103 protein-coding genes and 6 tRNA genes (2 of these 109 only partly in view) are annotated in these 115,343 nt (G+C 64.3%); 63 read left to right on the top strand and 46 right to left on the bottom strand.

Annotated elements, in window-relative coordinates:
• The 3 genes from NCS03_RS04145 to trmB all read left to right on the top strand — a co-directional run.
• Window positions 1–519 carry the 3' portion of a YggT family protein gene (locus NCS03_RS04145; protein WP_008350879.1) on the top strand. 42 nt of this gene lie to the left of the window's left edge, so only the last 519 of its 561 coding nucleotides appear in the window; its start codon lies off the left edge, out of view; its stop codon occupies window positions 517–519.
• A gap of 54 nt (window positions 520–573) precedes the next feature.
• Window positions 574–648, top strand: a tRNA-Gly gene (locus NCS03_RS04140).
• Window positions 649–723: 75 nt separating this feature from the next.
• Window positions 724–1,464, top strand: a complete 741-nt coding sequence (trmB, locus tag NCS03_RS04135) for a tRNA (guanosine(46)-N7)-methyltransferase TrmB (RefSeq protein WP_008350880.1) — start codon at window positions 724–726, stop codon at window positions 1,462–1,464.
• Window positions 1,465–1,533: 69 nt separating this feature from the next.
• Here the strand turns inward: trmB and NCS03_RS04130 are convergent, their stop codons facing one another.
• The 3 genes from NCS03_RS04130 to NCS03_RS04120 form a co-directional block, all read right to left on the bottom strand.
• The gene (locus NCS03_RS04130) at window positions 1,534–2,367 is read right to left on the bottom strand and encodes an undecaprenyl-diphosphate phosphatase (RefSeq protein ID WP_008350881.1); all 834 of its coding nucleotides are present in this window, start codon (window positions 2,365–2,367) and stop codon (window positions 1,534–1,536) included.
• Between the two features lie 62 nt (window positions 2,368–2,429).
• Window positions 2,430–3,023, bottom strand: coding sequence for a DUF1439 domain-containing protein (locus NCS03_RS04125; protein WP_250528792.1), 594 nt, complete (start codon window positions 3,021–3,023; stop codon window positions 2,430–2,432).
• 72 nt (window positions 3,024–3,095) lie between these two features.
• Window positions 3,096–3,383 (bottom strand): YkgJ family cysteine cluster protein, encoded by a 288-nt coding sequence (locus NCS03_RS04120; protein WP_250439322.1) that lies wholly within the window; start codon window positions 3,381–3,383, stop codon window positions 3,096–3,098.
• 148 nt (window positions 3,384–3,531) lie between these two features.
• Between NCS03_RS04120 and hemN the strand changes: the two genes are divergently transcribed.
• The 8 genes from hemN to NCS03_RS04080 all read left to right on the top strand — a co-directional run bounded on the left by hemN (window position 3,532) and on the right by NCS03_RS04080 (window position 12,976).
• A complete protein-coding gene (gene hemN, locus NCS03_RS04115; RefSeq protein WP_250439320.1) occupies window positions 3,532–4,914 on the top strand; it encodes an oxygen-independent coproporphyrinogen III oxidase in 1,383 nt (460 codons plus the stop codon).
• Between the two features lie 146 nt (window positions 4,915–5,060).
• Entirely contained in the window at window positions 5,061–6,440 is a 1,380-nt protein-coding gene (locus NCS03_RS04110) for an amidase (protein ID WP_008350885.1), read from the top strand.
• A 145-nt stretch (window positions 6,441–6,585) separates the two neighbouring features.
• Window positions 6,586–7,104 (top strand): disulfide bond formation protein B, encoded by a 519-nt coding sequence (locus NCS03_RS04105; RefSeq protein ID WP_033536679.1) that lies wholly within the window; start codon window positions 6,586–6,588, stop codon window positions 7,102–7,104.
• A gap of 465 nt (window positions 7,105–7,569) precedes the next feature.
• A complete protein-coding gene (gene xdhC, locus NCS03_RS04100) occupies window positions 7,570–8,595 on the top strand; it encodes a xanthine dehydrogenase accessory protein XdhC (protein WP_008350887.1) in 1,026 nt (341 codons plus the stop codon).
• Between the two features lie 40 nt (window positions 8,596–8,635).
• Window positions 8,636–9,658, top strand: a complete 1,023-nt coding sequence (locus tag NCS03_RS04095) for an adenosine deaminase (RefSeq protein WP_250528791.1) — start codon at window positions 8,636–8,638, stop codon at window positions 9,656–9,658.
• Between the two features lie 9 nt (window positions 9,659–9,667).
• Window positions 9,668–11,038, top strand: coding sequence for an NCS2 family permease (locus NCS03_RS04090; RefSeq protein WP_008350890.1), 1,371 nt, complete (start codon window positions 9,668–9,670; stop codon window positions 11,036–11,038).
• A 25-nt stretch (window positions 11,039–11,063) separates the two neighbouring features.
• Window positions 11,064–12,392 carry a guanine deaminase gene (gene guaD, locus NCS03_RS04085; protein WP_034471346.1) on the top strand — a complete coding sequence of 443 codons (1,329 nt, stop codon included), beginning with the start codon at window positions 11,064–11,066 and terminating at the stop codon, window positions 12,390–12,392.
• Window positions 12,393–12,541: 149 nt separating this feature from the next.
• Complete coding sequence (locus tag NCS03_RS04080; RefSeq protein ID WP_008350894.1) at window positions 12,542–12,976, top strand: hypothetical protein; 435 nt, start codon at window positions 12,542–12,544, stop codon at window positions 12,974–12,976.
• Here NCS03_RS04080 and NCS03_RS04075 read toward each other — a convergent pair whose 3' ends face one another.
• From NCS03_RS04075 to NCS03_RS04040, 8 genes are all read right to left on the bottom strand, one after another.
• Window positions 12,977–14,041 carry a 2-aminoethylphosphonate aminotransferase gene (locus tag NCS03_RS04075; RefSeq protein ID WP_250528790.1) on the bottom strand — a complete coding sequence of 355 codons (1,065 nt, stop codon included), beginning with the start codon at window positions 14,039–14,041 and terminating at the stop codon, window positions 12,977–12,979. It lies immediately after the preceding gene.
• A complete protein-coding gene (gene aepY / locus NCS03_RS04070) occupies window positions 14,041–15,198 on the bottom strand; it encodes a phosphonopyruvate decarboxylase (RefSeq protein WP_250528789.1) in 1,158 nt (385 codons plus the stop codon). Before aepY ends, NCS03_RS04075 begins: the two co-directional genes overlap by 1 nt.
• Window positions 15,191–16,888: a phosphoenolpyruvate mutase gene (gene aepX, locus NCS03_RS04065; RefSeq protein WP_008350901.1), complete on the bottom strand. Its 1,698-nt coding sequence runs from the start codon at window positions 16,886–16,888 to the stop codon at window positions 15,191–15,193. The genes aepY and aepX overlap by 8 nt, the downstream gene beginning before the upstream one ends.
• Window positions 16,885–17,661 carry a phosphocholine cytidylyltransferase family protein gene (locus NCS03_RS04060; RefSeq protein ID WP_008350902.1) on the bottom strand — a complete coding sequence of 259 codons (777 nt, stop codon included), beginning with the start codon at window positions 17,659–17,661 and terminating at the stop codon, window positions 16,885–16,887. Before NCS03_RS04060 ends, aepX begins: the two co-directional genes overlap by 4 nt.
• Before the next feature lie 24 nt (window positions 17,662–17,685).
• On the bottom strand, window positions 17,686–18,702 hold the full coding sequence (locus tag NCS03_RS04055) for a flippase-like domain-containing protein (RefSeq protein WP_008350904.1): 1,017 nt from the start codon (window positions 18,700–18,702) through the stop codon (window positions 17,686–17,688).
• Window positions 18,699–19,511, bottom strand: a complete 813-nt coding sequence (locus NCS03_RS04050; protein ID WP_008350907.1) for a HalD/BesD family halogenase — start codon at window positions 19,509–19,511, stop codon at window positions 18,699–18,701. The genes NCS03_RS04055 and NCS03_RS04050 overlap by 4 nt, the downstream gene beginning before the upstream one ends.
• A complete protein-coding gene (locus tag NCS03_RS04045; protein WP_008350908.1) occupies window positions 19,508–20,206 on the bottom strand; it encodes a CDP-alcohol phosphatidyltransferase family protein in 699 nt (232 codons plus the stop codon). Before NCS03_RS04045 ends, NCS03_RS04050 begins: the two co-directional genes overlap by 4 nt.
• A 187-nt stretch (window positions 20,207–20,393) precedes the next feature.
• Window positions 20,394–21,113 (bottom strand): DUF4136 domain-containing protein, encoded by a 720-nt coding sequence (locus tag NCS03_RS04040; protein ID WP_051079049.1) that lies wholly within the window; start codon window positions 21,111–21,113, stop codon window positions 20,394–20,396.
• A 223-nt stretch (window positions 21,114–21,336) separates the two neighbouring features.
• Here NCS03_RS04040 and pepN point away from each other — a divergent pair, with 223 nt between their 5' ends.
• From pepN to NCS03_RS04025, 3 genes are all read left to right on the top strand, one after another.
• Window positions 21,337–24,054 carry an aminopeptidase N gene (pepN, locus tag NCS03_RS04035; RefSeq protein WP_034471352.1) on the top strand — a complete coding sequence of 906 codons (2,718 nt, stop codon included), beginning with the start codon at window positions 21,337–21,339 and terminating at the stop codon, window positions 24,052–24,054.
• Between the two features lie 165 nt (window positions 24,055–24,219).
• Window positions 24,220–25,239: a class 1 fructose-bisphosphatase gene (locus NCS03_RS04030; RefSeq protein ID WP_008350914.1), complete on the top strand. Its 1,020-nt coding sequence runs from the start codon at window positions 24,220–24,222 to the stop codon at window positions 25,237–25,239.
• A 96-nt stretch (window positions 25,240–25,335) separates the two neighbouring features.
• Window positions 25,336–25,411 (top strand) — tRNA-Thr (locus NCS03_RS04025).
• 296 nt (window positions 25,412–25,707) lie between these two features.
• Here NCS03_RS04025 and NCS03_RS04020 read toward each other — a convergent pair.
• Window positions 25,708–26,034 (bottom strand): hypothetical protein, encoded by a 327-nt coding sequence (locus NCS03_RS04020; RefSeq protein ID WP_250528788.1) that lies wholly within the window; start codon window positions 26,032–26,034, stop codon window positions 25,708–25,710.
• Between NCS03_RS04020 and NCS03_RS04015 the strand changes: the two genes are divergently transcribed.
• Both NCS03_RS04015 and NCS03_RS04010 read left to right on the top strand, forming a co-directional pair.
• Window positions 26,033–26,182, top strand: coding sequence for a hypothetical protein (locus tag NCS03_RS04015; RefSeq protein WP_008350916.1), 150 nt, complete (start codon window positions 26,033–26,035; stop codon window positions 26,180–26,182). The two genes, NCS03_RS04020 and NCS03_RS04015, sit on opposite strands and share 2 nt — an antisense overlap.
• 234 nt (window positions 26,183–26,416) lie before the next feature.
• Window positions 26,417–27,019, top strand: coding sequence for a chorismate mutase (locus NCS03_RS04010; protein WP_008350918.1), 603 nt, complete (start codon window positions 26,417–26,419; stop codon window positions 27,017–27,019).
• Window positions 27,020–27,026: 7 nt separating this feature from the next.
• Here the strand turns inward: NCS03_RS04010 and NCS03_RS04005 are convergent, their stop codons facing one another.
• On the bottom strand, window positions 27,027–28,172 hold the full coding sequence (locus NCS03_RS04005; RefSeq protein ID WP_008350920.1) for an exonuclease domain-containing protein: 1,146 nt from the start codon (window positions 28,170–28,172) through the stop codon (window positions 27,027–27,029).
• 1,241 nt (window positions 28,173–29,413) lie between these two features.
• On the opposite strand from NCS03_RS04005, the gene NCS03_RS04000 reads away from it, so the two are divergent.
• Window positions 29,414–30,556, top strand: coding sequence for a porin (locus NCS03_RS04000; protein ID WP_008350922.1), 1,143 nt, complete (start codon window positions 29,414–29,416; stop codon window positions 30,554–30,556).
• 71 nt (window positions 30,557–30,627) lie between these two features.
• Here the strand turns inward: NCS03_RS04000 and greB are convergent, their stop codons facing one another.
• Window positions 30,628–31,179: a transcription elongation factor GreB gene (gene greB, locus NCS03_RS03995; RefSeq protein ID WP_250528787.1), complete on the bottom strand. Its 552-nt coding sequence runs from the start codon at window positions 31,177–31,179 to the stop codon at window positions 30,628–30,630.
• Between the two features lie 172 nt (window positions 31,180–31,351).
• On the opposite strand from greB, the gene NCS03_RS03990 reads away from it, so the two are divergent.
• Window positions 31,352–31,428 (top strand) — tRNA-Arg (locus NCS03_RS03990).
• A gap of 87 nt (window positions 31,429–31,515) precedes the next feature.
• Window positions 31,516–31,592: transfer RNA gene (locus NCS03_RS03985), tRNA-Arg, on the top strand.
• 61 nt (window positions 31,593–31,653) lie between these two features.
• Here NCS03_RS03985 and NCS03_RS03980 read toward each other — a convergent pair.
• From NCS03_RS03980 to NCS03_RS03960, 5 genes are all read right to left on the bottom strand, one after another.
• Window positions 31,654–32,145, bottom strand: a complete 492-nt coding sequence (locus NCS03_RS03980; protein ID WP_008350926.1) for a phage protein NinX family protein — start codon at window positions 32,143–32,145, stop codon at window positions 31,654–31,656.
• A 62-nt stretch (window positions 32,146–32,207) separates the two neighbouring features.
• Window positions 32,208–34,604 (bottom strand): RelA/SpoT family protein, encoded by a 2,397-nt coding sequence (locus NCS03_RS03975; protein ID WP_008350928.1) that lies wholly within the window; start codon window positions 34,602–34,604, stop codon window positions 32,208–32,210.
• A gap of 72 nt (window positions 34,605–34,676) precedes the next feature.
• Entirely contained in the window at window positions 34,677–34,880 is a 204-nt protein-coding gene (gene rpoZ, locus NCS03_RS03970; protein ID WP_006999799.1) for a DNA-directed RNA polymerase subunit omega, read from the bottom strand.
• 69 nt (window positions 34,881–34,949) lie between these two features.
• Complete coding sequence (gene gmk / locus NCS03_RS03965) at window positions 34,950–35,624, bottom strand: guanylate kinase (RefSeq protein WP_008350937.1); 675 nt, start codon at window positions 35,622–35,624, stop codon at window positions 34,950–34,952.
• 9 nt (window positions 35,625–35,633) lie between these two features.
• A complete protein-coding gene (locus NCS03_RS03960) occupies window positions 35,634–36,584 on the bottom strand; it encodes a YicC/YloC family endoribonuclease (RefSeq protein ID WP_008350939.1) in 951 nt (316 codons plus the stop codon).
• 244 nt (window positions 36,585–36,828) lie between these two features.
• On the opposite strand from NCS03_RS03960, the gene rph reads away from it, so the two are divergent.
• The 6 genes from rph to NCS03_RS03930 all read left to right on the top strand — a co-directional run bounded on the left by rph (window position 36,829) and on the right by NCS03_RS03930 (window position 41,447).
• Window positions 36,829–37,587, top strand: coding sequence for a ribonuclease PH (gene rph / locus NCS03_RS03955; RefSeq protein WP_008350941.1), 759 nt, complete (start codon window positions 36,829–36,831; stop codon window positions 37,585–37,587).
• The gene (gene rdgB / locus NCS03_RS03950; RefSeq protein ID WP_250528786.1) at window positions 37,580–38,197 is read left to right on the top strand and encodes an RdgB/HAM1 family non-canonical purine NTP pyrophosphatase; all 618 of its coding nucleotides are present in this window, start codon (window positions 37,580–37,582) and stop codon (window positions 38,195–38,197) included. Before rph ends, rdgB begins: the two co-directional genes overlap by 8 nt.
• Entirely contained in the window at window positions 38,194–39,417 is a 1,224-nt protein-coding gene (hemW, locus tag NCS03_RS03945; protein ID WP_250519334.1) for a radical SAM family heme chaperone HemW, read from the top strand. Before rdgB ends, hemW begins: the two co-directional genes overlap by 4 nt.
• An 11-nt stretch (window positions 39,418–39,428) precedes the next feature.
• Window positions 39,429–40,637: an MFS transporter gene (locus tag NCS03_RS03940; RefSeq protein WP_175981895.1), complete on the top strand. Its 1,209-nt coding sequence runs from the start codon at window positions 39,429–39,431 to the stop codon at window positions 40,635–40,637.
• A gap of 45 nt (window positions 40,638–40,682) precedes the next feature.
• Window positions 40,683–40,772: transfer RNA gene (locus NCS03_RS03935), tRNA-Ser, on the top strand.
• A gap of 357 nt (window positions 40,773–41,129) precedes the next feature.
• On the top strand, window positions 41,130–41,447 hold the full coding sequence (locus NCS03_RS03930; protein ID WP_034471367.1) for a hypothetical protein: 318 nt from the start codon (window positions 41,130–41,132) through the stop codon (window positions 41,445–41,447).
• Between the two features lie 14 nt (window positions 41,448–41,461).
• Here NCS03_RS03930 and NCS03_RS03925 read toward each other — a convergent pair whose 3' ends face one another.
• Window positions 41,462–41,632, bottom strand: a complete 171-nt coding sequence (locus NCS03_RS03925) for a hypothetical protein (protein ID WP_160172884.1) — start codon at window positions 41,630–41,632, stop codon at window positions 41,462–41,464.
• 78 nt (window positions 41,633–41,710) lie between these two features.
• A complete protein-coding gene (locus NCS03_RS03920; protein WP_008350949.1) occupies window positions 41,711–41,869 on the bottom strand; it encodes a hypothetical protein in 159 nt (52 codons plus the stop codon).
• A 140-nt stretch (window positions 41,870–42,009) separates the two neighbouring features.
• On the opposite strand from NCS03_RS03920, the gene NCS03_RS03915 reads away from it, so the two are divergent.
• Window positions 42,010–42,489, top strand: a complete 480-nt coding sequence (locus tag NCS03_RS03915; protein WP_250439255.1) for a TonB family protein — start codon at window positions 42,010–42,012, stop codon at window positions 42,487–42,489.
• Between the two features lie 302 nt (window positions 42,490–42,791).
• Window positions 42,792–44,096: an MFS transporter gene (locus NCS03_RS03910; protein ID WP_034471371.1), complete on the top strand. Its 1,305-nt coding sequence runs from the start codon at window positions 42,792–42,794 to the stop codon at window positions 44,094–44,096.
• 21 nt (window positions 44,097–44,117) lie between these two features.
• On the opposite strand, the gene NCS03_RS03905 is transcribed toward NCS03_RS03910, so the two are convergent.
• Entirely contained in the window at window positions 44,118–45,302 is a 1,185-nt protein-coding gene (locus NCS03_RS03905) for an OpgC domain-containing protein (protein WP_250528785.1), read from the bottom strand.
• Between the two features lie 260 nt (window positions 45,303–45,562).
• Here NCS03_RS03905 and NCS03_RS03900 point away from each other — a divergent pair, with 260 nt between their 5' ends.
• On the top strand, window positions 45,563–45,742 hold the full coding sequence (locus NCS03_RS03900) for a hypothetical protein (RefSeq protein WP_008350954.1): 180 nt from the start codon (window positions 45,563–45,565) through the stop codon (window positions 45,740–45,742).
• A gap of 352 nt (window positions 45,743–46,094) precedes the next feature.
• Here the strand turns inward: NCS03_RS03900 and minE are convergent, their stop codons facing one another.
• From minE to map, 5 genes are all read right to left on the bottom strand, one after another.
• Entirely contained in the window at window positions 46,095–46,349 is a 255-nt protein-coding gene (gene minE, locus NCS03_RS03895) for a cell division topological specificity factor MinE (RefSeq protein WP_008350955.1), read from the bottom strand.
• 9 nt (window positions 46,350–46,358) lie between these two features.
• Window positions 46,359–47,174 (bottom strand): septum site-determining protein MinD, encoded by an 816-nt coding sequence (minD, locus tag NCS03_RS03890; protein WP_008350957.1) that lies wholly within the window; start codon window positions 47,172–47,174, stop codon window positions 46,359–46,361.
• A gap of 88 nt (window positions 47,175–47,262) precedes the next feature.
• Window positions 47,263–48,030 carry a septum site-determining protein MinC gene (gene minC / locus NCS03_RS03885; protein ID WP_008350959.1) on the bottom strand — a complete coding sequence of 256 codons (768 nt, stop codon included), beginning with the start codon at window positions 48,028–48,030 and terminating at the stop codon, window positions 47,263–47,265.
• A 154-nt stretch (window positions 48,031–48,184) separates the two neighbouring features.
• Complete coding sequence (locus tag NCS03_RS03880) at window positions 48,185–48,709, bottom strand: GNAT family N-acetyltransferase (RefSeq protein ID WP_008350962.1); 525 nt, start codon at window positions 48,707–48,709, stop codon at window positions 48,185–48,187.
• Window positions 48,710–48,882: 173 nt separating this feature from the next.
• Window positions 48,883–49,665: a type I methionyl aminopeptidase gene (gene map / locus NCS03_RS03875; protein WP_008350964.1), complete on the bottom strand. Its 783-nt coding sequence runs from the start codon at window positions 49,663–49,665 to the stop codon at window positions 48,883–48,885.
• A gap of 249 nt (window positions 49,666–49,914) precedes the next feature.
• On the opposite strand from map, the gene NCS03_RS03870 reads away from it, so the two are divergent.
• On the top strand, window positions 49,915–50,265 hold the full coding sequence (locus NCS03_RS03870; protein ID WP_250439253.1) for a hypothetical protein: 351 nt from the start codon (window positions 49,915–49,917) through the stop codon (window positions 50,263–50,265).
• Between the two features lie 79 nt (window positions 50,266–50,344).
• Here NCS03_RS03870 and NCS03_RS03865 read toward each other — a convergent pair.
• The 3 genes from NCS03_RS03865 to NCS03_RS03855 form a co-directional block, all read right to left on the bottom strand.
• Window positions 50,345–50,435 (bottom strand) — tRNA-Ser (locus tag NCS03_RS03865).
• 101 nt (window positions 50,436–50,536) lie between these two features.
• Window positions 50,537–51,835: a serine--tRNA ligase gene (serS, locus tag NCS03_RS03860; RefSeq protein WP_008350969.1), complete on the bottom strand. Its 1,299-nt coding sequence runs from the start codon at window positions 51,833–51,835 to the stop codon at window positions 50,537–50,539.
• A gap of 115 nt (window positions 51,836–51,950) precedes the next feature.
• A complete protein-coding gene (locus NCS03_RS03855) occupies window positions 51,951–53,267 on the bottom strand; it encodes a replication-associated recombination protein A (RefSeq protein WP_034471382.1) in 1,317 nt (438 codons plus the stop codon).
• A 160-nt stretch (window positions 53,268–53,427) separates the two neighbouring features.
• Between NCS03_RS03855 and cytX the strand changes: the two genes are divergently transcribed.
• Complete coding sequence (gene cytX, locus NCS03_RS03850; RefSeq protein WP_250528784.1) at window positions 53,428–54,756, top strand: putative hydroxymethylpyrimidine transporter CytX; 1,329 nt, start codon at window positions 53,428–53,430, stop codon at window positions 54,754–54,756.
• 3 nt (window positions 54,757–54,759) lie between these two features.
• Here cytX and speB read toward each other — a convergent pair whose 3' ends face one another.
• Window positions 54,760–55,785, bottom strand: coding sequence for an agmatinase (gene speB / locus NCS03_RS03845; protein ID WP_175981751.1), 1,026 nt, complete (start codon window positions 55,783–55,785; stop codon window positions 54,760–54,762).
• 115 nt (window positions 55,786–55,900) lie between these two features.
• Here speB and NCS03_RS03840 point away from each other — a divergent pair, with 115 nt between their 5' ends.
• Complete coding sequence (locus NCS03_RS03840) at window positions 55,901–56,803, top strand: LysR family transcriptional regulator (protein WP_250528783.1); 903 nt, start codon at window positions 55,901–55,903, stop codon at window positions 56,801–56,803.
• Between the two features lie 23 nt (window positions 56,804–56,826).
• On the opposite strand, the gene lolA is transcribed toward NCS03_RS03840, so the two are convergent.
• On the bottom strand, window positions 56,827–57,507 hold the full coding sequence (gene lolA, locus NCS03_RS03835) for an outer membrane lipoprotein chaperone LolA (protein WP_081851844.1): 681 nt from the start codon (window positions 57,505–57,507) through the stop codon (window positions 56,827–56,829).
• 26 nt (window positions 57,508–57,533) lie between these two features.
• Window positions 57,534–59,849, bottom strand: coding sequence for a DNA translocase FtsK (locus tag NCS03_RS03830; protein WP_250528782.1), 2,316 nt, complete (start codon window positions 59,847–59,849; stop codon window positions 57,534–57,536).
• 354 nt (window positions 59,850–60,203) lie between these two features.
• Between NCS03_RS03830 and trxB the strand changes: the two genes are divergently transcribed.
• The 5 genes from trxB to NCS03_RS03805 all read left to right on the top strand — a co-directional run bounded on the left by trxB (window position 60,204) and on the right by NCS03_RS03805 (window position 63,976).
• Window positions 60,204–61,199 carry a thioredoxin-disulfide reductase gene (gene trxB / locus NCS03_RS03825; RefSeq protein ID WP_008350982.1) on the top strand — a complete coding sequence of 332 codons (996 nt, stop codon included), beginning with the start codon at window positions 60,204–60,206 and terminating at the stop codon, window positions 61,197–61,199.
• A 155-nt stretch (window positions 61,200–61,354) separates the two neighbouring features.
• Window positions 61,355–62,191, top strand: coding sequence for a Smr/MutS family protein (locus NCS03_RS03820; RefSeq protein ID WP_008350985.1), 837 nt, complete (start codon window positions 61,355–61,357; stop codon window positions 62,189–62,191).
• Complete coding sequence (locus NCS03_RS03815) at window positions 62,181–62,801, top strand: trimeric intracellular cation channel family protein (protein ID WP_008350988.1); 621 nt, start codon at window positions 62,181–62,183, stop codon at window positions 62,799–62,801. The genes NCS03_RS03820 and NCS03_RS03815 overlap by 11 nt, the downstream gene beginning before the upstream one ends.
• A gap of 143 nt (window positions 62,802–62,944) precedes the next feature.
• Window positions 62,945–63,598, top strand: a complete 654-nt coding sequence (locus NCS03_RS03810; RefSeq protein ID WP_008350990.1) for a protein-L-isoaspartate O-methyltransferase family protein — start codon at window positions 62,945–62,947, stop codon at window positions 63,596–63,598.
• 54 nt (window positions 63,599–63,652) lie between these two features.
• Entirely contained in the window at window positions 63,653–63,976 is a 324-nt protein-coding gene (locus tag NCS03_RS03805) for a rhodanese-like domain-containing protein (protein ID WP_008350991.1), read from the top strand.
• Between the two features lie 19 nt (window positions 63,977–63,995).
• Here NCS03_RS03805 and NCS03_RS03800 read toward each other — a convergent pair whose 3' ends face one another.
• From NCS03_RS03800 to hemC, 4 genes are all read right to left on the bottom strand, one after another.
• Entirely contained in the window at window positions 63,996–65,573 is a 1,578-nt protein-coding gene (locus tag NCS03_RS03800; protein ID WP_250528781.1) for a GDSL-type esterase/lipase family protein, read from the bottom strand.
• Between the two features lie 185 nt (window positions 65,574–65,758).
• Window positions 65,759–66,952 carry a heme biosynthesis protein HemY gene (locus NCS03_RS03795; protein WP_008350996.1) on the bottom strand — a complete coding sequence of 398 codons (1,194 nt, stop codon included), beginning with the start codon at window positions 66,950–66,952 and terminating at the stop codon, window positions 65,759–65,761.
• Window positions 66,952–69,021 carry a fused uroporphyrinogen-III synthase HemD/membrane protein HemX gene (hemDX, locus tag NCS03_RS03790; protein WP_008350998.1) on the bottom strand — a complete coding sequence of 690 codons (2,070 nt, stop codon included), beginning with the start codon at window positions 69,019–69,021 and terminating at the stop codon, window positions 66,952–66,954. Before hemDX ends, NCS03_RS03795 begins: the two co-directional genes overlap by 1 nt.
• Window positions 69,021–70,028, bottom strand: a complete 1,008-nt coding sequence (hemC, locus tag NCS03_RS03785; protein WP_034471393.1) for a hydroxymethylbilane synthase — start codon at window positions 70,026–70,028, stop codon at window positions 69,021–69,023. The genes hemDX and hemC overlap by 1 nt, the downstream gene beginning before the upstream one ends.
• Before the next feature lie 335 nt (window positions 70,029–70,363).
• Here hemC and ppc point away from each other — a divergent pair, with 335 nt between their 5' ends.
• Window positions 70,364–73,441, top strand: a complete 3,078-nt coding sequence (gene ppc / locus NCS03_RS03780) for a phosphoenolpyruvate carboxylase (RefSeq protein WP_250528780.1) — start codon at window positions 70,364–70,366, stop codon at window positions 73,439–73,441.
• A 753-nt stretch (window positions 73,442–74,194) separates the two neighbouring features.
• On the opposite strand, the gene NCS03_RS03775 is transcribed toward ppc, so the two are convergent.
• Complete coding sequence (locus NCS03_RS03775) at window positions 74,195–74,959, bottom strand: class I SAM-dependent methyltransferase (protein ID WP_250528779.1); 765 nt, start codon at window positions 74,957–74,959, stop codon at window positions 74,195–74,197.
• Between the two features lie 103 nt (window positions 74,960–75,062).
• Between NCS03_RS03775 and NCS03_RS03770 the strand changes: the two genes are divergently transcribed.
• The 19 genes from NCS03_RS03770 (at window position 75,063) to NCS03_RS03680 (ending at window position 94,299) form a co-directional block, all read left to right on the top strand.
• Complete coding sequence (locus NCS03_RS03770; protein ID WP_175981740.1) at window positions 75,063–75,869, top strand: helix-turn-helix transcriptional regulator; 807 nt, start codon at window positions 75,063–75,065, stop codon at window positions 75,867–75,869.
• A 55-nt stretch (window positions 75,870–75,924) separates the two neighbouring features.
• Window positions 75,925–77,328: an argininosuccinate lyase gene (gene argH / locus NCS03_RS03765; protein WP_008351007.1), complete on the top strand. Its 1,404-nt coding sequence runs from the start codon at window positions 75,925–75,927 to the stop codon at window positions 77,326–77,328.
• A gap of 143 nt (window positions 77,329–77,471) precedes the next feature.
• Entirely contained in the window at window positions 77,472–78,401 is a 930-nt protein-coding gene (locus NCS03_RS03760; RefSeq protein ID WP_008351010.1) for a bestrophin family protein, read from the top strand.
• Between the two features lie 106 nt (window positions 78,402–78,507).
• Entirely contained in the window at window positions 78,508–79,113 is a 606-nt protein-coding gene (gstA, locus tag NCS03_RS03755; protein WP_008351011.1) for a glutathione transferase GstA, read from the top strand.
• A gap of 231 nt (window positions 79,114–79,344) precedes the next feature.
• Entirely contained in the window at window positions 79,345–79,860 is a 516-nt protein-coding gene (locus NCS03_RS03750) for a Csu type fimbrial protein (protein WP_244807785.1), read from the top strand.
• A 68-nt stretch (window positions 79,861–79,928) separates the two neighbouring features.
• Window positions 79,929–80,336: a hypothetical protein gene (locus tag NCS03_RS03745; protein WP_152563197.1), complete on the top strand. Its 408-nt coding sequence runs from the start codon at window positions 79,929–79,931 to the stop codon at window positions 80,334–80,336.
• A 391-nt stretch (window positions 80,337–80,727) separates the two neighbouring features.
• Complete coding sequence (locus tag NCS03_RS03740; RefSeq protein WP_250528778.1) at window positions 80,728–82,854, top strand: glycosyl hydrolase family 18 protein; 2,127 nt, start codon at window positions 80,728–80,730, stop codon at window positions 82,852–82,854.
• A 78-nt stretch (window positions 82,855–82,932) separates the two neighbouring features.
• The gene (gene gspG, locus NCS03_RS03735) at window positions 82,933–83,403 is read left to right on the top strand and encodes a type II secretion system major pseudopilin GspG (protein WP_008351020.1); all 471 of its coding nucleotides are present in this window, start codon (window positions 82,933–82,935) and stop codon (window positions 83,401–83,403) included.
• Between the two features lie 17 nt (window positions 83,404–83,420).
• Window positions 83,421–84,605 (top strand): type II secretion system F family protein, encoded by a 1,185-nt coding sequence (locus NCS03_RS03730; protein ID WP_034474466.1) that lies wholly within the window; start codon window positions 83,421–83,423, stop codon window positions 84,603–84,605.
• 3 nt (window positions 84,606–84,608) lie between these two features.
• Complete coding sequence (locus NCS03_RS03725; RefSeq protein ID WP_008351022.1) at window positions 84,609–86,252, top strand: GspE/PulE family protein; 1,644 nt, start codon at window positions 84,609–84,611, stop codon at window positions 86,250–86,252.
• A 12-nt stretch (window positions 86,253–86,264) separates the two neighbouring features.
• Entirely contained in the window at window positions 86,265–87,107 is an 843-nt protein-coding gene (locus NCS03_RS03720) for a hypothetical protein (protein ID WP_250528777.1), read from the top strand.
• Window positions 87,104–87,775 carry a hypothetical protein gene (locus tag NCS03_RS03715; RefSeq protein WP_250528776.1) on the top strand — a complete coding sequence of 224 codons (672 nt, stop codon included), beginning with the start codon at window positions 87,104–87,106 and terminating at the stop codon, window positions 87,773–87,775. The genes NCS03_RS03720 and NCS03_RS03715 overlap by 4 nt, the downstream gene beginning before the upstream one ends.
• Window positions 87,772–88,296, top strand: a complete 525-nt coding sequence (locus tag NCS03_RS03710) for a hypothetical protein (protein WP_175981731.1) — start codon at window positions 87,772–87,774, stop codon at window positions 88,294–88,296. The genes NCS03_RS03715 and NCS03_RS03710 overlap by 4 nt, the downstream gene beginning before the upstream one ends.
• Entirely contained in the window at window positions 88,293–88,856 is a 564-nt protein-coding gene (locus NCS03_RS03705) for a hypothetical protein (protein ID WP_034474455.1), read from the top strand. The genes NCS03_RS03710 and NCS03_RS03705 overlap by 4 nt, the downstream gene beginning before the upstream one ends.
• Entirely contained in the window at window positions 88,853–90,832 is a 1,980-nt protein-coding gene (locus NCS03_RS03700) for a secretin GspD/PilQ domain-containing protein (protein WP_250528775.1), read from the top strand. Before NCS03_RS03705 ends, NCS03_RS03700 begins: the two co-directional genes overlap by 4 nt.
• Window positions 90,833–90,854: 22 nt before the next feature.
• Window positions 90,855–91,322 (top strand): type II secretion system protein, encoded by a 468-nt coding sequence (locus NCS03_RS03695; protein ID WP_008351029.1) that lies wholly within the window; start codon window positions 90,855–90,857, stop codon window positions 91,320–91,322.
• 5 nt (window positions 91,323–91,327) lie between these two features.
• Complete coding sequence (locus NCS03_RS03690; protein WP_008351031.1) at window positions 91,328–91,705, top strand: type II secretion system protein; 378 nt, start codon at window positions 91,328–91,330, stop codon at window positions 91,703–91,705.
• On the top strand, window positions 91,680–92,192 hold the full coding sequence (locus NCS03_RS03685; RefSeq protein WP_008351032.1) for a type II secretion system protein: 513 nt from the start codon (window positions 91,680–91,682) through the stop codon (window positions 92,190–92,192). Before NCS03_RS03690 ends, NCS03_RS03685 begins: the two co-directional genes overlap by 26 nt.
• A 52-nt stretch (window positions 92,193–92,244) precedes the next feature.
• The gene (locus NCS03_RS03680; RefSeq protein ID WP_250528774.1) at window positions 92,245–94,299 is read left to right on the top strand and encodes a glycoside hydrolase family 19 protein; all 2,055 of its coding nucleotides are present in this window, start codon (window positions 92,245–92,247) and stop codon (window positions 94,297–94,299) included.
• A gap of 53 nt (window positions 94,300–94,352) precedes the next feature.
• Here NCS03_RS03680 and NCS03_RS03675 read toward each other — a convergent pair whose 3' ends face one another.
• A complete protein-coding gene (locus NCS03_RS03675; RefSeq protein ID WP_250528773.1) occupies window positions 94,353–95,180 on the bottom strand; it encodes a lytic transglycosylase domain-containing protein in 828 nt (275 codons plus the stop codon).
• Window positions 95,181–95,343: 163 nt separating this feature from the next.
• On the opposite strand from NCS03_RS03675, the gene NCS03_RS03670 reads away from it, so the two are divergent.
• Window positions 95,344–96,204: a 2OG-Fe(II) oxygenase gene (locus tag NCS03_RS03670; RefSeq protein WP_008351040.1), complete on the top strand. Its 861-nt coding sequence runs from the start codon at window positions 95,344–95,346 to the stop codon at window positions 96,202–96,204.
• A 43-nt stretch (window positions 96,205–96,247) separates the two neighbouring features.
• On the opposite strand, the gene NCS03_RS03665 is transcribed toward NCS03_RS03670, so the two are convergent.
• The gene (locus NCS03_RS03665) at window positions 96,248–97,708 is read right to left on the bottom strand and encodes a lytic polysaccharide monooxygenase (protein WP_250528772.1); all 1,461 of its coding nucleotides are present in this window, start codon (window positions 97,706–97,708) and stop codon (window positions 96,248–96,250) included.
• A 319-nt stretch (window positions 97,709–98,027) separates the two neighbouring features.
• Here NCS03_RS03665 and NCS03_RS03660 point away from each other — a divergent pair, with 319 nt between their 5' ends.
• From NCS03_RS03660 to NCS03_RS03645, 4 genes are all read left to right on the top strand, one after another.
• Window positions 98,028–98,546 carry a Csu type fimbrial protein gene (locus tag NCS03_RS03660; RefSeq protein ID WP_008351043.1) on the top strand — a complete coding sequence of 173 codons (519 nt, stop codon included), beginning with the start codon at window positions 98,028–98,030 and terminating at the stop codon, window positions 98,544–98,546.
• Window positions 98,547–98,650: 104 nt separating this feature from the next.
• Complete coding sequence (locus tag NCS03_RS03655; protein WP_034472900.1) at window positions 98,651–99,376, top strand: fimbrial biogenesis chaperone; 726 nt, start codon at window positions 98,651–98,653, stop codon at window positions 99,374–99,376.
• Between the two features lie 22 nt (window positions 99,377–99,398).
• Window positions 99,399–101,813 (top strand): fimbria/pilus outer membrane usher protein, encoded by a 2,415-nt coding sequence (locus NCS03_RS03650; RefSeq protein WP_250439159.1) that lies wholly within the window; start codon window positions 99,399–99,401, stop codon window positions 101,811–101,813.
• Between the two features lie 3 nt (window positions 101,814–101,816).
• On the top strand, window positions 101,817–102,779 hold the full coding sequence (locus NCS03_RS03645; protein ID WP_008351048.1) for a Csu type fimbrial protein: 963 nt from the start codon (window positions 101,817–101,819) through the stop codon (window positions 102,777–102,779).
• 28 nt (window positions 102,780–102,807) lie between these two features.
• On the opposite strand, the gene NCS03_RS03640 is transcribed toward NCS03_RS03645, so the two are convergent.
• From NCS03_RS03640 to apbC, 4 genes are all read right to left on the bottom strand, one after another.
• Complete coding sequence (locus tag NCS03_RS03640; protein WP_008351050.1) at window positions 102,808–105,093, bottom strand: arginine/lysine/ornithine decarboxylase; 2,286 nt, start codon at window positions 105,091–105,093, stop codon at window positions 102,808–102,810.
• Window positions 105,094–105,184: 91 nt separating this feature from the next.
• Window positions 105,185–105,754 carry a dCTP deaminase gene (gene dcd, locus NCS03_RS03635; RefSeq protein WP_008351052.1) on the bottom strand — a complete coding sequence of 190 codons (570 nt, stop codon included), beginning with the start codon at window positions 105,752–105,754 and terminating at the stop codon, window positions 105,185–105,187.
• Window positions 105,755–105,915: 161 nt separating this feature from the next.
• Window positions 105,916–106,449: a superoxide dismutase family protein gene (locus NCS03_RS03630; RefSeq protein ID WP_008351054.1), complete on the bottom strand. Its 534-nt coding sequence runs from the start codon at window positions 106,447–106,449 to the stop codon at window positions 105,916–105,918.
• 119 nt (window positions 106,450–106,568) lie between these two features.
• A complete protein-coding gene (apbC, locus tag NCS03_RS03625) occupies window positions 106,569–107,657 on the bottom strand; it encodes an iron-sulfur cluster carrier protein ApbC (protein WP_034472904.1) in 1,089 nt (362 codons plus the stop codon).
• A gap of 261 nt (window positions 107,658–107,918) precedes the next feature.
• On the opposite strand from apbC, the gene NCS03_RS03620 reads away from it, so the two are divergent.
• Window positions 107,919–108,575: a YiaD family glycine zipper/OmpA-like lipoprotein gene (locus NCS03_RS03620; protein WP_008351059.1), complete on the top strand. Its 657-nt coding sequence runs from the start codon at window positions 107,919–107,921 to the stop codon at window positions 108,573–108,575.
• A gap of 314 nt (window positions 108,576–108,889) precedes the next feature.
• Complete coding sequence (metG, locus tag NCS03_RS03615) at window positions 108,890–111,037, top strand: methionine--tRNA ligase (RefSeq protein ID WP_008351060.1); 2,148 nt, start codon at window positions 108,890–108,892, stop codon at window positions 111,035–111,037.
• A 64-nt stretch (window positions 111,038–111,101) separates the two neighbouring features.
• Here the strand turns inward: metG and NCS03_RS03610 are convergent, their stop codons facing one another.
• Window positions 111,102–115,259: a translocation/assembly module TamB domain-containing protein gene (locus NCS03_RS03610; RefSeq protein WP_250528771.1), complete on the bottom strand. Its 4,158-nt coding sequence runs from the start codon at window positions 115,257–115,259 to the stop codon at window positions 111,102–111,104.
• A 32-nt stretch (window positions 115,260–115,291) separates the two neighbouring features.
• A protein-coding gene (locus tag NCS03_RS03605; RefSeq protein WP_239295371.1) for an autotransporter assembly complex protein TamA crosses the window boundary here: on the bottom strand, window positions 115,292–115,343 show its 3' portion. Its footprint extends 1,682 nt past the window's final position; 52 of the gene's 1,734 nt are visible here — the last part of the coding sequence; its start codon lies beyond the right edge, outside the window; it ends in the stop codon at window positions 115,292–115,294.

Here is a 115,343-nt window from a genome sequence, read left to right as displayed (position 1 = left end):
ACCCTGTTCGGCGCGGCGCTCCTGCTGCGCGCATGGATCCAGGTCGTGCGGATGCCGCCCTACAACCCCGTGTCGAACGCCGTGATGCAGGCGACCAACTGGCTCGTGCTGCCGCTGCGCAAGATTCTTCCCGGCGGGAAGATCGACTGGGCGAGCATCGTCGCGGCGTTCATCGCCTCGGCTGTCTACGTGACGCTGATGGTCGTGCTCGCGGGCGTCGATCCCACGCTCATGGCGCCGACCCTTCTGCTCGTCGCGTTGCTGACCGTCGTCAAATGGGCGCTGAACCTGATTATCTGGGTGACGATCCTGATGGCGCTCCTGTCGTGGCTCAATCCGCAGTCGCCGGCGATGCCGCTGCTGTATCAGATCACCGCGCCGTTTCTCGATCCGCTGCGGCGCATCCTGCCGCGACTCGGCGGCATCGATCTTTCGCCGATTCTGCTCTTCGTGATCGTGCAGGTGCTGCTGATGGTCGTGACGCGCGTCGCCGTCTCGATGACGCTCTTCGGCATCTGAAACCCGCGCGCAATTGCGCCTCGGGACGCGTTGCGCTTACAATAGCCGGCTCATGCGGGCGTCGTATAATGGCTATTACCGTAGCTTCCCAAGCTACAGACGTGGGTTCGATTCCCATCGCCCGCTCCAGAATCCCAGCGAAAGCCGCCCCAAGTCACGTTTGGGCGGCTTTTTAGTTTCGCGCATCCGTTCCAGCATCGCCTCATGAGCCACGATCCCCAAGACGAAGCCGACGACAACGGCACGCACCCGTCCGACGTCAACGAAAACGCCACGCTGCGGCATCGGCGCATCCGCAGCTTCGTCACGCGCGCGGGGCGCGTATCGCCGGGCCAGCAGCGCGCGATCGACGATCTCGGCCCGCGCTACGTCGTGCCCTACACGCCGCAGCTCGCCGACTGGGACGCGCACTTCGGCCGCCACGCGCCGCGCGTGCTCGAAATCGGTTTCGGCATGGGCGCAACGACGGCGGAAATCGCGGCCGCGCGTCCGGGCGATGACTTCATCGGCGTCGAAGTGCACGAGCCGGGCGTCGGCGCGCTGCTGAAGCTGATCGGCGAGCAAGGGCTCGGCAATATCCGCATCCTTCAGCACGACGCCGTGGAAGTGCTCGAACACATGATCGCGCCCGACAGTCTCGACGGCGTGCACATCTACTTTCCGGATCCGTGGCACAAGGCGCGCCATCACAAGCGCCGCCTGATTCAGCCGAAGTTCGTCGCGCTGCTCGTGTCGCGCATGAAGCCGGGCGGCTATATCCATCTGGCGACCGACTGGCAGAACTATGCCGAGCAGATGCTCGAAGTGCTGTCGGCGGAACCGGCGCTCGAAAACACCGCCGACGGCTACGCGCCGCGCCCCGATTTCCGCCCGGTCACGAAGTTCGAGCGGCGCGGCCTGCGGCTCGGCCACGGCGTCTGGGATCTGATGTTCCGCCGCCGCTGAACGGCATCGCCCAGAAAGGAAAACGCCACGGCAAGCCGTGGCGTTTTCCTTTGCGTGGCGAGAGCGGGATCAGTCGGCCCAGCTCAATCCGCCGCTGTATCCGACGATCAGGATCAGCAAGCCGAAGCCGATGCGATACCACGCGAACGCCGTGAAATCGTGCGACGCGACGTAGCGCAGCAGCCAGCGCACGCAGACGAACGCGCTGACGAAAGCCGCGACGAGCCCGATGACGAACAGCCCGATATCGTTCACGGTCAGCGTGCGCCAGTACTTGGCCATTTCGTAGAGCGTCGCGCCGAAGATGATCGGAATGGCGAGGAAGAACGAGAACTCCGTCGCCACGCGCCGTTCGAGCCCGAACAACATGCCGCCGATGATCGTCGCACCCGAACGCGAGGTGCCCGGAATCAGCGCGAAACATTGCGCGAGGCCGACCTTGAAGGCATCCCCATAGGAAAGATCGTCGACGGAATGCACGCGCGTGATGACGCCCCGCTCGCGCTGGCGCGACTCCGCCCAGAGAATGACGATGCCGCCGACGATCAGCGCGACCGACACCGGCACCGGCGAGAACAGCACCGCCTTGATGTGCTTTTCGAGCAGGAGACCGAGCGCGATGGCCGGAATCGTCGCGATGATGACGTTGAGCGTAAAGCGCCGCGCGTCGGAGCGTGCGGGCAGGCCGGTGACGACGGAGCCGATCTTCGCGCGGTATTCCCAGCAAATCGCGAGAATCGCGCCGAACTGGATGACGACGTCGAAGGTTTTCGATTGCGCGTCGGTGAAATTCAGCAAGCTGCCCGCCACGATCAGATGCCCCGTGCTCGAGACCGGCAGAAATTCGGTCAAGCCCTCCACGACGCCCAGGATGAGCGCCTTCACCATCAATATCCAGTCCATCCGTCAGCCCTTGTTCGCGGTGTAGCCGTAGGTTTTGATGCACATTGCGCAGCGATTTCGATTCACTTCTCGACAATCTGCACACGTATGCCGTTTGTAAGGACTGTGATTGTACCGGGTTCGTAAGACACCCCGGCGAACTGGAGCTCCTCGGGCTTGAAGGTGTGGATCGGATAGCGGTCGAGCAATTGCGCCGCGAGTTGCGCGCCGACCGACGCGATCTGCTGGTTATATTGCGCGGCATCGCCCGTGAACTGCGCATCGTCGACGGACGGCGACACGAGATTGACCGAACGGCTCGGCGCATCGTAGCCGAGCTGCGTCGAGAGCGTGAACGCGCCGATCACGGGATTCGGCATGAACGGCGTCGAAAGTCGCGCATCGACGCGCACGGTCACGCGATTGCGATCCGGCGCCATCCCGACGACGGGATTGCTCAGGACGACGTCGAAAATCTGCGAAGCCGTGCGTTGCAGCGGGAACTTGCGCGCGACGGCGGCTTGCACCTGCTGCGTCGAGAATGTGTAGTGATCCGGAATGAAGGGGAATATCGAGTTCGAGGCCGCGTGGGCCTTCGATGCGAGTGCGAGCGCGGGCAGCGCCATCAGCCCTGCCCGCACGAACCGGCGCCGCAGCGGCGCGACGGGTTCCGTCATGCTTGATCCTCCAGTGTTCTTCTTCGAATCTGCGCCGTCTTCGGCGCGGTCCGCGAATTGGACTGTCGATCGTCACGACAGTTGCGTCGGCTGCGTCGCTGTTTCGAGCCGCTCGATCCACGTCAGCGCATATTCGCGCGTCTCGCCGCACATCTCGTGCGAAGGCTGCAATCCGCCGCAGCACGCCGGCCTGCGCGGATCGCCGAAAATCCTGCAGCGCAGATCGTCGCCCAATTGAACGCAGCGTTCGCCCGCGCGCTTGCCATCCGGCATTCCCGGAATCGGACTCGAGATGGACGGCGCGATGCAACAGGCGCCGCAGCCCTGGCGGCAGGCATGGGGCGAAGAATCGATCGACATGGCGTGACTGAACAGCGCAAAGAGAACCGGCATTTTCTCATGCCTCTTCATTGCGGTTCGTCAAATGCTGCCGTTGGGCTGCGACCTTATCACGCAATGTTCGCGCGCATCGTCCGACTACACTCGGACGTTCCCCCCGAGGTCCGCCATGACTCCCGCCGCCCCGCTCTTTCGCCCCGACCTGCTCGCGCGCTACGACGCGCACGGTCCGCGCTACACGTCCTATCCGACCGCCGTCCAGTTCACCGATTCCTTCGACGCCGCGCACTATCGCGAAGCCGCGAGCCAGTCCAACGCGAACGCCGATCTCTCGCTCTACTTCCACATTCCGTTCTGCGACACCGTCTGCTTCTACTGCGGCTGCAACAAGGTCGCGACGAAGAATCGCGCGCACGCTCGCCCGTACCTCGATCGCATGAAGCGCGAGCTGGCGCTGCAAGCAGCGCTTTTCGATACGTCGCGCCCGGTGACGCAGCTTCACTGGGGCGGCGGCACGCCGACTTTCCTCTCGCACGACGAGATGGCCGAGCTGATGTCCGCAACGCGCGAGCACTTCAATCTCGTTTCCGACGAGCGCGCGGAATATTCGATCGAAGTCGATCCGCGCGAGGCGTCGGCGCAAACCGTCGCGTTGCTGCGCGAACTCGGCTTCAACCGCCTGAGCCTCGGCGTGCAGGACTTCGACGAACGCGTGCAGCGCGCCGTCAATCGCATTCAGCCGCGCGAAATGACCGAAACCGTGCTCGACGCCGCGCGCGCGAACGGTTTCAAGTCGGTGAGCGTCGATCTGATCTATGGCCTGCCGCATCAGAGCGTCGAAAGCTTTTCGCGCACGCTCGACGCGATCGTCGATCTGAAACCGGATCGCGTCTCCGTGTTCGGCTACGCGCACATGCCGGCACTCTTCAAGATGCAGCGGCAGATCGACGAAAGCGCGCTGCCTTCACCGGCCGTGCGTCTCGCGATTCTCGAGCGCGTGATCGGGCGCATGAGCGACGCGGGCTACGTGTACATCGGCATGGATCATTTCGCACTGCCCGGCGACGAGCTCGCGCGCGCCTTCGAAGCCGGCACGCTCCAGCGCAACTTCCAGGGCTACAGCACGCATGCGGATTGCGATCTGATCGGCATCGGCGCGTCGTCGATCGGCAAGATCGGCGATGTCTATGCGCAGAACGCCCGCGAACTCGCCGACTATGCCGCGGCAATCGACGCGGGGCGGCTCGCCATCGCGCGCGGCGTGCGCCTGTCCGCCGACGATGCACTGCGCCGCGACGTCATCATGCGTCTCATGTGCGGCGGCGAGCTGCGCTTCGACGATGTCGCGAACGCGCACGGCATCGAATTCCCCGCCGTTTTCGCCGACGAACTCGCGCGCCTCGCGCCGATGGCCGGCGATGGCCTCATCGATCTCTCGCGCGACGCGATCCGCGTGCTGCCCGCTGGCCGCATGCTGGTGCGCAACGTCGCATCGGTATTCGACCGCTATCTGGGTCAATCGAGTCTGCGGCGCTTCTCGCGCACGATCTGAGCGGTGTTCGATCGGCGTCGGTGGCTTAGAATGACAGCCACCTTGGACGCCCCGGCTTTCGGCTGCGGCGTCCATCCACTCACTGCCGATGCGAAGCGCCGGGCATTGCCGGCTTCTCGCAGACGGCGACGCCACTGCCCGACGCCATGCCGACCACTTCGCCGCAGTTCGCCCCTCTCGCCCAACTCGCCGCCGATCTGAAAAGCGGCCGCACGACGAGCCGCGCGCTCGTCGAGACGGCGCTCGAACGGATCGCCGACCCGGCGGGCCAGGGCTCGACCGTTTTCCTGCATGTCGATGCCGATCACGCACGCGCCGCCGCCGATGCGCACGACGCGCTGCGCCGCGCCGGGACCGTGCTCTCGCCGCTCGCGGGCATTCCTGTGTCGATCAAAGATCTCTTCGATGTCGAAGGCCAGGTGACGCGCGCCGGCTCGAAGGCGCTCGCCGACAACGCGCCCGCCAGCGCCGACGCCGTGACCGTCGCGCGCCTGCGCCGTGCGGGCGCGGTGATCGTCGGGCGCACCAACATGAGCGAGTTCGCGTTCTCGGGCCTCGGGCTCAATCCGCATTACGGCACGCCGCGCTCGCCGTGGCGCGCGAACGTGCCGGGCGACGCGCGCATCGCGGGCGGCTCGTCGTCGGGCGCGGCGGCATCGGTCGCCGATGGCATGGCAGCCGTCGCGCTCGGCACCGACACCGGCGGCTCGATCCGCATTCCGGCCGCGCTGTGCGGCCTCACCGGCTTCAAGCCGACCGCGAGCCGCATCCCGAAGCAAGGCGGCGTGCCGCTGTCGAAAACGCTCGATTCGTTCGGTCCGATCGGCGTGTCGGTCGCATGCTGCGCGCTCGTCGACCGGATTCTCGCGGGGCGCGATCCCGGTGTGCCCGCGACGCGCCCGCTCGAAGGCGTGCGCCTCGGCGTGCTGACGAACTACGTCACCGATGGCGTCGAGGCGAGCGTCGCCAGCGCCGTCGCCGCAGCCGTCAATCATCTCGCGGCGGCCGGCGCGCTCGTGGAAGACGTGCGCTTTGCGCCGCTCGATCGTCTGCCGGAGATCAATCGCTATCCGCTCGTCGCGATCGAAGCGTATGCGTGGCATCGCAAGCTGATGGCCGAGCGCGGCGCCGATTACGATCCGCGCGTGCTGGCGCGCCTGCAACGCGCCGAAGCGGCGAGCGCGGCGGATTACATCGACTTGTGCGAGGCGCGCGCCGCGATGATCGAAGCCGCGCGCACGACGCTCTGGCAACGTTTCGACGCGATTCTCTGCCCGACGGTGCCGGTGCTGCCGCCGCGCATCGCCGATCTCGAATCGGATGACGACGCCTTCACGCGCACCAACGCGCTGATCCTGCGCAATCCGACCGCGTTCAATTTTCTCGATGCCTGCGCGCTCTCGCTCCCCTGCCATCCGCGCGGCGAGGCGCCCGTCGGCCTGATGCTCGCGGGCGCGCCGAACTCCGACGACACGTTGCTGTCGATCGGACGGGCGGTCGAAGCGGTGCTGGAAACGACGCGCTGAACGGGCCGGGAAACTCGGCCAATCGTCGCGGCTGATTTTGCGCACCGGGCGTTCGCGCTAGAATTCCCCGCGATCCCCGCGCAACTCAGGTGCTTCCTTCTCGAATCGTCGCGAAATAATGAACAACTCTTTACATCACTTCACGATGCATCAGGACGACCGGGTGATGCGCCGCGAGCGCCGCCTGCTCGTGCTGCTCGGTTTGGTCAGTCTCGGTCTCGTCGGCGGTGCGCTGTATCTGCAGTTCTTCCATAACGAAGATCCCTGCCCGCTTTGCATCATCCAGCGCTATTTCTTCGTGCTGATCGCGATCTTCGCGTTTCTCGGCGCGGCATTCCGCAACTGGCGCGGCATTGCGCTTTTAGAGACGCTGGTCGCGATTTCGGCGCTCGGCGGTCTCATCACCGCGATTCGCCACGTCTATGTGCAGTCGCATCCCGGCTTCAGTTGCGGCTTCGACGCGCTGCAACCGATCGTCGACGGCCTGCCGCCCGCAAGCTGGCTGCCGCAAGTGTTCAAGGTCGCCGGTCTGTGCGAAACGCCGTATCCGCCGATCCTCGGACTCTCGCTGCCGCAGTGGTCGCTGATCGCGTTCGCGCTGATCTTCGTGCTCGTCGCGGCCAGCCTGCGATTCAAGCGCAAACTGCGCTCGACCGTCCGGTAATGTGTTCCGGGCGGCCGTCCGCGCCGCCCGTCCTTCCCCGCTTCATCGCGCTTTGCGCGCTTTCTCTTTCCCGCATCAGCGCATCCGCATAATCTTGATACGTCTGCCGCAATGTTTTTGGGATATTGCGGTGTTAAGGTCGTGTCTGGATGGCGATCTACGTGCGCGCAGTCCGCTTCGCTCAAAGGCAACCGGTTTTTTTCACGGTAACGCATGAAACGAACGGAAACCGCGTAACGCGCGCCCGGTCCGCAATGTCTTCCTGAATCATGACAACGCAAACCATCCGCTTCCCTTCGGCTCTGCGCCCTATTCCTATGCGCTCGCACGCGTTTGCGTGTGCGCGCTTTTCCCGCTTTTCTCTCGCTGGCCGATGGGATGTCCATCGCCCGGTAAACTAGCGTCTGCGACGACGCAAATCCGCGCAAACCCCGCACAAACCCGATCACTTCCGGAGCTCACTCGATGCAAGTTTGGCTGAACGACCTGCAACACCTGCTCGCGCACGGCGACGCCGTCGTGCTCGTGACGGTCGCGCGTGTCGAAGGCTCCGCGCCGCGCGAGCCGGGCACGAAGATGATCGTCACCCGCGAGGACGCGCGCTACACGATCGGCGGCGGCCATCTGGAATGGAAGGCCATCGAAACCGCACGGCAAGTGCTGAAGGACGGCATGCGCAGCCCGCGCATGCGCAGACTCGAGCGTTTCGCGCTCGGCCCGAGCCTCGGCCAGTGCTGCGGCGGCGCCGTCGTGCTCGCATTCGAGCGGCTCGACGTCGCGGATCTGAACTGGGTGACGACGCTCGGCAAGCGCACCGCGCAAGGTTTATCGACCGTGCGCAGCGTTTCCTTCGCGCCGGATCCCGAGCTTCGCGATGCGGTGATGCTCTCCGATCCCGAACCGGGCGCGACCGACGCCGACTGCCTGCTGTGGGACGGCGCCGGTTTCGACGAGCGCGGCGCGCTTTTGACCGAGACCATCGCACCGAACGACTTTCAGGTCGTGCTGTTCGGCGCGGGCCATGTCGGGGCGGCGCTCGTGCGCGTGCTCGCGACGCTGCCGTGTCACGTGACCTGGGTGGACGAGCGCGATGCGGCATTTCCCGCACCGCAGTTCGTGCCCGATAACGTGACGATCGAGCCGACCGACGCGCCCGACGAAGCTGTCGATAATGCGCCGCCCAACGCGTACTTCATCGTGATGACGCACAACCACACGGTGGATCTCGCGCTGGCCGAATGCATCCTGCGGCGCGGCGACTTTGCGTTCTTCGGCATGATCGGCTCGTTCACGAAGAAGAAGCAGTTCGAGCATCGGCTCGCGGCGCGCGGCATCGACCCGGCGCGCATCGCGCGGATGGTGTGTCCGATCGGCATCGACGGCATCGTCGACAAAGCGCCCGAAGTGATCGCCGTTGCAGCGGCAGCCCAACTGCTGCAGGCGGTCGAAGCCAACGCTTCGAGCCATGCGTCGTCGCAACAGACCGCCTGACCCACAGGCGAACTTGTAGCCCCAAAACTCAAAAGCCCAAATGAATCCCACACTCGCCGACAAGATTGCGCACGCGCCGAAAGCCGAGTTGCATATCCATATCGAAGGGTCGCTAGAGCCGGAACTGATCTTCGCGCTCGCGAAGCGCAATAACGTGAAGCTCGCGTACGACTCGATCGATGCGCTTCGCGCGGCTTACGCGTTCACCGACTTGCAGTCGTTTCTCGACATCTACTATGCGGGCGCGAGCGTGCTGCTCACGGAGCACGATTTCTACGACATGACGATGGCCTACGTCGAACGCGCACTCGCGGATCACGTCGTGCATGCGGAAATCTTCTTCGATCCGCAAACGCACACGGAACGCGGCGTGCCGATCGAAACGGTCGTCGCGGGCATCGACGCCGCGCTCGCGGAAGGCGAGAAGCGCGGCTTGTCGAGCAAGCTGATTCTCTGCTTCCTGCGCCATCTGTCCGAAGACGACGCGCTCGCCACCTTCGACAGCGCGTTGCCGCTGTTCGACAAGTACGCACATCGGCTGATCGGCGTCGGGCTGGATTCGTCGGAACGCGGCCATCCGCCGTCGAAATTCGAGCGTGTGTTCGCGAAAGCGCGCGAACGCGGTCTGAAGCTCGTCGCGCATGCGGGGGAAGAAGGACCGCCGTCGTATGTCTACGAAGCGCTCGATCTGCTGAAAGTGGATCGCGTCGATCACGGCGTGCGCAGCATCGAGGACGCGGCGCTCGTCGCGCGTCTCGCCGATGCGCGCATCGCATTGACGGTGTGCCCGCTCTCGAACATCAAGCTCTGCGTATTCGACGACATGACGAAGCACACGCTGAAGGATCTGCTCGATCAGGGCGTCGCGGTGATGATCAATTCCGACGATCCGGCGTACTTCGGCGGCTACGTCAACGCGAATTACTTCGCGATCGTCGATGCGTTGAAGCTCACCGATCACGAGGTCTACACGCTGCTGAAAAACAGCCTCGAAGCCTCGTTCGTCACCGAAGAAGAACGCGACGCGATGGTCGCGCGCCTGGATCAGCACTGGAAGCAGTAAGCAAGCACGATGGAAACAACCGCAACAACACAACAAGACAGCACCGCGCTCGAACGATTCTTCGGCATTCGCGCGGCCGGCTCGCGCACGAAGACGGAAATCGTCGCGGGCATCACGACGTTCCTCACGGCGATGTACATCATCGTCGTCAATCCGGGCATTTTGTCGGCGGCGGGCGTGCCGTTTCCGGCGGCGCTCACCGCCACGGTCATCGTCAGCTTTCTCGGCAGCTGCGCGATGGGCCTGTATGCGCGCAATCCGGTGCTCGTCGCGCCCGGCATGGGCATGAACGCGCTTTTTGCGTTCGTCATGGTTCACGGCGGCAAGATGCCGTGGCAGACCGCGCTCGGCTGCGTGTTCTGGTCCGGCGTGATCTTCGCGATTCTCGCGGCGTTCAACGCGCGCAAGCTCGTCGTCGATGCGATTCCCGCGAATCTGCGGCACGCGGTCTCGTGCGGCATCGGACTCTTCATCAGCCTGATCGGGCTCGTCAACGCGAAGTTCGTCGTCGGCGATCCGGTGACGATCGTGCATTCGGCGTCGCTCAATCCGGTGGTCGTCACGTTTCTGATCGGCCTCGCCGTCACGACGATTCTCGTCGCGCGCAAGGTCACGGGCGCGCTGATGCTCGGCATCGTGTTCACGACGATCATCGCGATTCCGATCGGCCGCTTCTACGGCGACGGCACCGCGTACTGGCCCGCCGCCATCGCCACGAAAACGCTCGTCAACTGGAACGGCCTCTTCGCCGCGCCGGACTTTTCGGCGCTCGGGCAGCTCGATCTGATGGGCTCGCTGAAGGTCATCTACTGGCCGTTCATCTTCGTGATGCTGTTCACGTCGTTCTTCGACGCGCTGTCCACGTTCATGGCGATTTCGGAAGCCGGCAAGCTCTACGACAAGGACGGCAATCCGCGCAACATCCGCCAGTCGATGATGGTCGACTCCTTCTCCGCGCTCATTTCCGCGCCGCTCGGCACGAGCCCGGCGAACGCGTACATCGAATCGGCGGCGGGCATTTCGGCGGGCGGACGCACGGGTCTCGTCGCGGTCGTCGCCGGATTGTGCTTCCTGCCGTTCCTGTTCCTTTCGCCGCTCCTGTCGCTCGTGCCGGCGATCGCGACCGCGCCCGCGCTCGTGCTCGTCGGCGTGTTCATGATGGAAGCGATCACGAAGATCGAATGGCATCGCTTCGACGAAGCCATTCCCGCGTTCCTCGCGATGATCCTGATCCCGCTGACGTACTCGATCACCGATGGCGTCGCGTACGGCTTTCTCGCGTTCGTCGTGCTGAAGTCGGCGACCGGGCGCGCGCGTGAGATCAAGCCGGCGATGTGGATCATCGCGGCTTTCTCGTTAGTCCTGCTTTCGCAGCTTTGAACATCAGATACGGAGACGTTGCACCATGACTCAGACCGCCTACCGCGCCCAATTGCTGACCTTTCGCGAGGACCCCGCGCATGCCGCCGACGGCGCGGTGTACGAGGCCGATGGCCTCCTCGTCGTCGATGACGGCAAAGTGGTCGCGGCAGGCGCGTATGCGTCGCTGCGCGACACGCTCGCCGCCGACGCGACCGTCCACACGATGCGCGACAAGCTGATCGTGCCGGGTTTCATCGACTCGCACATCCACTATCCGCAGACGGACATGATCGCGTCGCCCGCGCCGGGCCTTTTGCCGTGGCTCAACACGTACACGTTTCCGACCGAGCGCGGCTTCGAGAATCCCGCCGTGGCGCGCGAGACGGCGAGCTTTTTCATCGACGAGCTGCTCGCGTGCGGCACGACGACCGCGCTCGTCTACTGCACGGTTCACAAGCAATCCGCCGATGCGTTCTTCACTGAAAGCGAAGCGCGCGGCACGCGCATGATCGCGGGCAAGGTGCTGATGGACCGCAACTGCCCCGAGTTTCTGCGCGACACGGCGCAATCCGGCTACGACGACAGCGCCGAACTCATCGCGCGCTGGCACGGGCGCGGCCGTCAGCAGTACGCGCTGACGCCGCGTTTCGCGCCGACATCGACGGAAGCCCAACTCGAAGCATGCGGCGTGCTCGCGCAAAAGCACAACGACGTGTTCATCCAGACGCACGTCGCGGAAAACACCGACGAGATCAAATGGGTCGAGAGCCTGTTTCCGGGACATCGCAGCTATCTCGACATTTACGATCACTACGGCTTGCTGCGTCGCCGCGCGGTGTACGGCCACTGCATCCATCTCGACGACAAGGACCGCGCGCGCATGGCGGAAACGGGCTCGGTTGCATCGCACTGCCCGACTTCGAACCTCTTCCTCGGCAGCGGCTTGTTCGATTTCGAGAAAGCTGGCGAGTCAAACATGCCGGTCGCGCTCGCGACGGATGTCGGCGGCGGCACGTCCTTCTCCATGCTTCAGACGATGGGCGCCGCGCACAAGATCGCGCGTCTCACCGGCCATCATCTGACCGCGACGCGCATGTTCTGGCTCGCGACGACAGGCGCCGCGCAAGTGCTCGAACTCGACGACAGGATCGGCACGCTCGCGCCCGGCAGCGAGGCGGATTTCGTCGTGCTCGATCCGAACTCGACGCCGCTGCTCGCGCGCCGGACGTCGCGCACCGAATCACTGGAAGAACTGCTGTTCGCGTTCGCGCTGCTCGGCGACGATCGCGCGGTCTTCGAGACCTACGCGGCCGGCAAGCGCGTGCACGCGCGCGACACGCGCAACACGGCGAAGCTGGAACTGGCGGCCTGACGCGTTCAGGAATCCGCGCAACCGACGCCCTTCCTTCGAAGGGCGTTTTTGTATGTAGCGTCACGCAAGCCGCGACGATCCACTCGACGGAATGAGCACTTTTGTTGCAATCTCGTTAAAGTGCTGGCTGTTACGTTCGCTGCTTCGCCATGATCGCTGCCCGACTCGTTCGCTTTGTTCTGCCGATGACGCTCGCGTCGCTGGCCGCGCTCGCCCACGCGGAAGCGCTCGATGCGCAACTCGATTGCAAGTCGACGCCGCACGCTTTCATCGCGCCGCTGCAAGAAAACAATCTGCTGGAAAAGAAGCCGATGCGCGTCGAGCCGAACTCGATCAACGCGTTCCGCGCGGCGAAAGGCGCGACGCTGACGGCATATGGATTCAAGGTCTACGCGCTGGTGGCGTATCAGAAGGACGATCCGCTCTTCAGGCAGGGCAAGGGCGAGCCGATCGGGGATGCGGCATACGGCGCGGTCGTCTGGGGCGGCGACGCCGAGGTCGAGCAGAAAGTGCGCGCGGCGGGCAGCGACGCGGTCGTGCGCCACGTCGCGCCCTTCATCACGGCGATTTTCTGCAAGCTGTAATCAGCGCAGCAGCGTCACGAACGACGAAATCAGGCGATCCATGTCGTTCGCGTCGAGCGCGCCCATCGTCGAGATGCGGAACAGTTCCTTCGACAGGCCGCCCTGCCCCGCATAAATCACGAAGCCCTTCGCCTTGAGCGCGTCGTGCAGCGTTTCATACGTGACGCCCTTCGGCAGCCGATACGCACGCAACACCACCGACGACTCTTCCGGCGGCAACGCGCTCTCGATGCCGAGCGCAGCCAGCCCCGCGCGCACCTGTTCGGCGAGCTTCGCGTAACGCTGATGCCGCGCGCGCCAGCCGCCTTCTTCCTCGAACTCGCGCAGCGCCTCGACGAGCGCGTAATACGCATGCACCGACGGCGTGAACGGCGTGTTGCGCTCGTCCTGCAGCTTCGCGAGGCGCGCGATGCCGAGGTAATAGTTGCGGCTCGCGGCCTGCGCCAGCGCATCGCGACGCGCGATGACGAACGCCGCGCCCGGCACGCCGTGCAGGCACTTGTTCGCGGTCGCGGCAATCGCGGCGATGCCGCCGCCCGCGAAATCGATCGCTTCGGCGCCGAAGCTGCTCACCGCGTCGAGCAACAGACCGACGCCGCGTTCCTTGCACGCGCGCGAAAGCTCATCGATCGCGTTCAGGCGGCCGGTCGTCGTTTCGTGATGAATGATCGCGACATTGCTGAACTTCTTCGTGTCGAGCAGGCCGACGATCGCGTCGATGTCCGGCGCCTGCATCCACTCGTATTTGACGACCTCGTGATCGATCCCGTACTGCTTCGCGATCTGCGCGATGCGATCGCCATACACGCCGTTTTCCACGACGAGCAGCCGCCCGCCTTCCGGCACGAGCCCGGCGATCATGCTTTCGACCGCTGCCGTGCCCGAACCGGTCATCAGCACGGCGCTCCACACGGCCGGATCGAACGCGTAAGCGGCGACGAGACGCTCGCGCGCTTCGTCCTGCAGATCGAAGAACTCCGGCTCGCGATGGCACAAGTCGGTTTGCAGCAGGCTCTTGCGCACGCGTTCGCTCAGCGTGACAGGGCCCGGATTGAGCAGCAGCATCAACGGCCTCCTATGTGTTGTTGCAGGCGCGCGCGTACATCCTCGGGCGTGATTTTCGGACGAGGCAAGTCGGCGGGCGTGCCGGTTCTGATCGACAGCCGCGCGAAACGCACGCCGCCGACATCCTTCGCTTCGAAGAGACGATCGATCACGCCGATTTCGTCGCCGTCGAGCGCGAGCGCATAGCCGCACGCCGATGCGATCGACGCGAAATCGACTTCGCGCGACACCGTCGCCTGGCCGCCCGTCGATTCGTGCGCGCCGTTGTCGAGCAGCAGGTGAACGAGATTCGACGGGCCGTATGCGCCGAGCGTCGCGAACGCGCCCATCCGCATGAGCGCGGCGCCGTCGCCATCGAGGGCGACGACGGTCAGATCCGGACGCGAAAGCGCGAGGCCGAGCGCCATCGGCGTGACGCAGCCCATCGAGCCGACGAGATAGAGCTGATTCTCGCGGTCGTCGATCGCGTACAGCTCACGTCCGCAAAAACCGGTCGATGCGACCACGACCGTCGCATCCTTCGGCGTCTTCGCGATGACCTTTTGCAGCGCGTCGTGGCGCGTCACGCGCTCGCCTTCGAAGCGCTGCACGCTCGCCGGATTCGCATTGACGCGCACGCCGGACAAGCCGGTTTTCTTCAGCTCGTAAGGCGCGACGCTGCCCTTTTGCATCACGAGCGCGTACGGCCGGCCCGTGCGGTCCATGTAGTCGGTCGCGCGATCGAGCGCCGGGCCGATCTCGCCGGCTTCCGTGGGGAACAGCTCCCACGGGATTTCCATCGTCTCGAGCATCTGCGGCGTGATGGGGCCCATCAGCGCGTGCTGCGGCTCGTCGTGGACGCCCGGCTGGCCGCGCCACGTGACGATCAGCAATTGCGGCAGACGGAAGGTCCACGTGAGCGACGTCAGGGGGCTTACGGCATTGCCGAGACCGGAGTTCTGCATCATCGCGATGCCGCGACGCTTCTTCCCGCCGCCCAACGCGACGCCGGCGATCAGCGCGACCGCGTCGCCTTCGTTCGCCGCCGACACGTAATGCAGCGATTCGTCCTGCAACACGTAGTTGATGAACGGAGTCAGAAACGAGCACGGCACGCCCGCATACCAGTCGAAGCCTCGTTCGCGCGCCGCCTCGACAAACTGGGCGGCCTCAATCACGCGCGTTCTCCGTGCTTTCCGAGCCGATCGGCGTCTGACCGTGCGCGAAATCGCCCGCGCGACGGAAATCGTCGAGATCGTTCACGCCGCGCCAGTGGCCGTGCACGTATTGCACTTCGATTTTCTGGCCATCGGCGATCAGCGCGTTGAGAAGCGCGGCCGTGTCGAGCGTGTCGAAATCGGCGCGTTGCTGCAGCGTGCCGAGCGTTGCGAGCAGGCGTTCGCGCGCAGCGGCGCGCACCTTGACGAGGCCCATCCAGCGGCCTTGCGGCGCGCGTCCATCGGCGATCGTCTGGCCCGCGCCGACCACGCTTTCGAGCCACACTTTCTGGCCGAAGAGCGCGCGGTCGTCAGCGGTCGAGCAGTACGCGAAATCGGTTGCCGCCGCGCCCGCCTGTAGCGTCTGCGACGAATCGACGACCACGCAGAAGTCGCTGTCCGACTCGACCAGATCGCGCAGGATGTAGCTGCGGAACAGCAGGTCGCCGTAGGAAATCACAGTGTCGCCGTTCATGTGCTGGACGGCGCACGCGAGCGACGCAAGTTCGCCCGTGCTTTCGTGCTTCTCGTTGACGACGAGGCGGATGCCGCCCTTCTCGATCGCATCGGCGCGATATCCGCCGACCACGGTGATGTCGTTGATGCTTTCCTTCTTGAACGCCTCGACGAGATGGCGCAGCAGCGGCTTGCCGGCGACCGGCAGCATCACCTTCGGACGCGCTTCGGTCAGCGCTTCGAGGCCCGCGCCGCGGCTCGCGGCGAGCACGATCGCGCTGCGCTTCTCGTTGGCCGCGCTCAGGTAGATGTTCTCGGCGGCGGAATATTCGTCCGCGTCCTGCAGACGGAAAATCTCGTTCACCGACGCGATGCGGTCCTCGACGTTGACGAGCGTCTCGCTGTCGTGGATTTCCTTCGCGATCGCCTGCATCGCCGAAACCGCGCCGCGAATCAGATGATTCGCCCAGATCACGCAGCTGATGCCCGCCTGACGGAACGCATCGGTGGGCGTGCTGTAGTACTTCGTCGGCACGATGACGAGCGGACCGCGCCCCGCCCATTCGCGCGCGAACGTGAGGATTTCGTCGGGCTTCGAGAGCTTGCTGTGGATGAGAATCGCATCCGCGCCCGCCTGGCGATACGCTTCGGCGCGCTTCAACGCCTCTTCCATGCCCCAGCCGGCGATCAGCGCTTCCACGCGCGCGACGATCGAAAAATTCGGATCGCTTTGCGAATCCTTGCCCGCCTTGATCTTGCCGCAGAACTCGTCGATATCCGCGAGCGGCTGCGCTTCGCCGTTGATGAAGCTGTTGGTCTTCGGAAACTGCTTGTCCTCGATGCACACGCCCGCGATGCCGCGTTGCTCGAGCTTGCGCACGAGACGCCGCACGTTGTTGAAGTTGCCGTAGCCGGTATCGCCGTCGAGCAGGATCGGCAGATCGCTTGCGTCGGCCATGAATTCGAGGTTGTCGACGACCTGCGTCCAGCTCGCTTCGTTGTTGTCGCGCACGCCGAATTGCGCGGAGATCGACAGGCCCGAGCCCCAGATCGCCTTGAAGCCGGCTTCCTTCGCGATGCGCGCCGAAATGCCGTTGTGCGCTTCCATCAGGAATTCGAGGCGGTTGCTTTGCAGCATTTCGCGCAGGCGCAGCGTGCGCGAGTAGCCAACCGGGATTTGCGTGGGTGCGTTCATTGTTGCGAGGCTCCTGCAAACTGACGCAGCGCGTTGAGCGACGGCAACACTTCGTCCGCGGCGCGCTTCACGTCGTTCTGAAAATCGATTTCGATCCACGGCGCGCCGGTCACATCGGCGATATCGAACGCGTGGGACTTTTCCAGCAACAGGTCGCGCACCGCTTCTTCGTGCGGCATCTTCGCGCGGCCCGTCGCGACATAATCGGCGCAGATTTCGGCGAGGCGCGTGGCCGTCGCGTGATCGAAGCGGAAGAAGCCGACAGATTCGCCGATCGTGTCGTACTTCAGCCCCGCCGCGACCTGCTTGCGCAGTTCGACCGGCACGCCGTTCTCGACGCACAGCTTCACCGGCTCGTCGCCGGCTTCGAAATCGCGATCGATCAGCAGACGATTCAACGAGCCGCCCGCGACGAGCGGCTCGAAGATGCGTTCGTCGTAGAGCACGTCGGCGTCCATCAGGAGGACGTCGCCGCCGCGCGTCATCGCGTCGCGCGCGGTGTGCACGGACAGCACGCTGCCGAGCGTGAATTCGTCGTTGACGACGATTTCCGTCTTCGGCTTCCAGTCGATCGCCGCAAGCTCCGCCTCGATCTGCTCGCTCTTGAAGCCGGTCACGAAGACGACTTCATCGACGTTCGCGGCTTTCAGAAAGTGCAGATGACGTTCGAGCAACGATGCATCACCAAAGCGCAGCAGACACTTCGGCTTTTGCTGGCCTTCGGGCTGAACGAGGCGCAAGCCCATCCCGGCCGCAAGAATAATTGCGCGCATGCTTGTGTTCCCTTCGTGGGTGGGTCAGTCGATATCCGGCACGCGCGCGAGACGGCGGCGCTGCCAGCCTTTTTCAACGAAATGCAGATAGACGATGCCCGGCACGCCGAGCAGCAGTTCGCGCGCGCGCTTAGCAAGCGACAGCGCGAGCGCCGCTTCCGGCGGCAAGCCGACCAGACGCGCAAGCAGCAGATAGCCGCCTTCCTGCACGCCGAGCGAGCCGGGAATGGCGAAGGCCGCGCCGCGAATCGCCTGGCCGAGACTTTCGAGCAGCAACGCTTCCGCCCAGCCGACCGGATGGCCGAGCAGATGCAGCGCAAGCCACACTTCGCCCGTGCCGACGATCCAGCCGACGAGACTCAGCCCGAAGCTCGCCGCGACCTTGCCGCGCTCGCGATACATCTCGTGGACGGCGGCGTCGACGGCTTCGGCGCGCGTGACGAGCGACGACCAGTCGCGCTTCGCCGAGAACTTCGCGGCGATGCCGGACGCAAAGCGCATCGCGCGGCCGAAGAGACCGCGCCGCTGCGCGAGATAGAAACCGAAGATCATCAGACCGATCACGCCGATCACCGCGAGCACGGCGATCGTGACCGTCGATGACGAGCCGCCCGCCGCATAGCCTGTCAGCAGCACGACGCCGATCAGCGCGAAGATCAGTTGCGCGACGGTCTGCATCGTCGTGCTGACGGTGATGACGGCGGCCGCGTCGCGCGCGCGCATGCCGCGCTGCGCGAGATAGCGGACCATCAGCATCGGCCCGCCGATCTGGCCCGCGGGCATCAGGCTATTGACCGATTCGCCGGCCCAGCGCGCGAGCAAGGCGTCGCGCAGGGACACGTCGCGTTCCTTGCTGGAGAAGAGCACGCTGATCGCGCCGGCATCGACGACGAGCGGCACGAAGTGAAACGCCGCGACCGCGATCAATCCCCAGCCCGCCGCGGCCAGCGTCGATGCAACCGAACCGAAGCCTTGCCAGCCGAGCAGCGCGATGAACAGCACCACGCCGACCGACAGCAGGAATGTGCCCGCGCGGCTCATGCCTGTCCGTTCTTGCCGCCCTTGCGGCGAAAGACCTGCCTGAATCCGAAATACGCGATCGAGTCTTTCATGTTCGAGATGAAGCGCTGAAACGGACGCATGTTCGGGTTCGTCACGTACTCGAACGTGAGCGACACGCGCATCTCGTTTTCGCCGAGCGGCGTGACGCGATGGCGCAGCTTGTCGCCGTCGAAAAACACGAACGCGCCGGGCGGATATTGCACGGAGCCCGGCTGATCGGGAACCGCCGGATTCTTCGTGTGCAGTTCGTAATCGAGCTTGCAGGACGAATCGTCGATCACGCCGAGCAGGAGCGTGTAGCGGCGGCCATCGTAATACGACGTGTCGTAATGCCAGCCGATGTGGTCGCCGGGCTTCGTGTAAAAGTAAAGCGCGTAGGCGTGAGGATCGTCCTCCGGCGAGAGTTGCAGCTTGTCGCCGGTGATCGATTCCAGCCACTTGATGAGCGCTTCCGATCGATACAGGTCGGCGATGAACGGCGCGAGCTTGTCGAGCGTGTGACGGCTCACGCTGCCGCCCGCCTTGTGCCCCGGCAGATAGTTGCGGTTCACGGACGGCATCACGTCGTGCACGGCGGCGATCAGCCGCTCGGTGTAGTCGCGCGGCAGGAAGTCTTCGATATAGAGAAACGAGCCTTGCTGGCCGTACTCGTCGCGCAGCTTCGGCGTCTGCAGCGCGGCGAGGCGCGCGTTCATCGTCGAATCGATATCGCGCTTCGACGGGCGCGCGGTCGTCGCCGTCTGCGCCGGTTGTGTCAGCGTGCTCTCCGGAGTTGCCGTATCGCTCATCTCACCGCCTGGAAATCTTTGTCGTCTTTTGCATGCGTGGCCTGCGCGCGGCGTTTCGTCTGCGCGACGACGCGCTGATAGTCCACCGCCACATAAATGGCGAAGAGCGGCGCGCCGATCGCCGCGGCGATCAGAAACGGCGTCATGCCGTTCAGAATGGTCACGAGCGGAAGCAGATACAGCACGTCTTCCGTTTCGAATCCGGCCAACGACGCCTGTTTCGTGCCCGACTTGCCGATCATCGATTCGATACGCATGCGCAGGAAAAAGATCAGCGCAACCGCCACGCCCGCCATGCCGCCGAGCCATTGCGCGGGCACGATCATCGACGGATGATGAACGGCCACGTAAAACCCGATGCCGAGGAACAGCAGCACGGTCACGAGCGCATCGCACGCGAGATCGTAGAAATGGCCGATCTTGCTCGACTGGCCGCTGATGCGCGCGAGTTCGCCGTCGGTGTGATCGACGAAATTCGACAGCGCGATGAGAAGCGCGCCGAGCGTGCACATCCAGAACTGGCCGAGCGACAGATACCACGCTCCGGCCAAGCCGATGGCGAGGCGCAGCGTGGTCAGATGGTTGGGCGTTACCGGCGTGCCGACGAGCGGCGTGACGAGACGGCGTGCGAGCCGCGCATCCCATGTGGTGGGCTCGGGAACGGCTTCAGGATTGGGCGGACACGATTTTGTCATCCCGGGAATATATCGCTAATTGACCGAAGCTGCATATATTGCGGCCCGGCGCCGCCGCGATATTTCCCTGTTTAGTCAAGGGCGGCGGGCGTGTTTGAAACATTTCCCGAAGCCGTAAAAGGCAATGCTCACTGCGCATGACGGCAAAAAATTCCGATGCCGTTTTCGCGTCGATGCGACGGCCCGATCAATCGACGGTTTTCGCTGCGGGCGCGGGTGCGACGCTGCGCTCGTTCGGTCCGGCCGACGCGGCCGTCTCGTTCGACATGCCGCCGCTCTTGTCCACCGGCAGCGTCACCGTTCTGACCGTGCCGTTACCGAGCGGAAAGTCCGCCAGCGCGCTGCGCACGAGATACGGCATCGCCTGATACAGCGACGGATCGCCCGTCGCGTTCACCGCCGTCACCTTGTACGTCTCGCGGCCGGTCTTGCGGTCGTTCATGCGGATCTGCAGCGCGTGCGTATAGACCGGATAGCTCTGATCGACGTAACCCGTCGCGCCCCACGAACCGTACGGCCCCCACCCGCCCCACGGTCCGCCCCAGTATGGGCCGGCGCCCCACGGACCGTACATCGGCCACGGATCGTAGTAGACCGGTTGACGCACGGTCACCATGTCGCCGCGAACCGAATAGGCGATCGCGATCTGATAGTTCGCGCTCGCCTCGGGCGCCTGACGGAAGTTGTACTTCGCGAGTTCGTTGGCGACGAGCGTCTCGTAGGTCGTCTGCTCGATGCTGTTCTGCTGCTCGCTCTTGCGCGTGAACGCGTAGGTGCGGGTCGCGTCGCTGCCGCTCCAGTCGGAGAATGCAGTGACCTGCGTCTGCACGTAGGTCGTGCAGCCGGCGAGCCACATCGCCGCCAGCATCAGCGGCCATGTGACGAGCGTCCTGATCGGGAATTTCATGGTCGTCCTCACTTCGTTCAGCACCCTTCTCCGTTATAGACAGCACCGCCTTGCGTCGCATGGCGGCGTCCTTGTTTTGTGGGGTCCACGACGCGTGGCGCCGCCCGATTCACGATCGCCGGGCGGCTTGTACAATGATTCGACCAGGCGCGCACGCGTTGGTGCGCTAAAAGCGCACGCGCGAGACGCCGGCGCCGTTCAATCCAAACATGAAGATCTTGCCATGTCTACCACGACCGCATCCGCTGTGATTCGCCGCCAGGACTACACGCCGCCCGCGTTCCTGATCGATTCCGTCGCGCTCGAATTCGACCTCGTGCCATCGCGCACGGTCGTGAAGAACACGATGAAGCTGCGGCGCAACCCCGACGCCCAAGGCGACGCATCGCGCCTCGAACTGATGGGCGAGCAGCTCGAATTCGTGAGCGCGGCGATCGACGGCGTCGCGCACGCGGATGTCCGCGTCAATGAAAACGGACTGTCCATCGGCAGTATTCCCGCGGATGCTTTCGAGCTTAGCATCGAGAGCATCTGCAATCCGGCCGAGAACACGACGCTCTCCGGACTTTACGTCTCCAGTGGCAACTTCTTCACGCAGTGCGAAGCCGAGGGCTTTCGGCGCATCACCTACTTCCTCGATCGCCCGGATGTGATGGCTACCTACACCGTCACGCTGCGCGCCGACAAGACCGCGTGTCCGGTGCTGCTGTCGAACGGCAATCTGATCGAGGAAGGCGATCTGCCCGATGGCCGCCACTTCGCCAAATGGGAAGATCCGTTCAAGAAGCCGAGTTATCTGTTCGCGCTCGTCGCGGGCAAGCTCGTGTGCATCGAGGAACGCATCGAATCGGGCTCGGGCAAGGAAAAGCTGCTGCAAGTCTGGGTCGAGCCGCACGATCTCGACAAGACCCGTCACGCGATGGATTCGCTCATCAACTCGATCCGCTGGGACGAGAAGCGCTTCGGCCTCGAGCTCGATCTGGACCGCTTCATGATCGTCGCGGTGAGCGACTTCAACATGGGCGCGATGGAGAACAAGGGCCTCAACATCTTCAATACGAAGTATGTGCTCGCAAACCCGGAAACCGCGACGGACACCGACTTCTCCAACATCGAGGCCGTGGTCGGCCACGAGTACTTCCATAACTGGACCGGCAATCGCGTGACCTGCCGCGACTGGTTCCAGTTGAGCCTGAAGGAAGGCCTGACCGTGTTTCGCGATCAGGAATTTTCCGCCGATATGGCCGCCGGCGACGTCGAGGGCGCGGCGAGCGCCGCCGCACGCGCGACCAAGCGCATCGAGGACGTGCGCGTGCTGCGTCAAATGCAGTTCGCCGAGGACGCCGGCCCGATGGCGCATCCGGTGCGCCCGGAAAGCTACGTCGAGATCAACAACTTCTACACGATGACCGTCTACGAAAAAGGCTCGGAAGTCGTGCGGATGTATCAGACGCTTTTCGGTCGCGACGGCTTCCGCCGCGGCATGGACCTGTATTTCAAGCGGTTCGACGGCCAGGCCGTGACCTGCGACGACTTCCGCCAGGCGCTCGCCGACGCGAATCATCGCGATCTCGCGCAATTCGAGCGCTGGTACAGCCAGGCGGGCACGCCGCGCGTGTCGGTGCGCGCAAATTACGACGCCGGGACGAAGCGCTACACGCTGACGCTCACGCAGGGTTACGGCGACGGGTCGGAAGCTGCGCGCGAAACGCAGAAGGGGCCGCTGCTGATTCCGTTCTCGGTCGGCCTGATCGGCCAGAACGGCGCGGACTTGCCGCTGCGCCTCGAAGGCGAGAAGGAACCGAACGGCACGACGCGCGTGCTCGAATTCACGGAGCGCGAGCAGTCGTTCACTTTCGTCGACGTGAACGAGGCGCCGCTGCCGTCGCTGCTGCGCAATTTCTCCGCGCCGGTGATCGTCGAATACGACTATACGAACGATGAACTCGCGTTCCTGCTCGCGCACGACAGCGATCCGTTCAACCGCTGGGAAGCCGGCCAGCGGCTCGCCACGCGCGAGTTGCTGGCGCTCGCCGAGCGCGCGGCCAAGGGCGAGGCGCTCGCCATCGACGATCAGGTGATCGCCGCGTTCGCCCGCGTGCTCGACGACACCACGCTCACGCCCGCCTTCCGCGAGCTCGCGCTGATGCTGCCGTCGGAGAGCTATCTGGCCGAGCAGATGACCGTGTCCGATCCCGCCGCCGTCCACGCTGCGCGCGTGTTCATGAGCCGCCGTCTCGCGTCGCAAATGCGCGACAAATGGCTCGCGACGTACGAAGCGAACCGCACGCCGGGCGAATATCGTCCGACGCCGGAAGACGCGGGCAAGCGCGGCCTGAAGAACCTCGCGCTCGCCTATCTCAGCCAGCTCGACGATCCGCGCGACGCCGTCAAGCTCGCGCAGGCGCAGTACGACGCCGCCAACAACATGACCGACCGCTCGGCGGCGCTTTCCGCGCTGCTGCTTGCGAGCGCGACCAAGGGCGCGGATGCGACCGTCGCGGACGCGGCGCTCGCGGACTTCTATCGCCGCTTCGAGAACGAGGCGCTCGTCATCGACAAGTGGTTCGCGCTTCAGGCGACGCAGCGCGGCGGCCCGGATCGCAAGGTGATCGAGATCGTGCGCAAGCTGATGCAGCATCCGGCGTTCAACATCAAGAATCCGAATCGCGCGCGCTCGCTGATCTTCAGCTTCTGCAGCGGCAATCCCGCGCAATTCCACGCCGCCGACGGCTCCGGCTACGCGTTCTGGGCCGAACAGGTGATCGCGCTCGACGCGCTCAATCCGCAGGTCGCGGCGCGGCTCGCACGCGGGCTCGAACTGTGGCGCCGCTTCACGCCGCAGTTGCGCGAGAAGATGCACGCGGCGTTGAGCGACGTCGCCGCGAAGGCGAAATCGCGCGACGTTCGCGAGGTCGTCGAAAAGGCGCTCGCTGCTTAAGCGCTGTTTCGTCGGGAGTTTTTGGTGTTTAGCGGCCGCCGCGCGAGAACCTCGCGCGGCGGCCGTTCTCGCTTATGGCGGATGCAGGCGGTCGCTGTCACATGGAGCGGCCGGGTCGAGCGGTTAGAATCGTGAATATTCGTCTAACGCTCACGGAGCCTAAGCATGTCCTCCATTTCCAGCCGCACCACGCTCTCGAAGTATCTGATCGAGCAGCAGCGTGAACATCAGAACCTGCCTGCCGACTTGCGTCTGTTGATCGAAGTCGTCGCGCGTGCCTGCAAGCAGATCAGCTATCACGTCAGCAAGGGCGCCCTAGGCGAGGCGCTCGGCTCGGCAGGCAGCGAGAACGTCCAGGGCGAAGTGCAGAAGAAGCTCGACGTGCTTTCGAACGAAATCCTGCTCGAAGCCAACGAATGGGGCGGCAATCTGGCCGCGATGGCATCGGAAGAAATGGAAAAGATCTTCCCGATTCCGAATCGCTACCCGAAGGGCAACTATCTGCTGACGTTCGATCCGCTCGACGGCTCGTCGAACATCGACGTGAACGTGTCGATCGGCACGATCTTTTCGGTGCTGCGTTGCCCGGACGGCGCCGATCCGAGCGAAGCGGCGTTCATGCAGCCGGGTTCGCAGCAGGTCGCGGCGGGCTATGCGGTGTACGGTCCGCAAACCGTCCTCGTGTTGACGACCGGCCACGGCGTGAACTGCTTCACGCTCGATCGCGAGCTCGGCTCTTGGGTGCTCACGCAGCGCGACATGAAAATCCCCGTCGAGACCCGCGAATACGCGATCAACGCGTCGAACAGCCGTCACTGGTATGAGCCGGTGCAGCGCTACATCGGCGAGCTGAACGACGGCAAGGACGGCCCGCGCAAGGAAGACTTCAACATGCGCTGGATCGCATCGATGGTCGCGGACGTGCATCGCATTCTGAATCGCGGCGGCATCTTCATGTATCCGGCCGACAAGCGCGATCCGTCGAAGCCCGGCAAGCTGCGTCTGATGTACGAGGCTAACCCGATGTCGTTCATCGTCGAGCAGGCGGGCGGCGCCGCGACCAACGGCGAACAGCGCATCCTCGATATCGTTCCGACGAGCCTGCATCAGCGCGTCGCCGTGTTCCTCGGCTCGAAGAGCGAGGTGGATCGCGTGACGCGCTACCACGTCGAAAAGAAAAATTGATCTAAGGTATTGCCAAAGCCAGAAAGGCTCTGCATAATCTCACTTCTTCGTTGCTGACGAACTAAACGAACGCAAAAAACGAAGAAAAAATTCGGAGCCGGAATAGCTCAGACGGTAGAGCAGCGCATTCGTAATGCGAAGGTCGGGGGTTCGATTCCTCTTTCCGGCACCACAAGAATTCAGGCAGTTCTAAAAACCCGCGATCACGCATGTGTCGCGGGTTTTGCTTTTTGCGCTGCGTTTCTCGAAACCCCCGCAATCTTTCGCACTTTCGCAACGATCGCCATCGCGACACACAGGTTTGCGATTCGAACCGAAAATGGGCTTCAGCGATTTCACATTCGGCAGCACCCGCGCGCCTGATTCGTCTTATATGTGCGCTTTCGTACAACAACGAGCCATTTTCCGCTGCGCACCATGAAGCGTCAACGCTGGTTTCCCGGTATCGTTATATCCATAGAGGAAAAGCTACAGTTTAAGTACGCGCTGATGCCTTTCGGGGTAGAGCCCAAGCTGGATGCGGCTCGCGGGGCGGCAGTCGCGACGCGATAAAACGTAGTTTTGCAGCAACGAATACAGCGGCCGGCAATCAATTACCGAAGCGATTCCGGTCCCGACACGAACGATCATGCGTTCTTGATGAAACGCGCCGATTCGGCTCAAGCAGAAGCGGTGGCGATCCGATAACGCATCTATGGAAGGAACCGTAATCGGCAATTCGGCTGCATGCGGCGGCGCAATAGCCGCATCGACCGTGTTAGCGCAATTGTTGTAGTCATTCAGGAGAGAAATCATGGACGCAAAACCGACGAAAATCCCGACGCCCGACAAGGTGCTTTGTCCGGATCCGGAACCGGTTGGCGTCGAGTTTCTCGCGACGGAGCTGCCCGAGCATGTGCGCGCGTTCTTCGACGAACAGCGCGACTCGGCGCAGTCGAAGTAGGCGGACCCGCTGGATCACGCCGTCGTCGTGAGAACGACGCCCGCCGCGCGCGGCGCACTCGGATCATCCGGTCCGCACATGGCTCACGCCAGGACGCGTCGCGCCTCTCGTTCATGACCGCATCGGGGCGGGTCGTGCGCTACGGCTCGCCTCGTGAAATCCCCTCCGCCAGTTGGCTGCCGTCGTTCCCGTTTGACCGCGGTGCGCTATTCTGGCGCTTTTGCCCGGATACCGATGCGCCGCCGATCGCCCCCTTCTCTCCTCGCCTCCGCCGCGTTCGCCTGTGCGCTTGCGTTCGCCGCGCCCTCTTCCGTGCATGCAGACGGCGACGACACTCCGTTCACCAACCTCATCGCCCTCGTCTCCCAACGGCTCGCACTCGCGGAGCCGGTCGCGCGCTGGAAGTGGGCGCATCACGAGCCGATCACCGATGCGCCGCGCGAAGAAGCGTTGCTCAAGCACGTCGAGGAAAAGGCCGGCGCCGCGCAGGTCGATCCCGAATTCGCGCGTCAGTTCTTTCGCGATCAGATCGAAGCCAGCAAGGATGTGCAGAACGCGCTCTTCGCGAACTGGCGCGCGCTGAAAGCTGCGCCGGAAGAAGCGCCGCCCGATCTCGCCAAGGACACGCGTCCGAAGCTCGATCGGCTGACGCAGTCGCTCGTCTCGGCGCTCGCGCATGTCGAGCCGATCCGCCATGCCGAAGACTGCCCCGTGCGGCTCGCGGAAAGCGTCGCGCGATGGAAGCATCTGACGCGCTACAACTCGTCGATGAACGCGCCGCTCATGCGCGCGCTGTCGCACGTCTGCGCGTCGGGCGGCGTGGGCGCGGTCGGGTGACGGCGCGTCAGATGGCGGACGCGAGCGTTGCGGCGACAAGCGGTGTCGCGACGAGACCGCGCGCGAGACGCTCGCTTAGAATTCGATAAGTGGACAGCTCGAACGCGGGAGAATCCGCGCTTGCGCGCAGCGCGCCGGCTTCCTCGAGCGTGCCGGCCGTGCCGAGATAGCGCCAGTTGTCGATGACATGCCACGCGCGTTGCCCCGATGCCGCATCGCACTCTTCGATCGCGATAGCACCCGCATACGGCCAAGGCGCGCCGCGAACGTCGCCGGAACGCGACTTCGGCGCGCGGTTGTGCGCTGGACGCGCGCTCGCGATCCATTGCGCCTCGGCCAGCAATGCCCCGATTTCGCCGCCCGTCGCCTTCCATTCGAGACGACGCACCAGCGCGGCGAGACGCAGATCCTTCGCCGAGCGCCGCGGGCCGACGAGATGCGAACGCACACGCTGACGCAAGCGCACGCTGCGGCCAGCGTAGAGCGGCGCGTCGTCGTCGCCATAAAACATGTAGACGCCGCAGCCCGAAACGATCTGCTCGATCGTGTCCTCGTCGATGTGCGCGGCGAGCTGGAACCGGCGCGTCACGCGTTCGAGATGCGTGCGCATCACATCCGGCGCATGCGCGCGATGCAGGTGCTGCCAGAATTGCCACAGCAAATCGGCATCGGCGAGCGCACGATGCCGCGCCGCCGGCACGAGCGCGTGGCGCGCGACGAGCGCATCGAGACCGTGACGGCTTTCCGCCGGATAAACGGCGCGGGAAAGCTGTACCGTGCACAGCACGTCGGGCGCGAAGCGAAGGTCCACGCGCCGGAATTCGTCCTTCAGAAAGCTGTGGTCGAAGTGTGCGTTGTGCGCGATGAAAAGGCGGCCCTTCATGCGGTCGAGCAAGCCGGACGCCAGCTGCTCGAACGTCGGAGCCTCGCGCACCATTGCATCGGTGATGCCCGTCAACTGTTGCACGAACGAAGGAATCGGCCGCTGCGGATTGACGAGCGATGTCCACTGCGACACGCCCGCCGGCCCGACTTCGACAACGCCGATTTCGGTGATTCGGTCCACGCCGAATGTGCCGCCGGTCGTTTCGAGATCGACGAAGACGATGGGTTCGGAGGGATAAGCGTAGCTTGCGGACGGATCGGGATGCATCGTGAACGGCGAGAGACGGCGGGATGCGCCTTGGATGGAGCGAATGCTGGATTGCCCATTCTAACGCAGCCGGAAGCGGCGGACTTTTACCGGAACAGTCGGTGGGCGGGACGAGTCGGCTTTTTTGGCTAGTTTTTGCTTCAGTTAAAACCAAACCATTTTGATAGTTTCCCATTAAGCCGATGCTAAATTTAACGCATCGCAATGGCGGATAACCCTTAAAAGCATTCCCGGATTATCAAGGATACGAGTTTGCGGCCGTCGCGGCTCGCTGAGCCGCAGGAAGGCGAACCTTGCGAGGCTTGGGCGAGGGCCGTTGCGCCGCGCTCGCCCGTGGCTGCCGCCCGCCAGCGTCCATTTAGGGCGCTGACCGTTTTCTCGCTTAGTTAATCGGTCCGCATTAAATGAAAATAGCGCAAGCACGGTTTATCGGCGAAAAAGAACAGCGACGCAACGCGGCTTCTCCTATACCGAACGATATTAAGACTTTAGTGCCTCCGGGCTGCACAGAGCATTATATTAATCGTCAGCGCCTTTCGTCTTGCCCGATTCTCCGACATTAACCGGCCTGCAAACTAAGTCGCAACTTAAATGTAATGAAACAAATCGGCGATGATTCCGCTCGACCGATTCGAGCAATGATGCCAAACGCTCGTCGCGTCTTCCTTATTGCGCGCAGCCGCCGCTCAAAAGCTTTCGCGACGCGGACGCGAACCCAAGTCCCACAAGGCTCCGGGCAAAAAAAAGCGCGACCGGGAAGTCGCGCTGACAAAGTTTGGAGATCTTTTTCCGTCAACGAAAAAGTCTGCTTCGGAAAGCAGAGACGACAGTATAACGATGCGGCCCGCATTCATTACCCGCAAAAGCAGCAAACTTCTGTTTCAAATATCTCAACAATCGAATTTCCAGAAGTTTCCCGTTGTTTTCTTGCGGCAATCGTGTCGCGCATGCGCAACGTCATTTGGTTGACACCGCATCTCTTACGACTTTATTCGCGGATAAACCCTTGTATATAAAGAAAAATACGCGTTCGGTCGATCATTGCCGCATCCACAATGATTTATTGTGGAAATTGGAACGCCTTGCGCTGTAACACCGTCTTTACACTTCGTCTGGTCCGGAAACAAATGTGTCGGTGACGCCGATCCATTGCTCCTCCGCCCGCGCCTCTCGCAGCGCGCCGGAGCGAGGTTTCCTCAAAGCCTGGGTCCCCGGCCCTATCTGCTCTCGGAGTTACAAAGATGAAAAAGACTCTCATGGTCGCCGCCCTGTCGGGCGTTTTTGCTACCGCCGCCCATGCGCAAAGCAGCGTCACGCTGTACGGCCTGATCGATGCGGGCATCACCTACACGAACAACCAGCAAGGCCACAGCAACTGGAAGGCGACGAGCGGTTCGGTCAACGGCAGCCGTTGGGGCCTGCGTGGTTCGGAAGACCTCGGTGGCGGCTTGAAGGCGATCTTCACGTTGGAAAACGGCTTCAACATCATGAACGGCACGAACGGCCAGGGCGGTCGTGAGTTCGGCCGTCAGGCGTTCGTCGGTCTGTCGAGCAACCAGTTCGGCTCGATCACGCTCGGCCGTCAATACGACTCCGTGGTCGACTTCCTCGGGCCTCTGGCTCTGACGGGCACGCAATACGGCGGCACGCAGTTCGCTCACCCGTTCGACAACGACAACCTCGACAACACGTTCCGCGTCAACAACTCGGTCAAGTACACGAGCGCGAACTACGCTGGCTTCAAGATGGGCGCGATGTACGGCTTCTCGAACGAAGCCGGCGGTTTCGCGGATAACCGTGCGTACAGCGTCGGCGCGTCGTACAACTACGGCCCGTTGAACGTTGCTGCAGCGTACATGCAACTGAACAACGTCGGCTCGCCGACGAACAACACGGCCGGTGCGGTCACGACCGACAACACGCCTTTCGTCGCTTCGCGTCAGCGCATCTTCGGCGGCGGCATCAACTACGCGTTCGGCCCGGCAACCGTCGGCTTCGTGTTCACGCAGACGATGCTCGACAACGCGACGCAGCTGACGAACGTCGGCTCGCAAGGCGCTGGCAACATCGCGCTGAACGGCGACAGCATGCGCTTCACGAACTACGAAGTGAACGGCCGCTACAACCTGACGCCGGCTCTGTCGATCGCAGGTGCGTACACGTACACGGATAGCCGTATCGAAGGCGAAAAGCCGAAGTTCCACCAGTTCAGCCTGCAAACGGCGTATGCGCTGTCGAAGCGCACCGACGTCTACCTGCAAGGCGAATACCAGCACATGACCGACCAGGACGGCCTGCCGGTCGGCGCGGTGATCAACGGCGTTGGTATGTCGTCGAACGGCAACCAGGTTTCGGCGACGGTCGGCATGCGTCACCGCTTCTAAGCTTCACAAGCAGTCCCGCTGTAGAAAAGCCGCTCTTCGGAGCGGCTTTTTTTTCGTCGTTGCGCGTCGCTTCAGCGTGGATATCGGACGTCCAGGATGTCGATCTGCTGAATGCCTGCAGGCGTGTGCAACGGCACCGTATCGCCGATCTTCGCCTTTAGCAGCGCGCGCGCGACCGGCGAGATCCAGCTCACGTAGCCGCGATCCAGATCGACTTCGTCGACGCCGACGATCGTCACCGTCTTCACGTCGCCGTCGTCGCCCGCGTAGTCCACCGTCGCGCCGAAGAACACCTGATCGACATTCTCCTGCTTGCTGCTGTCCACCACTTCCGCGAGATCCAGGCGCTTGCCCAGGAAGCGGATGCGCCAGTCGATCTCGCGCAGCCGCCGCTTGCCGTAGATGTAGTCGCCGTTCTCCGAGCGATCGCCGTTCGAAGCGGCCCACGAAACGAGCCTGACGACTTCCGGGCGCTCCGTATCGAGAAGCTGCAGCAACTCGTCACGCAGCCGCTGATGGCCTTGAGGCGTGATGTAGTTCTTCGTGCCCGCCGGGACGTCGGGCTGGCCGAGTTCGAGGTCGTCGTCGGTGTCGTCCGACTCTTTGACAAATGCCTTGTTCATGATGCCGCTCGTTGCCGATTGATGTCGAATTCCGCGATGTACTTGCTTTCGAAACATCAACTTACCACGTCGAGGCCATCTTTCGTCGGAGGCGCATCGACCGAAAATTCGAAATTCTGGGCAAAACCCCTTCCTTTTCAGAATAGGCTTGGCTATAATTCCGCTTCTGCGTGCGGCTGTAGCTCAGTTGGATAGAGTACTTGGCTACGAACCAAGGGGTCGTGGGTTCGAATCCTGCCAGCCGCGCCACCTTTTCGGATGTTCTCGCTCTAACGAGGTCATCAAGCGCTTAACCATTAGCGCGTTGAAGTAACATAGTGTTGTACCGTTTTGCGTGCGGCTGTAGCTCAGTTGGATAGAGTACTTGGCTACGAACCAAGGGGTCGTGGGTTCGAATCCTGCCAGCCGCGCCATCTTTCGAAGGGCCTTCCATACGGAAGGCCCTTTTTGTTTGTCCCGACCGTAGCGCGCAAACTACTGTCGCGGCACCGAGCCGATATCGCCGATACCCAGGTCCGGCCTCGGCACATCCTCCACCGAAGCCACCGCGCTCGACTCCCCGATCGCCTCAGCCCGCGCGCCGAGCAGCGTCTGAGAACGGCGCGGGAATTCGTCGTCGACGGCATCGCCGAAAGCATGCCGCACGAACGCCCGCAGCAAGGCGATGCGTAGCGACGCGCCGCGCCCTTCCACGGGTTTGCCGTCCTTGCCGAACGTGACGGTGCAGACCACTTCCCCGCGCCCGTGATCGTGCATCTCGAGCTTGCAGGCGCGCTCCAGAACCACGGCCGCTGCATCCCATGACGTCGATGGCAGGAAACGCCCGTCCCAGGGCTTGCCGCGATCGTTGCCGCGAATGGACAGCGTCTCGCCGCTATCGGTGAAGTGGATTTCCCGGATGAATTCGTGCAGCCCGCGCGCGACCCAATAGTCGAGCGTGGCGCCTTCGAGATCGGATGTGTTCATTACGGCGCTCTCTCCTGTTCGTCGAACGACGACAGGCATGCACGCCGCATACCCGCGCCGCGTCAGTAGTCGGCGCGCTCGCGGTCGATGCGCATGCCGCCGTCCTGATTGCGGTGATGCGGTTCGTCGCTCGGACGCTCGCGCGCGATGCGCATCACGTCCGGATTGGTGCGCACGCGGCGCATGACGTTCGCCAGATGCACGCGGTCGCTCACCTGGATCACGAAGCGCAGCAGCTTCGCTTCCTGCGACACGTCTTCGTCCATCGCGATATGCACGATGTTCGCGTCCGCCGACGTGATGTCCGCCGCGACGCGCGCGAACACGCCCTTCGTGTTCTTCACGAGCACCTTGACGGCGACGTCGAACAGACGGCCCGGCTGCGGCGCCCACGCGACGTCGATCCAGCGGCCCGGATCGCGCCGATGGATGCGCTGCGCCACGCGGCATTCGGTCGTATGGATGGCCATGCCGAGTCCGATGCCGATATAGCCCATGATGTCGTCGCCCGGAATCGGTCGGCAGCACGGTGACAGTTGCACCGACATGCCTTCCGTACCCGTGATGACGACCGGCGGCGCGGTATTCGTGTTGTGATGCTCGCGATGCGGGTGATCTTCGTCATCGGCGATGCCGTTCATCAGCACCTCGATGCGCTTGGCCATGACCGCCGCCACGCGCCGGCCGAGACCGATATCGGCGAAGATTTCCTGACGCGTCTTGTTGCCGGTCCAAAGCACGAGCTTTTCCCATACTTCCGGCGTGACGTCGGATAGCGCGAGACCGTAACCCTTGAGACTCTGATCGACGAGCCGCTCGCCCAACTGGACCGACTCGTTCAGTCGCATCGTCTTCAGATAGTGACGGATGGCCGAGCGCGCCTTGCCGGTGCGCACGAAGCCGAGCCACGCGGGATTCGGCTTCGAGTACGGTGCGGTGATCACCTCGACGATGTCACCGCTCTTCAACTCCGTGCGAAGCGGCAGAAGTTCGTTGTTGATCTTCACCGCGACGCACTGGTTGCCCAGGTCGCTGTGAATCGAATACGCGAAGTCGAGCGCCGTCGCGCCGCGCGGCAGCGGCATGATCTTCGACTTCGGCGTGAACACGTAGACGGCGTCCGGGAACAGGTCGATCTTGACGTGTTCGAGGAACTCGCTCGAGTCGCCCGCCTCGCTCTGAATGTCCAGCAGCGACTTGAGCCATTGATGCGCGCGCTTCTGCACGTCGTTCAGATCGGCGCCGCCGTTCTTGTAGAGCCAATGCGCCGCGACGCCCGCCTCGGCGATCTCGTGCATCTTGCGCGTGCGGATCTGGAACTCGATCGGCGCGCCGAACGGGCCGACCAGCGTCGTGTGCAAGGATTGATAGCCGTTCACCTTCGGAATGGCGATGTAGTCCTTGAATTTGCCCGGCACGGGCTTGTAGAGCGCATGCAGCGCGCCGATGCACGTATAGCATTCGAGCGCGCCCTCGACGACGACCCGAAAGCCGTACACATCGAGCACCTGCGAGAACGACAACTGCTTGTCGCGCATCTTCTTGTAGATGCTGTAGATCGTTTTTTCGCGGCCGGTGACTTCCGCGTTGATCTTCGCATCCGCGATGGTGCGCTGCACCGCTTCGAGAATCTTGCCGACCACTTCGCGCCGGTTGCCGCGCGCTGCTTTCACCGCTTTTTCGAGCGTCGCGTAACGATTCGGATTGAAGTTCGCGAACGACAAATCCTGCAACTCGCGATACGTATTGTTCAGACCGAGCCGATGCGCGATCGGCGCATAGATATCCAGCGTCTCGCGCGCGACGCGCCTGCGCTTTTCCGGCGGCACCGCGCCGAGCGTGCGCATGTTGTGCAGCCGGTCCGCGAGCTTGACCAGAATGACGCGCACGTCGCGCGCCATCGCGAGCAGCATCTTGCGGAAGTTTTCCGCCTGCGCTTCCTCGCGATTGCGGAATTCCATCTTGTCCAGCTTGGACAAGCCGTCGACCAGTTCCGCGACCTTGGCCCCGAAGCGCTCCGCGATTTCGGTCTTGGTCACGCCCTGGTCTTCGATCACGTCATGCAGCAGCGCCGCCATGATCGATTGCGCATCGAGCTTCCAGCCCGCGCAAATTTCCGCGACCGCGACCGGATGCGTGATGTACGGCTCGCCGCTCTGCCGATACTGGCCGAGGTGCGCTTCGTCGCTGAAGTGGAAAGCCGCCTTGACTTCCTTGATCTCTTCCGGAGTGATGTAGCTCGCGAGCGCGTTCGTGAGTTTCGCGATTGAAACGACGTCGTGCTTGCGCGGCTGCTCCGGCGTGGCGGTCGGCCCGAACAGATGGCGGAAGGATTGTTCGAGAACCGCGTCGATGTACTTGCGCGCCGCGTGCGGCTTTTCGGCATCGAGCATCGAGTCGGCGTCGACTTCGATATCGGGATCCACGGCGGTGGAGATGGGCAACGGTGTCTGACTCATCTTCCCCTCCGTGGTGACGTGACGCGCTGGGTTGTCGGTTGCAAAAAATGAAACCGTGTGGAACTGCGGCCCTTAGACGGGCACCTTCTTCAACATTTCGATGCCAACCTGGCCCGCGGCGATCTCGCGCAGCGCGACGACGGTCGGCTTGTCGCGGCTTTCGATCTTCGGCGTGTGGCCTTGTGCGAGCTGGCGCGCGCGATACGTTGCCGCAAGCGCGAGCTCGAAGCGATTCGGGATTTGTTTCAGGCAGTCTTCGACAGTGATGCGGGCCATGTTTGTTTCCTTCGGAATATGGGTTTTATTCTACCTTATGTGACCGATCGACCCGGCCACTGCAATGCGTCACGCTTGCGGCGTGGAGTGGATGCCGAGGTCCACGAAAAGCTGCGTGTTGCGTGCGTATTGCGACGTGAAGCGCAGGCGCGTCGCGGCGACAAGACAGCGCAGTTCGTTAAGCGCGCGATCGAAGTTCTCGTTGATGACGACATACTCCGCTTCCGATGCATGCGCCATCTCGCTGCCGGCCGCGAGCAGACGCCGCACGATCACTTTTTCGGAATCCTGGCCACGTTTCTTGAGGCGGTCTTCGAGCGCATCGAGCGACGGCGGCAGAATGAAAATCTCCACCGCATTGCGGAACTGCTTCTTCACCTGCTGCGCGCCCTGCCAGTCGATTTCCAGCAGCACGTCATGGCCCTGCTTCATCTGCTCCGCGATCCACAGCTTCGATGTCGCGTAGTAGTTGCCGTGCACTTCGGCGCTTTCGAGAAACTCGCCCTTGTCGCGCCGCTCCATGAATTCATCGACGGACACGAAGTGATACTGCACGCCATTGGTTTCCTTCGAGCGCGCCTCGCGCGTCGTGTACGAAACCGACAGCAGAATGTCCTTGTCCTCGGCGAGCAGCGCGTTCACGAGCGTGGACTTGCCCGCGCCCGAGGGCGCTACGACCATGAACAGGTTGCCCGGATAGATGCCCGTGTAATGGCTGTGCGAGCGATGCGTGGTATTCGGCATGATGTTGCGTTACTCCAGATTCTGTACTTGCTCGCGCATCTGCTCGATGAGCAGTTTCAGCGTCATCGATGCGTCGGCGAGTTCTTTCGCGGCGGCCTTCGAGCCGAGCGTGTTCGCTTCGCGGTTGAGCTCCTGCATCATGAAGTCGAGACGCTTGCCGACCTTGCCGCCCTTTTGCAGCACATGGCGCGTTTCGTTCAGATGCGCGGTGAGACGCTGCAATTCTTCCGCGATGTCGATGCGAATGCCGTACATCGTCACTTCCTGGCGGATACGCTCGGCGATTTCCTCGCGCGGCACGCTCGTCGTGACCGCGCCGCCGCCTTCGGTCGTCGCGATGCCGAGCGCGTCCTGCAGCCGCTCGACAATTTTCTGCTGATGCTTCGCGATGAGTTCCGGCACGAGCGGCGTGATGCGCGCGACGATCGTTTCCATCTCCGTCACGTTGTCGATCAGCACTTTGCCGAGCGCCGCGCCTTCGCGCGCCCGGACTTCGATGAGATCGGCGATCGCCTGCTTGCCGCACGCGAGCACGGCCTCACGCAACGTTTCCTGCGACACCGAGCTTTCCGCGAGCACGCCGGGCCAGCGCAGGATTTCGCCGGTACGCATGCGCTCGGCGTCGGGGAAGATATCGAGCACGGCGCGTTCGAGCGCGGCGAGCTGCGTGAGCGCGTCGCGATTGAGCGCGCCCGCGTTTGCCGTCTGCTCGACGCGATTCAGGTTGATGCGGATATCGACCTTGCCGCGCGAGAGCTTGGTCATCAGCATTTCGCGCAATTGCGGCTCGGTCGCGCGCACGTCTTCGGGCATGCGGAAGTTCAGGTCGAGAAAGCGCGAATTCACCGTGCGCAATTCCACCGATACACCGACGCCCGAACCGCCCGCGCCATTGGGTCCCGCGCCATCCGCGACGACTTCGCGCGTCGCGCTGGCATAGCCTGTCATGCTGTAGATCATGGTACGTCTCGCGATAGAGAGCCTTCGTTGCGAAGACCCATTCGATACGAAACGCCCGGCGCTGTCGAAAGTGCCTGTGAGTGGCCTGCGTTGGGCCGCCGGGCGAGGAACCCGCATTATCCCATTTTTACCGCGAAAGCCGCCCGGACGGCGGACCGGCGCGCATGGCGCACGCGCAACGCCTGAAAGTGAATGACGATAAAATCGCTGGGTTTGCTGGTTCCACACTCTTCTTCCGACATCCATGACCGACTCTCCCCTGCTCAAGCCTTCTCCCCCGCGTCCGAGCGGCCGCCGTGCGAATCAGCTGCGCGACGTACGCATCACGCGGCATTACACGAAGCACGCGGAAGGCTCGGTGCTCGTCGAATTCGGCGATACCAAGGTGATCTGCACGGCGAGCATCGCCGAGCGCGTGCCCGAGTTTCTGCGCGGCCGGGAGCAAGGCTGGCTCACCGCGGAATACGGCATGCTGCCGCGCGCGACGCACACGCGCAGCGACCGCGAAGCCGCGCGCGGCAAGCAGACGGGCCGCACGCAGGAGATTCAGCGGCTGATCGGCCGCGCATTGCGCTCGGTGTTCGATCTGGACGCGCTCGGCGCGCGCACGCTGCATATCGATTGCGACGTCATTCAGGCCGATGGCGGCACGCGCACGGCGAGCATCACGGGCGCGTTCGTCGCCGCGCACGATGCGGTCGGCAAACTGCTCGCGTCGGGCAGGATCGCGAAGTCGCCGGTGAAGGATTTCGTCGCGGCGATTTCGGTCGGCATCTTCGCAGGCTCGCCCGTGCTCGATCTCGACTACGACGAAGACTCGCAATGCGATACCGACATGAACGTCGTGATGACGGGCGCGGGCGGCTTCGTCGAAGTGCAGGGCACGGCGGAAGGCGCGCCCTTCACGCGCGACGAGATGAACGAGCTGATCGCGCTCGCCGACAGCGGCATCAAGGCGCTGATCCTGAAGCAGAAGGAAGCACTGGGGATTCGCGGTGTCTGACGTCAATGGTCTTGGGCGCGTCGTGCTCGCATCGAACAATGTGGGCAAGCTGCGCGAATTCGCATCGCTGCTGGATGCGGCGGGCATCGAACTGATCGCGCAGGGCGAACTCGGCGTGCCCGAAGCGCCCGAACCGCACCCGACCTTCGTCGAGAACGCGCTGGCGAAGGCGCGGCACGCCGCGACGTTCACCGGCCTGCCCGCGCTCGCCGACGATTCCGGCCTTTGCGTGCGCGCGCTCAACGGCGCGCCGGGCGTGTATTCGGCGCGCTATGCGTCGATGAGCGGCGGCGCCAAAAGCGATGCCGCGAACAACGCGAAGCTCGTCGCCGACCTCGCTCAGCACACGGATCGCCGCGCTTACTACTTCTGCGTGCTCGTGCTCGTGCGTCACGCGGACGATCCCGAGCCGCTCATCGCGGAAGGCCGCTGGCATGGCGAAGTGATCGATGCGCCGCGCGGCGCAAATGGCTTCGGCTACGATCCGCATTTCTTCCTGCCGACGCTCGATGCGACCGCCGCCGAACTCGATCCCGCGCGCAAAAACGCGCTCAGCCATCGCGCGCTCGCGTTGCGCGAGTTGCTGCAACGACTGAAGGAACTTGCGTGAGCGCCGGACCGAAGACGATCAACATCGTGCAGGCGTTCACGTCGCCGGGAAGCATCCGGCTGACGTCGCTGCCGCCGCTTTCGCTGTACGTGCATTTCCCGTGGTGCGTGCGCAAGTGTCCGTACTGCGACTTCAACTCGCACGAGTGGAAGGACGACACGTTTCCCGAAGAACGTTATCTCGATGCCCTGCGCGCCGATCTCGAAAGCGCGCTGCCGCTCGTGTGGGGACGGCAGGTGCATACGATTTTCATCGGCGGCGGCACGCCATCGCTGTTATCGGCGAAAGGGCTGGACCGCCTTCTCTCCGATGCGCGCGCGCTGCTGCCCATCGATGCCGACGCCGAAATCACGCTCGAAGCCAATCCCGGCACGTTCGAGGCGGCCAAGTTCGCGTCGTTTCGCGCGAGCGGCGTGAATCGTTTGTCGATCGGCATTCAGAGTTTCAACGAGGCGCATTTGAAGGCGCTCGGCCGCATTCACGATGCGATGCAGGCGAAAAATGCCGTCGAGATCGCCGCGAAGCACTTCGACAACTTCAATCTCGATCTGATGTTCGCGCTGCCGCAGCAATCGCTCGACGAGTGCAAGCACGATATCGAGACGGCCATCTCGTTCGCGCCGCCGCATCTGTCGCTGTATCACCTGACGATGGAGCCGAACACGGTCTTCGCCAAATACCCGCCCGCGCTCCCCGACGACGACGCTTCCGCCGACATGCAGGACTGGATCCACGAGCGCACGCGCGAGGCCGGTTACGCGCGCTACGAAGTGTCGGCGTATGCGAAGCCGCATCGTCAGAGCAGGCATAACCTGAACTACTGGCGCTTCGGCGATTACCTCGGCATCGGCGCGGGCGCGCATACGAAGCTGTCGTTTCCGTCCAAAATTCTGCGTCAGGCGCGCTTCAAGCATCCTTCGAGCTATATGGATCACGCGCTTTCGCCGGCCGAAACCGCGATCCAGGAAGAACGCGAAGTCGGTCCGCGCGATCTGCCGTTCGAGTTCATGCTGAACACGCTTAGGCTCGTCGAAGGCTTTCCGGTGCATTCGTTCGTCGAGCGCACGGGACTGGCGCTGTCCGCGATCGAGCCGGCGCTCGCCGAAGCGGAAAAACGCGGGCTCATCACGCGCGACATCGAACGCATTGCGCCGACCGAACTCGGCCAACGCTTTCTCAACGATCTCCAGGAACTGTTCTTGAAGGATCCGCACAATTGAGCGCGCCGACGATGGCGCCGAACTCGGTGATGCGGCATCGCCCGTTCGCGCTTTTCTGGAGCGCTCGGGTGATGTCGTCGGTGGCGTTTCAGATGATGTCGGTCGCGATCGGATGGCAGGTTTATTCGATCACGCATAGCGCCTACGCGCTCGGTCTCGTCGGCCTCGCGCAATTCCTGCCGATGTTCGTGCTGACGCTCGTCGTCGGGCACGTTGCGGACCGTTACGACAGACGCGTGATCGCGTACGTGTGCCAGTCGATCGAGGGCATCGCCGCGCTCGTGCTGTGTCTCGGCGCGTGGCACGGCTGGCACGATGTCGCGCCGATCTACGCGATCGCCGCCGTGACGGGTGCGGCGCGCGCGTTCGAATCGCCGTCGATGGCCGCGCTCTTGCCCAATCTCGTCGCCCGCAATCAGTTGCAGCATGCGAGCGCGTGGTCGACGTCGGCGAATCAGACGGCGCAGATCCTGGGTCCCGCGATGGGCGGCGTGCTCTACGGCTTCGGCGCGCTGACCGTGTACGGCGCGGTGAGCGTCGCGTTTCTCGTCGCGGCGTGCGCCGTGGCCGCGATCAGAATCGACGAAGCCGTGCGTATGCGCGCGCCGCTCTCGTTCGAAGCGCTCTTTTCGGGTATCGGTTTCATTCGCAGCAAGCCGGTGATTCTGGGCGCGCTGTCGCTCGATCTTTTCGCCGTGTTGCTCGGCGGCGCGACCGCGCTCCTGCCGGTCTACGCGCGCGACATCCTGCATACCGGACCGTGGGGACTCGGCGTTCTGCGCGCGGCGCCCGCGGCCGGCGCGCTGGCCGGATCGATCTGGCTCGCGCATTTTCCGCTGCGGCAGCGCGCGGGCAATGCGCTGTTCGGCGGGGTGATCGCGTTCGGAATCGCGACGATCGTCTTCGGACTGTCGCGCAATATCTACGTGTCGCTGATTGCGCTGGCGGCGCTGGGCGCGTCGGATGTGATCAGCGTCGTCGTGCGGATGTCGCTCGTGCAATTGCAGACGCCCGACGAAATGCGCGGACGCGTCGGCGCGATCAATTCGCTGTTCATCGGCACGTCGAATCAGCTCGGCGAGTTCGAATCGGGGATGACGGCGGGACTGCTCGGCGCGGTGCCGGCGGTGCTGATCGGCGGAATCGGCACGATTGTCGTCGCGCTGTTGTGGATGCGCCTTTTTCCCGCGCTCAAGGCGACGAAATCGCTCGAAGGATGAGCGTTCCTGCGCGGCTGCGAGTTGCGCTACAATACGCGCCTTGCTGGAGGTGTGGCCGAGCGGTTTAAGGCACCGGTCTTGAAAACCGGCGAAGGAGCGATCCTTCCGTGAGTTCGAATCTCACCGCCTCCGCCAGATCAAATCAAGCCTCGTAAGTTCAAACGCTTACGGGGCTTTGTCTTTTGCCGCTGCGTTTTCGCGACGCGCTCGAACGCGCCAAGGCTGGCGCGTTGCTTCGCTATCCTGAACCATCAATTTCAGACAAAACGCCTATCCGACGTCTCCGGAGCCACGTATCTTCCCTTCTGCCTCCTTCCGAGTTCCCCCCATGCTCGATTCGAAGGAGGTCTTCAATGGGAAAGGTTGGACTTGGGCCTCGCACTCGCGAGGCTTTTTTTCGTCCGATGCCACGCCCCGAGAAACAATCGACGTGAACACTACGGCCATAACGCCATCTAACCGCCTCATCGATCACAACGCGGAGAGTCGCCCATGAAGTCAGGCCGCATCATGCCCATCCTCGTCGGCTGCATCGCCGCCGTGAGCCTGTCGGCGCATGCCCAGCCTCAGCCAAACGCGCAATGGCGCGCGACCGAAACAACGCTCTTCGACCTGATTCAAAACGGATATGGGATCGTCGCGGTGACGAGCGTGGCCGCGCGCAACTCCGGCCTTCCCGAAGACACCTACGTGCTTCAGAAAAACAATAGCCTCTACCGCTGCGTGGAAACGCGCGCGGCCGAAACCGGCGCGGTCAGATCTGCCGCGCCGATGCGCTGCGCCGAACTCGTCAAGCCCTACACCGAATAATCGAAACCGAACGCTCAATTGTCATCGGATCTGACGGGCGGCCGGACGTGCGGAACCGGCTCCGCCTTCGCAGCGTCCTGTTTGGGCGCGGCGCGTTGCGATTCGCTCTTCGAATGCGCCGCGGAAGCCGGTTGCTGCTTCCTTGCGGGCGCGCCCGACGGTGCAGGATCGTTCTTGCGTGTCATGGCATTCTCCCGAAATCCGGGGACATCCCCTTTCCACATTAGCACCGCGCCGCCGATACCGCACACGCCATGCACGACTCAGCCGACCGGCGCCTCGCCCTCACCCGACTGCTTGCCCGGCCTGTCGTTCGGACCTTGCTTGCGGTTGTCGTCATCGCGCTCGGGCAGCTTGCTTTTCTCGTTGTCGCTGTGCTCGGCCGTCTTTCCGTCTTCCGGACGGTTGGTCTCGCTGTTCATGGCGCCCTCCTTAAAGTGCTTTCGAATGAAAGCATCGGCAGCAAACTGCGCGCCTGAATGCGTCCGGGCGCACGAATTCGGTTCGCTGACGGCCCTTGCAGCGACTACCATTTAAGTAACGCCATCCCGCCATTGTTGCGATGTCCGCGTCACGTTTTCGCCGTACCGCCGCCGCGCTCGTCCTTGCGTCGGCGATGAGCGCCTGCACGATCACCCCGCCCCCCAGCGTCGTGGCTGCGCGCGCGCCCGCGCCGGCCGTCTCCGGTCAAACGCTCGACGAGTACAAGGCGCGCATCGCGCAGCGCATCTTCGAGCGCAATCCGTCGCTCGTGCTGAAGGGCACGCCGCAAGCGATGCTGCGCTCGTTCGTGCTCGTGTCGTTTACGGTGGATCGCGGCGGGCGGCTCGTCGAATCGTCGGTGTATCGCACCAACGGCGATGATGAAGCCGAAGCCACCGCGCTCGCCTCGCTGCGCCGCGCATCGCCGCTGCCCGCGCCGCCCCCGCGCCTTTTGAACGGCAACGGCCAACTGGAGCTTTTCGAAGGCTGGATGTTCAACGACAACGGCCAGTTCCAGCTACAGACGTCCCATTCGCCGCAAGCCACGACCATCGATTGATTGGCGCTCCGCCGGCACGCTCGTTATAATTTTCTGCACCCCGGCCGGACCCGCTTCCGGCGTGGCCTGCGCCTCGCGCTCACCCCGCGCGTCCGGCGCAGCGCCCGAGCGCAGCCGAACTGCGCCGCGACACCGCGCGCCACTCACGCGCCGTCCAACCCTGGCTTCCCGCCATTGCATCGCAATCCCTACAAAAAGCTGACGCGCGCCGGACGACGACATCGTTCGTCATTCCGATCGCTCTTGCCCGGCGATGCGCGCGACAATGCTTCGCACCAAGGCAACACGACAACGGAGACAACATGGCCTCACCCTCGCTTTCCGCGGCAAAGCCCGGCGACGGATCCCAAAGCGCTTCCCGCGTGATTTTCGCGAGCTTCATCGGCACCGCGATCGAGTTCTACGACTTCTATGTCTACGCGACCGCCGCCGCGCTCGTCATCGGACCGGTGTTCTTTCCGCACGACTCGCCCGCCGCGCAGGCGCTCTCGGCGTTCGTCACCTTCGGCATCGCGTTCTTCGCGCGGCCTATCGGCTCGTTCATCTTCGGACACTTCGGCGATCGCATCGGCCGCAAATCGACGCTCGTCGCCTCGCTGCTCGTGATGGGCCTCTCGACGACGCTCATCGGCTTCGTGCCCGGCTACGATTCGATCGGCAGCGCGGCCCCGATCCTCCTGTGCATCCTGCGGTTCGGCCAAGGCATTGGGCTGGGCGGCGAATGGGGCGGCGCGGCGCTGCTCGCGACCGAATACGCACCGAAGGGCAAACGCGGTCTCTTCGGCATGTTTCCGCAGCTCGGGCCGTCGATCGGCTTTCTCGCGTCGAACGGTCTGTTCTTCGGTCTCGCGCTCTCGCTCTCCGATGAGCAATTCCGCAGCTGGGGCTGGCGCGTGCCGTTCATCGTGAGCGCGGTGCTGGTCGCGCTCGGCCTGTATGTGCGCCTGAAGATCGCGGAAACGCCGGCGTTCCGCGCGGCCGTCGAGCGCGAAGAACGCGTCAAGGTGCCGGTCGCGACGCTGCTCGGGCGCCATCTCGTGCCGACGCTGCTCGGCGCGTTCGCGATGGTCGTCTGTTACACGCTCTTCTATATCTCGACGGTGTTTTCGCTGTCGTACGGCGTGGCCAAACTGCATTTCGCGCGCGAGACCTTCCTCGGCCTTCTGTGCCTCGCCGTGGTGTTCATGGCGCTCGCCACGCCGATCTCCGCGATCGCGAGCGACCGTTTCGGACGCAAGCCGGTGCTGATCGTCGGCTGTCTGCTGGCGATCCTCTCCGGCTTCGCGATGGCTCCGCTCCTCGGCAGCGGCGACACAATCCAGGTCGCGCTCTTCCTGACGATCGAGCTCTTTCTGATGGGCGTCACGTTCGCACCGATGGGCGCGCTCCTGCCCGAGCTCTTCCCGACCAACGTGCGTTACACGGGCGCGGGCGTCGCGTACAACCTCGGCGGGATTCTGGGCGCATCGGTGGCGCCGTACATCGCGCAATTGCTCGCCAATCGCGGCGGGCTCGCGTGGGTCGGCGGATATGTGTCGGCGGCTGCGGCGGTGAGTTTGATCGCCGTGCTGTGTATGCGCGAGACGCGCCACATCACGCTGGAGTAAGCACGAGAGAAACCGGCGCGCTCAGCGATCGCGCCGGTTCGTGGCGTGCGCCGGGACCGGCCTGCCCTCGATGACGGGCATACGCGGCGCCGGCCGCTCGACGCTCTTCGCACGCGCCGCTTTCGCCGCCTTCCGATCCGCCCAGAAGCGCGCGAGCGCAAGCAGGCCGACGATGGCGATGCCATCGGCGATCAGCCCCAGAATCCAGTGCGACGGATACCGCCCGAGCCCGAGCACGCCCATCGCGCGCAGCGTCGAATCGAGCACGAGCGACACGCATGTGCCCGCGATGAAGCACACGAGCCCCTGCTGGCCGATCGTGACGACGCCCGGCAGCCTGCGTGCGAGCTTGCCGACCCAGCCCGCATACACGCCGCGCGCGACGATCCACGCGATGGCGGCGAAGCTCACGATGCGCAGCGTCGCGAGATTCTGCTTCATGTATCCCGGCGGCGCCTGCGTTTCGAGGAAGAGCTTGGCGAACGCGAAGGTCAGCGCCAGCGCGATCGCCCCGGCGGTCAGCCAGCGCGCGAATCGGCCGGCGTGGAATTCGTCGCTGATCGGCTGCACGCGCGCGAGCACGCCGGTCATGAACATCAACTGCCACGCGAACGGATTGAACGACCACGCTTCGCCGTATGTGCCCGGCAGGAAGCGCAGCAGCGGCATGGCCGCGAGCCACACAAGCAGGCTGCCGAAAATGGCGATGACGGGTTTCTTCTGCGCGAGCGGCACGATCGCCGGGACTGCGAGCGCGAACACCGAATACATCGGCAAAACCGCCGACAGATACGGCTGCTGACGCAACAGCACGATATCGACCGCAAGGCCGAACGGCCGCATGAGAAAGTTCGGCCACTCGGTGTACTGGACCATCGGCGTGTCGACTTGAAGCGCCATCAGGATCGCGCCGCCGACCAGCATCAGAAACGCCGTGAACAGATACGCGCGATAAATTTCCCAACTGCGTTTGAAAAAGCGTCGGCGGGCGGCTGAATCGCTACGGCGAGTCGCAAGCGCCGTATAAGCCGCCGCCGACGCATAACCTCCGAGAAACACGAAAACTTCGGCGGAATCGCAAAACGCATACTGGTGCAGCGTAAAGCGCGATAGCACGCTTCCCGTTATATGGTCGACCGCGATAATGAGCAGCACGATTCCTCGAAAGAAATCGACTTCGAGAGAACGTGTCGTCGGGGAAGTCATCTGGCGAATGCTCCACGGACCTGCGGTTTCGGCGCGCCGCCGGACGGGCTGGCGCGCATACGCGGTTTGTACCTGCTCCGAAAGGAAAATTCCCTTAATCAACGAGTATTTAAATTAACACTCGGTGCCAGTCGGCAAGCTGGCGGCAAAATGACTTTTTTGTCCGCTTTCCAGTAAATATGCCGCTGCCTATACTCGAAAGAAGTTCGACAAAAACGATGCGCGGAAAACTTGCGCCGCGAACCAGAAGGAGGCCGGGCATGCGTATTCATGTTGAGAGCGCTCATCTCGTCGCGATGATCGCCATCGCGCTTTCGACCGCGTTGCTGCTCGCGATCAGGTTCCGACCGGCGACATGGCGAGGCGTGCTCGTCGAAGCCGTCATCGCGAATGTCGGCGCGATCCTGGCCGTGCTCGCCTTCGAAGTGCTGACCGCCTGAGCCGCGCGCGCCGGCATCAGACGCCGGACCTACAGAAAAATTTCAAATCGGTTGAACTTTCCCCCGCGCGGGCACTCTGAGCAGGTAATGCCGTTCGTCGGATCGCTCGTCGAACCTAACGCACGGCTCTCATCTCCTCTCCGCTCCTGCTTATGGCGGGAGCGTTTCTTGGGCGCCCGGCGAAAGCCTCGCGCCTGTTCTTTTTTCTGGCCCCGGAAAACGCTGATCGACCGCGCATCGGCGGCGTCGAAATGACACGCGCAAACGATAACGCGCCAAGCAAAAGAGCCAGAATCCCGAGACTCTGGCTCTTTCGATAAACGCGGCGCGCAAGCACGCGCCGCACGCGGCATCACGCCTGCGGAATTTCGATCTTCACTTCCAGCACTTCGAGATCGTCCTGACGTTCGAGGCTGACTCGAATATCGTCATCGGAAATCTTCACGTACTTCGAAATCACGGCAACCAGTTCCCGTTGCAACGCCGGCAGATAATCGGCGGCGGCTTTGCCACCCGCGCGCTCGTGCGCAATGATCAACTGCAAGCGTTCCTTCGCGACCGTAGCGGACTTCTTCTTCTCGCCCAGCAAAAACGAAAGAATCGACATTGCGTCCCCTTACTTGGTGCCGAAGATGCGTTGCAGCAAACCGGGCTTCTGATAATCGGTGAAGCGCAGCGCCTTTTCCTCGCCGAGGAATCGCGACACCACGTCCTTGTACGATTCCGCGACATCCGTGCCATCGAGATGCACGGCCGGCAAACCCTGGTTCGATGCGTGCAGCACCGCTTCCGATTCCGGAATCACGCCGATCAGATCGATGCGCAGGATTTCCTGGATGTCGGAGAGCGACAGCATTTCGCCCTCGCTTACGCGCTTCGGGTTGTAGCGCGTGATGAGCAGATGTTCCTTGACCGGTTCCTTGCCTTCGATCGCGCGCTTGGTCTTCGACGACAGAATGCCCAGAATGCGGTCCGAATCGCGCACGGACGACACTTCCGGATTCGTCACGATGAGCGCTTCGTCGGCGAAGTGCATTGCCATCAGCGCGCCGGATTCGATGCCCGCCGGCGAATCGCAGACGATGTACTCGAAGTCCATCTTGATCAGCTCGTTGATGACCTTCTCGACGCCTTCGAGAGTCAGCGCGTCTTTATCGCGCGTTTGCGATGCCGGCAGGATGTAGAGGTTCTCGCACTTCTTGTCCTTGATGAGCGCCTGATGCAGATTCGCTTCGCCCTGGATGACGTTGATCAGGTCGTACACGACGCGGCGTTCGCAACCCATGATGAGGTCGAGATTGCGCAGACCGACGTCGAAGTCGATCACGGCCGTCTTGTGGCCGCGCAATGCGAGCGCCGATGCGAAGCTCGCGCTGGTGGTCGTCTTGCCGACGCCGCCCTTTCCCGAGGTCACCACAATGATTTTTGCCATACAAGTACCTTGTGTTCGTCAATAAGTCCGCTTGCGTTGCCTGCGAGCGCGCGCCAAGGGCATCGGGCGCGCGGATCGATGCAACCCGTCAGGTCAGACGCAGCGGTTCGATCATCAGTTTTTCTTCGTTCAGCCAGATCTGCACCGGCTTGCTGAGCACGTCGGCCGGCAGCGGGTTCTCGGTCGTTCGATAGATGCCCGCGATGGAGATGAGTTCCGGCTCGAGACAGGTGCAGAAGATGCGCGCGTCGAGATTGCCGTGCACGCCCGCGAGCGCGCGGCCTCGCAACGGCGCATAGATATGGATATTGCCTTCGGCGATCACTTCGGCCCCGTACGACACGAGCCCGAGGACGATGAGATCGCCCTTCGCATAGACCTGCTGCCCCGAGCGCAGCGGACGATCGATGATGGTCGCCGGCGCCGGCAGCGCGGGCGGCGGCGGCGTGTTCGCGACCGCGGCTTCGATCACCGCGGCAGCTTCGGTGTTGGGCTTCGCTTCGTCGACGGAGGGCTTGGGCGCGCCGCGCCGGTCACGTGCTTCGAGAACAGGCAGGCCGCCCGCGTTCGCCCATTGAATCGCCCACGTCTGCTCGGGCAGCGCGACGATGCCGATCGGACGCATGCGGACGTCTCTCAGCACCTTTTCCAGATCGGCAAGCGCGACACGTTCGCCTTCGGCGAGACGGCGCACGTCGATGGCGACGACATCGCCTGCGAAAAATTCGGGAGTCGCTTCGAAGCGCCGCGTGAGTTCAGTGCGCAGGGCATCGAGGTCGGGAGTCTTGACGACGAAGAGAAGCGTGTCGACGGAGCCGCTGCGCAGTTCGAAGAAGGGCGTTTTGTTGAGCGACATAAGAACGGCCAAAAATTTTGCGTATTTTACAGGCGTTGTCGCACACGGCCATAATTTTTAGGACCGATTTCAGCTATCGGAAACGAGAAGTGCGTGCGACGAACGCGCACGACGAACATGCGTGAAGCGAAGACGAAGCCGAAGCGGAGGCGCCTCAGTCGTCCTCTTCGGGATGCATGTGGCGCACGAAGAGCGACTCGGCTTCTTGCTCGTGAGACGGCATCGCGCGACGATCGCCGGTGGGACCGAAGCCGAGGCGCTCGTAGAAGCGCACCGCGGTGCGGTTCTCCTCGGATATCCACGCATGCACCTCTGCGACGCCTTGCTGCGCGAGCCATCGCGACGCGACGTTCACGAGCAGTTCGCCGCCACGCAGATGCCGCACGGCCGGCGCGACCCACAGCGCGCTCACGAATGCGCGCTCGTTCGGCGCCTCTTCGATGTACGCGTGCACGAGACCGCAAGGATGGCCTTCGGTGTAGAGCAGAAACGTCGCGAGCCGGGGCGAACTCGCATGCAGCGACGCGGTGTCGTCGAACGACGACGGATCGACGAGCAGCGCATCTTCCAGCGTTTCGCCGAATGCGTATGGCGCTTCGCGCAGCGATGCCGTGCGAAGCTCGCGCAAGACCGAACCTTGTTGCGCGGCGATGCGGCTGACGGTCAGTGAGGGACTCATGCGGGCGCTCATGCGGACAATTTCTCTCTGGCTTTCAGGCGGGATACGCGTGCGGCTCTGTCGGCCGGTCCGGCGCTCGGGCCATCGGCATAGCTTCAACCGAACGGGCGAACCCGTCAATTCCTAAATCCGGGAAAGTGCTTTACAACGCACACGGCATGGCGAACGCGCGCTCATGGCGCTGCATAGCTGCCCGTGCCATCCGGCCACGGCGTGAGCACTTCGAAGCCGTCGTCGGTCACGGCGACCATGTGCTCCCACTGCGCGGACAACGAGCGGTCCTTCGTCGTCACGGTCCAGCCGTCGCGCGACTGCTGCGTGCCGGCGCGGCCCGCATTGATCATCGGCTCGATCGTGAAGACGAGGCCCGGCTTCAGACGCAGGCCCGCGCCACGCTGACCGTAATGCAACACTTGCGGATCTTCGTGATACACGCGGCCGATGCCGTGTCCGCAATACTCGCGCACCACCGAGAAGCCTTCCCGATGCGCGACGCTTTGAATCGCCGCGCCGACGTCGCCGAGCGTCGCGCCGGGACGCACTTCGCGCATGCCGGCGACCATCGCTTCGTAGGTGGTTTCGGTGAGGCGGCGCGCCTGCTCGCTCGGTGTGCCGGCGTAGTACATGCGACTCGTGTCGCCGTAGTAGCCGTCCTTGATGATCGCGACATCGATGTTGATGATGTCGCCTTCCTTCAGTTCCTTCGCCCCCGGAATGCCGTGGCATACGACGTGATTCACCGACGTGCAGATCGTTTTCGGAAAGCCCATGTAGCCGACGTTAGCGGGCACGGCCTTCAGTTCGTTGACGATGAAGCGATTGCAGATGGCGTCGAGTTCGTCGGTGGTGACGCCCGGGCGGACGTATTCGCCGATCATCGCGAGGACTTCGGCGGCCATGCGGCCGGAGATGCGCAACTTTTCGATGTCGGCGGGTGTCTTGAGGGTGATGGCCATTGAGCAATGCGAATGGGTTCGTGCCGCCTCGCGCGCGCCTTTTCGCCGATGTTCGACGCAGGCGGCGCGCGAGGACAATGGGCCCGATGATAGCACTCCCGCGCAGCCTCTCCGCTCGCGGAGGCGCATCGGCGCTGCATTTCGAGCCTTCGGGCGCGTTGTTTGTACGTGCGTCGCCGTCGTCGTTCGATCTTGTGATGAGCGACCGTTTGTGTTTTAGTGGCGCGACTTCTGACCTGCCGGAGTGTTATGAACCTGCATCGATTTGCTTCTCTTTGCGCCGTGCTGTCGGGCGTCGCCACCCTCGCCGCCTGCAGTTCGACGAGCGATCCCGAACTGCGTGCGTCGAAACCCGTGATTCATGTTTCGTCGGCGCGGCCTGCGTCGGATATATCGAGTTGTCTGCAACGCATGATTCCGTCCGCGCAGACGCGACGCGATCAGGGCTCGACGGAGTTGCTGGTCGGCTCGAATGCGTGGCTCGTGACGCTCACGCCTTCGGCTTATGGATCGATCGTGAAGGTGCAGCAGTCATCGAGCGACGATGGCGGCGTGCCCGAACCCGAATTGCGCTTCGATATCGCGAGGTGCACGACCTGAAGACGCGCTCCGCCTCGACGAAGCGGAGCCGCAAAAGCAAAACCCCGCAAGCCTTTCGACTTGCGGGGTTTTTGTGTCTTGGCGGAGAGGGTGGGATTCGAACCCACGGTACGGGAAAACCGTACGCCTGATTTCGAGTCAGGTACATTCGACCACTCTGCCACCTCTCCGTCTACCCTTGCGGGTCTTCGTGAACTGGTCGTTGCTCAACGAAGAACGAAAGTATATCGAACCCTTTCGCGCTTTCCAAGCCCCTTTTTGAAAATAAACATCAGGCCGACGCGGAAACTTCGATTCTTTCCGCGCCGCGCATGTACGGACGCAGCACTGTGGGAATCGTCACCGAGCCGTCCGCATTCTGGAAGTTCTCCAGCACCGCGACGAGCGTGCGGCCGACCGCCAGGCCCGAGCCGTTCAACGTATGCACGAACTCCGGCTTGCCCTGCGCATTGCGGAAGCGCGCCTGCATGCGACGCGCCTGGAACGCCTCGGTATTCGAGCAGCTCGAAATCTCGCGATACGTGTTTTGCGCCGGCAGCCACACTTCCAGATCGAACGTCTTCGCCGCCGAAAAGCCCATGTCGCCGGTGCACAGCGTAATCACGCGATACGGCAGTTCGAGCTTCTGCAAGATCGTCTCCGCCTGGCCGACCATCTCGTCGAGCGCGGCGTACGAATGCTCGGGCGCCACGATCTGCACCATCTCGACCTTGTCGAACTGATGCTGGCGGATCAGGCCGCGCGTATCGCGCCCGTACGAGCCCGCTTCGGAGCGGAAGCACGGCGAATGCGCGGTCAGCTTCACCGGCAGCGCGTCGGCTTCGAGGATGCTGTCGCGCACCGTGTTGGTGAGCGAGATCTCCGACGTCGAGATGAGGTACTGCGTGACCGTGTTCTCGTCGCCGCCTTTCTCGACGCGGAACATGTCGTCGGCGAACTTGGGCAGCTGGCCCGTGCCGTAGAGAATCTCCGGATTCACGATGTACGGCGTGTACGCCTCGGTGTAGCCGTGCTGCTCCGTATGCGTGTCGATCATGAATTGCGCGAGCGCGCGATGCAGCCGGGCGATCGGCCCGCGCAACAGCGTGAAGCGCGCGCCGGAGAGCTTCGCGCCCGTTTCGAAATCGAGACCGAGCGGCGCGCCGACATCGACGTGATCCTTGACTTCGAAGTCGAACGAACGCGGCGCGCCCCAGCGCCGCACTTCGACGTTCTGCGTCTCGTCGTTGCCGACCGGCACGCTTTCGTGCGGCAGGTTCGGCACGGTCAGCATCAGGTCCGACAGACGCTTCTGGATCTCATCCAGCTTCGCCGCCGATTCCTTCATCGTGTCGCCGATGCCGCTCACTTCCGCCATCACCGCCGACGTGTCCTCGCCGCGGCCTTTCATCGCGCCGATCTGCTTCGACAGGCTGTTGCGGCGTGCCTGGAGTTCTTCGGTGCGGGTCTGGATCTCGCGACGCTCGGCTTCGAGCGCGGCGAACGCGGCGACGTCGAGCGTGTAGCCTCGAGTGGCGAGACGCTTCGCGACGCCGTCCAGGTCTTTGCGGAGGGTTTGGATGTCGAGCATGGCGGGGCTGCTTTGTTAAGTAATCGGAAACGCCGATTTTAGCGCACGGTCATCGCGCGCCGGGCGGGATCGGCGAAACGCGGCGAGCGCGCGCGCGAAACGAACCGCGCCGGTTTCAGCGCTTCTTCTCGTCGCGATGCTCGCGCCGCCACGCATCGTCGAGTTCGGCGAGACGCGAGAGCTTTTCGCCGATCTTCCCTTCGAGTCCGCGCGGCGTCGGCTTGTACCAGTACGGATCGCGCATGCCGTCGGGCAGATAAGTCTCGCCGGCCGCGTAGGCGTCGGGCTCGTCGTGCGCGTAGCGATATTCGTGGCCGTAGCCGAGTTCCTTCATCAGCTTGGTCGGCGCGTTGCGCAGATGCACCGGCACGCCGCGCGACTGATCCTTGCCGACGAAGCGCCGCGCTTCGTTGTACGCGTTGTAGCCGGCGTTCGATTTCGGCGCGACGGCGAGATAGATGAGCGCCTGCGCGAGCGCCAGTTCGCCTTCGGGCGAGCCGAGCCGCTCGTAGGTTTCGGCGGCGTCGAGCGCGATGCGCGCGCCGCGTGGATCGGCGAGGCCGATGTCCTCCCACGCCATCCGGACAATGCGCCGCGCCATGTAGCGCGGGTCCGCGCCGCCGTCGAGCATGCGGCAGAACCAGTAGAGCGCCGCGTCCGGATTGCTGCCGCGAACCGATTTGTGCAGCGCGCTGATCTGGTCATAGAACGCGTCGCCGCCCTTGTCGAAGCGGCGCAGGTTTTCGGCGAGCGCGCTGCCGAGCAGTGCGCCGTCGACCTCCGTCTGCTTTTGCTGCGCCGCCGCGCGCGCGACGATTTCCAGATTGTTCAGGAGCTTGCGGCCGTCGCCATCGGCGGAACCGATCAGCGCGTCGCGGGCTTCGTCGGTGAACGTGAGGCCGCCGAGTTCCTTCGTTGCGCGTTCCAGCAGTTCCTTGAGTTCATCGGCGTCCAGACTCTTCAGCACGTACACCGCCGCGCGCGACAACAATGCGCTGTTCACCTCGAACGACGGATTCTCCGTCGTCGCGCCGACGAACACGAACAATCCCGATTCGACGTGCGGCAAGAACGCATCCTGCTGGCTCTTGTTGAAGCGATGCACCTCGTCGACGAACACGAGCGTCTGATGCCCGTTCGCGCGATGAATCTGCGCCGTTTCCACCGCCTCGCGAATGTCCTTGACACCGGACAGCACCGCCGACAGCGAGATGAACTGCGCGTGAAACGCATCGGCCATGAGACGCGCGAGCGTGGTCTTGCCGACGCCGGGCGGGCCCCAGAGAATCATCGAATGCGCCTCGCCCGATTCGAAGGCGACGCGCAGCGGTTTGCTCGGCCCGAGCAGATGCTTCTGGCCGATCACGTCGTCGATGGTGCGGGGGCGCAGGCGCTCCGCGAGCGGAACGGTGCCACGGTTTTCTTCGAACATGTGCTGTGCGATGCAGATTGACGCAGTTGGGTGGATCGCGGCGATAATCTCGCGCTTCGGCAAAGGCGCGGCGCGGCCGCAGAATCGGGTCATTATGACAGCCTGAGGGCCGCGACCAACGCGGGCCACGCCTGAACAATCCATATAAGGACGCAATCCGATGGGGCAAGAGCACACCACGAACGCCGCAGCGCACGGCGAAACTTCGACTTACGCGCCGCTCACGCCGGTGCCGCCGGAGCGGCGCGCATTCGGCACGAGCGACGCCTTCGCGCTCTGGTTCTCGCTCGGCATCGGCCTGCTGGTCGCGCAGGCGGGCGCGCTGCTGGTGCCGGGATTGTCGCTGCCGCACGCCCTCGCGGCGATCGTCATCGGCACGGTGATCGGCGTCGTGCTGCTCGCGCTCGCGGGCGTCGTCGGCACGGATACGGGGCTTGCGGCGATGTCCTCGCTGCGCCCGACGCTCGGCGTGCGCGGCGCATCGGTGCCGGCGGTGCTCAACGCAATCCAGCTCGTCGGCTGGGGTTCGTTCGAGATCATCGTGATGCGCGATTCCGCCGACGCGCTCGCGAAGCAATCCTTCAATCTCTCGATGCCGCTCGTCTGGACGCTCGTCTTCGGCGCGCTCGCTACCTTGCTCGCGGTGAGCGGCCCGCTCTCCTTCGTGCGCCGCTTTCTGCGAACGTGGGGAATCTGGCTCCTGCTCGGCGGCGCGGGCTGGCTCACCTGGAATCTGCTCGCGAAGCACGATCTCGCCGCGCTGATGGCGCGTCCCGGCACCGGCGAAATGGCGTTCGGCGCGGGCATCGATCTGGTCGTCGCGATGCCGCTGTCGTGGCTGCCGCTGATCGCCGATTACACGCGTTTCGGCAAGAGCGCGGGCGGCGCGTTCCGCGGCACGCTTCTCGGCTACGGCATCGCGAATCTGTGGTTCTATGCGCTCGGCGCGATCTACGGGCTCGCGGCGGGCGGCGGCGATGCGCTTCTTACGACCGCGTTCGCGCAGGCGGGCGGCGGGCTCGCGCTCTTCCTGATCCTGATCGACGAAACCGACAACGCCTTCGCCGATATCCACTCCGCCGCCGTATCGACGGGCACGTTCTGGGCGCGCGCGAGCGTGCCGCTGCTCTCGTGCGCGTTCGGCGCGCTGTGCACGCTCGTCGCGCTCGTCGTCGAGATGGGCAAGTATCAGAACTTCCTGCTGCTGATCGGCTCGGTGTTCGCGCCGCTCTTCGGCGTCGTGCTGGCGGATCACTTCATCGTGCGCAAGCGCCGCATCGAAGCGGCCGTGCTCGCCGATGTCAACGGCCGCTATGGCTTCTCCGGCGGATGGCACATCAGCGCGTTCATCGCATGGGGCATCGGGATCGCGGCGTATCACGCGATCAACCAATGGCTGCCGAATCTCGGCGCGACGCTGCCCGCGCTCGCACTCGGCGCGGTGTGCTATCTGCTGCTCGTGTCGGGCAGACGTCGCGCCTACGCGTAAGCGTTATTTCGCCGCGCGATACTCCACGCCCGGCAGCACGCACAGCAACTCGAACGCGAGGTTCGCGCCGAGCAGCGCGGTCGTGCCGAACGGATCGTAAGGCGGCGCGACTTCGACGAGATCCGCGCCGACGATGTTCAGCCCGCGCGCGCCGCGCACGATCTCCAGCGCTTGCGGCACCGTCAGCCCGGCGATTTCCGGCGTGCCGGTGCCGGGCGCGAACGCGGGATCGATGCCGTCGATATCGAAGGTGATGTACACCGGCCCATCGCCCATCTGCGCGCGCACTTCGTCCATCAACGGAACGAGCGACTTGTTCCAGCATTCCTCCGTCTGCACGACGCGAAAGCCCTGCTCGCGGCACCAGTCGAAATCGCCCGCTTCGTAGCCCGTGCCGCGCAGCCCGATCTGCACGACGCGCGAGCAATCGAGCAAGCCCTCTTCTACCGCGCGGCGAAACGGCGTGCCGTGCGCGATCTTCTCGCCGAACATGGTGTCGTTGACGTCCGCGTGCGCGTCGATATGAATCAGCCCGACCTTGCCGTGCTTCGCGTGAATCGCGCGCAGGATCGGCAGCGCGATGGTGTGATCGCCGCCGAGCGTCAGCGGCTTGCAGCCGTGCTTCAGGATTTCGCGATACGCGCGCTCGATGCGGTCGATCGAATCGAGCAGGTTGTACGGATTGATCGCGACATCGCCGATATCAGCCACGCGCAGCGAATCGAACGGCGCGGCGCGCGTCGCCATGTTGTACGGACGCAGCAGCACCGACTCGCTGCGCACCTGACGCGGGCCAAAGCGCGCGCCCGTGCGATTCGACGTGCCGAGATCGAACGGCACGCCGACGAAACAGGCATCCAGCCCTTCCGCCGATTGAACGTGCGGCAGACGCATCATCGTCGTGATGCCGCCGCAGCGCGGCATCTGATTGCCGGAAAGCGGCTGCGGACGCTCGGCGCGCTGTTCGAGGAAATGCGAATCGAAGTGTTCGGCTGGAGCGAAAAGCGACGAAGGCGAGGAAGGATTCATGGCGTCGAATGGCGGCGGGTGGTCGATCCGACAATTAATAGCCGCTTTCCCGCGGAGATAAAATGGCGAAGAAATCAACTTAACATCGATATTTATCGATGTATCGACGGCGGCCATGTTCACTCACCTTTCCGATCTGGATCTGCGCCTGATCCGCGTGTTTCTCGCCATCGTCGATGCGGGCGGCGTCTCGTCCGCGCAAGCGACGCTCAACGTCGGGCAGTCGACCATCAGCACGCAGCTCGCGACGCTGGAAACGCGGCTCGGCTACCGGCTTTGCGAGCGCGGACGCGGCGGCTTCGCGCTGACCTCGCGCGGCGAGCCGTTCGTCGAGGCGTGCCGGACGCTGCTCGCGGCCATCGACACCTTCGATTCGACCGCGCGCAATGTCGGCAAGAAGCTCGTCGGCACGCTGACGCTCGGGATGATCGGCAACACGCCTGTCAGCGCGAACGCGCGCGTCAGCGAGGCGATCGCGCGTTTCCGGCAGCGCGACGAATCCGTGCGCTTCGCGGTGCTCGTGCGCTCGCCCGGTGAACTCGAAGAGATGCTGCTCGCCGAACGCATCCAGATGGCGATCGGATACTTCCGGCATCGCGTGCCGTCGCTCGAATACACCGAAATTTTCGCGGAGGATCAACTCGCGTATTGCGGACGCGAGCATCCGCTGTTCGCGCGCGCGGGACGCGTCGCCGTACCAGAAGCGTTCGAGCACGACTGGGCGTGGCGCAGCTATCCGCTGCCGGAAGCGGGCGAGCTGACGCCGCGCAATATCGGGGCGGTCGCGGACAACATGGAGGCCGTCGCGATGCTCGTGCTGTCGGGCCGGCATCTCGGCTATCTGCCCGAGCATTTCGCCGCGCCCTACGTGAAGGAAGGGTTGCTCGCGCCATTGAACCCGAAAGCGATGCGCTATCGCGTCGCGTTTCAGATGGTCACGCGCGCTGAACGCTCGGGCAGCGCGAAACGGGAAATCGTGGAAGCGTTCGTCGAGGACATGCAAGCCGCGCACGCCTGACGCGCGCGGCCGGACCTGAAACCTCAGCCGTTGATGACATCCGCGCCCTTCGGCACGGTGAATTTGAACGTATCGCTCTTGATGGGCGGGTTCTTCTGGATGTTCGAGAACGTCAGCAGCGTCACGTTGCCGAAAACGTCGTGCAGTTCCATCGCCTGCAGGTTGCCGTCCTTGAAGCCGATGCCGACCGTCTCGAATTGCGTGTCCTTCGCCTTGGGCGTGAGTTCGAGCCAGTCGATGCCGCCCTTCTCCCCCGCGTCGCGCAGGTTGAAGTTCTTTTCCAGATCGTTACTGCCGAAGAGAATCGCCGCCGGGCTCGCACCGAGCGCGCCGCCGAGCGTGCGTACCGTGACCTGGTTCAGATCCTTGTCGTAGACGTAGAGCTTGTCGCCGTCGGCCTGGAGAATTTGCGAATACGGCTTCTGATACGACCAGATGAACTTGCCCGGCCGCGCGAACATGAACGTGCCGCTGGAGGCTGCGCCCTTGGTCGGCACTTGCGTGGACGTCGCGCCGTTGTTGGTCTTGCCGGGCGCCTTGATTTCCTGCTGCGTGAAGTCGCCGCGCGCCGCGTGGACTTGCGACACGAACGCCTTCAATTGCTCCGTGCCGCTCGCGAATGCGTGCGATGCGACCAGCATCGACGCCGAAACCAGCGCCGTGCCGAATGCCTTGACGAAACTGCGCCCCGTAAACTGCTTCATGCTTATGTTCTCCATATAACGCGCGGTCATTCCGCGTCGCGCGCCGGCGTGAGGATTTCGCGGTTGCCGTTCGACGACATCGCCGACACGAGCCCCGAGTTCTCCATCTGTTCGAGCAAACGCGCCGCCCGGTTGTATCCGATGCGCAAATGCCGCTGCACGAGCGATATCGACGCGCGACGGTTCTTGATGACGACCTCGACCGCCTGATCGTACAAAGGGTCCGACTCGCCATCGGCGCCGCCGGTTCCGCTTGCGCCCGCCGAGCCTTCGTCGCCATCGCCCGCGAGGCCGCCTTCCAGAATGCCCTCGATATAGTTCGGCTCGCCCTGCTCCTTCAGCTTGTCGACGACGCGATGCACTTCTTCATCCGACACGAACGCGCCGTGCACGCGTACAGGCAGGCCCGAACCGGGCGGCAGATAGAGCATGTCGCCCATGCCGAGCAGCGACTCCGCGCCCTGCTGATCGAGAATCGTGCGCGAATCGATCTTCGACGACACCTGGAACGCCATGCGCGTCGGCACGTTCGCCTTGATGAGGCCGGTGATCACATCGACCGAAGGACGCTGCGTCGCGAGAATCAGATGGATGCCCGCCGCGCGCGCCTTCTGCGCAATGCGCGCGATCAGCTCTTCGACCTTCTTGCCGACGACCATCATCAGATCGGCGAGTTCGTCGATCACGACGACGATGTTCGGCAGACGCGTGAGCGGCTCCGGCTCGTCGGGCGTGAGGCTGAACGGATTCGGAATGTTTTCGCCGCGCTTCTTCGCTTCGTCGATCTTCGTGTTGAAGCTCGCGAGATTGCGCACGCCCATCTTGCTCATCAGCTTGTAGCGGCGTTCCATTTCGGCGACCGCCCAGTTGAGCGCGTGGCCGGCCTGCCGCATGTCGGTGACGACCGGACACAGCAAATGCGGAATGCCTTCGTAGACGCTCATTTCGAGCATCTTCGGATCGATGAGGATGAGCCGGACCTGATCCGCGCTCGCCTTGTACAAGAGCGAGAGAATCATCGCGTTGATGCCGACGGACTTGCCCGAGCCCGTCGTGCCCGCGACGAGCAAGTGCGGCATCTTCGCGAGATCGGCGCAGACCGGATTGCCGCCGATGTCCTTGCCGAGGCCCATCGTCAGCGGCGATGCGCCGTTCGCATAGACTTCGGAGCCGAGAATTTCGGAGAGCTTGACCGTCTGACGGCGCTGATTCGGCAATTCGAGCGCCATGAAGTTCTTGCCCGGAATCGTCTCGACGACGCGAATCGACACGAGCGACAGCGCGCGCGCGAGATCCTTCGCAAGACCGACGATCTGGCTGCCCTTCACGCCCGTCGCCGGCTCGATTTCATAGCGCGTGACGACCGGCCCAGGATACGCCGCGACCACGCTCACTTCGACGCCGAAGTCCTTCAGCTTCTTCTCGATGAGACGCGACGTGTATTCGAGCGTATCGGCGGCGATGGTTTCCTGCGTCTTCGGCGGCGGATCGAGCAGCGCGAGCGGCGGCAAGGTGGAATCGCCCGGCAGGTCCTTGAAGAGCGGCACCTGCTTTTCCTTCTCGGCGCGTTCGGAACGCGCGGGCGCGGGCGCGGCGGGCACGATCATCACCGGCTCGTGATCCTCGCTCTTCTCGCGCGAACGCACGACCTTGCCTTCGCGCTTGACCGCGGCCGCTTCGCCCAGCTTGCGATCGCGTCCGGCTTCGCGGCGCAGTTGCGCGCCGGTGATCGCATCGAGAATGCCGTCGCCGACCTTCTCGCACACGGACAGCCACGAGAAGCGGAAATACAGCGAGAGGCCGATCGCGAGCGCGATCAGCAGAAACAGCGTCGCGCCCGTGAAGCCGAGCGCGTGCGATACATGGCGCGCGACCACATCGCCGACGACGCCGCCCGGCGCGCGCGGCAACTGCACCTTGAGCGACCACATGCGCAGTGCCTCGATGCCGTCGGAGGCAAGCAGCACGAGCACGAACGCGAACGCTTCGGCGAGCCAGGTGCGGTCTTTCGGCGCGTCTTCGTCGACGACCGGCGGATGCGTGATCTTTCGATAATTCGCGATGATGCGCCGCGCGAGCAGCACGATCAGCCAGTAGGACGAAAGCCCGAAGACGAGCAGGAGGATGTCCGACGTGTACGCGCCGACGCGCCCCGCCCAGTTCGCGATGTGATCGACGCTCACCGCGTGGGTCCAGCTCGGATCCTTGCGGCTGTACGAGAGGAGCGCCATGACGAGAAACAGTCCGAGTGCGACCTGGAGAATCCAGCGAATCTCGGTGAAGAGCCGCGACATGCGGTGCGGCAATGCCTGCGGGCTCGCGGAATAGGTAGCTTTGGCCATTGATTCGGTGTCGCTTTGTATCGCTTTTTTGCGGCTCGCGCCTGTTGCGCAAGAGCGGCATGGAACGGTGAACTATTGTAAACGCTGCATTGCGGTGAAAGGCGCAAAAACCGGCGCGTTCTTGCAACCTGTAACACTCGTCACGCGCGCGTCATGTCGCGGTTTCGGCCCGGCGCGGCTATCAATCCGATTGAAAGGTTCATTCGGAAGGCTTTTTCCGACGCCTTTATAATCGTCGTTTTGCACTCAAATACGGTTCATCGGATGTACCGGGCGTCGAGATTGCTGCGTCGCAGGCAATCGCTCGCGCGCCTCGAGGCGCGCATCCGAAACCATCAATAACGGACCATCATCATGTCTTCGCCCAAACACGCCAAAGTGCTGATTCTCGGTTCCGGCCCCGCCGGCTACTCCGCCGCCGTCTACGCCGCGCGCGCGAACCTGTCGCCGCTGCTCATCACCGGCCTCGCGCAAGGCGGCCAGCTGATGACCACCACGGACGTCGAGAACTGGCCGGCGGATCCGTCGGGCGTGCAAGGCCCCGAACTGATGCAGCGTTTCGAGGAACACGCGCGCCGCTTCAACACCGAGATCGTCTTCGATCACATCCACACCGCGAAGCTCAACGAGCGCCCTTTCCGTCTGATCGGCGATTCCGGCGAGTACACCTGCGATTCGCTCATCATCGCGACGGGCGCATCGGCGCAATATCTCGGCGTGCCGTCGGAAGAAGCGTTCATGGGCAAGGGCGTGTCGGCCTGCGCAACGTGCGACGGCTTCTTCTATCGCAACGGTGAAGTCGCGGTGATCGGCGGCGGCAATACGGCCGTCGAGGAAGCGATCTATCTCGCGGGCATCGCGAAGAAGGTCACGGTCGTGCATCGCCGCGACAAGTTCCGCGCCGAGCCGATTCTCATCGACCGCCTGCTCGCGAAGGAGAAGGAAGGCATCGTCGACATCAAGTGGAATCACGTGCTCGACGAAGTCACCGGCGATCAGTCCGGCGTCACCGGCCTGCGCATCAAGGACACGCAATCGGGCAAGACGACCGACATCGCGCTGCAAGGCGTGTTCGTCGCGATCGGCCACAAGCCGAACACCGATCTCTTCGTCAACCAGCTCGAGATGAAGAACGGCTACATCATCACGAAGGGCGGCACGAGCGGCGACGCGACCGCGACGAGCATCCCCGGCGTGTTCGCGGCGGGCGACGTGCAGGATCACGTCTATCGCCAGGCGATCACGAGCGCGGGCACGGGCTGCATGGCCGCGCTCGATGCGCAGCGTTATCTCGAAACCATCGACGAAACGCCGACGCCGCATTCGATGAGCCACGAAGCCGACCGCTGATCGGGCGGCGCGAGCCGCTAGAATGCAGCAACGACGGGCCACGGTTCACTCCGCCGGCCCGTTTTCGTTTCGGCGCGCGCGTGCCGTCGTTTCAGCGGCGACGCCGGCGCGCGGCGCGCCGAGTCCGATCCCCGACCCATTCCGCTGGCCGAACGATGCCGAAGAATCTCCCTCATCCGAACGAACCGAAAGTCCGTCGCAAGGAAGCGCCGCGCCCGGCCGCGCCCGCGCAAAAACCGGTGGATGCGCGCGATGTCGCCGCCGCCGTGAAACGCGAAGGCCTGTCGGGTCTGTCGTCGCTGAAGGGCGCGCTGAAGGCCGACGCCGAAAAGCGCGAAGTCCAGCGGGTCGCGGCGGCGCGCGCCGAGCGGGAAGCCGTCGCGGATGCCGACGAGTTCCGTCGCGCGATCGGCGAAATCGAGCCGCTCAAGACGCCGCCGCGCACGACCGTCACGCGCGTACCGCCGCCGCCCGTGCCGCTGCAGAGCCGCCGCGACGAAGAAGCGGTGCTGCAGGAAGCGCTCTCCGACGAATACGATCCCGAAAGCCTGCTCGACATCGACGAAACGCTGTCGTTCTATCGTCCGGGCGTCAGCCAGGAAGTCGTCAGAAAGCTGCGGCGCGGGGCGTGGATCGTGCAGGCGCAGCTCGATCTGCACGGCATGCGCCGCGAGGAAGCGCGCGAGGCGCTCGCGGAGTTCATCCGCGAATCGGTGAAGCGCGGGCTGCGCTGCCTGCGCGTCATTCACGGGAAAGGGCTCGGGTCCATCGGCAAGGAGCCGGTGCTGAAGGGCAAGGTGCGCGCGTGGCTCGTGCAGAAGTCGGAGGTGATTGCGTTCTGTCAGGCGCGGCCGCACGACGGCGGCGCGGGCGCGGTGCTCGTGCTGCTGCAGCCGGGCGGCACGCCGCGTCATCACAATCATCCGCAGGACAAGTCGCAGGACCGGAGCCTCGGCAAGAACAGCAATCCGGGGCCGGACAGTGCATCCTAGACTCACCCTCGCCATCACCATCATGGAGGCGCTCGCGATTTTCGCGTACGCCTTCTCCGGACTCATCGAGGCGCGCAAGCGCCGGCTCGACGCGGTAGGCGCGTTTCTCGTCGCGCTCGTGACCGCGTTCGGCGGCGGCACGGTGCGCGACGTGCTGCTCTCGCGCCGGCCCTTCTACTGGGTCGAGCATCAGGACTACGTGCTGTTCATCTTCGCGATGGCGATCTTCGCGCCGCTTTTTTTGCGCGTCACGTCACGCCTCTTCGACCAGCGCGCGCTGCTCGTCACCGATGCGATCGGGCTCGGACTCTTCAGCGTGTCGGGCACGTCGATCGCACTCGACGCCCAGATGCCGGCCTTCACCGCGACGATGATGGGCGTCATCACCGGCGTGTTCGGCGGCGTGCTGCGCGACGTGCTCTGCAACGAGATTCCGCTGATCCTGCGCGACTCGCGCCCGTACGCGGTCTGCGCGTTCGCCGGATGCTGGATGTATCTCGGGCTCGAACGGCTCGACGTCGACACGATCTACAACGTGCTATTTTCGACGGCGTTCATCCTGATCGCGCGGCTCATCACCTTCAAGTTCGATATCCGCCTGCCGCATTAGCCGCACGGGAGGCCAGCGCGTCGGGCGCAGGTCGGGCGCAAAGCAGGCGGGAAAACCCTTCGATTTGCTACAATCGCGTAGTTTTCTAGCCCCGCATCCGGCCGCGATGCAAGCCGCTCCGGTCGCCATCACGCACACAGAACATGAACATCGAGCAAGCGCGTTTCAACATGATCGAGCAACAGATTCGTCCGTGGGAAGTGCTGGACCAGGACGTCCTGAACCTGCTCGCGATCGTCAAGCGCGAGAACTTCGTTCCCGCCGCGTACCGCAACATCGCTTTCGCCGATCTCGAAATTCCGCTGCCTGGCGGCGAGCGCATGTTGTCGCCCAAGGTCGAAGCGCGCGTCCTGCAGGAACTCGCGATCCACAAGGGCGAAACCGTGCTGGAAATCGGCACCGGCTCGGGCTACATGGCGGCGCTGCTCGCGCACCGCGGCCGCAGCGTGACGACGGTCGAAATCTCGCCGGAGCTCGCCGCTTTCGCGCAGCAGAACCTCGCGGCGAACGGCGTGACGAACGTCGACGTGATCACCGGCGACGGCGCGCTCGGCTGGAATCAGGGCGCGCCTTACGACGTGATCTGCGTGTCGGGCGGGCTGCCGGTCATGCCGCAGGAATTTCTGGAACAGCTGAAGATCGGCGGGCGCATCGCGGCGTTCGTCGGCTCGGCGCCGGTCATGAAGGCGCAGATCATCACGCGCGTGGACGAAAAGCAGTTCCGCGTGTCGGATGTCTTCGAAACGCTCGTCGCGCCGCTGAAGAACGCGGTGCATCCGTCGCAGTTCAAGTTCTAAGCCGAAAGCGCGCTGCCGGCCTTATCCGGTAGCGCGCATCTTGCCGGAATCTCCATGCAAAACCTGACCGCACCCGAACTCGCCGCGTGGCTCGCCGATTCGTCGCGCCCCGCTCCCGTTCTGCTCGACGTGCGCGAGCCCTGGGAAATCCAGACGGCGAAGATGGACAACATCGTGTCGATTCCGATGCGCGACATCCCCGCACGCAGCGAAGAACTCGACGACGAAGCGCAGATCGTCTGCATCTGCCATCACGGCGCGCGCAGCGCACAGGTCGCGATGTTCCTCGAATCGCGCGGCTTCACGAAGACGTTCAATCTCTACGGCGGCATCGACGCATGGTCGCGTCAGGTCGATCCGTCGGTTCCGACGTACTGAAAGCGCTCGGCGCGGCGCTTCATCCCTCGCTCGACCAGAGTGCGGTGCCGCGCGCCGAAAAGATGACGAGATAGCCGTTCGGCAAGATAGTCGCGTAGGCGCCCGGATGGCCCGACGTGTGCGTCTGCCAGACCGTCGCGCCATTGTTGTCGTACATCGCCAGATTGCCGTCCTCCTGCATGCGCAGTTCGACGCCCGGCGTGCCGCTCACCTGCGATGACCAGATCGTCGCGCCATCCTTCACCGCGACGAGATAGCCGTCGCCGCGCAAGTTCACCTGCACGTTTCCACTGCACGCCGCGATCGATTGCCCTTCCGCAAGGCCTTCGCCCATCGCGATGCGCCCGCACGCCGTCGGCGCGTTGATCGGCGGCAGCGCGGCTAACCAGCCCAGATCGACCGCATTGGCGATCGCCAGCATGCCGGCATCGTCCGGATGAAGGTCGTCGCCGCTGTTGTAGGCGCGCGCGAACGCCGTCGAGTCGTGCGCGCCGGCCGGGTGGCCCAGCGCCGCGGCCTGATCCAGCACGGCATCGCAACCGCTGCTCTTGCTGCGCAGATAAGCGTTCACCGTCTGGCGCGTGTTCTCGATATCGGGTGTCCATTCGTCGAGGCCTTCGAAGGGCGTAAGCGTCGAGCAGATCAGGCCCACTTTCGCCGCGGCCGCCTGGTGAACGAGTTGCTGATACGCGCCGATGAGCTGCTGCGCGCTCGGCGGATTGCCGCTGATGAGATTGTTCACCGCGTCGTCGGAGACGATCACCCATTTGACGTTGGACTGCGCGAGCACGTCGCGGGCGAAGCGCGTCAGCCCGGCTTGGCCCGAACCGTTCGTGAAGAAATCGTTGCCGCTGATGCCCTGATTCAGCACGCCGACCGTCATGCCTGAGCGGATCAGCCGCTCCGCGAGGCGGTTCGGCCAGCGCCGGTTCGTGTTGGGCGTCGACGCGATTCCGTCCGTGATCGACGCGCCGAAGGTGACCACCGCGCCCGTCGCCGCGGCGTTCATCACATCGACATTGGTGAGGAAATAGTACGACTGCTCGCCCGCCGCGTTCACGACGCCGCCCGTGAACGCCGGGTCCGCGCTGACGTCGCCCGGTGCGATCCAGTTGTCCTGCAAGCCCTCGACGTGCCCGGTCGATCCCGGCGGCGTCTGCGACGGAATATGGAAGCTCACGGAGATGTCCGCGAGCGCCGGCACCTGAAACGGAACGGGGTCGGTCTGGACGGTGCCGCCGACGGGAATCGTCACATAAGTCTGCCCGTTGAAGGTCGCGGCCTTGTCGCTGCCGGCGATCGTCCGCGCGCCGCTCGCGCGACGGGCGACATGCACGTCGCCGAGCGTAACGGGCTGCGTGCCGAACAGATTGGAGAACGTCATGCGCGCCGCCGTCCCGCCGATGCTCGTCCGCACGACGTGGCGAATCGTCTGATTGTTGAAGCCCCGGTCGGCGGTGACATCGGGCGCGGCGGCCCAGGTTCCGGTCCACGGCGCGGACGTGATAACGCCCTGCGCGAAGTAATGCGACGTATCGGGCCAGGACAGAAAAACGACGAGCGCAAGCCCGATCAACGTGTGTAGCGCCCGTCTCACGCCGCCTCCTTTTCTTTCGATCCTCGTATCGGTGGAAGGAAACTAGACCATCTTGCCCGCGCATCGGCCGTGCGGTGGCGTACAGACAACGCAAAAACGCCGGTCCGGAAAGCGCGTGCAAAAAAATGGGCTGCATGAGCATCGCGCCCGTGCAGCCCGTTCCTGAACGCGTCAGGCGAGCGCAATCAGACGACGTTCATCGCCAGCGCGCTTGCGCGGTAATGTTCCGCGGCCTTGTCCGCGTCGCCGAGCTGTTCGTGCAGACGGGCGAGCGCGCGATGCGTGCGAATCTTCAGCGGTTCGTTGTCGGCGAGCTTCAGCGCCGATTCGAGGAACGCCTGCGCCTTGCCCCACAACTGCTGATGCAGGCAGAGACGTCCGAGCGTGAAAAGCAGGTCGGCGTCTTCGGTGCGTTCCTTCTGCCACGCTTCGGCGCGCTGGATCAGCGGGAAAGCGTCGCCGCCGACGATGCAGTCCGGATAACGCCGCAACAGCCGCGCGTCCCAGTTGTGCGCGAGCGCGTCTTCGACGATCTTCTTCGCCTCCGCGCGACGATCGAGCGCGATCAGCAGTTCCGCGGCGAGATCGGCGAGACGCGGCGACTGGCGCTCGGTCGCCGACAGCGATTGCCACAGTTCGAGCAGCGCGTCCGGGTTATGCCGGCGATCGCGCAGCAGATTTTCCGCCGCGACCTGGCGCAGCCGCACCGCGACCGCCGGATGCAGCGCCTCGCGCTTCTCCAGCATCCGCACGAGCTTCAGCACTTCGCCCCAGTTCTTCAATTGCTGCTGCGCGCGCAGCGCGATTTGCTGCGCGTGGATGCGCCGGCCGCCCTGCGCCTGCATTTCGGTGAGCGCGACGAGCGCGCCGTCGGCGTCGCGGCCATCGGCGCGCATGTCGGCGGTGGCCATCAGGCGCGCGTCCTGCCAGTCGGCGCCGGAAACCTGCGCGAGCCACTCGTCGCGGCGCGCATATTCGTGCAGACGATGCGCCGCGTTCGCGCCGATCAGCCCGGCCGCACCCTTGTTGTCTTCGACGGACAACGCATCGCGCGCGGCCTTCTCGGCTTTCGAGAAACGTCCGGCGTACAGATGCCCGACCGCATCGCGCAGCGACGCATTCGCCTTCGCGATCTTGCTGCGCGTGCGATACGCGGCGACGCGCGACGGCATCTTCCAGACGCCACGCACCGCGCGGATGATCGCGTACAGCACGATGAACAGCACGACGAGCGCGACCGCGAACAGATTGAGCGACATGTCCACGCGATACGGCGGGATCACGAGCAGGATTTGTCCGTTGTTGAAGCCGCCGACGGTCGCGACGATCACCGCGACGGCGAACAGCAGCGCGAGCCAGATGAGTCCACGAATCGTCATCATCCGCCTCGCTTGAACTGATGGACGGCGGCGAGGCTCGCGTTCAGGTTCGGTACGGCGACGGCGAGCGACGCCTGATCGACCTGCTTCACGAGCTCGCGCACGGCCTGCACTTTCTTCGACGAGGCATCGAAGTAGCGGCCGAGCGCGGCGTCGGCGGCGTGCAGGTCCGACTTGAGCGTCGGCTCGCTGCGCGACAGCAGCGAAAGACGCGCGGACAGCAGCCGCAGCTTCACGTTTTCGCGCACGAAATAACCTTGATCGGGCGATGTGAGCATCGCATCGGCGTTATCGATGCGGCGCACCGAGACGAGGCTCGACAACTGCTGGCCGATGCCGTTCGTGATCTGATGCCACAGCACCTTCCAGCGCGGCTCGCCGGTCGCCGCCGCGATCGACGCGCTGTTGGCCGGCTCGGCGGCCTGCGCGCGGGCGCGGGCGATCGGCGCCTCGCCCGAAAGCGGCAACTGGTCGATCTGGTCGATGGCCGTGTCGAGCTTGATCGCGAGACCGGTGAGATCGGTCGTCGGCGTGGCTTTCAGCTTGTCGATGTCCTGCGCGATCGCCTTGCGGATCGCGACGACCTGCGGACCGGTGGTCGCGGCAAGACGCGTGTCGGCGCTTTGCAGCGCGAAAAGCGCGAGTTGAACGTTGCCGGTGAGTTGCAACTGCTGGCTCGCGCTCGACAGAATCTGCTCGACTTCGGCGACGGTCCAGTCGTCGCGATTGCTCGCGAGATCCTGATATTGCTGCTGCAGCGCCTGACTGTGCGCTTCGGCATCGGCGAGCTTGCCCTGCAACTGGATGATCTGCGTGTTCAACGCGGTGGTCGCGCTCGCGGCCTGATCGGCCTTCGCGCGCAGATCGGCGTTCTGCTCGTCGGACTGGGCGAGGCGCTGCGACAGTTGCGCGTCGGTGCGCTCGAACTTGCGGTTCAGGACGAAGGCGCCCGCGCCCGCCGCCACCGCCAGAATGACGACGACGAACCACAACACCACGATGCCCGCGCCGCCGTTCTTCTTCTGCTGCTCATAAGGCGTGAAAGGCGTGTTCGGCGGCAAGGGCGGTGTCACGTTCGGCTGAGGTGAAGCTTTCTTGGAATCGTTCGAATCAGTCATGCGTGATTGAGCCGTTTGTTGGGCCGGCGCGGTGGCCGGATTGGCGTCCGTCGGCGCGGATGAGGAATTTATCGAAGCCGATGCGCTCGCGTGCGCGTGAGCCTCCGGATCGCGTTGGAGCGGGAACAGCGCTTCCAGCGCGTGCGCGATGCGCTCATCGCCCGCGCCGGACACCGTAATCCTATCAAAACCCGCTCCCCGCGCGGCCTCGGCGATGCGCGGGTGCGGGCAGACGAGCGGCGCGCGCTTGAGCAGCACGATTTCGTCGGCGGTGAGATGTTCGTGGGCGAGCTCGTCGAGATTGCGCACGCCTTCCGAGCTTGTCAGCAGCCACGCGTGCGGTTCTCCGGCCAGCAATTCGTGGATGCGCTCCCACTCTTGCATCGACGGTTCCGGCAACACGCGGCGATAGGCGGCGGCCTTTTCGACCCGCGCGCCTGCTTGCGCGAGCCGCTCGGCGAGCCATTCGCGGCCGCCGTCGCCGCGCACGATCAGCACGCGCTTGCCTTCGAGACCGTTCGTGCCGAAATGCGCTTCGATCGCGGTGAAGAGCGCCTCGGAATCGAAGCGCGGATCGAGCGCTTGCGCCGACGGACTGATCACGCGATGCGACGGCGCGTGCACGCCCTGACGCGCGAGCGCCGCGACCGAGCCCGGACCGACGACCGCGACGGGCAAATCGACGGGCCAGGGCGCGGCGAGCCGCGAGAACGCATGATCGATCGCATTCGGCGACACGAACACGACGAGCGCATAGCGCCCCGGCGCTTCCGGCGGCAGAAAAAGCTCGTCGAGCGCGGCGCGCAGCGGCGCATCGTCGGCGACGGGCGCGATATCGATGAGCGGAAATTCCAGCGCGTCGAAGCCGGCGCTCGCAAGGAGCGCGAGCAGCGCGGACGACTGTCCGGCGGGACGCGTGACGACGACGGTGGCGCGGCGCTCGCTCGCCATCAGGACTTCGGCCCCGAGGGCGCGGTGTTCGGGCCGTCGGCGCGCGACATGGTGCTGAGCGCGGCGACGATATCCATCGCGCCTTGCGCTTCGAGATCCGACGACACGCGCTGGCCGAGCGCGAGCGCGGCGGCGAGATCGGGCGCCTGCACGCTTTCCTCCGCGCGCAGCACGCGCTTGCCGTCGGGCATCGACACCGCGCCGCGCAGATTCAGCGCGCCGTCGCGCCATACGGCGTACGCGGCGAGCGGCACTTCGCAACTGCCGCCGAGCGCGCGCGACACCGCGCGTTCCGCCTCGACCGCGAGCGCGGTGTTTTCATCGTGCAAAGGTGCGAGCCACGCGGCGAGATCGGCGCGGTCCGCGCGAATCTCGATACCGAGCGCGCCCTGCCCCGCTGCCGGCAAGCTCTCGGACGGATCGAGCAGCGCACGGATGCGCGCTTCCAGACCGAGACGCTTCAAACCCGCCGCCGCGAGGATGATCGCCGCGTACTCGCCGCGGTCGAGCTTGGCGAGACGCGTATCGAGATTGCCGCGCAACGGCCGCACTTCGAGATGAGGAAAGCGCGCGCGAATCATCGACTCGCGACGCAGGCTCGACGTGCCGACGATGCTCCCCGCAGGCAGCGCATCGAGCGATGCGTAATGCGGCGACACGAAAGCGTCGCGCGGATCTTCGCGCTCCATGATGGCGCCGAGCGTGAAGCCTTCGGGCAGTTCCATCGGCACGTCCTTGAGCGAATGCACGGCGAGATCGGCGCGGCCCTCGGCGAGCGCGGCTTCGAGCTCCTTCACGAACAAACCCTTGCCGCCGACCTTCGACAACGTGCGATCCAGAATCTGATCGCCGCGCGTCGTCATTCCGAGGATTTTCACGTCGCAAGATGGATATAATTTGTGCAGCGCACACCGCACGTGCTCGGCTTGCCACATCGCAAGCCGGCTTTCCCGCGAAGCGATGATGATGCTCGCGGGCGGTGTCGTTGAATGCGTCTCGGAATTCATTGATGCTCGATCGAATGACGGGATGGATGAATAGACATTAGCGAACAATGGTAGCACGCACGCCAAGGTCCACCGACACCCGGGCAGCGCGCGAGAGCCTTGTCCGATGCGCCTTTCGGGGCGTCCGTGGTGTGTTCGTAGCGGCGTGAACGACGGCCCCGGCCGCGTCGCGCGCGATGAACGCTTCGGGGCGCGAAGAATGCCGCGGCATGCTGTCGCCGGTTTGACGCACGGCCGTTCGCGCGGCCCGCGATTTTCTGCCGATGCGGCGCCCGTCGAGGTCGCCGGATCATGTCGATGTACCCTGGCTTCGCAGCTTTCGAGAGGAACCCAACGTGACGTCATCCGGATCGGCTCGCCCGGCGCGCCGCAACGCCGCATTGCCCAAGTCTTCCTCCTCCGACGCGCCGCGCGCGGCGTCGTCGCCCATCGTCACGACGAAGGCCGCGACGGCCGCGAAGGCTTCGAAAGCCGCCATCGCGCCGAAGCTCGCGAAGAAAGCCATCGCGACCAAGACCGCGCCGACGAAGCTCAAAACGCCGCGCCCCAACGGCGCGGCCGTCGCAAAAGCCGCGAAGCCCACGAAGCCCGCGAGCCGCACGCGCGACGACAAGGACCGCCCGCTCTTCGAAGACATCCGCTTTCTCGGGCGTGTGCTCGGCGAAGTGCTGCGCGAGCAGGAAGGCGACGCCGTGTTCGAGGTCGTCGAGGCCATTCGTCAGACGGCCGTGAAGTTCCGCCGCGAGGACGACGTCGAAGCCTCCCAGACGCTCGAAAAGAAGCTGCGCGCGCTGTCGCCGGAACAGACGGTGTCGGTCGTGCGTGCGTTCAGCTACTTCTCGCATCTCGCGAACATCGCCGAAGACCGCCATCACAATCGCCGGCGGCGCATTCACGCGCTCGCGGGCTCGGGTGCGCAGCCGGGCACCATCGCGTATGCGATCGAGCGCATGCGCGAGCACAAGAACATCAGCGCGACGCGCAAGCTGCTCGAGAGATTTTTCGGCGATGCGCTGATCGTGCCCGTCCTCACGGCGCATCCGACCGAAGTCTCGCGCAAGAGCATTCTCGACGCGCAACACGATATCGCGCGTCTGCTCGCCGAGCGCGATCAGGAACTGACCGCGCGCGAACGCGCACAGAACGAAGCGGTGCTGCGCGCACGCGTGACGTCGCTGTGGCAGACGCGCATGTTGCGCGACGCGCGCCTTTCCGTCGCCGATGAAATCGACAACGCGCTGTCTTACTATCGCGCGACCTTTCTCGCCGAAATTCCCGCGCTCTACGCCGATATCGAAGCCGCGCTCGCGGAACACGGCCTGCCCGTGCGCCTGCCGCCGTTCTTTCAGATGGGAAGCTGGATCGGCGGCGACCGCGACGGCAATCCGTTCGTCACCGGCGAAACGCTCGAAAACGCGATCACGCGTCAGGCGATCGTCATCTTCGAACACTATCTGGAAGAGACGCACAAGCTCGGCGCGGAATTGTCCGTGTCGGACCTGCTCGCCGGTTCGAGCGATGCCCTGAAAGCACTCGCCGATGCCTCGCCCGACCAGTCGCCGCATCGCAAGGACGAGCCGTATCGGCGCGCGCTCATCGGCATCTACACGCGGCTTGCGGCGAGCGCGCGCGTGCGGCTCGGCGAAGGCGTCGTGACCGTGCGTAGCGCGGGTCCGGGCGCACCGCAGATTCGCGCGACGCCCTACGCCGATGCCTCCGAATTCGTGCGCGACCTGCACGTGCTGATCGATTCGCTCGCGGAGCATCACGGCGCGTCGATGTCGAGCCTGCGTCTGTCGCCGCTCGCGCGCGCCGCCGAAGTGTTCGGCTTCCATCTCGCGAGCATCGACTTGCGGCAAAGCTCGGACATTCACGAGGCCGTCGTGAGCGAGCTGCTCGCGCGTGCGGGCGTCGTCGAGGATTACGCGTCGCTCACCGAAGAGCAGAAGCGCGAAGTGCTGCTGAAGGAGCTCGCGCAGCCGCGCCCGCTGCGCCTTCCATACGCGCAATATTCCGATCTCGCGAAAAGCGAGCTCGGCGTGCTCGAAGCGGCCCGCGAGACGCGCGCGAAGTTCGGTGCGCGCGCGGTGCGCAACTACATCATTTCGCATACGGAGACCGTCAGCGACTTGCTGGAAGTGATGTTGCTGCAGAAGGAAACGGGCGTGCTGCAAGGCTATCTCGGCGCGAAGGACGATTCCCCGCGCGACGGCCTGATGGTCATTCCGCTCTTCGAGACCATCGCCGACTTGCGCAACGCGCCGGTCATCATGGGCGAATTCTTCGCGCTGCCGGGCATCGACAAGCTCATCGAAAATCAGGGCAACGAGCAGGAAGTGATGCTCGGCTATTCGGACAGCAACAAGGACGGCGGTTTCCTCACGTCGAACTGGGAGCTGTATCGCGCGGAACTGGCGCTCGTCACGCTGTTCAAGGAGCGTGGCACGACGCTGCGCCTCTTCCACGGACGCGGCGGCACGGTCGGACGCGGCGGCGGCCCGACGTATCAGGCGATTCTGTCGCAGCCGCCCGGCACCGTCGACGGGCAAATCCGCCTGACCGAGCAAGGCGAAGTGATTGCGAGCAAGTTCGCGAACGCGGAAATCGGGCGGCGCAATCTGGAGACGGTCGTCGCCGCGACGCTGGAAGCATCGCTGTTGCCGCACGAGAACGCGCCCGCGCAGCTGCCGCAATTCGAAGCGGCGATGCAGACGCTCTCCGATTCCGCGATGGCCGCGTATCGCGCGCTCGTCTACGAGACGCCGGGCTTCACCGACTACTTCTTCCTGTCGACGCCGATTTCGGAGATCGCGGAGCTGAACATCGGCAGCCGGCCGGCGTCGCGCAAGCTGCAGGATCCGAAGCAGCGCAAGATCGAGGATCTGCGCGCGATTCCGTGGGGCTTCTCGTGGGGCCAGTGCCGTCTCTTGCTGACGGGCTGGTACGGCTTCGGCAGCGCGGTCACGGCGTATCTCGACCGCGCCGGTTCCGACGATGAACGCGCGAAACGTCTCGCGACGCTGCGCAAGATGCACAAGACGTGGCCGTTCTTCAAGAACCTGCTGTCGAACATGGACATGGTGCTCGCGAAGACCGATCTCGCCGTCGCGTCGCGCTATGCGCAGCTCGTCACCGACAAGAAGCTGCGCAAGACCGTGTTCGACAAGATCGTCGCGGAGCATCAGCGCACGTGCGACGTGCTCGGCGAAATTACCGGCAAGATCGATCGTCTTTCGGATAACCCGCTGCTCGCGCGTTCGATCAAGAACCGCTTCCCTTATCTCGATCCGCTCAATCACTTGCAAGTGGAGCTGTTGAAGCGTCACCGCGCGGGCGATCAGAACGTACGGCTGCGGCGCGGGATTCATTTGACGATCAACGGGATTGCCGCGGGGTTGCGTAATACCGGCTGATGCCTTCCTTTGGCGGGGCGTTTTGGTTCGGGATGCAACGTTGCCTCGATGTATGCGTGGGTTTCGGCGGATCCCGATTTCGTGTCGGTCTATTGGCGTTGCCCCTGTGCGGGGCGGCACCTACTTTCTTTGCTGCTGCAAAGAAAGTAGGCAAAGAAAGCAGCTTTTCAGGCCCGCGGTCACACGCACGTTGGGTAGTTCTCTCGTCCCGGGCGGCACTCGCCTAAAGAGTGCCCTCAAAGGACCAATCGGGCTTGGCTCGCGCACGGTCTGCCGCCCGAAGGTGTTCAGAACATTGGTTCAGCACGAAATAGCTTCGGCACAGCGCTTCGCGCTGCCGTAGGGCATGCAAGGGAAACCATCGGTTTGCGTGCGCAGTGCGATAGCGATGTTAATAGCGAAGCACTGGCAGTCCCGCTTAACCGGTCGGCCGCGAAGCGGGCTGGAGCTGTTTGGTGCTGAACCGGTTCGTTGTGTGGTGCGATGTGGCAGACCGTGCGCGAGCCAAGCCGGGTGATTGTGATGAGGGCACTCCTTAGGCGAGTGCCACCTGGGACGAGAGAACTACCCAAATTGCGTGTGACCGCGGGCCTGAAAAGCTGCTTTCTTTGGTCACTTTCTTTGCAGCAGCAAAGAAAGTGACTGCCGCCCCGCACAGGGGCAACGCTAATAGACCGACGCGAATAAGGGATCCGGCGAAATCAACAACCGTCACCGACACGAACCCGAGGATCGAGCGACATCCAACAATCTTCAACCACGCCGCTTCCCCTCCACCATCACCGCATCGAGCTCGAACGAGCAATCATCCTTCACGTTGAAATACTGCCGCACCTCATCCGGCGCGCTCGCCCACATCGATCTGATGGCCGTCACGCGCTCGGCCGGCGTACGCATCCGCGTCACCCACGACTCGAATTCCAGCGGGATGCGCCAGCGCTCGGCGATTTGCGCATCGAAACCGGCGGCATCGAGCATCGCGATCCATTCGTCGGCGCGATAGTCACGGATATGCGACGCATCGCGCAGGATTTCGATCGCCTGAATGTGCGTGTCGTAGAGCGGATCGTCGATGCCCGCGATATCGATGAACTTCAGCCGCCCGCCAGGCTTCAACACGCGATGCACTTCGGCAAGCGCTGACGAAACGTCGCGCCAATGATGCGCGCTCATCCGGCTCACGGCCCAGTCGAACGACGCATCCGCGAACGGCAGCGTTTCGGCCGCGCCCTGCTGCGTGCGAATCGTCGTCAGGCCGCGTTCCTCCGCGGCGGCTTCCACGGTCGCGAGCATCTGCGGGGCGATGTCGTACGCCACCACTTCGCGCACGTGCGGCGCGATCGCAAAGCTCGCGTGTCCCGCGCCGCATCCCATGTCCAACACGCGCGCGTTGCCGCAAGTGGCCGCGAACGTCGCGGAGAGATTCTGCAGATCCGCGCCGCTCGCATGGACGGCGCTCGTGAGATACGCGGCAGCGGTGCTGCCGAATGCGTCTGCGACCTGATCGTGGTGTTTCATCGTGGGCTCCGGTTTCGTCGTGGTCTTGTGTCGCTACAATAGAACCCGCTTTGTACCAGTACAAGTTGTGCAGTTATTCTGGTATGTACACCACCTGCCACGCATGAATCACATCGACAAGAACGAAACCCTCGCCGAAACGTCCGCGCACGCGCTCGGCGAGTTCATCCGCGCGCATCGCGAAAGGCTCTCGCCGCAAGCGGTCGGACTCGCGCCCGGCCCGCGCCGCCGCACGCCCGGCTTGCGCCGCGAAGAAGTCGCGCAACTGTGCGGCGTGAGCCCGACCTGGTACACCTGGATCGAGCAAGGCCGGCCCGTGTCCGCTTCCGCCGATGCCCTCGCGCGCATCGCCGTCGCGCTGCAACTGTCGCGCGCCGAACGTGCGTATCTTTTCGAGCTCGCCGCCCAGCGCGATCCCGCCGAGCCCGATCCGGCTTCGCAGGACGCGCCCGCCGCGCTGCTCCAGACCGTCGGGCTGATCGCCGCGCCCGCCTACGTGCTCGATCGTCAGTGGAACGCGCTGCGCTGGAACGAGCATGCGTCGGCGCTGTTCGTCGGCTGGCTCGACGGCGAGCACGACCGCAATCTGCTCACGTACACGTTCACGTCGCCGGCGGCGCGCGCGCTGATCGTCGACTGGGAAACGCGCGCGCGGCGTCTGGCGGCCGAATTCCGCGCCGATTCGATCCGCCATCTGAACGATGCGCCGACGCGCGCGCTCATCGACGATCTCTCCGCCGCGAGCGATGCCTTCGCGCGCTACTGGGCGTCGCAGGACGTGTTCGAGCGCGAAGGCGGCGAGCGCGCGTTCAATCATCCGTCGCGCGGGCGCGTCGTGTTCAATCAGATCACGTTCAAGCCCGCGCATCGCGAGGATTTGAAGCTCGTGATTCTGGTCGGATCGGAATAGTGCCGAATGTTAAAATTGTCGACTTCCCGAAGCCCGAACCGCTGAAAACATCACCATGACGTCCCAACTCCACAAAAAAGGCGAAGCCTGGTCGGCTCGCTTCTCCGAGCCGATGTCGGAGCTCGTCAAGCGCTACACGTCGTCGGTGTTCTTCGACAACCGGCTCGCGCTCGTCGACATTCAAGGCTCGCTCGCGCACGCGTCCATGCTTGCGGCGCAGAAGATCATCAGCGCCGACGACCTCGCCGCCATCGAGCGCGGCATGGCGCAGATCAAGGGCGAAATCGAGCGCGGCGAGTTCGAGTGGAAGCTGGATCTGGAAGACGTGCATCTGAACATCGAGGCGCGCCTGACGGCGCTGATCGGCGATGCGGGCAAGCGCCTGCACACCGGCCGCTCGCGCAACGATCAGGTCGCGACCGACATCCGCCTGTGGCTGCGCGGCGAAATCGACCGCATCGGCGAGCTGCTGAAGGAGTTGCGCGTCGCGCTCATCGACATGGCCGAAAAGCATGCCGACACCATCATGCCGGGCTTCACGCACCTGCAGGTCGCGCAGCCGGTCACGTTCGGGCATCACCTTTTGGCCTATGTCGAAATGTTCTCGCGCGATGCCGAGCGCATGCGCGATCTGCGCCGTCGCGTGAACCGTCTGCCGCTGGGCGCGGCGGCGCTCGCGGGCACGAGCTATCCGATCGACCGTCACGCGGTCGCGGCGGCGCTCGGCTTCGACGGCATCTGCGCGAATTCGCTCGACGCCGTGTCCGACCGCGACTTCGCGATCGAGTTCACGGCGGCGGCCGCGCTCGTCATGACGCACGTGTCGCGCTTCTCCGAAGAACTCGTGCTGTGGATGAGCCCGCGCGTCGGCTTCATCGACCTGGCGGACCGTTTCTGCACGGGTTCGTCGATCATGCCGCAGAAGAAGAATCCCGACGTGCCCGAACTCGCGCGCGGCAAGACGGGCCGCGTGAACGGCCATCTGATGGCGCTGCTCACGCTGATGAAGGGCCAGCCGCTCGCCTACAACAAGGACAATCAGGAAGACAAGGAGCCGCTGTTCGATACCGTCGATACGGTCGCGGATACGCTGCGCATCTTCGCGGAAATGGCCGCAGGCATCACGGTGAAGCCGCAGGCGATGCGCGCGGCCGCGCTGCAAGGCTTCTCGACCGCCACCGATCTCGCCGACTATCTCGTGAAGCGCGGCCTGCCGTTTCGCGACGCGCACGAAGCCGTCGCGCACGCGGTGCGTATCTGCGACGATCGCGGCTGCGATATCGCGGACCTGTCGCTCGACGCGATGCGTATCGAACTGCCGAACGTCGCGCATCTGATCGGCGAAGACGTGTTCGACTATCTGACGCTCGAAGGCTCGGTCGCGAGCCGCAATCATCCGGGCGGCACCGCGCCGGATCAGGTGCGCGCGGCGGCGAAAGCGGCGCGCGCGGCGCTCTGATCGCATTGTCGCGTTGCTGATCTCGAAGGCCGTTCGCAAGGACGGCCTTTTCGTTTCCGCACGCGACGCCATGTCTCGCGCGCGATGCACCTTATTTTCGAGATAATCGGAAATTCATTGCGGTTTCACCGGCAAGCTCGTCCATGATCATTCGCCCCAAGCTCAACTGGTTCCGGCTGCTGTTCGTGTGGCGCGGCTCCGTGCTGCCGCAACTGCTGCCGCGCCTCGGGCTGATCTTCGCGCTGTCGCTCGCGGCGATCTTCATGCACGACCACATGCGGCACTATCCGCTCGGGCTCGGCACGCCGCCGTTCGCGCTCGTCGGCATCGCGCTCGCGGTGTTTCTCGGTTTCCGCAATAGCGCGAGTTACGAGCGATGGTGGGAAGGCCGCAAGCTGTGGGGCACGCTGCTCAACACATCGCGCGCGCTGGCGCAGCAGGCGCTGTCGCTGCCGGACAATCGCGACCGCGCTGAGGAGCGACGTTTTCTGTCCGCGCTCGGCGCGCTGCCTCACGCGTTGAGACATCAACTGCGCAACACCGACGCGCTCGCCGATCTCGCGCCCCGCCTCTCGCCTGAACTGCACGCACGCGTGGCCGCCGCGAAGTTCCGGCCCGCGCTGATTCTGCTCTGGCTCGGCGAATGGGTCGCCGAACGCAAGCGGGAAGACGCGCTCGACGGCTATGCCGTCCTCGCGATTCAGCACAATCTGAACGCGCTTTCGGATGTGATCGGCGGATGCGAGCGCATCGCCTCCACGCCGCTGCCCTTCTCCTACTCGGTGATGATTCACCGCACAATCTACCTCTTCTGCGTGATGCTGCCGTTCGGCCTCGTCGATGGCGCCGGCCTGCTCACGCCGCTTTTCGCGTTGCTCGTAGCGTATGCGTTCATGGCGCTGGAGGCGATCGCCGCGCAGATCGAAGATCCGTTCGGCCTCGAGGAAAACGATCTCGCGTTGAACGCCATCTGCGACGCGATCGAAGCCGCGCTGCACGACATGGCCGCCGACCCCGACTTCCCGATGCCGCCGAAGACCGTCGCATCCTCGCGCGATTTCATCCTCGATTGATCGCGGTTCGATCTTTCATCAAACGACACAATTCGTTTCGCGATAGCGGATGCTGCGCAAGCACGACATCGTTCATAATCGTGCGACTCATCCTGGAGGAATTGTTTTGAAACTGTTCTACAAGGCAGGCGCCTGTTCCCTCGCGTCGCACATCGCGCTCGAAGAATCCGGGCTCGCCTACGAAACCGAAGCCGTCGATCTCAAGACCAAGCTCACCGCGAGCGGCGCGGATTTCACCAAGATCAACGCGAAGGGTTACGTGCCCGCGCTCCTGCTCGACAACGGGGAACTGCTGACCGAAGGCCCGGCGATCATGCAATACATCGCCGATCAGGTTCCGGCGAAGCATCTCGCGCCGCTCAACGATGCGATGGCGCGGTACCGTCTGCAAAGCTGGCTCACGTTCATCGGCACGGAACTGCACAAGAACTTCTCGCCGTTCTTCAACCCGGCCGCAAGCAGCGACTGGAAGGCCGCGGCGATGGCCAATCTCGAACGCCGTCTCGCCTACGTCGCGCAGCAAGTCGATGACAAGCAGTTCCTGCTCGGCAACGAATTCAGCATCGGCGATGCGTATCTGTTCACGGTTTTGAGCTGGGCGAAGCATATCGATCTCGACCTCGGCAAGTGGCCCGCGCTCGTCGCGTATCAGGCGCGTGTCGGCGCGCGCCCGGGCGTGCAGGCCGCGCTCAAGGCCGAAGGACTGATCTGAATCCACGTCGTCTCCGGTAGCCAGGCGGCCTCCTTCGGGAGGCCGTTTTCACATGTAGCGTCGGCATCTCGATAAACGCGTCAGCACAATGCCATCCGGCGAAACCGCTCGTTTCATCATCTCAAATAAGAGTCGTCTCATTCAATCTTAGACGCGCGCTCCCTATCATTTGCTCATGTTCTCGCGACGCCAAACGCAATCGGCGTCGTCAATCTGATACCGGAGATTCTCATGCGCAATCTGTTCAGCAAAGCCGCCGTCATCGCCATCGTTGCCGGCGCCGCCACGCTCGGCGTCGTCGCTTCGCCCAATGCAATGGCCGCCAGCAAGAGCGCGACCTTCGATGTCACGCTGACCGTGCAGGACGACTGCTCCATCGCCGCGAACCCGCTGAATTTCGGCAGCACCGGTGTGATCAGCAACAACCTCGATCAGACGACGACGCTCTCGGTCACATGCACCAAGGGCACGGCCTACAGCGTCGCGCTCGACGCGGGCACCGCGAACGGCTCGACTGTCGCGGACCGCAAGATGAGCAACGCGGCCGGCGATGCATCGGTCGAATTCAATCTGTATCGGGATACGGCGCGCACGCAGGTCTGGGGCAATACGGTGGACAGCGACACGGTCGCAGGCACGGGCGACGGCTCGAACCAGAGCATCACGGTTTATGGCCGCGTGCCGTCGCAAGACACGCCGGCTGCGGGCACGTATTCGTCGACCATCACCGCGACGCTGGTTTTCTAAGCATTTCGGTTTCCTTTTTTCAAAGGCGCGGGGCTTTTTAGAAAGCACCCGCGCATATGCACTGTTGCATGGCGCGAAAAATCAATATCCCCTCGGGTCCATTCATGAAAAGTCACTCGCTCTACCATGCCGCATTCGCCGCCTTGATTGCGGCGGAAACGCTTGCTGTGTCTCCCGAAGGTTTCGCGAAAAGCGGCACGGCTAAAATGGACATCGCTCTGACAATCGAAAATGCCTGCTCGATCGTCACGCCCGGCGCTCCTGTCGAAATCGATCAGGCAAGCCGCGTCGCGGTGAATTGCGGCGGGACCAAAACGCCGTATCGCGTCGGCGTCGAAGCGAGATCGGCTTCGGGTGAGGCGCTATCGTTGCAATCGATCGAGCACGCATCTCACGTCAAGGGCGCGGCGGCATCGACCAGTGTGTCCGGCAGCGAAAACTATCCACCGATCGTTGCCGTCACGGTTCAGTTCTGACGCACCGATACGCCGATATACCGGCAGGCGATTAAAGCGATCCCGCATACGGACCTGCGGCGCGTTTCACATTCGCATCGCTGCATGCATCAACGATCCATATCGCCGGAATGCCGAGTGAAAATAACGGCCCGATGTCGAACTCGCGACGTGCATATTCAAATCGACGGTGCCATATTTCGAAGCAGTATTCTTTGCGTCGCGTAAAAAGCACGCCTATAAGAAAACCAGAAGGAAAACTAATCATCAATTTCCAACTTGCTTAGTGGAGAAGCTTGGATTATCAATATATCCGCGTATAGGCGCTTGAAATGCGCGGCGTTTGAGGCAAACAGCTTGACAATGTAGAGAATCGAAACCAACCATAATCGAAACAAAGGAGGCCATTCTCATGAATCGCCTTGTTAAGCATTCCAAAATTAGCGCATTGACGCTGGCCTTGCTGGTTGCCTATTCAGTCAGTGCCAATGGCGCCGAGTGGCAGGAAGGGACCACATATTCGGCAGGCGCCACCGTCACTTACAACGGCCACACGTATCAGGCGCTGCAATCGCATACCGCCTACCCCGGCGCGGGATGGACGCCTTCCACCACGCCGACGTTGTGGAAGGATCTCGGCGCAACGGGCGGCACGCCGACGCCGACACCGACTCCAACCCCGAGTCCCACGCCGACACCGACTCCAACGCCGACTCCAACACCCACGCCAACGCCAACGCCGACTCCGACTCCGACGCCCACGCCCACGCCGACACCGTCGGGCTCCGCGTGTTATGACGCGTGGTCGTCGACGCAGGCTTATGCGACGGCGGGCACGCGCGTGACGTACAACGGCCGCAATTATCGAAACAAGTGGTGGACGCAGGGCGAAAATCCGGCGCAATCCGGGCAATACGGCGTATGGGAAGATCTCGGCGCGTGCTCGGGCGGGCCGTCGCCTGCTCCTGCTCCTGCGCCGACGCCGGTTCCGACACCGACGCCAACACCCGTTCCGACGCCCACGCCCACGCCCACGCCCACGCCGACGCCGACGCCGACGCCCACGCCCACGCCGACGCCGACGCCGGTTCCAACACCAACGCCGACGCCCACGCCGGTTCCAACACCGACGCCAACGCCGGTGCCAACGCCGGCCCCAACACCGACGCCGACACCCACACCCACACCCGCACCCTCCCCCTCAGGGGCGCGTGAAATCGGCGGCTACTTCGCGCAGTGGGGCATCTACGACCGCAACTACAAGCTCAAGGACGTCGACACGACCGGCTCTGCCTCGATGCTCACGTTCATCAACTACGCGTTCGGCAACCTCTACCAGAAGAACGGCGGCTACGAGTGCGGCATCATCAACAAGGCCGAGCCGGGCGCGACCAATCCGAACGCCGCGGACGCAGGCACCGGCGGCGACGCCTGGGCCGACTATCAAAAGAACTTCGGCGCCAACGAAGCCGTCAGCGGCAAGGGCGACACCTGGGACTTCCCGACGAACGATCCGCGCTACGGCAAAGCCGGAGCCGGCCCGCTGAAAGGGAACTTCAATCAGCTCAAGCAGTTGAAGGCCAAGCATCCGAACCTGAAGGTGATCATTTCGCTCGGCGGCTGGACCTGGTCGCGATGGTTCGGCAAAGCGGCGGCAACCGACGCGCTGCGCAAGCAGCTCGTGAGCTCGTGCATCGACGTCTACATCAAGGGCAATCTGCCCTATGACGCCGGCTCGAACGCGGGCGGCGACGGCATCGGCGCGGACGTGTTCGACGGCATCGACATCGACTGGGAATTCCCCGGCGGCGGCGGCCAGCCATACAACGCCGTCGATCCGAACGACAAGAAGAACTACACGCTGCTGCTCGCCGAGTTCCGCAAGCAACTCGACGCCATCGGCGCCCAGAACGGCAAGCGCTATCTGCTGACGGTCGCGATCGGCGCGGGCGGCGACAAGATCGCGATGACCGAGCCGGGCGAATACAGCAAGTCGCTCGACTGGATCAACATCATGTCGTACGACTTCCACGGCGGATGGGAAACCAACGGGCCGACCGACTTCCAGGCGCCGCTCCACGGCGACCCCGACAGCCCGAACTACAAGGCGGGCCAGTATGCGCCGACCTATAACGTCGACGGCGCGGTGAAGGCGCTGCTCGCAGGCGGCGTGCCGACATCGAAGATCGTGGTCGGCGTGCCGTTCTACGGACGCGGCTGGACCGGCGTCACCAAGGGTCCGCAAGGCGACGGCCTGTATCAGAAAGCCACCAAGCCCGCGCCGGGCAAGTACGAGGAAGGCATCCAGGACTACCGTCTCCTGAAGAGCGCGGCCGGCACGGTGTACGAGCATCCGGTCGCGAAAACCGCGTACAAGTTCGACGGCACCACCTGGTGGTCCTACGACACGCCCGGAACCATGAAACTGAAGATGGACTACGTGAAAGCGCAGAACCTGCGCGGCTCGTTCGCCTGGGAACTCGACGGCGACGGACCCAACGCCGAGTTGCTGAAAGTGATGAGCGACGGACTGAAGTGATGCTCGACGGGCCGCGCGCGTATCGCCCGACCGGGCAGACGCGCGCGGCGCCGAGATCCGAACCTGCCGGGGGCTGCCATGTATAACCATTTGACGAAGGCTGCCGCACTGAGGGGAAAGCTGACGCAGACCGGCATCGGCTTGCGCCGGCGCGGCTTCACCTTGCTCGAACTGCTGGTGGTGCTGCTCATCATCGCGCTATTGGCGGGCTATGTCGGACCGAAGCTCTTCGGCGAAGTGGGCAAGGCGCGCAGCAAGACGGCGGCATCGCAGATGAAGGGCATCGAAAGCGCGCTCGACCGTTATCGGCTGGACACCGGGCACTATCCGGGCACCGACGCCGGCCTCGCCGCGCTGATGACCAACGTCGGCAACACGTCGGGCTGGGAAGGTCCGTACATGAGCAGCGCGATTCCGAACGATCCGTGGGGCAAGCCGTATATCTATCGATCGCCGGGCGAAGGCGGCAAGGACTACGACCTGATGACCTACGGCGCCGACGGCAAACCGGGCGGATCGGGCGAGGACGCGGACATCGTCGCCAAATGATCCGCGCGGTGAGCGCCATGCGATATCGCGTACGGGTCGAAAGCGACGGCGGCCAGCAGGAGCTGGAACTCGACGCCGCCGATGACGCCCAGTTGCGCCAGAGCGTCGCCGACATGGGTCTGTCGCTCATCGAAGCGACGCCGCTCGAAAAGCGCAAGGCGGGCTTCACGTTCCGCAAGCCCGTGTTCGAGCGCGCGCTCTTCACGCAAGAGCTGATCGCGCTGCTCGAAGCGGGCCTGAGCCTCGTCGAGACCGTCGAGACATTGCGCGACAAGAGCCGCGACGGGCTCAATCGCACAGTGCTCGCGCAGATCGTCTCCGCGCTCTACGAAGGCGAGCCGCTGTCGCGCGCGCTCGAGCGGCAGCCCGCGCACTTTCCGCCGCTCTACGTCGCGACCGTGGCCTCCGCCGAACAGACCGGCCATCTCGCCGAGGCGCTCAAGCGCTATCACCACTACGACGCGCGGCTCTCCGTGGTGCGCAAGAAAGTCGTGTCGTCGATGGTGTATCCGTCGATCGTCATCGCGACGGGCGCGCTCATCGTCCTGTTTCTCGCGTTCTACGTGATCCCGAAGTTCAGCCAGGTGTTCGCGTCGATGAAGGAGATTCCGTTCTCCGCGCGCGTGATGCTCGCATGGGGAAATCTCGTCGAGGCGCACGGCGGGCTGCTGCTCGCGGGCGTCGTCGGCGCGATCGTCGGCGCGGGCTTGTCGTTGCGCAGCGAGAAGGTGCGCGCGCGGCTCTTCGAAGCGTTCATGCGGCTGCCGAAGCTCGCGGACTATCAGCGCCTCTTCGCGCTGACGCGCTTCTACCGCACGCTCGGCCTCTTGCTCGCGGGCGGCATGTCGATGGTTACGTCGATGGAACTCGCCGCGCAGGTCTTGCCCGCGCAATTGCAGACGGCGCTCGCGCAGGCGCTCGACGAAATTCGCGCGGGCAAGCCGCTCTCCGGCGCGCTGCCCGCCGCGAATCTGACGACGCCGGTGGCCGAACGGCTCATCCGCGTGGGCGAGCAAAGCGGCGAGCTGGCCGGCATGGTGACGCGCTCGGCCGAGTTTTGCGACGAAGAGCTGGACCGCGCGATCGACACGCTGATGCGCGTGGTCGAGCCCGTCCTGATGCTGGTGGTGGGCAGCATCATCGGGACGATCATCTTCCTGCTCTACATGCCGATCTTCCAACTGGCCGGAGCCGTGGGGTGAATCATGGAACAAGCCGCGCACATCGCGCCCGATACGCGCACGCGCCAGCAGCGATTCTGGGACGATGCCGATCACGATCCCGCCGACTATCTGCATAACGTGACGGCGACGCTCGGCCTGCGCGGCTTCGACGCGCAAGCGCTCGAAACGCTCACGCCGCGCTTCGACCTGCTCTCTTTCGGCGACGCGATGTCGCGCAAGTGCCTGCTCGCCGACGACCCCGGCGCGCACTTGTGGCTCGTGCTCGCCGACCCTTTCGACGCCAACATGCGCGCCTGGGCGATGAACCGCGTGAAGAAGCCCTTCGCGTTCGCGTTCTGCGTGCCCGCCGAACTGATGGCGTACCTCGCGCTGCATGAATCGGCGCATCAGGCGCTCACGCAGATCAGCGTCGAGGGCAAGTCGTCGGCGAGCGCCGATGCGGGCGTCGAGATCACGCTCGCCACGCTCGCCGCCGACGTGCATCCCGTGATCCGGCTCGTCAATTCGTCGCTGTACGACGCGCTGCGGGCCCGCGCATCGGATATCCATATCGAAAGCACGGCGGCGGGACTCGTCATCAAATACCGCATCGACGGCGTGCTGCAGGAAACGGCGAGCGCGCCGGGCATCGACACGGCCGAGCAAGTGCTGTCGCGCCTGAAGGTCATGGCCGATCTCGATATCGGCGAGCGGCGCATTCCGCAGGACGGGCGCTTCAAGGCGATCATCAATCAGCGCGAGATCGATTTTCGCGTCTCGATCATGCCGTCGATCCACGGCGAAGACGCCGTGCTGCGCGTGCTCGACAAGCAACGCGGCGAGGCCGGCGCCACCGCGCTGCGGCTCGATTCGATCGGCCACGAGCCGGAGATCGTCGAGGCGATCCGCACGATCGCGCACGAGCCGTACGGTCTCCTGCTCGTGACCGGGCCGACCGGCTCGGGCAAATCGACGACGCTCTACGCGACGCTCACCGAAATCAATACCGGCGACGAGAAGATCATCACGATCGAAGATCCGGTGGAATACGAGTTGCCGGGCGTGCTGCAAATTCCCATCAACGACAAGAAAGGGCTCACGTTCGCGCGCGGCCTGCGCTCGATCCTGCGGCACGATCCGGACAAGATTCTCGTCGGCGAAATCCGCGATGGCGAAACGGCGGGCATCGCCGTGCAGGCAGCGCTGACCGGCCACCTCGTGCTGACGTCCGTCCACGCGAACAACGTCTTCTCCGTGCTCGACCGCTTCCTGCACATGGGCGTCGACATGCACAGTTTCGTCGACGCGCTGCTCGGCGCGGTCGCGCAACGGCTGATGCGCAAGAACTGCCCGCATTGCGTGCGCGACGACGATCCGCCCGACGACGCGCTGCTGCGCGCTTCGGCGCTCACGCGCGAAGAGATCGCCGGCTGGCGTTTCCGCAAAGGCGCGGGCTGCGAGGCGTGCAGGCGCACGGGCTATCTCGGACGTCAGCCGATCGCGGAAGTGCTGCGCCTGAACGATGCGATCAAGCAATGCTTCGTCGAGCGGCGGCCGATCGTCGAGCTGAAGCAACTCGCGTATCAGAGCGGCTTCGTGCCGCTGCGCGGCATCGCGTTGCGCGCGGTCGCCGACGGACGCACGACGCTCGCCGAAGTCAATCGCGTCACGATGGTCGAAGGCTGACGGAGGCGAATCATGTCGCGTTGGTCGGACCATCTCGAAGCGTTGCGCAGCGTCGCGAAGAAGCGGCCAAAGCTGAATGCGCCGTCGATCGAAACGCCCGCATTCATGAGCCGCACGACGATCTGGATCGACGGACGGCACGCCCGCACGTTCGGCGGCGCGCCGATGCCGCTGTCATCGGCGAACGATGTCGCCGCGGCGCTCAAGGCCATCGAAACGCTCGCGCCGAAGCCCGCGAACCTTGGTCTGCATGCGCTGCGCGTGGTGGTCGGCGCACCGTTCGCGCGCTATCACGCGCTGCCGTGGCAGCCGCTGCCGAAACCGCAGGACTGGGTCGCCGCCGCACGCGTGCAGGCCGTGCAGATGGGCGCGGGCACCGAGGCGTGGCGCTACGCCGTCACCGATGGCGCGTGGGAACAGGGACGCCTCGCCGCCGCGATATCGGAGGCGCTGTGCGCGGGCATCGAGCGTCTGTGCAAGACGCGCAAGCTGCAACTGCTCGGCATCGAGCCGGCGTATGCCTTCGCGATGCAGAAGCATGCGGCGCGCATCCGCGACGGCGCGATCGCGATCGTCGCGCTGGAGGAAACGGAGCGTGACGCGGCCATCGCGCATATCGGGCTGCGGCGCGGCGGCGGATGGACGGCCTTCATCGCATTGCCGGTGACGCGCACGCGCGAGGGCGCGCTCGATGGCGTGCTGCGCGACGCGTTCGCGCTCTGCGCCGATACGCCGCCCGAACGCCGCTACGTGATTGGACCGGGCGGACCGGGCGGACCGGACGCGCGCGAGCGCTGGTCGGCCGACGCCGCGCTCGTCGAATGGCTGCCCGCGCCCTGGGATGCCGCGACATGAAAGCGCCCGTCATCGACCTGCATCGTCCGAACCGGCCCGGCGCGGCCGTGGGGCTGCTCGCGCTCGTCGTCGGGATCGTCGCGCTGATCGCGGCGATGCAGTATCGCGACGCGCTCAAGGAACAAGGCGAGGCGCTCGACGAACGCGAGGCGACGATCGCGAAGCAGGAAGCGAAGTTTCATGTGATCAGCAACGCGCATCGCGAGTCCGGCGACGCGCGCATGGCGCAGTTGATGGCGCAGCAGCGCTACGCGACGGAACCGGCGCGCGATCTGATCGAAGGCGGATGGCATCCGAATATCGCGCTGCTGTCGCTGGATTTCGTCACCGCGTCGCGGCAGATCAACATGCAGTTCGAGACGCGCTCGGTCCAGGAAGCGATCTCTTACGCCGACTGGCTTCAGGCGCAGCCCGGCGCGGAAAGCGTCGCGATCAAGCGGCAGATTCAGAAGCCGGGACCGCCGGCGCCATCGGTGGAGACGTCGTTGCAGGTCACGTGGAAGGCGTTCGTCGCGCGCCCGGTGGCGGCTTCGGCGGTTGCGGCCGCTGCTTCGGCATCGGCGGCTTCGGCGGCATCGGCGGCATCGGCGGCTTCCGCCGCTCCGGCCGCATCGCAAGCGCGGCCCCAGGCGAGCCACGCCGCCCATCCGAGCGGAGCGCGCCGATGAACCGCCTCGTCTGGGAACTGCGGCGCGCGCAGTGGCGGCTCGGCACCTTCGGGCTGCTCGCGGTACTGCTCATCGCGGGCGCGGCGATCGTCGCGCTGACCGACATCCTGCCCTTGCATCGCGACATCGCGCAGCGTGAGGCCGATCTGAACGCGCGCGCCGTCCATCTGACGCAACCGCCGCCACCCTCGCCCGACGAAGCCGTCGCGCCGGTCAGCCCCGAGGAGCGTTATTTCGTGTTCCTGCACAGTCTGCATGCGATCGCGGCGAAGAACGGCATCGCGATTCCGCAGATCACGTATCAGCTCGCCGCGCAGGAGAAGGACGATCCGTCGCTGCGGCGCTATGTCGTCGAGACGACGTTCAGCGCCACTTATCTGCAGTTCCGCGGCTTCATGCACGAACTGCGGACGCTGCCGGGCCTGCGCTGCGAACGGCTCAGCCTGTCGCGGCCGAATATCGGCGTGACGCAACTGGAGGTGCGCCTGCAATGCGCGTTTCTCGTGGAAGCAACGAAATGAGCCGGCTCGACCTGCGCACCCTGAAGATCTCGCGTCCGGTGCTGGGGCTGATGGTGGCGGCGCTCGCGCTCGTCGTATTCACGTATTTTCGCGGCGGCGACGATACGGCGCCCGAACCGCAACAGTCAGCGGCGACATCGACGGCGAAGCCCGCCGCGCCCGCTTCCGCGCCGCCGGCGGCGAGCGCAGCCGATATCGTCGCGGCGGCCGGACCCGCGCCCATCGATCTCTTTCCGACGCAGAACTGGCAGCCACCGCCGCCGCCTCCGCCGCCCGAACCACCCAAGCCTTCGAAGCCGCCGCCGCCGCCCGAGCCGCCGCCGCTGCCGTTCGCGGTTCGCTCGCTCTGGCTCGATCAGCAAGGCGTTTTCTATGTGGTCATTTCCGGCGCGAACCGCGAGTTCCCGCTCTGCATGAACTGCCAGAAGAAGGGCTTCCTGCACAAGGGCGACGTGATGCTGAACGCTTATCGCATCGACGACATCAGCCGCCGCGAAGTCCAGTTCACGTACCTGCCGCTGAAGCGCCGGCAGACGCTGTCGCTTGGAGAACTCAAATGAGCCGGCTCAAAGACGTGACGGTCTGCCTGTTGATTCCGCTCATCGCGGCATGCGCGGGGGATCTGCATCGGCAGGATCTGCAAAACCGGCTCGCGGGCATGCCGCCCGACGCCCAGCTCGAACTGCTCGCGCAGCAAAGCGCGCAGTATCCCGACGATCTGGAAATCAGAAGCTGGTATCTCGCGTTGCGGCGCAGGCTGTCGATGGAATACCTGCAACGCGCGACCGTCGCGTACCGCGCGGGCGACGCGGCGCAGGCGCTCGGCTGGGCGCACAAGGCGCAGCAGGCCGCGCCCGGCGACGACAACCCGCGCGAGATGATCGAGTGGATCGAGCGACAGGCGCCGATCGACGCGGAAGTGCGCTACGCCGAATCGGTGCGTCTGGATCAGCCGCAGGCGGCGCTCTCGGCCGTTATCGACGTGCTCGCGAAGCAGCCCGACAACGCGCGCGCGATCCGGCTGCGCGAAGAACTGCTCGCGCCGAAGGGACAATCGATCGAGCCGAAGCTCAACAAGGACCTCGATCAACCGATCACGGTGCAGTTCCGCGATCAGCCGATCATCAGCATCTTCGAGCTGGTGTCGAACATCACCGGGCTGAACTTCACGTTCGACCGCGAAGTGCAAGCGACCGCGCCGACCACGATCTTCGCGAGCAACACGCCCGTCAAGCAGGTGCTGTCGATGGTGCTCCAGGCCAATCAGCTTTCGAGCAAGATCGTGAGCGGCAATTCGATCCTCATCTACCCGAAGCGGCCCGACAAGGAAACCGAGTACAAGGATCTCGTCGTGCGGACGTTCTATCTGCAGAACTCGACGGCGGCGCAGGTGCTCGGCGTGCTCAAGCAGATGGTCAAGACGCGCGACGCCGTGCTCGACGAGCGCACCAACGCGATCATCATGCGCGACGCGCCGGACACGATCAAAGTGGCGGAGCGCATCATCCGCGCGCTCGACGTGACGCCCGCCGAAGTGGTCATCGACGCGCAGGTGCTCGAAGTGTCGTCGTCCGATCTGCTGAACATGGGTATCCAGTATCCGGACCGCATCACGTTCGGGCTCAAGTCCGGCACGATCGACGACGGCACCACGCTGCCCGACAACACCGTCACGCTCGAACAACTGCATAACCTCAACAGCAGCGACGTGCTGGTGCGGATCGGGCCGGTCGGCATCAACTTTTTGCAGACGCACGGCAAGACGCGCACGCTCGCCAATCCGAGCATCCGCGTGCGCAATCGCGAGAAGGCGAAGGTGCTGATCGGCGACCGGCTGCCCGTCGTCACGACGACGCTCTCCAGCAACTTCAGCTCCGAGAGCGTCAACTATCAGGACGTCGGCCTCACGCTGGAAGTCGCGCCGGTGATCGCCAGTCCCGACGAAGTGCAGGTGAAGCTGCGCATGGAAGTGTCGAATGTCACCGACACGATCACGACGTCGACCGGGCTCGTCGCGTACCAGATCGGCACCCGCACCGCCGAAACCGTGATGAGCGTGCGCAACAACGAAACGCAGATGCTCGCGGGCCTGCTCCAGCGCAACGATCGCAGCTCGGGATCGGGCTTGCCGGGACTGAGCCGCCTGCCGATTTTCGACCGCATCTTCGGCTCGCGCGCCGACGACTCGAAGGAAACCGAACTCGTCTTGCTGCTCACGCCGCGCATCGTGCGCAATCAGGCCGTGCCGACGGGCAACGCGATGCAGTTCGATTCGGGCACGGAAACGCGCATCAGCACCGAGCGCGATGTCGTGACCGGCAACGAGAGCTTGCGTCTGCCGCCGCCGGTCGCCGCCGCGCCGGCGGTCGCGGCCGGTGCGGTCGCCGCAGCCCCGCTGCCCGCGCCGCCCGTTCCATCGGCTCCATCCGTGCCGAACGAGCCGCCGAGCGCGCCGCCCATCGCGATCCTGCCGCCGCCCGCGCCGACGCTTCAGTCAACCGGCGAAGCGCAGCGGCTGCCGCGCGAGCAGCCCTGAACCGCGCAGCCGGCCGACGACGATGGAAAAGGGCTTCACGATCATCGAACTGCTGGTCACGCTCGCGATCCTCGCCGCGCTCGCGATGGTCGCCGCGCCCCTCGTGCAGATCGCCGCGCAGCGCAACCGGGAGGACGAGTTCAGGCGCGCGCTGTGGAGCATCCGCGACGCGATCGACGCCTACAAGAAAGCCGGCGACGACGGCAAGATCGACCGTCCCGTCGGCGAGACGGGCTATCCGGCGAAGCTTGCAACGCTCGTCGAAGGCGTCGTCGACAAGACGAGTCCGACGCACGCGCGCATCTACTTTCTGCGCCGCGTGCCGCGCGACCCGATGTGCGACTGCCCGAGCCGCTCCGACGACGCGACCTGGGGCAAGCGCAGCTACGCGAGCCCGCCCGATTCGCCGAGCGAAGGCGACGACGTCTACGACGTCTATTCGCTCTCCGAAGGCACCGGTCTCAACGGCGTTCCCTATCGAAAGTGGTGAGAGCCATGTGGAAGAAGGCGCTGCGCGCATTCACGCTGATCGAGTTGCTGGTCGTGCTGGCGATCATCGCGACCTTGCTCACGCTCGTCGTGCCGCGCTACTTCGGCCAGGCGGACAAGGCGAAGGAAACCGTGCTGCATCAGAACCTCGCCGCGATGCGCGATTCCATCGACCGCTTTCGCGCGGATCAGGGGCGTTATCCGCAATCGCTCGATGAGCTCGTGCAGAAGCGCTATCTGCGCGAGATACCGATGGACCCGGTCGCGGGCAATCGCACCGCATGGACGACCGAGCCGCCCGCCGACGGCACACCCGGCGTCTACAACGTGCGCAGCGGCGCGAAAGGCAAGGGCAAGGATGGCAGCGATTACAGCGCGTGGTGAGCGGCGCGGCGGCGCACGTCGAAAGCGCGAGCGCGGCTTCGGCATGTTGTGGGCGCTGATGTGCGTCGCGCTGATCTCCATCTATCTGATGGCGGTCGGCACCGTATGGACCACCCAAATCCAGCGCGTGAAGGAAGACGAGCTGCTGCGCCGCGGCGACGCGATCCGCCGGGCGATCGAGGCTTACGTCAAGGCCGACAAGAGCGGCGCGTTCCCGAAGCGCTTCGACGATCTGCTGCGCGATCCGCGCGCGTCATACGTGCAGCGCTATCTGCGCGAGGCCTATGCCGATCCGATGACCAACGACGGCCCGTGGCAGGAGATTCGCGGGCCGGACGGCGAGTTATACGGCGTGTACAGCGCATCGAACGAAGCGCCGCTCAAGAAGGACGGATTTTCCGACAGCGATGCGAGCTTCGGGCTGCAGACGAGCATTTCGGAATGGAAGTTCACGTACTACCCGGAAAAGAACATGAGCCGACGGTAGCCGACTTCAATCGTCCGGCGCGCATCCGGACCTTCACGCTGGAGAGACTGAGATGACATCGATTCGAAGAAAGCTGGCATTGCTGCCGGCCGCGCTGATGCTTCAGGCGGGTCTGACGTTCGCGCAGCAGGCCTGGACCGAGGGCACGACCTATTCGGCGGGCACGACAGTCACGTACAACGGACGCGTCTATCAGGCTTTGCAGACGCATACGGCTTATCCCGGCGCGGGATGGAATCCGGCTGCGTCGCCGACGTTGTGGAAGGATGTCGGCGCGGCGGGGACGCCTGCGCCGGCTCCGGCTCCGACGCCTGTGCCGGTTCCTGCTCCGGTTCCGGTTCCGACTCCGACGCCTGTTCCGACGCCCACGCCGACGCCGACGCCGGTTCCGACACCAACGCCGACACCAACGCCAACGCCGACACCAGCACCGTCCGGCTGCTACACGGCGTGGTCCGCGAGTCAGGTTTATGCGCAGGCGAACACGCGCGTGACGTACAACGGGCGGAACTATCGAAACAAGTGGTGGACGCAGGGCGACAATCCCGCGCAATCGGGCGCGTATGGCGTGTGGGAAGACCTCGGCGCGTGCAGCGGCGCAACGCCGAGCCCGACGCCCGTTCCTACGCCTACGCCTGTTCCTGCGCCGACGCCTGTTCCTGCGCCGACGCCTGTTCCGACTCCAACGCCCACGCCGACTCCGGTGCCGGTGCCCACGCCGACGCCGACGCCCACGCCGACGCCGACGCCCGTACCTGTGCCCACTCCGGTTCCGACGCCAACGCCAGCGCCAACGCCAGCGCCAACCCCAACGCCAGCCCCAACGCCAACCCCCGCGTCCTACAAACCTCAAATCACCTACATCCCCGCGCCCGCCGATTACCCGACGCAGGCCCAGTTCAACGCGTCCGAGAAAGCGCTGATCGACCAATCCGGCGGCCAGATCGCGACGCTGCGCGACGCCCTGCGCGTGCTGCCCGACGACGAAGTCAACGCCGTCGTGCCGAAACGCGCCGCCAATCCGTCGAACGTGAAGCGCGTCGAAGCGATCATCCCCGAAGCGAAGTTCGACGCGCTCTTCCCTGTACGCAACATCGCTTATTCGTACGTGAACTTCCTGCGCGGCATCGCTAAATTCCCGGCCTACTGCGGCGACTACACGGACGGACGCGACGCCGACGCCATCTGTCGCAAGCTGCTCGCCACATCGTTCGCGCACTTCGTGCAGGAAACCGGCGCGAACTGGAATTCGCTGACGCCGGCGCAAGCGCGCTCGAACGACGCCGAGCACAACAACCCGGTACTCGCGACGATGCCGCAAAACACGCCGATTCCCTTCTGGCAGCAAGGGCTGTGGTTCCTGCGCGAATCGGGATACACGGAAGGCTCGGCGGTCGGCGCGTATCAGCAGTGCATCCCCGGCTCGCACGCGACGAACTGGATCTTCTATCCGTGCGCGAAGAATGCCTCGGGCAAGTATCTCGACTACTTCGGGCGCGGCGCGAAGCAGCTCTCGTGGAACTACAACTTCGGCCCGTTCTCGCAGGCGCTGTATGGCGACGTCAACATCCTGCTCGACAATCCCGGACGCGTCGCCGATACGTGGCTCAACTTCGCATCCGCGATCTGGTTCGCCGTGACGCCGCAAACGCCCAAGCCGCCGATGACCTGGGCCGTCGACGGAACCTGGAAACCGAACGCCGTCGATATCGGCAACAACATGAAGCCGGGCTTCGGCGCGACGGTGTTCATCATCAACGGCGGGATCGAGTGCGGCGGCGGCGGCGCGGAAAAATCGCAGGTGACGAACCGCATCAACGCGTACAAGGAGTTCACGCGCGAGCTGGGCGTGACCATTCCCGCCGACGAACCGCTCGGCTGCGCCAACATGAAAGGCTTCAACGAAGGCTCGGCCGCCGCGATCAAGGCGTATCTCGACAAGGACTATTCGTGGATCAACGGCAAGCCGGCGACGGGATGCAAGCTGGTCGACTATCAGATGCCCTTCTCGCTCATCAATCCGGGCGATTACAAGGCGTGCACGGACTACTTCTTCCGCGGCAAGGTGACATACAACGGCAAGGTCGAAGTCGACAACACGAAGTAAGCGCCGGCGCGTTCCCTCGCGGCAACATCCGCGCGAGGGAACGCGTGAAGCGTTCAGCGCCCGTCGCGATAACGCTCGGCGAGCGTCTTCACGCGCGACACATAGGTGCGCGTCTCGTTGTATGGCGGCACGCCGTTGTAGCGATCGACGGCCGCCTCGCCGCTGTTGTACGCGGCCAGCGCGAGATCGAGATTGTTGTTGAAGCGCCTGAGCAGCCACGACAGATACTGCACGCCGCCGCGAATGTTTTGCGCCGCGTCGAACGGATCGCCGACGTTGAAGCGCGTCGCCGTCGCCGGCATCAGTTGCATGAGGCCCTGCGCGCCCGCGCGGGAGATCGCGTTCGCGCGATACGCCGATTCCGCGTGAATCACCGCGCGCACGAGCGCGCTGTCGACGTTGAACGACGCGGCGGCGGCATCGATTTCGCGTCCGTAGGAACGCGTGTCGAGCGCGAGCCCCGCAACGTTGACGTCATCGCCGGGCGAGCACAGATTGCACGTCTCCATGAAACGCAACTCGATGACCGTTACGTTCGCCGCAACGCCGGCCGGTTTCCTGGACACGAAGTGGCGCACGCCGTCTGCGACATAGCTGTAGATGCGCGCCGTGGTCTGACGTCGCGTGAGCGGCGCGGCGGGCGGCGCGGCCGACGCCATCGATGCGGATGACGCTGCAGGCGGCGTCCACTGCCAGTTCATGTTCACGCGGATGCACTTTGCGTTTTCGATGCGCGTGCTGACATACGTGACCGTGTTGTCATCGGACTCGCATCGCAGCATCGACGCGGCGCGCGCGCGCTCGCCAAGCGCGAGGCATCCGATCGCCAGCAACACGGCGATCACAGGGCGGCCTTCGATCCTCAACGATGCGCTTCGCATGGCGCGATTCATCCCTCATCCGACACGGCCCGATGCCGCGCCTTGAGAAAGCATAGTTCGCTTTGCGCGAGCCGCGCGGCTGTTTCAATCGCGCCGTTGTTATTCAGATGCTTTTGTGCTTCCATGAAAGGACCGATCGTTTAGTGATACTCGGAAAGCCGCCATGAGCACGATTCCCCGCTTCGATTCGACATGGAAGAACTGGCTCGACGACAACATCCGCCGCGGCTGCACGCATCAGTCGCTGATCGACGCGATGATCGCCGCCGCGTTCCATCCGAACACCGCGCGCCTGCTGCTCGCGCGCCATCTTGCCGGCGACGCGCCTCAAGCCGACGATGAAACATCGCCCGACTATCTCTACGGCACGCCGATGCTGCCGCAGGCGCGCGTGCTGACCGCGAGCGATCGATCCGCGCCCAAGGTCTTCAGCAGCGAACAGCCGGTGATCGCGCTCGTCGCCGACGTGCTCGACGACACCGAATGCGACCGGCTGATCGAGATCGGCCGCGAGCATGTGCAGCGCTCGTCCGTCGTCGATCCGGATTCGGGCAAGGAGATCACCATCGAAGAACGCAGGAGCGAAGGCGCGTTCGTCAATGCATCGACGGATGCGCTCGTCGAAACGATCGACCGAAGGATCGCCGAACTGTTTCGCCAGCCGGTAGAGAACGGCGAGGATCTGCATATCCTTCGATACGGCATGGGCGGCGAATATCGCCCGCATTACGACTACTTCCCCGAAGAGCAGGCCGGCAGCAAACATCACATGCAGCGCGGCGGGCAGCGCATCGCGACGGTCATCCTCTATCTCAACGAAGTCGAGCAAGGCGGCGACACGACGTTTCCGGACATCGGACTCGCGATTCATCCGCGGCGCGGCAGCGCGCTCTATTTCGAATACGTCAACGAACTCGGACAAAGCGATCCAAAAACGCTGCACGCGGGCACGCCCGTCGAAAAAGGCGAGAAGTGGATCGCGACGAAGTGGATCCGGCGCGGGCGTTTTCGCGCTGAAGCATGAGACTTGCGCGACGCCTCGATGCGGGCGCCGCGCTCCCCCTCTCTCATTTGCAGGCTCCGACTTTTTCCCAGGCGCCGTCCGAGTTCGTCGCCGGATCGGCGTTGGCGCTCCACCACTTGTTGCGATAGTTCATGCCGTTGTAGCTGACCGTCGTGCCCGCGGTCGCGTAGGTCTTGCTCGCGCTCCACGGCGCGGCGCACGCGAGCAACGTCTGTCCCGAACACGCGCCCAGGTCCTGCCACGATTTGCCGCTGCCCGAATTGCGCGAGGGATCGTCGGAGTTCTCCCAGCGCGCGCTGTAGTTGCGGCCACTCACCGATACGTTTTCCTTCGCCTTGTAGATCGTGCCCGACTGCCACGCGATGGCGCATGTCGCGCCTCCTGCGCTGGGTGAGGGGGCGGGGGTTGGTGTCGGCGTTGGCGCCGGTGCGGGCGTAGGTGTTGGCGTTGGCGTTGGCGTGGGCGTGGGCGTTGGCGTTGGCGTTGGCGTTGGCGTGGGCGTTGGCGTTGGCGTGGGCGCAGGTGAAGGCGTCGGCGTAGGTGAAGGCGCGGGTGCCGGCGCGCCGGTGTAATCGACCGCGAAGTTGTAGTCCTGCGGACTGTCGACGTAGATGCGGTTCGCCGACATCGTCTTCTGCGGCACGATGTTGCCGTTGTTGTCGATCAGCCCCAGCCGCACATGCTTCGCATCCGAGTTGACCTTCTGCGCCATCGCATACACCCAGTCCGCAGCGGCCGTCGTCTGCGCCGTCACCGTATAGCCGATCGATTCCAGATCGTGCCCGTCCGCATCGAAGACCCGCAGCGTGATCTTCATGCCCGCCGGTTGATCCAGCGCGGTCGTCGGGATCGGACGCATCTCGCGCCAGGTCGTGCGCGCGCCGTTGATGACCACGTCGCTGCACGCATAGAACGCTTCGGCGCTGTCGTTGCGCTGCCAGATCGTGTAAATGATCCGCCTGCCCGTTTTGCCCGCGGGCAGCTTGCATTGCAGCTTGTAGCGCCCGTTGTCGAGCGTCGCGCTGTTGAGTTCGCAGAACGGCTTGCTGTCGAGATCGGACCATTTCAACGGCTGATTGAAATCGTAGCCGTCCGAGGTCATGTACATCTGGAAGTAGCGCGTGACGTGCGGCGCGGTCGCGTACCAGACGAATGTGTAGTTTCCGCTCAGATCGGCCGAGATCGTCGTGGCCGGCCAGTCGCTTCGGCCGAGATCCAGACCGTAGTAGTTGGTCTTGCCGCCGCTGCACAGATGCCCGTCGGGCACGAAAGCCTTGTGATCGCCATTGGGCAGTTGATTCACGCCAGCCCAGTCGTACAGAAACGACGGCCCCGCCACCGCGACCGCAGCCTTGCACGGCGCCGACGTCGGGCTTTCCGGGCCCTCGAGGTAGCACGAATAGACGCGGCTGATCGGCGTCTCGATCGTACCGTGCGCCGACACCGCACACGGCACGGCCAACGGAAGCAGCACGAACGTCAATTTCCACTTCTCAGCGAACATGACAATCCCCATTTTTGATTTGCTTCGCATATCTAATTCAAATCGTCGAACCGCGCCCGATCGCTCTTCATTCTAGAAGGCGCAATCGAGATGAGTTAGCACGAAGATGCTCCGTGCCGGCAGCCAGTGATTCGCGGCACGCATCAATCTCAATAACTCCCACGACATAACCCCAACAAGCGAAACACCGCGCCTGCCTATCTCAATTAAGAGTCGTCTCATTCAGTCTTAATCGCGTATTCCCTATGATTCATCCATGTCCTCGCGACGCCAGCGCGATTCAGCATCAGTCATCTTTTCGATCTCAGGAGTGTTCCTCATGCGTAACCTGTTCAAGAAAGCCGCCGTCATTGCCATCGTTGCAAGCGCCGCCACGCTCGGCGCCGTCGGTTCGCAGAATGCCTTCGCCGCCACGAGCAAGACCGCGACTTTCGACGTCACGCTGACGGTTCAGGACGATTGCTCGATCGCCGCCAATCCGCTGGATTTCGGCAGCACCGGCGTGCTCACGCAGAACATCGATCAGAACGCCAGCCTGTCGGTCACCTGCACCAAGGGCACGCCCTACACCGTCGCCCTCGACGCGGGCACCGCCACCGGTTCGGCCATATCGGATCGCAAGATGGGCAACGCAGCAGGCGACGCATTCGTCTCGTTCAACCTGTATCGCGATATCGCTCGCACGCAGGTCTGGGGCAACACGGCGGACACCGACACGGTCGCGGGCACCGGCGACGGCGGCGCGCAAACCATCCCGGTCTATGGCCGCGTGCCGACGCAGAACACGCCCGCGGCTGGCGCGTATTCGTCGACCATCACCGCGACGGTCGTGTTCTAAACCTCGCATCGCGCCGCAAGCATCTCGCACTCAGCGCGACGCTTGCTTGTTCGCAGATAAATCTATATCAATGGGATAGTCGGGATGACATAAGGAGACCGACGATGCCCACCTTGCTACCGCGCGTCTGCGCGGTTTTTCTCTTTCTGCAATGCTCCGCGACGCTCGCCGCTTCATTGCAAATCTCCCCGGTAACGATCCAGCTCACTGCCGCGGAGAACGGCAAAGTCATCAACCTGAGCAACGGCGGCGACGAACCGATCCACGCTCAAGTGCGCGCGTTCGTCTGGGATCAGGCCGATGAACAGGACAAGCTGACGCCGACGCGCGAGATCGTCGCGAGCCCGCCTATCGCCGAAGTGGCCGCGGGCGGACAGCAGGTCATCCGCGTGATTCGCGCGAGCATGGAGCCGTTGCAGCAGGAGCGCGCGTATCGTCTGCTCATCGATGAATTGCCGCCGGAAGGCGCGACCGCCGGTGCGAACGTTCAGTTTCGCTTTCGATATTCTGTACCACTATTTATTTCGCCAGCCGGTGAAGCGGGCAAGCCGAAGCTGCAATGGAGCATCGTCGAGAGAAACGGCAAGCCGTTTCTGCTCGTCTCGAACAGCGGGGCGATCCATGCGCAGTTGAGCGCGGTATCGCTGAAAAACGGCGGCGCGGATATTCCGATTTCCGCGGGCCTGCTCGGCTACGTCCTGCCGGGCCGCGTGCGCGCGTGGGCGCTGCCCGCCGCCGCGAGCGCCTTGCGCGGCAAGCCGGCGGACGTCGCGGCGACGGTCAACGGCTCGGCCGTCACGGAGCGGCTCGGCGAGAGCGGCGGACCTTGATCGCTTGCGCATCGCCGCGAGCATGTCCTCGTCCGCCGACACCGCCAGGAAGACGCCGGGCCGGAAAGCTCGCGTCGCGCTGACGCTCGTTCTCGTGTCGGAAGCGGCGATCGCGCAGGTCGACATCACCGGCGGCGGCTCGCCCGCCGAACTGCCGAGCCTCTCGGGCGCAGCGCGCGGGGAGCCCTTCGGCGCGTTCGCCGAAACGAATCAGCAACTCGTGCTCGAGATCGTCATCAACGGAACGAATCTCGGCGAGCCGTCGGAGTTCGAACTGCGTCACGGTCAGCTCTATGCCGAGCCGCGCACGCTCGAAGCCGCGGGCATCCGCGTGAGCGATTTGAAACCGGACGCCGATGGCTGGCTCGCGCTGTCGTCGATTCCCGGCTTGCGCGCGACGTATGCGCCCGCGCGCCAGCAGGCGATTCTCGACGTCGACGAAGCGCGCCAGACCACACGCAAGATCGGCTACACGCTGCCGGTCACGCCGAAGGCGACGTCAGGCACCGGCTTCCTGATGAACTACGACGTGAGTTACACGCGCGAATACGGCGAAGACAGCGAAAACAGCATCGGCGTGTGGAGCGAGCAGCGCCTCTTCACGCCCTTCGGCGTGTTCGACAACACCGGCACCTGGATCAACGCGGACGGCGGCTCGAACCGATACACGCGGCTCGACACGAACTGGAGCTACTCGAATCCCGCGAAACTTTTCACGATGACGGTCGGCGATTCGGTATCGGGATCGCTGCCGTGGTCGCGCTCCGTGCGCTTCGGCGGATTCCAGATCCAGCGCGACTTCACGCTGAGGCCCGACCTCATCACGTTTCCCCTGCCGATGTTCTCCGCCTCGGCCGCCGTGCCTTCCGCCGTCGATCTCTACGTCAACGGCCTGCGCCAGTACAGCGGCGAAGTCGCGCCCGGGCCGTTCCAGATCGCGCAGGCGCCGAGCCTGAACGGCGCGGGCGTCGCGCAAATCGTCGTCACCGATGCGCTCGGTCGCCGCGTCACGACGAGCGTGCCGCTCTATATCGATGCGCGGCTCTTGTCGAAGGGATTGTTCAACTATTCGTTCGAACTCGGCTTCCTGCGCGACAACTACACGGTCGAGTCTTTCGACTACGAGCGTTCGCCCATCTATAGCGGCGTGTTCAGCTATGGCGTCAGCGACTGGCTGACCTTGCAGGCGCACGCCGAAGGCGGCCAGGGACTCGTCAACGGCGGCGCGGGCGCGGTGATCGGCACCGGCGGCTTCGGCGTGTTCAGCACGGCGGCGGCCGCGAGCAAGGTCGACGGTATGACCGGTTCGCTCTACAGCCTCGGCTATCAGTACATCGGGCCGAAGTTTTCCGTCAGTCTGCAGGGCACGCAGGCGTCGAGCGGCTATCGCGATGTCGCGTCGCTTACGGGCACGTCGACGTTTCAGCATGTCTATCAGGCGACGGCGTCGGTTTCGTTCCTGCGCACGCAATCGGCGACGATGAGCTATGTCGATTCCGAGGACAGCTTTTCCGGGCACGCGCGCGTCCTCACGCTCGCGTACAACGCGCAGTTCGGGCGGCGCTGGTCGCTCTTCGCGACGGCGTACCGCGACTTCCTGCAGAAGAACGTGTGGGGCGGATCGATCGGCGTGACGGTCGCGCTCGGCGGCAACATGGCGGTCAGCACGACGCTCGCGCAATCGGGCGGCCACTCGACGGCGGACGTCACCGCGTCGCGTCCGGCCGATTTCAGCGGCGGATGGGGCTGGACGGTGCAGGCGGGCGCGGGCGCGGATTATCGGCATGGGTTCGCGGGCGCGAACTATCGGGCGAGCTTCGGGGAATTCCAGGCGACGGCGCAGCGCTTCAACGGCACGACGACGGGCACCGCCGAGATGACCGGCGCGATCGCCATCATGGACGGCGCGGTGCTGCCCGCGCGCACGATCACGGATGGCTTCGCGCTCGTCTCCACCGACGGCGTCGCGGGCGTGCCGGTGAGCCAGGAGAACCGCAAGGTCGGCGTCACGAATTCGGGCGGCCATCTGCTGGTGCCGGATCTGCAGTCGTATCAGCGCAATCAGATCGCGATCGATCCGCTCGCCTTGCCCGCCGATGCACGTATCGAAACGACGAAGCTCAACGTCGCGCCCGAACGGCGCTCGGGCGTGCTCGCGCGCTTCGGGATGTCGCGGTATCAGGGCGCGTCGGTGAGTTTCGTCGATGCGGGCGGCGCGCCGATCAAGGAAGGCGCCGCCGCGACCAACGAGAGCACGGGCGAAACGGCGATCGTCGGCTTCGACGGCCTCGCGTTCTTCAACAAGCTCGACGCCGCCAACACGGTGACGATTCGCGGACACGGCGCGAGCTGTTCCGCGCAGGTGCCGTTCGACGCCGCGTCGTCACACGAGTTGCCGCAGATCGGGCCGTTCGTCTGTCGCGGCAACGGAGGATGAATCATGCGAACGCGATCGTGGATACGAAGAGGCGCGGTCATCGTCGTCGCGATGTTTGCGCTGCTCGCGCTGCCGAAAGCGTCGCGGGCGCAGATGTGTTCGTTTTCCGTCGGCTACACGGATTTCGGCGAATACGACACGACCTATTCGGAGCCGACGGAGGTCGTCGGCGCGGTCATCATGTATTGCACCGGCTACACGACGCCGATGGTGCGCATGTGCCTGAACATCAGCACGACGTCGCCGCGCGTGCTGACCGGCCCGAACGGCGCGACGCTCGACTACAACCTATACGTCGATCCGGATCATGTGAGCGTGTGGGGCTCGATTCTCAACCCGTCGACGACGCCGTACATCATCGACCTGCCTGTGCATCCGAGCGGCAAGGTGTGGGCACAGGAGCCGTTCTACGGGCGGATTCCGCCGAATCAGCAGGTCGGATTGGGGACGTACACGCAGACGTTCACCGCCGCCGACACGTATTTCGTCTATGTGGGCTACAGCGGCACGCCGCCGAGTTGCAGCACGGCGACCGCGCCGTACAAGTCGGCGGCGTTCAACGTATCGGTCAACGTGGCGAACAACTGCAACATCTCCGCGACGCCGATGGCGTTCGGCACGCAGAGCTCTTTTCAGGAGCCGCTCGAGGCGACGAGCCGCATCACCGCGACCTGCACGTCGGGCGCGTCGTACAACATTGCGCTGAACGGAGGCACATCGGACGGCGGCGCGATCACTGGGCGCAAGCTCACACGGGTGGGTGGGACCGAGACAATCGACTATCAGCTGTACATCGACCCTTCGCATACCGTCCCGTGGGGCGACGGCACGTCCGGGACTGTGATGGGCAACGGCGTCGGTACGGGCGTCGCCTACACCTTCACCGTCTATGGGCAAGTGCCTGCGCAATCGGCCCCACGGCCCGGCCCCTATCGCGACACGATCACCGCATTCATTATTTTTTGATGCGGCTCGTGATCGCCACGGCGTGCACTCAATCCCGCACGCAATCCACGAAATACTCGATCCGTCCGTTGATCATCTCGCCGACCAGCCCGTGAATATCCGTATGGAATCCCGGGAAGCGCTCGTTGAACTCGCGCGCGAAACGCAGGTAATCCACGATCGTGCGATTGAAACGCTCGCCCGGAATCAGCAACGGAATGCCCGGCGGATACGGCGTCAAAAGAATCGACGTCACGCGTCCTTCCAGTTCGTCGATAGGCACGCGATCGATCTCGCGGTGCGCGAGCTTCGCGAACGCCTCGGACGGCTTCATCGCCGGCTCCATGCTCGACAGGTACATCTCCGTCGTCAGGCGCGCGATGTTGTTCGCGCGATAGACGCTGTGAATCTGCTCGCATAGATCGCGCAGACCGATGCGCTCGTAAGACGGATGCTGCGCGACGAACTCCGGCAGCACGCGCCACAGCGGCTGATTGTTGTCGTAGTCGTCCTTGAACTGCTGAAGCTCCGTGACCATCGAGTTCCAGCGGCCCTTCGTGATGCCGATCGTGAACATGATGAAGAACGAGTAAAGCCCCGTCTTCTCCACGATGATGCCGTGCTCCGCCAGATACTTCGTCACGATCGCGGCCGGAATGCCGGTCTCGCCGAATTCGCCGTCGACGTCGAGTCCCGGCGTGATGATCGTCGCCTTGATCGGATCGAGCATGTTGAAGCCTTCCGCGAGCGCGCCGAAACCGTGCCAGCGGTCGTTGGGCTTCAGCACCCAGTCCTCGCGATCGCCGATGCCCTCTTCCGCCAGCGCGTCCGGGCCCCAGACCTTGAAGAACCAGTCGTCGCCGTATTCGGCATCGACCTTGCGCATCGCGCGGCGGAAATCGACCGCTTCCGCAATCGACTCCTCGACGAGCGCCTCGCCGCCCGGCGCTTCCATCATCGCGGCCGCGACGTCGCACGACGCGATGATCGCGTATTGCGGCGACGTGGACGTGTGCATCAGATACGCCTCGTTGAAACGATGACGGTCGAACGTGCTGTTCTCGCTGTCCTGCACGAGAATCTGCGACGCCTGCGAAATGCCCGCGAGCAGTTTGTGCGTGGAGTGCGTCGCGAACACGAGCGCGCCCGTGCGCGGACGGCCCGCGCCGATCGCGTGCATGTCCTGATAGAACGAGTGGAACTCGGCGTGCGGCAGCCAGGCTTCGTCGAAGTGCAGCGTGTCGAGCATGTCGCCGAGCAGATCCTTGATCATCTCGACGTTGTAGATCACGCCGTCGTACGTGCTCTGCGTGATCGTCAGAATGCGCGGCTTGATCTTCGGGTTCTTCGCCAGCGCCTCGCGCGCGAACGGATTCGCCTCGATCTTCCTGCGGATATTCTCCGGCTTGAACTCGTCGCGCGGAATCGGTCCGATGATGCCGAAGTGATTGCGCGTCGGCGTGAGGAACACGGGGATCGCGCCCGTCATCGTGATCGCGTGCAGGATCGACTTGTGGCAGTTGCGATCGACCAGCACGATATCGCCCGGCGCGACGGTCGCATGCCACACGATCTTGTTCGACGTCGACGTGCCGTTGGTCACGAAGAAGAGATGATCCGCGCCGAAGATGCGCGCCGCGTTACGCTCCGACGCCGCGACCGGGCCGGTGTGATCCAGCAGCTGACCCAGTTCCTCGACCGCGTTGCAGACGTCCGCGCGCAGCATGTTTTCGCCGAAGAACTGATGGAACATCTGCCCGAGCGGATTCTTCAGGAATGCCACGCCGCCCGAGTGCCCCGGACAGTGCCACGAATACGAGCCTTCGTCCGCGTACTGCACGAGCTCCTTGAAGAACGGCGGCGCGAGCGCATCGAGATACACCTTCGCCTCGCGGATGATGTGACGCGCCACGAACTCCGGCGTGTCCTCGAACATGTGGATGAAGCCGTGCAGTTCGCGCAGGATGTCGTTCGGCAGATGGCGCGACGTGCGCGTTTCGCCGTACAGGAAGATGGGGATATCGGCGTTGCGCTTGCGCACCGCGGTGATGAACGCGCGCAAGGCGACGATGGCCGTCGCCAGTTCCGGCGTATCGCCTTCTACGACGACGTTGTCCGCGTAAGGCAGCAATTCCTCGTCGTCGATCGACAAAATGAAACACGATGCGCGGCTCGACTGCTGCGCGAACGCGGCGAGATCGCCGTAACTCGTCAGGCCGAGGACTTCGGCGCCTTCCTTTTCGATCGCTTCTGCGAGCGCCCGGATGCCGGAACCCGAAATGTTTTCGGAGCGAAAGTCTTCGTCGATGATAACGACGGGGAAGCGGAACTTCATGGGGCGAATCTCCAAATGGAAACGACCGCTGCCCGAGTCGCAATCTCGGGGCCAGCGGTCTTTCGACAAGCTTGTAACGTGCGTGGTTCGATCAGGTTTTCGGCAGCGTCACGCCGTGCTGACCTTGGTACTTCCCGCCGCGATCGGCATACGACGTCTCGCACATTTCATCGCTTTCGAAGAACAGGACTTGGGCGACGCCCTCGTTCGCGTAGATTTTGGCAGGCAAAGGTGTCGTATTCGAGAATTCGAGCGTGACGTAACCTTCCCATTCCGGCTCGAACGGCGTCACGTTTACGATGATCCCGCAGCGTGCATACGTCGACTTGCCGAGGCACACCGTGAGGCACGAACGCGGAATGCGGAAATACTCGACCGTGCGCGCGAGCGCGAAAGAATTCGGCGGAATGATGCAGACATCGCCCTTGAAGTCGACGAACGATTTCTCGTCGAAGGCTTTGGGATCGACGATGGTGGAATTGATGTTCGTGAAGATCTTGAATTCGTCGGCGACGCGAATGTCGTAGCCGTAGCTCGACGTGCCGTAGCTCACGATCTTGCGGCCGTCCTCGGCCACGCGCACCTGATCGCGCACGAACGGCTCGATCATCTTGTGCTCTTCGGCCATGCGGCGAATCCACTTATCGGATTTGATGCTCATAGGGGACGCTACTCAACGGTGAACGGCTCGGTCTCGCGACCGCCGCCTGCGGTGAAACGGGGCATGGCCGGCGGCGGTTCTCGCCGCGCGGGCCAAACGAAAGCGGGTATTTTACGCGAAGCGCGCCGCCGCGCCGGGCGCTTCGCATGCCGCCGCAGCAGCTACCGCCGGATCACGCCGCAAGCGAGCGCGGGTCCGACGTTGTGCGGCGCGCTCGCGTACGGGTCGAGCGCTTCGCGGTGCAGCATGATCGCGCGCGAAATGATCGAGCGCACGCCGTCGAGCGAGACATCTGTCGCGACGATGAAGCCCGTCGCCGCGCCGGTTGCGTCCGCGTGGATGTTGCCGAGCTCGCCTTCGAGACGCGATGACGTTCGTCTGCGATCGGAAGGCAGCGCGAACACCGGACTCGCGTCCGGCCCGTTGACCGCGATGCAGTCGCCGCGCTCGTGAACGGTCAGCGCGTGATCGCTGTTCGGCGGCATGTCGGTGAGGCTGTAGGAAACCTGCACGCCGTCCGCGCGCTCGATCAGCGTGACGGTGCCGCGCGTGGCGTTGCCGGGCGTCGGATTCAAAACGGCGTCCGCGCGCTTTTCGTGATTCTGGAAGATGAGGCCGCAACCGCTCAGCATGACGCTGCAAGCGGCCATCGCGATCGAGGCGTAAAGCGCCCTTCCGTCGAATCTGTGTCTCATGCGATCCTCTCGGCGGCCCGCCGACGCCCCGTGCGTCCGCGCTGCCGCGCATCGAAGGCGACATGATACCGCGAGCCGCATCGCACAAGGCTCGCGCCGATTCGATCGCTTATTCGAAATCAGGTGTTCTGCACGACGATGCTCGGAAACTTCGAGGTCATGTCGCGCTGGCGCTCCGCAATCGAAATGGCGACGCGGCGCGCGATGGCGCGATACGTCTCCGCGATGCGGCTGTCCGGCTGCGACACGACGGTCGGCTGGCCCGCGTCGGTGCGCTCGCGAATGGCGATATCGAGCGGCAGGGAACCGAGCACTTCGACGCCGTATTCCTTCGCCATGCGCTCGCCGCCGCCCGCGCCGAAGATGTGCTCTTCGTGACCGCAGTTCGAGCAGATATGCGTGCTCATGTTCTCGACGATGCCGAGAATCGGAATCCCGACCTTCTCGAACATCTTCAAGCCCTTCTTCGCGTCGAGCAGCGCGATGTCCTGCGGCGTCGTGACGATCACCGCGCCCGTCACCGGCACTTTCTGCGATAGCGTGAGCTGGATGTCGCCGGTGCCCGGCGGCATGTCGACCACGAGGTAATCGAGATCCTTCCAGTTCGTCTGACGCAGCAATTGTTCGAGCGCGGACGTGACCATCGGGCCGCGCCAGACCATCGGATTGTCCTGCTCGATCAGAAAGCCAATGGAGTTCGCCTGAATGCCGTGGCCTTCGAGCGGATTCATCGTCTGATTGTCAGGCGATTCCGGACGGCCGGTGATGCCGAGCATCATCGGCAGCGAGGGACCGTAGATGTCCGCGTCCAGCATGCCGACCGACGCGCCTTCGGCCGCGAGCGCGAGCGCGAGATTCGTCGCCGTCGTGCTCTTGCCGACGCCGCCCTTGCCGGACGCCACCGCGATGATGTTCTTGACGTTCGGCAGCAGCTTCACGCCGCGCTGCACGGCATGCGCGACGACCTGCGACGAAACATCCACGGTCACGTTCGCGACGCCCGCGATCTGACGCAGCGCGCCTTCCACCATTTCGCGGATCGCACCGAACTGCGATTTCGCCGGATAGCCGAGCACGACACTCACCACGACGTTCGCGCCGTCGACGGATACGTTGCGAATGCTTTTCAGATCAACCAGCTTGCGGTTGGTGTTCGGATCGGTCAGTGTGGCGAGTGCGGCGTCGATCTTCGCGCGGTCAATACTCATCGAGACTCCATGGAACGATTGTTGCTGGCGCCCAGCGGCGCACGGAACACTCTGAGGAAATTGAAAGTAATTGTTAGCGCCGTTGCGTTGTAACGCTTACGCATTGCACTATCCCGCTGCAAATCTTTCCGGGGACGCATCCCACCGGGCAGTCGGGCGCTTTTCTCATTATTGTAGAGGCTCGCCCGGAGGCTCGTCCGAAGACCCTTTCGCACTGTCGGCGCATGCGCCGAACGCTTGTTGAATCAAAGGAGATCGTAGATGAATACTAAGTTGATGACCCGCCTGTCCGTCGTTGCCCTGGTGGGCGCGCTTCTCGCCGGCTGTCAAACGCAGCAGGGCACCAACACCGCAGTCGGCACCGGCGCGGGCGCCGCGACCGGCGCGGCGATCGGCGCGATCTTCGGCGGCGGCAAGGGCGCGGCGATCGGCGCGGCAGCCGGCGCGGCGACGGGCGGTATCGTCGGCTACAACTGGCAGTCGATCAAGAACAAGATCTCGGGTGACTCGAAGGGCACGGGCACGCAAGTGACCGAGCAGCAGGACGGCTCGCTGAAGGTGAACATTCCGAACTCGATTTCGTTCGACACGAACAGCTACGCGATCAAGCCGTCGTTCGATCCGGTGCTGAACTCCGTCACGCAGACGATGCAGCAGCATCCGGAGCTGATCGCGAGCGTGGTCGGCCATACGGATAACACGGGTCAGGCGGCTTACAATCAGACGCTGTCGCAGAATCGCGCGCAGAGCGTCGCGTCGTACATTTCGACGCACGGCGTCGCGGCGCAGCGTCTCGCGGCATCGGGCATGGGCCAGACTCAGCCGATCGCGGACAACTCGACGGAAGCCGGCCGCGCGCAGAATCGTCGCGTGGAGATCTATCTGCGTGCGACCGCGCAGCCCGGACAAGTGCAGTAAGCGTCTGATTATAAAGGAGAATATGCCGCCGCGAGGGCGGTGGCACGAGCGGCAATTAGTCGTCTGAAAAAAATTTGAAACTTGGACGCGGTGCTGCTGTCTGTCCTTACGGTAGGCGGATGGCGATGCCATCACCTGCCATTCTCCTCTTGTCGTTGTTGCTCCGGGGCCCGATTGGACCCCGGTTTTTTTTTGGGCGCTCGAAACGCACTCCGCCCTATCCACCGCCGACTCCGCCCGCCTCTCCCCGCCCTGCTAAAATCGAACTCCGCGTTTTTTCACAACCTCAAGCACTCCCACCGGGCCGCGCCTTTATGTCAGCACCGATTTCAGCCACTGCCACCGCCGCGCCTGCCGCTCAAGCCTTTGAAGGCGGCCGCCGCCAGATCCTCGTCACGTCCGCGTTGCCGTACGCGAACGGTCAGATTCATATCGGCCATATGGTCGAATACATTCAGACGGACATCTGGGTTCGGACGCTGCGAATGCATGGCCACGAGGTCTACTACGTCGGCGCGGACGACACCCACGGCACGCCGATCATGCTGCGCGCCGAGAAGGAAGGCATCACGCCGAAAGCGTTGATCGAGCGCGTGTGGAAAGAGCACAAGCGCGACTTCGACAGCTTCGGCATCTCGTTCGACAACTACTACTCGACCGATGCCGAGGAAAACCGCGAACTGTGCAACACGATCTACGGCGCGCTGCAGCAGGCGGGCCTGATCGAGGCGCGCGACATCGAACAAGCCTACGATCCGGTCAAGGAAATGTTCCTGCCGGACCGTTTCATCAAGGGCCAATGCCCGAAATGCGGCGCGAAGGACCAATACGGCGACAACTGCGAAGTCTGCGGCTCGACCTATCAGCCGACCGAACTGATCAATCCGTATTCGGTCGTGTCGGGCGCGACGCCGATCCGCAAGACGTCGACGCATTATTTCTTCAAGCTGTCCGATCCGCGCTGTGAGGAATTCCTGCGCGGCTGGGTCAGCGGTCTCGCTCAGCCCGAAGCCACCAACAAGATGCGCGAATGGCTCGGCGACAAGGGCGAAGCCAAACTCGCCGACTGGGACATTTCGCGCGACGCGCCCTACTTCGGCTTCGAAATTCCCGGCGCGCCGGGCAAGTATTTCTACGTCTGGGTCGATGCGCCCGTCGGCTATTACGCGAGCTTCAAGAATCTCGCGGACCGCATCGGCGTGAATTTCGGCGAATGGGTGAAGCCCGGCTCGAAGGCCGAGCAATATCACTTCATTGGCAAGGACATTCTGTACTTCCACACGCTGTTCTGGCCGGCGATGCTCGAATTCTCCGGCCATCGCACGCCGACGAACGTGTTCGCGCACGGCTTCCTGACCGTCGACGGCGCGAAGATGTCGAAGTCGCGCGGCACGTTCATCACCGCGCAGAGCGTCATCGACACGGGGCTGAATCCCGAGTGGCTGCGCTACTACTTCGCGGCGAAGCTGAACAGCACGATGGAAGACATCGACCTGAATCTCGAAGACTTCCAGGCGCGCGTGAACAGCGATCTCGTCGGCAAGTACGTGAACATCGCGAGCCGCGCGGCGGGCTTTCTCATCAAGCGTTTCGACGGCCGCGTGCAGGACAGCGCGATGCATCATCCGCTCGTCGCGCAACTGCGTTCGGCGATTCCGCACATCGCCGGCTTCTACGAGTCGCGCGAATACGGCCGCGCGCTGCGCACGACGATGGAACTGGCCGACGCCGTCAACGCCTACGTCGACACCGCGAAGCCGTGGGAACAGGCGAAGGATCCGGCGAACGCCGTCGCGCTGCATGAAACCTGCAGCGTGAGCCTGGAAGCGTTCCGCCTGCTATCGCTCGCGTTGAAGCCGGTTTTGCCGAAGCTCATCGAAGCGGTGGAATCGTTCCTCGGCATCGCACCGCTCGTCTGGGCCGATGCCGACAAGCCGCTATCGTCGGCGAGCGCGATCAATGCGTACAAGCATCTGACGACGCGCGTCGATCCGAAGCAGATCGAGGCGTTGCTCGCCGCGAATCGCGAATCGCTCGCGCCGGCCGCGGAAGCCGCAGCCGCAACGGCGACGACAACGGCCGCTCCGGCCAAGACCGCCGCTAAGAAGCCGGACGATGCGGGCGTCATTTCCATCGACGACTTCGCGAAGGTCGATCTGCGTATCGCGAAGATCGTCGACTGCAAGGCCGTCGAAGGCTCCGACAAGCTGCTGCAACTCACGCTCGACGTCGGCGAGGACAAGACGCGCAATGTGTTTTCGGGCATCAAGTCGGCGTATCAGCCGCAGGATCTGATCGGCAAGCTGACCGTGATGGTCGTCAACCTCGCGCCGCGCAAGATGAAGTTCGGTCTGTCGGAAGGGATGGTGCTCGCGGCATCCGCCACGGACGAAAAAGCCGAACCGGGCCTCTACATTCTCGAGCCGCACAGCGGCGCGAAACCGGGCATGCGGGTGAAGTAACACGCATCGCATAACGAAAAGGGCACGCAGATCGCGTGCCCTTTTTGCTTGAAGCAGACGATGCTCAGTCCGATTCCACTTCCGTCGCCGATGCCCCGAATGGCGCGCTCACGCCCGACGCCCCCGAGGCCGCCGATGGCTGCACAGCCGACGCCCGCGATGCCGACGAAGACGAAGACCACAGCCTCGACCAGCGATTGAAGCGCCGCGTATAAGACAGATCGACGCCCTGATACGTCCCGCCGTACACCGTCACGGCCCAGAACCGCGACAGGTTCAGCGTCGCCTTGACCGCGTTGCTCGCCGATTGCAAGCCTTGCTCGTAGCCGATCACGAGCCGTTCGTTGATCGCCTTCGACAGCAGCACGACTTGCGGATCGGTCAGGCCCACTTCGCTCGATCCGACCGTGAACTCGTCCAGTCCGACCGTCTGCGCGATCTTCGCGCCGCCGCGGCTTCCGAGCAGCGCGAGCGCGCTCGTCATCGCGCTCTGCTGGCCGACGTTGTTGCCCTGATCGGTGCCGTGGCCGAACAGCAGCCACGAGAGCTTTTCGTTGTCTGGCACGCTCGGCTCGGAAATCAGCTTGGCGACCGGCGCCTGCACCGTGCCCGTCACCTGCACACCCGCCTCGACTTCCTGATTGCGCCGCATCGCGAGAATGTTGAGGCCGGGATTCGCCACCGGCCCGTTGAACGTGAAGAAACCGTTCTCGATGTTCAGCTTGCGCCCGAACGCCGTGTACGACGAACCCGGCGTCGTCACGCGCACGTTGCCGACCGCGCGCAGCGGCATGTTCGGCGCGCTCATCGCCGTAATCGTGCCCGCGAGGCCGAGGTCCGCACCCGCGCCCTTGAAGCGGAAGTGCTGACCGAGATCGATCCCGATGTTCGCGCGCGGCGTGAACGGCCCGACCGGCTTCTCGGTCTTCGCGGTGATCGACTGATTCTCGCCCTTGATCGTGCCATCGGGGCGCTCGATCACGACATCGTCGCCGAGAGACGGCGCGGACGATTCCGGCAGATCGATGAGCGCGTGATCGACGGTGAACTTGCCGTCGATCGCCATGCCGCCCTGCAAGCCCGCGTTTGCGATCGTCGCGCTGCCGGAGAGCATCAGCTCGCGATCCGGCGATGCGAACAGCTCCAGCTTGTCCGCGATGATGCTCGCGGTCAGATCGGGCTCCTGCTGATCGAGGCGCACCTTGCCGGTCGCGCGCAGCGTGCCGCTCGCGCCATGAAACTCGACGCGCTGAAAATCGACGAGATTCTCCGACAGCGCAATGCGGATGATGCCGTCCTTCAGTTGCACGCCCTGATCGACGACCGTCGCGGAAATGTTGTCGCCCGTCAGCGAGCCCGACAGATTCGGCTTCGCGACGATGCCCGCGATCACCAGCTTGAGCGCAATCCTGCCGCCGAGCAGATAGTTCGCGCCGAGCAGGCCGCCGGTCGTGCGCAATTCCGGCACGTTCGCGTTGATGGCGCCGGTCAGCGGCGCGTTGTCGTCGATGGTGAGCATGCCGTCGCGATTGACGAGTGGCGTGTGCACGTTGGCATCGATCACGCCGATGCGGCTCGCCTGGGCGTGCAGCGACGCGTTCAGGCGGTTGCCGTCGGTGAAATCCGCGCGCGCGGCGATATCGGAAATGCCGAGCGCCGACAGGCCGCGCGTACCGTCGATCGTCACGTCGCCGGCGCGGCGCTTGATCTGCGCGTAGCCCGTCGCGGTCGCGCCGAGCGTGAAGTTCCAGTCGCCGTCGAAAACGAGATCGGTGCGGATCGGCGGCTCCGCGCCCGTCAGCGTCTGGCGCACGTCGAGCAGATGCGGCACCGACAGGTTCGTCAGCGTGCCCGCTGATTGCAGGCGGCCGTTCTCCATCGCGAACGATTTCAGATTCAGCACCGCGCCTTCCGCGACGAGCCGCGTCGCGCCGAGCACGAGACGCTTCGGACCGTAGCTCACCGAAAGCGGCGATTCGAGATTCAGCGACGGCGTGCCCTTGTTCGACAGCTTCGTGATCGCGCCGTCCCAGTGCGGGCCGTCGGGCGCGTCGGTGAACTTGCCGTTCGCGCCGAGCGCGAGATTCACGGGCTGGCCGCGCACCTTGCCGGTCGCCGTCACGTCGAGCGTGTGATGCGCGCGCGTGCCGTTCAGATTCGCGTCGAGATTCGCGATGTCGATGTCTTCCGTGCTCGCATCGCGCGCCTTCAGCGTGAAGACGAGCGCGCCGTTCGCGCCGTCGCGGATATCGGCGCGGCCTTCCGCGTGACCGAGCCGATTCGCGCCGAACACGAGGCCATCGGCCTGATAGTTCGCCGCCATGTTCGGATGCGCGATCGAGCCGGTCAGATCGCCGTCCGCCTTCGCCGTGCCCGCGATGCCGAAGCCGAGCCGTTCGAGCGCGGGCGCGTCGACCTTGAAGCGCAGCCGGTCGCCGGGCGCGCCGAAGCTGCCGTTCAGATCGACGTTGTTGCCCGCCACCGACAGCGCCGCCTTGCTCGGCAACAGCCGCATGCCCGCGACCTGTATCGTGCCCTCGCCCGTCAGCGGCAGATTGTCGTACATGCTGTCGGTGAGCTTGAAGGTCGCCTTCGTCGTGAGCGTCGGCGCGAGTTGCCCCGATGCCGCCAGCGTGCCGTTCACGCGCGCTTCCACGACACGCGCCGGCGCGGCCGGCTTGTTCGACGGCTTCGCGCCTTTCTTCGCCGGCGCGGGCTTCGGCGCGATCAACTGCTGTTGCAGCAGCAGCGGATTGAACTCGACGATTTTCGCCTTCAGGTCGTAGCTCGAATTCGCGTCCTTCTTCAGCACGCCGCTCGCTTCGACGCGGCCCTTCCCGACCGCGAGCTTCACGTCGTCGAGCGTGGTCGCTTGCGGATCGAGCTTCACTTTGGCCTGCGCGCGGATCGCGGCTTTCGGATCGTTCAGGTCGGCGGCGATGCGCTGCGTGTCGCCATCCAGCTCGATGCGGATCGGTCCGGCGAAATCCGTCGGGCGCAGCGTCGGCTCGATCGCGTTCAGATCGAGCTTCGCGACCTTGAGGTCGAACTTGCCCTTGCCGCTTTTGAGCGCGCCGCCGCCCGTCACCGACGCGTTCTTCAGGAGCCGCACATCGAGATCGGTGATGCTTTGCTCGGACGCGTCGAGCCGCACGTTCGCGTGCGCGTCGATGAGCGGCAGCAGCTTCTTGTCGATGGAACCGGGCTTCGCGTTCACGATCGACACCGGCCCGGCGACGACGAACGCCTTCGGGTCCGCGCCTTCGACTGGCTTCACTTCGGCGCGCACGGCGAGGTCGGCCTCGGGCGCGCCCGGCGCGAACGCCTGCGGATTGACGTGATCGAACGTGACGAGCGCCGACTTGAGCGGCACGTCCGCGAACGGCAGCGCCTCGACGTGCGCGCGTCCGTTGAGTTTCAGGCCGCTCGCATCGACGTCGGCGATCAGGTCTTCGAGCGAGCCCGAGAGCCGCGCGCTCACGTTCACCGTTTCGTTGTTGACCTTGCCGGCATAGCCCGCATCGCCGGAAAGCGGAAACGGACGCGCGCCGCCATCGAGCTTCGCCGACGCCGTCACCGCGCCGAACGGCGTGTCGAGCCGCTCTACCGCCGCTTCGTGATGCTGGCCGTCGCTTCGGCCGTGGAAAAGCAGGCGCGAGAATTCGGTCGTCGCCGTGCCCTGATGCAGACGCAGTTTCCCGACGGAAAGATCGTTGATCGCAAGTTGAATCGGAATGCGCAGATCCTTGGGCAGTTCCGTTTTCTTGCTCGGCTCGTTCGACGGCGCAATGCGCGCATCGACCGTCCCGATGTGCAGATAATCGATCGTGAAGCGCAGCGGCTCGCGTGTGAGCGCCCAGCGGCCCGACACGCTATCCACCGCGATATCCGCGCCCTTGCCGTCCTTCCAGCGCACGTCGCGCAGTTGCAGGCCGGTCGCGATGGCGCCGCCGTCGAGCTTGCCGGTAAGTTGCCCCTTGAGCAGCTTCGTTGCCGCGTTCCATGCGTAGCGCGTGCCGCGCTCGGTCGTCAGCACGTAAAAGACCGTGCCGATGGCGATCCCGGCGATCAGCACGACGACGAGCACGAGCGCGCCGATCCACCGCGCCAAACGGCGCCAGCCGCTTTTGCGCGGCGGCGGTTTCTGCGCGCCGCCGTCGCCGCCGCCAACGTTTTCGGGCGGCGGCGCTTCGGCGTCCGCCTGCTTGTTCGGGTCCGTCATGCCGATTCAATGTCCTTCATCGTTCTCACGCATCAGAACGCGATGCCGAGCGTCAGATACGGTTTGATGCTCTTGTTCTTCAGC

This window comes from Caballeronia sp. ATUFL_F1_KS4A (assembly GCF_023630905.1).
Lineage (GTDB): Bacteria > Pseudomonadota > Gammaproteobacteria > Burkholderiales > Burkholderiaceae > Caballeronia > Caballeronia zhejiangensis.
This window is presented reverse-complemented; position numbering and strand designations above follow the sequence as displayed.

Coding starts and splice junctions, on each gene's coding strand:
- lolA (WP_081851844.1), bottom strand. CDS start 57,507: ATGAAGCAGTTTACGGGGCGCAGTTTCGTCAAGGCATTCGGCACGGCG.
- NCS03_RS03680 (WP_250528774.1), top strand. CDS start 92,245: ATGACATCGATTCGAAGAAAGCTGGCATTGCTGCCGGCCGCGCTGATG.
- NCS03_RS04125 (WP_250528792.1), bottom strand. CDS start 3,023: ATGACGGAACCCGTCGCGCCGCTGCGGCGCCGGTTCGTGCGGGCAGGG.
- NCS03_RS04105 (WP_033536679.1), top strand. CDS start 6,586: ATGCATCAGGACGACCGGGTGATGCGCCGCGAGCGCCGCCTGCTCGTG.
- NCS03_RS04005 (WP_008350920.1), bottom strand. CDS start 28,172: ATGCATCCCGATCCGTCCGCAAGCTACGCTTATCCCTCCGAACCCATC.
- NCS03_RS03660 (WP_008351043.1), top strand. CDS start 98,028: ATGCGTAACCTGTTCAAGAAAGCCGCCGTCATTGCCATCGTTGCAAGC.
- minE (WP_008350955.1), bottom strand. CDS start 46,349: ATGTCGATTCTTTCGTTTTTGCTGGGCGAGAAGAAGAAGTCCGCTACG.
- NCS03_RS04040 (WP_051079049.1), bottom strand. CDS start 21,113: ATGAAATTCCCGATCAGGACGCTCGTCACATGGCCGCTGATGCTGGCG.
- rpoZ (WP_006999799.1), bottom strand. CDS start 34,880: ATGGCCCGCATCACTGTCGAAGACTGCCTGAAACAAATCCCGAATCGC.
- NCS03_RS03655 (WP_034472900.1), top strand. CDS start 98,651: ATGCCCACCTTGCTACCGCGCGTCTGCGCGGTTTTTCTCTTTCTGCAA.
- hemN (WP_250439320.1), top strand. CDS start 3,532: ATGACTCCCGCCGCCCCGCTCTTTCGCCCCGACCTGCTCGCGCGCTAC.
- trmB (WP_008350880.1), top strand. CDS start 724: ATGAGCCACGATCCCCAAGACGAAGCCGACGACAACGGCACGCACCCG.
- NCS03_RS04010 (WP_008350918.1), top strand. CDS start 26,417: ATGCGCCGCCGATCGCCCCCTTCTCTCCTCGCCTCCGCCGCGTTCGCC.
- aepX (WP_008350901.1), bottom strand. CDS start 16,888: ATGAACGCACCCACGCAAATCCCGGTTGGCTACTCGCGCACGCTGCGC.
- NCS03_RS03975 (WP_008350928.1), bottom strand. CDS start 34,604: ATGAGTCAGACACCGTTGCCCATCTCCACCGCCGTGGATCCCGATATC.
- NCS03_RS03700 (WP_250528775.1), top strand. CDS start 88,853: ATGAGCCGGCTCAAAGACGTGACGGTCTGCCTGTTGATTCCGCTCATC.
- NCS03_RS03810 (WP_008350990.1), top strand. CDS start 62,945: ATGAACATCGAGCAAGCGCGTTTCAACATGATCGAGCAACAGATTCGT.
- NCS03_RS03820 (WP_008350985.1), top strand. CDS start 61,355: ATGCCGAAGAATCTCCCTCATCCGAACGAACCGAAAGTCCGTCGCAAG.
- NCS03_RS04015 (WP_008350916.1), top strand. CDS start 26,033: ATGGACGCAAAACCGACGAAAATCCCGACGCCCGACAAGGTGCTTTGT.
- NCS03_RS04055 (WP_008350904.1), bottom strand. CDS start 18,702: ATGAGCCGCGCGGGCACATTCCTGCTGTCGGTCGGCGTGGTGCTGTTC.
- NCS03_RS03670 (WP_008351040.1), top strand. CDS start 95,344: ATGAGCACGATTCCCCGCTTCGATTCGACATGGAAGAACTGGCTCGAC.
- NCS03_RS03695 (WP_008351029.1), top strand. CDS start 90,855: ATGGAAAAGGGCTTCACGATCATCGAACTGCTGGTCACGCTCGCGATC.
- NCS03_RS03770 (WP_175981740.1), top strand. CDS start 75,063: ATGAATCACATCGACAAGAACGAAACCCTCGCCGAAACGTCCGCGCAC.
- NCS03_RS03665 (WP_250528772.1), bottom strand. CDS start 97,708: ATGTTCGCTGAGAAGTGGAAATTGACGTTCGTGCTGCTTCCGTTGGCC.
- minC (WP_008350959.1), bottom strand. CDS start 48,030: ATGTCGCTCAACAAAACGCCCTTCTTCGAACTGCGCAGCGGCTCCGTC.
- rph (WP_008350941.1), top strand. CDS start 36,829: ATGACCGACTCTCCCCTGCTCAAGCCTTCTCCCCCGCGTCCGAGCGGC.
- NCS03_RS03690 (WP_008351031.1), top strand. CDS start 91,328: ATGTGGAAGAAGGCGCTGCGCGCATTCACGCTGATCGAGTTGCTGGTC.
- NCS03_RS03630 (WP_008351054.1), bottom strand. CDS start 106,449: ATGAGACACAGATTCGACGGAAGGGCGCTTTACGCCTCGATCGCGATG.
- greB (WP_250528787.1), bottom strand. CDS start 31,179: ATGAACAAGGCATTTGTCAAAGAGTCGGACGACACCGACGACGACCTC.
- NCS03_RS03980 (WP_008350926.1), bottom strand. CDS start 32,145: ATGAACACATCCGATCTCGAAGGCGCCACGCTCGACTATTGGGTCGCG.
- NCS03_RS04060 (WP_008350902.1), bottom strand. CDS start 17,661: ATGCGCGCAATTATTCTTGCGGCCGGGATGGGCTTGCGCCTCGTTCAG.
- NCS03_RS04050 (WP_008350907.1), bottom strand. CDS start 19,511: ATGAGCGATACGGCAACTCCGGAGAGCACGCTGACACAACCGGCGCAG.
- argH (WP_008351007.1), top strand. CDS start 75,925: ATGACGTCCCAACTCCACAAAAAAGGCGAAGCCTGGTCGGCTCGCTTC.
- NCS03_RS03870 (WP_250439253.1), top strand. CDS start 49,915: ATGAACCTGCATCGATTTGCTTCTCTTTGCGCCGTGCTGTCGGGCGTC.
- metG (WP_008351060.1), top strand. CDS start 108,890: ATGTCAGCACCGATTTCAGCCACTGCCACCGCCGCGCCTGCCGCTCAA.
- NCS03_RS03705 (WP_034474455.1), top strand. CDS start 88,293: ATGAGCCGGCTCGACCTGCGCACCCTGAAGATCTCGCGTCCGGTGCTG.
- minD (WP_008350957.1), bottom strand. CDS start 47,174: ATGGCAAAAATCATTGTGGTGACCTCGGGAAAGGGCGGCGTCGGCAAG.
- hemDX (WP_008350998.1), bottom strand. CDS start 69,021: ATGGCGAGCGAGCGCCGCGCCACCGTCGTCGTCACGCGTCCCGCCGGA.
- NCS03_RS04075 (WP_250528790.1), bottom strand. CDS start 14,041: ATGCTGCTGCTCAATCCGGGCCCTGTCACGCTGAGCGAACGCGTGCGC.
- NCS03_RS03685 (WP_008351032.1), top strand. CDS start 91,680: ATGGCAGCGATTACAGCGCGTGGTGAGCGGCGCGGCGGCGCACGTCGA.
- NCS03_RS03940 (WP_175981895.1), top strand. CDS start 39,429: ATGGCGCCGAACTCGGTGATGCGGCATCGCCCGTTCGCGCTTTTCTGG.
- dcd (WP_008351052.1), bottom strand. CDS start 105,754: ATGAGCATCAAATCCGATAAGTGGATTCGCCGCATGGCCGAAGAGCAC.
- gspG (WP_008351020.1), top strand. CDS start 82,933: ATGTATAACCATTTGACGAAGGCTGCCGCACTGAGGGGAAAGCTGACG.
- NCS03_RS03910 (WP_034471371.1), top strand. CDS start 42,792: ATGGCCTCACCCTCGCTTTCCGCGGCAAAGCCCGGCGACGGATCCCAA.
- NCS03_RS03905 (WP_250528785.1), bottom strand. CDS start 45,302: ATGACTTCCCCGACGACACGTTCTCTCGAAGTCGATTTCTTTCGAGGA.
- NCS03_RS03920 (WP_008350949.1), bottom strand. CDS start 41,869: ATGAACAGCGAGACCAACCGTCCGGAAGACGGAAAGACGGCCGAGCAC.
- NCS03_RS03610 (WP_250528771.1), bottom strand. CDS start 115,259: ATGACGGACCCGAACAAGCAGGCGGACGCCGAAGCGCCGCCGCCCGAA.
- NCS03_RS03795 (WP_008350996.1), bottom strand. CDS start 66,952: ATGACGATTCGTGGACTCATCTGGCTCGCGCTGCTGTTCGCCGTCGCG.
- NCS03_RS04030 (WP_008350914.1), top strand. CDS start 24,220: ATGTCCTCCATTTCCAGCCGCACCACGCTCTCGAAGTATCTGATCGAG.
- NCS03_RS03710 (WP_175981731.1), top strand. CDS start 87,772: ATGAACCGCCTCGTCTGGGAACTGCGGCGCGCGCAGTGGCGGCTCGGC.
- xdhC (WP_008350887.1), top strand. CDS start 7,570: ATGCAAGTTTGGCTGAACGACCTGCAACACCTGCTCGCGCACGGCGAC.
- NCS03_RS03930 (WP_034471367.1), top strand. CDS start 41,130: ATGAAGTCAGGCCGCATCATGCCCATCCTCGTCGGCTGCATCGCCGCC.
- NCS03_RS03620 (WP_008351059.1), top strand. CDS start 107,919: ATGAATACTAAGTTGATGACCCGCCTGTCCGTCGTTGCCCTGGTGGGC.
- NCS03_RS04095 (WP_250528791.1), top strand. CDS start 8,636: ATGAATCCCACACTCGCCGACAAGATTGCGCACGCGCCGAAAGCCGAG.
- NCS03_RS03855 (WP_034471382.1), bottom strand. CDS start 53,267: ATGTTCGAAGAAAACCGTGGCACCGTTCCGCTCGCGGAGCGCCTGCGC.
- NCS03_RS03650 (WP_250439159.1), top strand. CDS start 99,399: ATGTCCTCGTCCGCCGACACCGCCAGGAAGACGCCGGGCCGGAAAGCT.
- trxB (WP_008350982.1), top strand. CDS start 60,204: ATGTCTTCGCCCAAACACGCCAAAGTGCTGATTCTCGGTTCCGGCCCC.
- apbC (WP_034472904.1), bottom strand. CDS start 107,657: ATGAGTATTGACCGCGCGAAGATCGACGCCGCACTCGCCACACTGACC.
- NCS03_RS03925 (WP_160172884.1), bottom strand. CDS start 41,632: ATGACACGCAAGAACGATCCTGCACCGTCGGGCGCGCCCGCAAGGAAG.
- pepN (WP_034471352.1), top strand. CDS start 21,337: ATGTCTACCACGACCGCATCCGCTGTGATTCGCCGCCAGGACTACACG.
- NCS03_RS04130 (WP_008350881.1), bottom strand. CDS start 2,367: ATGGACTGGATATTGATGGTGAAGGCGCTCATCCTGGGCGTCGTGGAG.
- NCS03_RS03725 (WP_008351022.1), top strand. CDS start 84,609: ATGGAACAAGCCGCGCACATCGCGCCCGATACGCGCACGCGCCAGCAG.
- NCS03_RS03900 (WP_008350954.1), top strand. CDS start 45,563: ATGCGTATTCATGTTGAGAGCGCTCATCTCGTCGCGATGATCGCCATC.
- serS (WP_008350969.1), bottom strand. CDS start 51,835: ATGCTCGACATCCAAACCCTCCGCAAAGACCTGGACGGCGTCGCGAAG.
- NCS03_RS03640 (WP_008351050.1), bottom strand. CDS start 105,093: ATGAAGTTCCGCTTCCCCGTCGTTATCATCGACGAAGACTTTCGCTCC.
- NCS03_RS03915 (WP_250439255.1), top strand. CDS start 42,010: ATGTCCGCGTCACGTTTTCGCCGTACCGCCGCCGCGCTCGTCCTTGCG.
- NCS03_RS03715 (WP_250528776.1), top strand. CDS start 87,104: ATGAAAGCGCCCGTCATCGACCTGCATCGTCCGAACCGGCCCGGCGCG.
- NCS03_RS03775 (WP_250528779.1), bottom strand. CDS start 74,959: ATGAAACACCACGATCAGGTCGCAGACGCATTCGGCAGCACCGCTGCC.
- guaD (WP_034471346.1), top strand. CDS start 11,064: ATGACTCAGACCGCCTACCGCGCCCAATTGCTGACCTTTCGCGAGGAC.
- NCS03_RS04000 (WP_008350922.1), top strand. CDS start 29,414: ATGAAAAAGACTCTCATGGTCGCCGCCCTGTCGGGCGTTTTTGCTACC.
- NCS03_RS03750 (WP_244807785.1), top strand. CDS start 79,345: ATGCGCAATCTGTTCAGCAAAGCCGCCGTCATCGCCATCGTTGCCGGC.
- NCS03_RS03745 (WP_152563197.1), top strand. CDS start 79,929: ATGGCGCGAAAAATCAATATCCCCTCGGGTCCATTCATGAAAAGTCAC.
- NCS03_RS03730 (WP_034474466.1), top strand. CDS start 83,421: ATGCGATATCGCGTACGGGTCGAAAGCGACGGCGGCCAGCAGGAGCTG.
- speB (WP_175981751.1), bottom strand. CDS start 55,785: ATGAATCCTTCCTCGCCTTCGTCGCTTTTCGCTCCAGCCGAACACTTC.
- NCS03_RS03760 (WP_008351010.1), top strand. CDS start 77,472: ATGATCATTCGCCCCAAGCTCAACTGGTTCCGGCTGCTGTTCGTGTGG.
- NCS03_RS03880 (WP_008350962.1), bottom strand. CDS start 48,709: ATGAGTCCCTCACTGACCGTCAGCCGCATCGCCGCGCAACAAGGTTCG.
- map (WP_008350964.1), bottom strand. CDS start 49,665: ATGGCCATCACCCTCAAGACACCCGCCGACATCGAAAAGTTGCGCATC.
- NCS03_RS03830 (WP_250528782.1), bottom strand. CDS start 59,849: ATGGCCAAAGCTACCTATTCCGCGAGCCCGCAGGCATTGCCGCACCGC.
- NCS03_RS03960 (WP_008350939.1), bottom strand. CDS start 36,584: ATGATCTACAGCATGACAGGCTATGCCAGCGCGACGCGCGAAGTCGTC.
- NCS03_RS04120 (WP_250439322.1), bottom strand. CDS start 3,383: ATGTCGATCGATTCTTCGCCCCATGCCTGCCGCCAGGGCTGCGGCGCC.
- cytX (WP_250528784.1), top strand. CDS start 53,428: ATGGGGCAAGAGCACACCACGAACGCCGCAGCGCACGGCGAAACTTCG.
- NCS03_RS03675 (WP_250528773.1), bottom strand. CDS start 95,180: ATGCGAAGCGCATCGTTGAGGATCGAAGGCCGCCCTGTGATCGCCGTG.
- gmk (WP_008350937.1), bottom strand. CDS start 35,624: ATGCCGAATACCACGCATCGCTCGCACAGCCATTACACGGGCATCTAT.
- NCS03_RS04110 (WP_008350885.1), top strand. CDS start 5,061: ATGCCGACCACTTCGCCGCAGTTCGCCCCTCTCGCCCAACTCGCCGCC.
- NCS03_RS03645 (WP_008351048.1), top strand. CDS start 101,817: ATGCGAACGCGATCGTGGATACGAAGAGGCGCGGTCATCGTCGTCGCG.
- NCS03_RS03805 (WP_008350991.1), top strand. CDS start 63,653: ATGCAAAACCTGACCGCACCCGAACTCGCCGCGTGGCTCGCCGATTCG.
- NCS03_RS03740 (WP_250528778.1), top strand. CDS start 80,728: ATGAATCGCCTTGTTAAGCATTCCAAAATTAGCGCATTGACGCTGGCC.
- hemC (WP_034471393.1), bottom strand. CDS start 70,028: ATGAATTCCGAGACGCATTCAACGACACCGCCCGCGAGCATCATCATC.
- NCS03_RS04080 (WP_008350894.1), top strand. CDS start 12,542: ATGATCGCTGCCCGACTCGTTCGCTTTGTTCTGCCGATGACGCTCGCG.
- NCS03_RS04045 (WP_008350908.1), bottom strand. CDS start 20,206: ATGACAAAATCGTGTCCGCCCAATCCTGAAGCCGTTCCCGAGCCCACC.
- NCS03_RS04020 (WP_250528788.1), bottom strand. CDS start 26,034: ATGATTTCTCTCCTGAATGACTACAACAATTGCGCTAACACGGTCGAT.
- NCS03_RS03720 (WP_250528777.1), top strand. CDS start 86,265: ATGTCGCGTTGGTCGGACCATCTCGAAGCGTTGCGCAGCGTCGCGAAG.
- NCS03_RS03840 (WP_250528783.1), top strand. CDS start 55,901: ATGTTCACTCACCTTTCCGATCTGGATCTGCGCCTGATCCGCGTGTTT.
- NCS03_RS04090 (WP_008350890.1), top strand. CDS start 9,668: ATGGAAACAACCGCAACAACACAACAAGACAGCACCGCGCTCGAACGA.